The 115,343-nt window shown below is 65.3% G+C and carries 99 protein-coding genes, 4 tRNA genes and 1 pseudogene (2 of these 104 running past the window's edge); 32 read left to right on the top strand and 72 right to left on the bottom strand.

The annotated features are described in order from the left end of the window. From mutL to KZ491_RS05035, 4 genes are all read right to left on the bottom strand, one after another. A protein-coding gene (mutL, locus tag KZ491_RS05020; RefSeq protein WP_222564803.1) for a DNA mismatch repair endonuclease MutL crosses the window boundary here: on the bottom strand, positions 1-1,760 show its 5' portion. The gene continues 118 nt to the left of window position 1, outside the view; the window shows 1,760 of its 1,878 coding nt (coding positions 1-1,760); its start codon is at positions 1,758-1,760; the stop codon falls past the left edge of the window. Positions 1,761-1,860: 100 nt separating this feature from the next. Then, a complete protein-coding gene (locus KZ491_RS05025) occupies positions 1,861-3,387 on the bottom strand; it encodes an N-acetylmuramoyl-L-alanine amidase (protein ID WP_222564804.1) in 1,527 nt (508 codons plus the stop codon). An 88-nt stretch (positions 3,388-3,475) separates the two neighbouring features. Then, the gene (tsaE, locus tag KZ491_RS05030) at positions 3,476-3,952 is read right to left on the bottom strand and encodes a tRNA (adenosine(37)-N6)-threonylcarbamoyltransferase complex ATPase subunit type 1 TsaE (protein ID WP_222564805.1); all 477 of its coding nucleotides are present in this window, start codon (positions 3,950-3,952) and stop codon (positions 3,476-3,478) included. Then, positions 3,952-5,436: an NAD(P)H-hydrate dehydratase gene (locus KZ491_RS05035; protein ID WP_222564806.1), complete on the bottom strand. Its 1,485-nt coding sequence runs from the start codon at positions 5,434-5,436 to the stop codon at positions 3,952-3,954. Before KZ491_RS05035 ends, tsaE begins: the two co-directional genes overlap by 1 nt. Before the next feature lie 64 nt (positions 5,437-5,500). On the opposite strand from KZ491_RS05035, the gene queG reads away from it, so the two are divergent. Then, complete coding sequence (gene queG, locus KZ491_RS05040; RefSeq protein ID WP_343225586.1) at positions 5,501-6,586, top strand: tRNA epoxyqueuosine(34) reductase QueG; 1,086 nt, start codon at positions 5,501-5,503, stop codon at positions 6,584-6,586. 314 nt (positions 6,587-6,900) lie between these two features. Here the strand turns inward: queG and panD are convergent, their stop codons facing one another. From panD to pcnB, 5 genes are all read right to left on the bottom strand, one after another. Continuing rightward, the gene (gene panD / locus KZ491_RS05045) at positions 6,901-7,281 is read right to left on the bottom strand and encodes an aspartate 1-decarboxylase (RefSeq protein WP_222564808.1); all 381 of its coding nucleotides are present in this window, start codon (positions 7,279-7,281) and stop codon (positions 6,901-6,903) included. Positions 7,282-7,377: 96 nt separating this feature from the next. Then, on the bottom strand, positions 7,378-8,226 hold the full coding sequence (gene panC / locus KZ491_RS05050; RefSeq protein ID WP_222564809.1) for a pantoate--beta-alanine ligase: 849 nt from the start codon (positions 8,224-8,226) through the stop codon (positions 7,378-7,380). A 36-nt stretch (positions 8,227-8,262) separates the two neighbouring features. Continuing rightward, entirely contained in the window at positions 8,263-9,090 is an 828-nt protein-coding gene (panB, locus tag KZ491_RS05055) for a 3-methyl-2-oxobutanoate hydroxymethyltransferase (RefSeq protein WP_222564810.1), read from the bottom strand. A gap of 16 nt (positions 9,091-9,106) precedes the next feature. Further along, positions 9,107-9,631 (bottom strand): 2-amino-4-hydroxy-6-hydroxymethyldihydropteridine diphosphokinase, encoded by a 525-nt coding sequence (gene folK / locus KZ491_RS05060; protein WP_222564811.1) that lies wholly within the window; start codon positions 9,629-9,631, stop codon positions 9,107-9,109. Further along, a complete protein-coding gene (pcnB, locus tag KZ491_RS05065; protein WP_222564812.1) occupies positions 9,628-10,965 on the bottom strand; it encodes a polynucleotide adenylyltransferase PcnB in 1,338 nt (445 codons plus the stop codon). Before pcnB ends, folK begins: the two co-directional genes overlap by 4 nt. Before the next feature lie 107 nt (positions 10,966-11,072). Here pcnB and KZ491_RS05070 point away from each other — a divergent pair. From KZ491_RS05070 to KZ491_RS05095, 6 genes are all read left to right on the top strand, one after another. After that, positions 11,073-11,148 (top strand) — tRNA-Glu (locus KZ491_RS05070). A 138-nt stretch (positions 11,149-11,286) separates the two neighbouring features. Beyond that, positions 11,287-11,610, top strand: a complete 324-nt coding sequence (fdxA, locus tag KZ491_RS05075; protein WP_222564813.1) for a ferredoxin FdxA — start codon at positions 11,287-11,289, stop codon at positions 11,608-11,610. Positions 11,611-11,691: 81 nt separating this feature from the next. Continuing rightward, positions 11,692-12,177, top strand: coding sequence for a DUF4442 domain-containing protein (locus KZ491_RS05080; RefSeq protein ID WP_222564814.1), 486 nt, complete (start codon positions 11,692-11,694; stop codon positions 12,175-12,177). A 44-nt stretch (positions 12,178-12,221) separates the two neighbouring features. After that, on the top strand, positions 12,222-14,213 hold the full coding sequence (locus tag KZ491_RS05085) for a bifunctional serine/threonine-protein kinase/formylglycine-generating enzyme family protein (protein ID WP_222564815.1): 1,992 nt from the start codon (positions 12,222-12,224) through the stop codon (positions 14,211-14,213). Positions 14,214-14,279: 66 nt separating this feature from the next. Then, the gene (locus KZ491_RS05090) at positions 14,280-14,975 is read left to right on the top strand and encodes a DUF502 domain-containing protein (RefSeq protein WP_222564816.1); all 696 of its coding nucleotides are present in this window, start codon (positions 14,280-14,282) and stop codon (positions 14,973-14,975) included. Between the two features lie 28 nt (positions 14,976-15,003). Beyond that, positions 15,004-16,827: a DUF885 domain-containing protein gene (locus KZ491_RS05095; protein ID WP_222564817.1), complete on the top strand. Its 1,824-nt coding sequence runs from the start codon at positions 15,004-15,006 to the stop codon at positions 16,825-16,827. 30 nt (positions 16,828-16,857) lie between these two features. Here the strand turns inward: KZ491_RS05095 and KZ491_RS05100 are convergent, their stop codons facing one another. From KZ491_RS05100 to KZ491_RS05115, 4 genes are all read right to left on the bottom strand, one after another. Further along, positions 16,858-17,550: a class I SAM-dependent methyltransferase gene (locus KZ491_RS05100; protein ID WP_222564818.1), complete on the bottom strand. Its 693-nt coding sequence runs from the start codon at positions 17,548-17,550 to the stop codon at positions 16,858-16,860. A 2-nt stretch (positions 17,551-17,552) separates the two neighbouring features. Then, positions 17,553-18,638 carry a GNAT family N-acetyltransferase gene (locus KZ491_RS05105; RefSeq protein WP_222564819.1) on the bottom strand — a complete coding sequence of 362 codons (1,086 nt, stop codon included), beginning with the start codon at positions 18,636-18,638 and terminating at the stop codon, positions 17,553-17,555. Then, positions 18,635-19,753, bottom strand: a complete 1,119-nt coding sequence (locus tag KZ491_RS05110; RefSeq protein ID WP_222564820.1) for a GNAT family N-acetyltransferase — start codon at positions 19,751-19,753, stop codon at positions 18,635-18,637. Before KZ491_RS05110 ends, KZ491_RS05105 begins: the two co-directional genes overlap by 4 nt. Positions 19,754-20,046: 293 nt before the next feature. Next, positions 20,047-21,387 carry a DEAD/DEAH box helicase gene (locus KZ491_RS05115; protein ID WP_222564821.1) on the bottom strand — a complete coding sequence of 447 codons (1,341 nt, stop codon included), beginning with the start codon at positions 21,385-21,387 and terminating at the stop codon, positions 20,047-20,049. Between the two features lie 501 nt (positions 21,388-21,888). Between KZ491_RS05115 and KZ491_RS05120 the strand changes: the two genes are divergently transcribed. After that, the gene (locus KZ491_RS05120) at positions 21,889-23,991 is read left to right on the top strand and encodes a M13 family metallopeptidase (protein WP_222565478.1); all 2,103 of its coding nucleotides are present in this window, start codon (positions 21,889-21,891) and stop codon (positions 23,989-23,991) included. 111 nt (positions 23,992-24,102) lie between these two features. Then, positions 24,103-25,440, top strand: a complete 1,338-nt coding sequence (xseA, locus tag KZ491_RS05125; protein WP_222564822.1) for an exodeoxyribonuclease VII large subunit — start codon at positions 24,103-24,105, stop codon at positions 25,438-25,440. Positions 25,441-25,459: 19 nt separating this feature from the next. On the opposite strand, the gene KZ491_RS05130 is transcribed toward xseA, so the two are convergent. Together KZ491_RS05130 and dapA are read right to left on the bottom strand one after the other, a co-directional pair. After that, positions 25,460-25,972, bottom strand: a complete 513-nt coding sequence (locus KZ491_RS05130) for a hypothetical protein (protein ID WP_222564823.1) — start codon at positions 25,970-25,972, stop codon at positions 25,460-25,462. A 13-nt stretch (positions 25,973-25,985) separates the two neighbouring features. Continuing rightward, complete coding sequence (gene dapA / locus KZ491_RS05135) at positions 25,986-26,891, bottom strand: 4-hydroxy-tetrahydrodipicolinate synthase (RefSeq protein WP_222564824.1); 906 nt, start codon at positions 26,889-26,891, stop codon at positions 25,986-25,988. Positions 26,892-27,088: 197 nt separating this feature from the next. Between dapA and KZ491_RS05140 the strand changes: the two genes are divergently transcribed. Genes KZ491_RS05140 through KZ491_RS05150 form a run of 3 tightly spaced genes read left to right on the top strand, consistent with a single transcriptional unit; the run spans position 27,089 to position 29,582 of the window. Further along, a complete protein-coding gene (locus KZ491_RS05140) occupies positions 27,089-27,649 on the top strand; it encodes a glycine cleavage system transcriptional repressor (protein ID WP_043957356.1) in 561 nt (186 codons plus the stop codon). 12 nt (positions 27,650-27,661) lie between these two features. Continuing rightward, positions 27,662-28,141, top strand: a complete 480-nt coding sequence (locus KZ491_RS05145) for a peroxiredoxin (protein ID WP_222564825.1) — start codon at positions 27,662-27,664, stop codon at positions 28,139-28,141. 43 nt (positions 28,142-28,184) lie between these two features. Then, positions 28,185-29,582, top strand: a complete 1,398-nt coding sequence (locus KZ491_RS05150) for a PhoH family protein (RefSeq protein ID WP_222564826.1) — start codon at positions 28,185-28,187, stop codon at positions 29,580-29,582. On the opposite strand, the gene KZ491_RS05155 is transcribed toward KZ491_RS05150, so the two are convergent. After that, positions 29,561-31,246 (bottom strand): SulP family inorganic anion transporter, encoded by a 1,686-nt coding sequence (locus KZ491_RS05155; RefSeq protein WP_222564827.1) that lies wholly within the window; start codon positions 31,244-31,246, stop codon positions 29,561-29,563. The genes KZ491_RS05150 and KZ491_RS05155 overlap by 22 nt on opposite strands. Before the next feature lie 135 nt (positions 31,247-31,381). Here KZ491_RS05155 and thiD point away from each other — a divergent pair, with 135 nt between their 5' ends. Then, positions 31,382-32,206, top strand: a complete 825-nt coding sequence (gene thiD, locus KZ491_RS05160; protein WP_222564828.1) for a bifunctional hydroxymethylpyrimidine kinase/phosphomethylpyrimidine kinase — start codon at positions 31,382-31,384, stop codon at positions 32,204-32,206. A 41-nt stretch (positions 32,207-32,247) separates the two neighbouring features. Continuing rightward, positions 32,248-33,075 carry an alpha/beta hydrolase family protein gene (locus KZ491_RS05165; RefSeq protein ID WP_343225555.1) on the top strand — a complete coding sequence of 276 codons (828 nt, stop codon included), beginning with the start codon at positions 32,248-32,250 and terminating at the stop codon, positions 33,073-33,075. On the opposite strand, the gene galE is transcribed toward KZ491_RS05165, so the two are convergent. Continuing rightward, a complete protein-coding gene (galE, locus tag KZ491_RS05170; RefSeq protein WP_222564829.1) occupies positions 33,026-34,186 on the bottom strand; it encodes a UDP-glucose 4-epimerase GalE in 1,161 nt (386 codons plus the stop codon). The two genes, KZ491_RS05165 and galE, sit on opposite strands and share 50 nt — an antisense overlap. 138 nt (positions 34,187-34,324) lie before the next feature. Between galE and KZ491_RS05175 the strand changes: the two genes are divergently transcribed. From KZ491_RS05175 to KZ491_RS05195, 5 genes are read left to right on the top strand one after another with little or no spacing between them, the layout of a single operon-like run. Continuing rightward, the gene (locus KZ491_RS05175; RefSeq protein WP_246606580.1) at positions 34,325-34,987 is read left to right on the top strand and encodes an XrtA/PEP-CTERM system exopolysaccharide export protein; all 663 of its coding nucleotides are present in this window, start codon (positions 34,325-34,327) and stop codon (positions 34,985-34,987) included. Further along, positions 34,987-36,570, top strand: coding sequence for an XrtA system polysaccharide chain length determinant (locus KZ491_RS05180; RefSeq protein WP_222564830.1), 1,584 nt, complete (start codon positions 34,987-34,989; stop codon positions 36,568-36,570). The genes KZ491_RS05175 and KZ491_RS05180 overlap by 1 nt, the downstream gene beginning before the upstream one ends. A 37-nt stretch (positions 36,571-36,607) precedes the next feature. Beyond that, complete coding sequence (locus tag KZ491_RS05185) at positions 36,608-37,345, top strand: P-loop NTPase family protein (protein ID WP_222564831.1); 738 nt, start codon at positions 36,608-36,610, stop codon at positions 37,343-37,345. Then, positions 37,332-38,681 carry a surface lipoprotein assembly modifier gene (locus KZ491_RS05190; RefSeq protein WP_222564832.1) on the top strand — a complete coding sequence of 450 codons (1,350 nt, stop codon included), beginning with the start codon at positions 37,332-37,334 and terminating at the stop codon, positions 38,679-38,681. The genes KZ491_RS05185 and KZ491_RS05190 overlap by 14 nt, the downstream gene beginning before the upstream one ends. A 44-nt stretch (positions 38,682-38,725) precedes the next feature. Next, positions 38,726-39,550 carry an acyltransferase gene (locus KZ491_RS05195; protein WP_222564833.1) on the top strand — a complete coding sequence of 275 codons (825 nt, stop codon included), beginning with the start codon at positions 38,726-38,728 and terminating at the stop codon, positions 39,548-39,550. A 64-nt stretch (positions 39,551-39,614) separates the two neighbouring features. Here KZ491_RS05195 and KZ491_RS05200 read toward each other — a convergent pair whose 3' ends face one another. The 11 genes from KZ491_RS05200 to KZ491_RS05250 form a co-directional block, all read right to left on the bottom strand. Then, positions 39,615-40,850, bottom strand: coding sequence for a pyridoxal-dependent decarboxylase, exosortase A system-associated (locus KZ491_RS05200; protein WP_222564834.1), 1,236 nt, complete (start codon positions 40,848-40,850; stop codon positions 39,615-39,617). Further along, positions 40,847-42,100 carry a glycosyltransferase family 4 protein gene (locus KZ491_RS05205; protein WP_246606581.1) on the bottom strand — a complete coding sequence of 418 codons (1,254 nt, stop codon included), beginning with the start codon at positions 42,098-42,100 and terminating at the stop codon, positions 40,847-40,849. Before KZ491_RS05205 ends, KZ491_RS05200 begins: the two co-directional genes overlap by 4 nt. An 8-nt stretch (positions 42,101-42,108) precedes the next feature. Further along, entirely contained in the window at positions 42,109-43,350 is a 1,242-nt protein-coding gene (locus KZ491_RS05210; RefSeq protein ID WP_222564835.1) for a GNAT family N-acetyltransferase, read from the bottom strand. After that, complete coding sequence (locus KZ491_RS05215) at positions 43,343-44,428, bottom strand: hypothetical protein (protein WP_222564836.1); 1,086 nt, start codon at positions 44,426-44,428, stop codon at positions 43,343-43,345. The genes KZ491_RS05210 and KZ491_RS05215 overlap by 8 nt, the downstream gene beginning before the upstream one ends. Then, positions 44,418-45,440 (bottom strand): NAD(+) synthase, encoded by a 1,023-nt coding sequence (nadE, locus tag KZ491_RS05220; protein WP_222564837.1) that lies wholly within the window; start codon positions 45,438-45,440, stop codon positions 44,418-44,420. Before nadE ends, KZ491_RS05215 begins: the two co-directional genes overlap by 11 nt. After that, entirely contained in the window at positions 45,437-46,969 is a 1,533-nt protein-coding gene (locus KZ491_RS05225) for a class I adenylate-forming enzyme family protein (protein ID WP_222564838.1), read from the bottom strand. Before KZ491_RS05225 ends, nadE begins: the two co-directional genes overlap by 4 nt. Continuing rightward, complete coding sequence (locus KZ491_RS05230) at positions 46,966-47,223, bottom strand: acyl carrier protein (protein ID WP_222564839.1); 258 nt, start codon at positions 47,221-47,223, stop codon at positions 46,966-46,968. Before KZ491_RS05230 ends, KZ491_RS05225 begins: the two co-directional genes overlap by 4 nt. A 96-nt stretch (positions 47,224-47,319) precedes the next feature. After that, the gene (locus KZ491_RS05235) at positions 47,320-48,576 is read right to left on the bottom strand and encodes a glycosyltransferase (protein ID WP_222564840.1); all 1,257 of its coding nucleotides are present in this window, start codon (positions 48,574-48,576) and stop codon (positions 47,320-47,322) included. Then, positions 48,573-49,844 (bottom strand): O-antigen ligase family protein, encoded by a 1,272-nt coding sequence (locus KZ491_RS05240; RefSeq protein WP_222564841.1) that lies wholly within the window; start codon positions 49,842-49,844, stop codon positions 48,573-48,575. The genes KZ491_RS05235 and KZ491_RS05240 overlap by 4 nt, the downstream gene beginning before the upstream one ends. Before the next feature lie 124 nt (positions 49,845-49,968). After that, the gene (locus KZ491_RS05245) at positions 49,969-51,087 is read right to left on the bottom strand and encodes a glycosyltransferase family 2 protein (RefSeq protein ID WP_222564842.1); all 1,119 of its coding nucleotides are present in this window, start codon (positions 51,085-51,087) and stop codon (positions 49,969-49,971) included. Positions 51,088-51,102: 15 nt separating this feature from the next. Further along, complete coding sequence (locus KZ491_RS05250) at positions 51,103-52,671, bottom strand: lipopolysaccharide biosynthesis protein (protein WP_222564843.1); 1,569 nt, start codon at positions 52,669-52,671, stop codon at positions 51,103-51,105. 175 nt (positions 52,672-52,846) lie between these two features. Here KZ491_RS05250 and KZ491_RS05255 point away from each other — a divergent pair, with 175 nt between their 5' ends. Continuing rightward, positions 52,847-53,641, top strand: coding sequence for a class I SAM-dependent methyltransferase (locus tag KZ491_RS05255; protein ID WP_222564844.1), 795 nt, complete (start codon positions 52,847-52,849; stop codon positions 53,639-53,641). Further along, positions 53,638-54,828: a glycosyltransferase gene (locus tag KZ491_RS05260; protein WP_222564845.1), complete on the top strand. Its 1,191-nt coding sequence runs from the start codon at positions 53,638-53,640 to the stop codon at positions 54,826-54,828. Before KZ491_RS05255 ends, KZ491_RS05260 begins: the two co-directional genes overlap by 4 nt. On the opposite strand, the gene KZ491_RS05265 is transcribed toward KZ491_RS05260, so the two are convergent. The 3 genes from KZ491_RS05265 to KZ491_RS05275 are packed head-to-tail and all read right to left on the bottom strand — an operon-like array spanning position 54,825 to position 59,719. Continuing rightward, the gene (locus tag KZ491_RS05265) at positions 54,825-55,832 is read right to left on the bottom strand and encodes an NAD-dependent epimerase/dehydratase family protein (protein ID WP_222564846.1); all 1,008 of its coding nucleotides are present in this window, start codon (positions 55,830-55,832) and stop codon (positions 54,825-54,827) included. The two genes, KZ491_RS05260 and KZ491_RS05265, sit on opposite strands and share 4 nt — an antisense overlap. Further along, entirely contained in the window at positions 55,829-56,899 is a 1,071-nt protein-coding gene (locus tag KZ491_RS05270) for a Gfo/Idh/MocA family protein (protein WP_222564847.1), read from the bottom strand. The genes KZ491_RS05265 and KZ491_RS05270 overlap by 4 nt, the downstream gene beginning before the upstream one ends. A 42-nt stretch (positions 56,900-56,941) precedes the next feature. Next, positions 56,942-59,719, bottom strand: coding sequence for a right-handed parallel beta-helix repeat-containing protein (locus KZ491_RS05275; protein WP_222564848.1), 2,778 nt, complete (start codon positions 59,717-59,719; stop codon positions 56,942-56,944). A gap of 253 nt (positions 59,720-59,972) precedes the next feature. Between KZ491_RS05275 and KZ491_RS05280 the strand changes: the two genes are divergently transcribed. Genes KZ491_RS05280 through KZ491_RS05310 form a run of 7 tightly spaced genes read left to right on the top strand, consistent with a single transcriptional unit; the run spans position 59,973 to position 67,895 of the window. Next, positions 59,973-61,007 carry a polysaccharide deacetylase family protein gene (locus tag KZ491_RS05280; RefSeq protein ID WP_222564849.1) on the top strand — a complete coding sequence of 345 codons (1,035 nt, stop codon included), beginning with the start codon at positions 59,973-59,975 and terminating at the stop codon, positions 61,005-61,007. Next, a complete protein-coding gene (locus KZ491_RS05285) occupies positions 61,004-61,771 on the top strand; it encodes a J domain-containing protein (RefSeq protein WP_222564850.1) in 768 nt (255 codons plus the stop codon). Before KZ491_RS05280 ends, KZ491_RS05285 begins: the two co-directional genes overlap by 4 nt. Before the next feature lie 2 nt (positions 61,772-61,773). Beyond that, positions 61,774-63,765, top strand: coding sequence for an asparagine synthase (glutamine-hydrolyzing) (asnB, locus tag KZ491_RS05290; protein WP_222564851.1), 1,992 nt, complete (start codon positions 61,774-61,776; stop codon positions 63,763-63,765). Positions 63,766-63,784: 19 nt separating this feature from the next. Beyond that, the gene (locus KZ491_RS05295; protein WP_222564852.1) at positions 63,785-64,084 is read left to right on the top strand and encodes a hypothetical protein; all 300 of its coding nucleotides are present in this window, start codon (positions 63,785-63,787) and stop codon (positions 64,082-64,084) included. A gap of 29 nt (positions 64,085-64,113) precedes the next feature. Continuing rightward, positions 64,114-65,826, top strand: a complete 1,713-nt coding sequence (locus KZ491_RS05300) for an HAD-IIIC family phosphatase (RefSeq protein WP_222564853.1) — start codon at positions 64,114-64,116, stop codon at positions 65,824-65,826. Further along, positions 65,823-66,773, top strand: coding sequence for a polysaccharide deacetylase family protein (locus KZ491_RS05305; RefSeq protein ID WP_222564854.1), 951 nt, complete (start codon positions 65,823-65,825; stop codon positions 66,771-66,773). Before KZ491_RS05300 ends, KZ491_RS05305 begins: the two co-directional genes overlap by 4 nt. A gap of 9 nt (positions 66,774-66,782) precedes the next feature. Beyond that, positions 66,783-67,895: a hypothetical protein gene (locus KZ491_RS05310; protein WP_222564855.1), complete on the top strand. Its 1,113-nt coding sequence runs from the start codon at positions 66,783-66,785 to the stop codon at positions 67,893-67,895. Positions 67,896-67,915: 20 nt separating this feature from the next. On the opposite strand, the gene KZ491_RS05315 is transcribed toward KZ491_RS05310, so the two are convergent. Genes KZ491_RS05315 through KZ491_RS05325 form a run of 3 tightly spaced genes read right to left on the bottom strand, consistent with a single transcriptional unit; the run spans position 67,916 to position 71,205 of the window. Next, complete coding sequence (locus KZ491_RS05315; RefSeq protein ID WP_222564856.1) at positions 67,916-69,487, bottom strand: class I adenylate-forming enzyme family protein; 1,572 nt, start codon at positions 69,485-69,487, stop codon at positions 67,916-67,918. Further along, positions 69,484-69,750 (bottom strand): acyl carrier protein, encoded by a 267-nt coding sequence (locus KZ491_RS12725; protein WP_222564857.1) that lies wholly within the window; start codon positions 69,748-69,750, stop codon positions 69,484-69,486. Before KZ491_RS12725 ends, KZ491_RS05315 begins: the two co-directional genes overlap by 4 nt. A 60-nt stretch (positions 69,751-69,810) precedes the next feature. Further along, the gene (locus KZ491_RS05325) at positions 69,811-71,205 is read right to left on the bottom strand and encodes a TIGR03013 family XrtA/PEP-CTERM system glycosyltransferase (RefSeq protein ID WP_222564858.1); all 1,395 of its coding nucleotides are present in this window, start codon (positions 71,203-71,205) and stop codon (positions 69,811-69,813) included. A gap of 87 nt (positions 71,206-71,292) precedes the next feature. On the opposite strand from KZ491_RS05325, the gene KZ491_RS05330 reads away from it, so the two are divergent. Further along, complete coding sequence (locus KZ491_RS05330) at positions 71,293-73,038, top strand: GMC oxidoreductase (protein WP_343225557.1); 1,746 nt, start codon at positions 71,293-71,295, stop codon at positions 73,036-73,038. 67 nt (positions 73,039-73,105) lie between these two features. On the opposite strand, the gene KZ491_RS05335 is transcribed toward KZ491_RS05330, so the two are convergent. The 10 genes from KZ491_RS05335 to KZ491_RS05380 form a co-directional block, all read right to left on the bottom strand. Then, the gene (locus KZ491_RS05335; RefSeq protein WP_222564859.1) at positions 73,106-73,495 is read right to left on the bottom strand and encodes a DUF302 domain-containing protein; all 390 of its coding nucleotides are present in this window, start codon (positions 73,493-73,495) and stop codon (positions 73,106-73,108) included. 38 nt (positions 73,496-73,533) lie between these two features. Further along, complete coding sequence (locus tag KZ491_RS05340) at positions 73,534-74,862, bottom strand: NAD(P)/FAD-dependent oxidoreductase (protein ID WP_343225558.1); 1,329 nt, start codon at positions 74,860-74,862, stop codon at positions 73,534-73,536. A gap of 251 nt (positions 74,863-75,113) precedes the next feature. After that, a tRNA-Arg gene (locus KZ491_RS05345) sits at positions 75,114-75,190 on the bottom strand. A gap of 66 nt (positions 75,191-75,256) precedes the next feature. Beyond that, positions 75,257-75,348, bottom strand: a tRNA-Ser gene (locus KZ491_RS05350). Positions 75,349-75,413: 65 nt separating this feature from the next. Beyond that, the gene (csrA, locus tag KZ491_RS05355; RefSeq protein WP_222564861.1) at positions 75,414-75,626 is read right to left on the bottom strand and encodes a carbon storage regulator CsrA; all 213 of its coding nucleotides are present in this window, start codon (positions 75,624-75,626) and stop codon (positions 75,414-75,416) included. A gap of 155 nt (positions 75,627-75,781) precedes the next feature. Beyond that, positions 75,782-78,442, bottom strand: a complete 2,661-nt coding sequence (gene alaS / locus KZ491_RS05360) for an alanine--tRNA ligase (protein ID WP_222564862.1) — start codon at positions 78,440-78,442, stop codon at positions 75,782-75,784. A gap of 81 nt (positions 78,443-78,523) precedes the next feature. After that, positions 78,524-79,030, bottom strand: a complete 507-nt coding sequence (gene recX, locus KZ491_RS05365; RefSeq protein ID WP_043958149.1) for a recombination regulator RecX — start codon at positions 79,028-79,030, stop codon at positions 78,524-78,526. 71 nt (positions 79,031-79,101) lie between these two features. Then, a complete protein-coding gene (gene recA, locus KZ491_RS05370) occupies positions 79,102-80,199 on the bottom strand; it encodes a recombinase RecA (protein ID WP_246606583.1) in 1,098 nt (365 codons plus the stop codon). 173 nt (positions 80,200-80,372) lie between these two features. Further along, the gene (lexA, locus tag KZ491_RS05375) at positions 80,373-81,050 is read right to left on the bottom strand and encodes a transcriptional repressor LexA (RefSeq protein ID WP_222564864.1); all 678 of its coding nucleotides are present in this window, start codon (positions 81,048-81,050) and stop codon (positions 80,373-80,375) included. A gap of 81 nt (positions 81,051-81,131) precedes the next feature. Beyond that, positions 81,132-81,632: a CinA family protein gene (locus KZ491_RS05380; RefSeq protein WP_222564865.1), complete on the bottom strand. Its 501-nt coding sequence runs from the start codon at positions 81,630-81,632 to the stop codon at positions 81,132-81,134. Between the two features lie 85 nt (positions 81,633-81,717). On the opposite strand from KZ491_RS05380, the gene KZ491_RS05385 reads away from it, so the two are divergent. Then, positions 81,718-83,148, top strand: coding sequence for a diguanylate cyclase (locus KZ491_RS05385; protein WP_222564866.1), 1,431 nt, complete (start codon positions 81,718-81,720; stop codon positions 83,146-83,148). Positions 83,149-83,209: 61 nt separating this feature from the next. Here KZ491_RS05385 and KZ491_RS05390 read toward each other — a convergent pair whose 3' ends face one another. The 25 genes and pseudogenes from KZ491_RS05390 to murJ form a co-directional block, all read right to left on the bottom strand. After that, a complete protein-coding gene (locus KZ491_RS05390) occupies positions 83,210-85,804 on the bottom strand; it encodes a TonB-dependent receptor (RefSeq protein WP_222564867.1) in 2,595 nt (864 codons plus the stop codon). 183 nt (positions 85,805-85,987) lie between these two features. Beyond that, on the bottom strand, positions 85,988-87,025 hold the full coding sequence (locus tag KZ491_RS05395; protein ID WP_222564868.1) for an MraY family glycosyltransferase: 1,038 nt from the start codon (positions 87,023-87,025) through the stop codon (positions 85,988-85,990). A gap of 246 nt (positions 87,026-87,271) precedes the next feature. After that, entirely contained in the window at positions 87,272-87,736 is a 465-nt protein-coding gene (locus KZ491_RS05400; RefSeq protein ID WP_222564869.1) for a VanZ family protein, read from the bottom strand. A 22-nt stretch (positions 87,737-87,758) separates the two neighbouring features. Then, positions 87,759-88,985, bottom strand: a complete 1,227-nt coding sequence (locus tag KZ491_RS05405) for a glycosyltransferase family 4 protein (protein ID WP_222564870.1) — start codon at positions 88,983-88,985, stop codon at positions 87,759-87,761. A 7-nt stretch (positions 88,986-88,992) separates the two neighbouring features. Further along, positions 88,993-90,588 (bottom strand): heparinase II/III family protein, encoded by a 1,596-nt coding sequence (locus KZ491_RS05410; protein ID WP_222564871.1) that lies wholly within the window; start codon positions 90,586-90,588, stop codon positions 88,993-88,995. Between the two features lie 22 nt (positions 90,589-90,610). Further along, a complete protein-coding gene (gene wecB, locus KZ491_RS05415) occupies positions 90,611-91,738 on the bottom strand; it encodes a non-hydrolyzing UDP-N-acetylglucosamine 2-epimerase (protein ID WP_222564872.1) in 1,128 nt (375 codons plus the stop codon). Between the two features lie 139 nt (positions 91,739-91,877). Continuing rightward, a complete protein-coding gene (locus tag KZ491_RS05420) occupies positions 91,878-92,795 on the bottom strand; it encodes a glycosyltransferase (protein WP_222564873.1) in 918 nt (305 codons plus the stop codon). 364 nt (positions 92,796-93,159) lie between these two features. Next, positions 93,160-94,242 carry an EpsG family protein gene (locus KZ491_RS05425; protein WP_343225560.1) on the bottom strand — a complete coding sequence of 361 codons (1,083 nt, stop codon included), beginning with the start codon at positions 94,240-94,242 and terminating at the stop codon, positions 93,160-93,162. After that, positions 94,242-95,300 carry a hypothetical protein gene (locus KZ491_RS05430; RefSeq protein ID WP_222564875.1) on the bottom strand — a complete coding sequence of 353 codons (1,059 nt, stop codon included), beginning with the start codon at positions 95,298-95,300 and terminating at the stop codon, positions 94,242-94,244. Before KZ491_RS05430 ends, KZ491_RS05425 begins: the two co-directional genes overlap by 1 nt. Further along, a complete protein-coding gene (locus tag KZ491_RS05435) occupies positions 95,297-96,604 on the bottom strand; it encodes a flippase (RefSeq protein ID WP_222564876.1) in 1,308 nt (435 codons plus the stop codon). The genes KZ491_RS05430 and KZ491_RS05435 overlap by 4 nt, the downstream gene beginning before the upstream one ends. Positions 96,605-96,623: 19 nt before the next feature. Beyond that, positions 96,624-97,898: a Vi polysaccharide biosynthesis UDP-N-acetylglucosamine C-6 dehydrogenase TviB gene (tviB, locus tag KZ491_RS05440; protein WP_222564877.1), complete on the bottom strand. Its 1,275-nt coding sequence runs from the start codon at positions 97,896-97,898 to the stop codon at positions 96,624-96,626. After that, the gene (locus tag KZ491_RS05445; protein ID WP_222564878.1) at positions 97,885-99,258 is read right to left on the bottom strand and encodes an O-antigen ligase family protein; all 1,374 of its coding nucleotides are present in this window, start codon (positions 99,256-99,258) and stop codon (positions 97,885-97,887) included. Before KZ491_RS05445 ends, tviB begins: the two co-directional genes overlap by 14 nt. Positions 99,259-99,355: 97 nt before the next feature. Continuing rightward, entirely contained in the window at positions 99,356-99,718 is a 363-nt protein-coding gene (locus KZ491_RS05450) for a hypothetical protein (RefSeq protein ID WP_222564879.1), read from the bottom strand. A gap of 93 nt (positions 99,719-99,811) precedes the next feature. Continuing rightward, complete coding sequence (locus tag KZ491_RS05455; protein ID WP_222564880.1) at positions 99,812-101,077, bottom strand: tetratricopeptide repeat protein; 1,266 nt, start codon at positions 101,075-101,077, stop codon at positions 99,812-99,814. Continuing rightward, positions 101,052-101,345, bottom strand: a complete 294-nt coding sequence (locus KZ491_RS05460) for a hypothetical protein (RefSeq protein WP_222564881.1) — start codon at positions 101,343-101,345, stop codon at positions 101,052-101,054. Before KZ491_RS05460 ends, KZ491_RS05455 begins: the two co-directional genes overlap by 26 nt. A gap of 77 nt (positions 101,346-101,422) precedes the next feature. Beyond that, positions 101,423-102,211 carry a CpsD/CapB family tyrosine-protein kinase gene (locus KZ491_RS12930; protein WP_425493118.1) on the bottom strand — a complete coding sequence of 263 codons (789 nt, stop codon included), beginning with the start codon at positions 102,209-102,211 and terminating at the stop codon, positions 101,423-101,425. After that, positions 102,197-103,618: pseudogene (locus KZ491_RS12935) on the bottom strand (GumC family protein); the annotation flags it as partial. The pseudogene KZ491_RS12935 and the gene KZ491_RS12930, both read right to left, overlap by 15 nt. Further along, on the bottom strand, positions 103,600-104,310 hold the full coding sequence (locus KZ491_RS05470; RefSeq protein WP_222564883.1) for a polysaccharide biosynthesis/export family protein: 711 nt from the start codon (positions 104,308-104,310) through the stop codon (positions 103,600-103,602). The pseudogene KZ491_RS12935 and the gene KZ491_RS05470, both read right to left, overlap by 19 nt. 32 nt (positions 104,311-104,342) lie before the next feature. Continuing rightward, positions 104,343-105,176, bottom strand: a complete 834-nt coding sequence (locus KZ491_RS05475; protein WP_222564884.1) for a tyrosine-protein phosphatase — start codon at positions 105,174-105,176, stop codon at positions 104,343-104,345. Positions 105,177-105,250: 74 nt separating this feature from the next. Then, positions 105,251-105,326: transfer RNA gene (locus KZ491_RS05480), tRNA-Thr, on the bottom strand. 88 nt (positions 105,327-105,414) lie between these two features. Further along, a complete protein-coding gene (gene ispH, locus KZ491_RS05485; protein ID WP_222564885.1) occupies positions 105,415-106,362 on the bottom strand; it encodes a 4-hydroxy-3-methylbut-2-enyl diphosphate reductase in 948 nt (315 codons plus the stop codon). 10 nt (positions 106,363-106,372) lie between these two features. Continuing rightward, positions 106,373-106,876: a signal peptidase II gene (gene lspA / locus KZ491_RS05490; protein WP_222564886.1), complete on the bottom strand. Its 504-nt coding sequence runs from the start codon at positions 106,874-106,876 to the stop codon at positions 106,373-106,375. After that, positions 106,876-109,686 (bottom strand): isoleucine--tRNA ligase, encoded by a 2,811-nt coding sequence (gene ileS / locus KZ491_RS05495; protein WP_222565483.1) that lies wholly within the window; start codon positions 109,684-109,686, stop codon positions 106,876-106,878. Before ileS ends, lspA begins: the two co-directional genes overlap by 1 nt. 59 nt (positions 109,687-109,745) lie before the next feature. Next, positions 109,746-110,699: a bifunctional riboflavin kinase/FAD synthetase gene (locus tag KZ491_RS05500; RefSeq protein ID WP_222564887.1), complete on the bottom strand. Its 954-nt coding sequence runs from the start codon at positions 110,697-110,699 to the stop codon at positions 109,746-109,748. A gap of 55 nt (positions 110,700-110,754) precedes the next feature. Continuing rightward, positions 110,755-112,269, bottom strand: coding sequence for a murein biosynthesis integral membrane protein MurJ (gene murJ, locus KZ491_RS05505; RefSeq protein ID WP_246606584.1), 1,515 nt, complete (start codon positions 112,267-112,269; stop codon positions 110,755-110,757). Between the two features lie 136 nt (positions 112,270-112,405). Between murJ and rpsT the strand changes: the two genes are divergently transcribed. After that, complete coding sequence (gene rpsT / locus KZ491_RS05510; protein ID WP_222565484.1) at positions 112,406-112,675, top strand: 30S ribosomal protein S20; 270 nt, start codon at positions 112,406-112,408, stop codon at positions 112,673-112,675. Positions 112,676-112,832: 157 nt separating this feature from the next. Here the strand turns inward: rpsT and cgtA are convergent, their stop codons facing one another. The 3 genes from cgtA to rplU form a co-directional block, all read right to left on the bottom strand. Further along, positions 112,833-113,933, bottom strand: coding sequence for an Obg family GTPase CgtA (gene cgtA / locus KZ491_RS05515; protein ID WP_222564889.1), 1,101 nt, complete (start codon positions 113,931-113,933; stop codon positions 112,833-112,835). 126 nt (positions 113,934-114,059) lie between these two features. Then, a complete protein-coding gene (rpmA, locus tag KZ491_RS05520; RefSeq protein ID WP_222564890.1) occupies positions 114,060-114,317 on the bottom strand; it encodes a 50S ribosomal protein L27 in 258 nt (85 codons plus the stop codon). 12 nt (positions 114,318-114,329) lie between these two features. Further along, on the bottom strand, positions 114,330-114,650 hold the full coding sequence (rplU, locus tag KZ491_RS05525) for a 50S ribosomal protein L21 (protein WP_043957504.1): 321 nt from the start codon (positions 114,648-114,650) through the stop codon (positions 114,330-114,332). A 187-nt stretch (positions 114,651-114,837) separates the two neighbouring features. On the opposite strand from rplU, the gene uvrA reads away from it, so the two are divergent. Then, positions 114,838-115,343 carry the beginning of an excinuclease ABC subunit UvrA gene (gene uvrA / locus KZ491_RS05530; RefSeq protein WP_222564891.1) on the top strand. It continues 2,440 nt past the right edge of the window, so the window shows 506 of its 2,946 coding nt (coding positions 1-506); its start codon is at positions 114,838-114,840; its stop codon lies beyond the right edge, outside the window.

The raw sequence follows: 115,343 nt of genomic DNA on the forward strand, positions 1-115,343 counted from the left end.
TTCATTTCCGGCAAGGTGAGCCGCCTGTTCGCGCGCACGGCACCGTGGCAGGCCATCGTGGAAAGCAGCTCGTCGCGGGCCGCGGACACGCGGATGCCCCCCAATGGCGACGCGCCGCCATGTTCGCGCAGATCCGCCAATACATCGCGCAGCAGCGCCTCCACGTCGCCGTGGGCCAGCAGCGCGGGTACCGAACGCATGGTTACCGATTGCGGCCCGGAGCGGGTGACTTCGAAGCCCAAAGTTTCGAGCACGTCCGCCTCGCGCTCTGCCACTTCGGCCTCGCGCTCGGACACCGCCAGGGTCGCCGGGACCAGCAGCGGTTGGGTCCGCAGTCCTTCGCCGTCGTGGGCACGTTTGAGCTTCTCGTAGCCGATACGCTCGTGGGCGGCGTGCATGTCAACCACGATCAAGCCGGCACTGCTTTCGGCAAGAATGTAGATGCCGTGCAACTGGGCGATGGCGTAACCCAGTGGCGGCAGTGTGGCTTCGCTGCTGGCGGGGAGCGGCATGGAGCCGGCTCCGGCGAGTCCGCCAGGTGGGACGCCGGCAGATACTTCGGCAGGAGGCTGGGCACCGTACAGCTGTGCCAGCCCCGCACGTTGGTCCGCGACCTGCAGCCCGAGCGGCGACTGCGGGCGGTGCCACGGGTAGGGGTTCACCGGTTGCGAGTCGCCCTCACCGGTGCCCGGAACGCCCGCAACCAGGCGCTCCTCCTGCTGTCCGCCGTGCAACGCGGCCGGCTGGCCGGCGCGCGTACGCGCCAGCACCGATTGGAGCGTCCGATAGACGAAGTCGTGAATCAGCCGCGAGTCGCGGAAACGCACCTCGTGCTTGGCCGGATGCACATTGACATCGACCCGCCGGGGGTCCAGCTCAAGAAACAGCACGTAGGCGGGCTGCCTGCCGTGGAAAAGCACATCCGAGTACGCCTGCTTGACCGCATGGGCCACACTGCGATCGCGGATCGCCCGGCCGTTGCAATAGAGGTATTGCTGGTCGGTGGAGGCACGGTTGTAGGAGGGCTCGGCAATCCAGCCATGCAGGCGCAATCCCGCCCCGCTGTGGTCCACGGGGATGGCGTTTTTGGCAAACTCCTCGCCGAGGGTCTCGTGCAGGCGCAGATCCGACAGACCGGCCTTTTCCAGCATGTCCGCATCACCCTTCCAGCGCCGCGAAGGCTTGCCGTTGTGCGACACGCGCAGCTCGACGTCGGGTCGGGCCAGCGCCAGTTGCCGCAACCATTCTTCGATATGCGACAACTCGGTGCGCTCGGCGCGCAGGAACTTGCGTCGCGCGGGAACGTTGAAGAACAGATCACGAACCTCAACCGTGGTTCCGACCGGGTGCGCCTTGGGCGCAACGTTTCCGACCTGGCCACCGCCAACCTCCAGCGAGGAGCCGTGCTCGGCATCGGCAGGACGCGAGGTCATCACGAAACGGCTGACCGAGGCGATTGATGGCAGCGCCTCGCCGCGGAAACCCAGGGTAAGCACGCCTTCAAGATCGTCCAGGGACGCAATCTTGCTGGTGGCATGGCGGGATACCGCCAACGGCAACTCCTCGGGCGAGATCCCGGAACCGTCGTCGCGCACCCGGATCAACCTTGCCCCGCCCTCCTCCAGATCGATGTCGACCCGGCGGGCACCCGAGTCGAGTGCGTTCTCGACCAGTTCCTTGACCACCGACGCCGGTCGCTCAACGACCTCGCCGGCGGCAATCTGGTTGATCAGGGTATCTGGAAGGGGACGGATTGACACGGAGCGGCAGGTCCTGGCGAGGTTGACCGGCCATCATAGCGAACGTGGGCTGTACCGCTGAAGGAGGCGATTGCCCCCATGCGAAGCAACCTTCGCCGGGTCAGGGACTGCCGCCGGCAGTGATCGATGCAGACGCGGTTTCCAGTGCGGCGGCGCGGGCCGCAAACATCGTGCCGGGCGGCGGCTGGCGGGTAAAGAAGGTGTTGACACCGTCCAGTACAGCGCCGGCGACCTTGCGCTGGAACGCGGGATCCTTGAGTCGGACTTCTTCGGTTTCGTTGGAAATGAAGGCGGTCTCGACCAGCATCGCCGGCATGTCCGAGGTGCGCAGCACTGCGAAGTTGGCACGCTCGATGTTCGGCTTGTGGACATTGCCGACGCGCTTGAGCCCGTCAAGGATCTGCCCTGCCGCATCTTCCGACGCCTTCATGTGACCGCTCTGGGTAAGGTCGAGCAGCACCGAGGCCAGCGTCGTGTTGGCGGACATGCGGGCACCTCCGATCAGGTCGGCCGAGTTTTCCTTGTCCGCCAGCCAGCGGGCACGCTGCGAGGAAGCGCCGCGCAGCGACAGCACGTAGACCGAGGAACCATCCGCGTTGCGGTTCTCGGCCGCGTCGGCGTGGATGGAGATGAACATGTCAGCCTTCGCGGCCCGCGCCAACGCCGCCCGCTTGTTCAAGGGTATGAAGACGTCGTGCTCGCGGGTCATGTAGGCCTTCAGCCCGGGAGTGGCGTTGATCTGGCGGGCCAGCTCCTTGCTGATCGCCAGCACCACGTCCTTCTCGCGCGTGCCGTTCTTCCCGATCGCGCCCGGATCCTGCCCGCCATGACCGGGGTCGATCGCGATGACCAGCGGGCGCATGCCCTGGCCCTGCATGACCTGCTGGATGGTCTTGACCGGCGGAGTCGCAGCGGGCGGTGCAGCCACAGGCGGCGGGGCCGCACGGGCGGGTGAAGGAGCCACTGCAACCATGCCCGGCATTGCAGCCTGTGGAGAAGGACGGTTCGCGAGTTCTCTGGCCGAGGCGGCGGCATTGGCCGCAGCGATCTGGGAGATAAGCCGGCTGGTGGCCTCCGCGGAAGCCGCCGTATCCACCCGGGTCGGTGTGGGCGCGGCTACCGGTGCCATCATCTGCGCCGCCGCGGCGGTGGAAGCCGCGCTGGGTGCCTGCGCGGACGTCGGTGAAACCGCAATCGCCGCTGCCGGCGTGGCAGCTGACGCGCCGTCACCGGGCCACTCCACCACCAGAACGGGGCCATTGCCGCTTTGCTCGATTCGCGGCTTGAGCGCAGTGATCGTTTGCGAAAGGTCAAACACCACGCGTGCCGTACCCGGCACGGGCTTGCCGGTCCTTACCGAGGTCACCACGCCTGCACCGGCGGGAAGCGACAGCGTTGGCGAAACGGAAGACGCCGGCATGTCGATCACCAGACGATCCGGACCGGCCAGACTGATGACCTTGAACTCGCCAGGAGCGTCCAGCGCAATCTCCGCGCGCGTCCCGGTGGCGCCTGCATTGAGCTGCAGGCCCTTGATTTCACTCGCGTGCACAGCGCCGCCCGCGCAGACGGCGATCAAGGTCAAACCGAACAGACGGCGGCACAGGCTGGGGGATTGGACTCGCATGCCGCGTAGTCAACCATCGCAAACCCGTTATTGCAAGCACTTTTTCCCTTATTAATCCGATACCTGCCGCATCTTCCTGCCAAAACGTTCAGGAGTCGGCGGTGAAGTCGTTCGCCTTCAAGAGGCGCTGCAGCCATGCAGTCCCGGCACTGCTCTGTGCCGAGAGCCGGGCGCGGCGGCCGTCGCCCTGAACTTCCAGCGCGATCTGAAGATCCGCAGGCGGCAGCCCCCCGCGGCCACGATCCGCCCATTCCACCAGCCACAGGGTCACGTCCGCGCTGTCCAGACCCAGATATTCCAGCTCGGCCGGATCGCCGATCCGGTACAGATCCAGGTGCCACGCCTCTCCACCGCCGTCGAGCGGGTAACGCTCGACCAGGGTGTAGGTGGGACTGCGGATCGTGCCGCGCACGCCCAGCTCGCGCAGCAGCGCGCGGGCCAGCGTCGATTTGCCGGCGCCCAGATCCCCCTCCAGGTGAACCACGGCATGTTCAGGCCGGGTCCGCGCTAGGGACTGACCCAAGCCATCCGTCTGGCTGCTGTCGGCGAGCGTGAAAACGGCCATCAGCGGGCTCCGGGATTGGCGTGGCAACGCAGCCACCGCATAAGGTCGCTCGGCAGCAGTCCTCGCTCTCCGCCATCTGCAGCCGCCGAATCGCCGGCCACGGAGTGCAGCAGCGCGCCGCATACGGCGGCGTCCCCCGGCGGGAGTCCCTGCGCGAGCAACGCGCCGATGACGCCGGCGAGCACGTCGCCCATGCCGCCAACGGCCATGCCGGGATTGCCGGCGTCGATGAGGCTGGCGTCCCCGGAACTGTCGGCGATGATGGTGCCGGCTCCCTTCAGCACCACCACCGACTGGTAGCGCGAGGCGATGGCACGCGCCGCGGCGAAGCGGTCGTGCTGCACATCGGTGATCGCGGTCTGCAACAGCCGCGCGGCCTCGCCCGGATGCGGCGTCAGTACGGCGCTGGCAGGGACCGAAGCAACATCGGCCGCGATCAGATTCAACGCATCTGCATCCAACACGATCGGCAGGCCGGACGCGACGATTGCGCGCAACCACTGGCGGCCCCAGTCGTCCTGACCCAGACCCGGGCCGATCACGATGGCGGTCGCCCGGCCAATCAGCGCGTCCAGCACCGTTCGACCGGCGCCATCGCCGTGCACCATCGCCTCCGGCAGCCGGGTCAGCAGCGGTCCGACGTGGGCATCCCGGGTGACAACGTCGACGAGTCCGGAGCCCGTGCGCAACGCCGCCTCGGCAGCGAGCATGATGGCACCACCGTGGCCGTGGTCGCCGCCGATGCAAAGAAGTCGACCGTTACGACCCTTGTGACTGTCGCGCCGACGTGGCTGCAGCCAGTGCGCCAATTCCTGCGCCCTCAGCCATGCCACATCGGCCTGCGCCGAACGCAGATCCGATTCCCCCAGGCCCAGCTCCGCAACCTGCAGCCGACCGGTGAAATCACGCGCCGCGCCGGTGCGCAAGCCGGCCTTGGCGGCGATGAATTCGAGGGTGAGCGCGGCCACGACCGCTGCCGATCCGGCTGCGCCGGTGTCTGCGACCACGCCGCTGGGAACATCGAGCGCAAGCACGGGAGCCGACTGTCTGTTGATCCGCTCGACCAACTCCGCGACCGGTCCCGTCAGTTCGCGTGTCAGCCCGATGCCGAACAACGCGTCCACCACCACATCGACGGGCGGCAGCGGCGCTTCCGCGCCGAGCAGTTCACCGCCTGCTTCGATGTATTCATGCCTCGCCCGGCGGCATTCGGCGGTTCGCGGCTCGTGGTCCGGGAGACAGACGACGGACACCTCGCGATCGGATGCCCGCGCCAGCGTCGCCAGCACGTAACCGTCGCCGCCGTTGTTGCCAGGCCCGCAAACGACCAGTAGCGACTGCGCTTGCGGCCAGTGCTCCAGGACCACCTGCCAGGCGGCGCGACCGGCACGGCGCATCAGTTCGAACGGATCGCCAAGCCGAACGGCGGCGCGCTGTTCGATTTCCCGCAAGGCATCGCTGGTGAGGAGGACGGCAGGCGACATGCGGCGATTCTATACTTACAGAGCCGTGACCCCTCCCTCCCGCCCCTCCACACCGCCCAGCAGCGTGACGCCGTCGCGCGATTCCCGCGGGCACGCCGACCCTGCGGCGCTCGCACTGCGCATCCGTGAACTGGCCGCGGAATTCGGGTTCCAGCGCTGCGGCATCAGCGGCATCGAGCTGGGCGAGGACGAGGGGCATCTTCGCGACTGGCTGGAAAAGGGCCTGTACGGGTCGATGGAATGGATGGCCCGTCACGGCGAGAAGCGCTCGCGCCCGGCCGAGCTCGTCCCCGGAACCTTGCGCGTTGTGTCGGTGGGTCTGGATTACGGGCGCCGCGACGACACCGAGACGTGGCAGACTCTGGCCGATGGCGAGCGCGCCTATGTCGCCCGCTACGCCTTGGGTCGCGACTACCACAAACTGATGCGCCAACGCCTGCAGAGGTTGGCCGACCGCGTCGCTGAACTGGTCGGGCCGTTCGGCCACCGCGTGTTCGTGGATTCCGCCCCGGTGTTGGAGCGCGCGCTCGCCCGCAATGCCGGTCTGGGCTGGATCGGCAAGCACACCTGCCTGATCGACCGCGACGGCGGTTCTTGGTTCTTCCTCGGCGAGATCTACCTGGACCTGCCGCTGCCCGTCGACGAACCGGCCACGTCGCACTGCGGAACCTGTTCGCGCTGCATCGATGTCTGCCCGACGCAGGCGATCATCGCGCCCTACCGGCTTGATGCACGGCGGTGCATTTCGTACCTGACCATCGAGAACGACGGGCCGATCCCGCTGGAATTCCGCGAGCCGATCGGCAATCGGATCTTCGGCTGCGATGACTGCCAACTGGTGTGCCCGTGGAACAAGTTCGCCAAGCGCAGCGACGAGCCCGACTTTCGTGCCCGCAACAACCTGGACGAGGCCAGTCTGGCGGACCTGTTCGCGTGGACGGAGGCGGAGTTCCTGGAACGAACCGAGGGCTCGGCGATCCGCCGCAGCGGGTATCGCCGCTGGCTGCGCAACATCGCCGTCGCACTTGGTAACGCACCTACAACCGCACAAGTGCTGACGGCACTGGAGTCACGTCAGGACATCGATGACGACCTCGTGCGCGAACACGTGACGTGGGCATTGCAGCGCCATCGCGAGCGCGGCGGCTGAGGTGAACGAGCGCGGTACCCGCAGACCTTCCGGGCGAATGTCCCCCGGCGCCCTCCTCCGGCGGGTACCTCCTCCTTTATTTCGCCCCGAAGGTCTACGGGTACCGCTGCAAGATCGCACGCGTACGCAGGCAGCGAGCTCGCGGGTTTACGCTTCTACAACCACCGCGCGCTGCAACAACGGGAGCGAATGCCGTTGGGGAGAAATAAAGGAGGAGGCACCGGCTGTATCGGTGCCGGGGGACATTCGCACCCAATGGCACTCGCTCCCGGTGCCCCGCCATCCCGGCGCATAACGCGACCGGATCGGAGGGATCACGCCGCTTGGGCGGGGATCGAATCGTTGGTGTGGGTCATCGCGTTTTCGGCATCGACGTAAACCAGGGTCGGCTTGAACTGCGCCGCCTGGGCTTCGTCGAACTGCGCATAGGCGCAGATAATCACCAGGTCGCCCGGCTTGGCGCAGTGCGCCGCGGCGCCGTTGACCGAGATGATTCCGCTGCCTTCCTCGGCGCGGATCGCGTAGGTCACGAAGCGATGGCCGGAGTTGATGTTGTAGATGTGGATCTGTTCGTATTCGCGAATGCCGGAAATGTCCAGAAGCCGGCCGTCAATCGCACACGAGCCTTCGTAATGCAGCTCGGCATGGGTGACGGTGGCCCGATGGATCTTGGCCTTGAGCAGGTTCAATTGCATGGTTCAAAAACTCCGACCGAACGGCAGCTGCGTGTGGAGATGTGAGTTTATCAGGGGATGGCGCACTGCAGCATGAGCGGCGACAAAACGCTGTGTCTAGCGCTCAAACTCGATGTTGTCGATCAACCGCGTGCTTCCCAGCCGCGCCGCCGCCAAGGCCACCAGCGGCCCCGCCGCGTCAGCGTCGGCCGCACTCAGATCCGGATGATGGATTGCCACGTAGTCGACCGCAAAGCCCGCCCCGGCAAGTTGCGCCGCCGCATCCTTCTCGGCCGCGCGCAAAGACATACCCGCCATCACAGCCTCGCGCGTGTCTTGCAAACTTCGGTGGATCGCGGCCGCCGTCTGCCGATCCGAAGGAGACAGATACTGGTTGCGTGAGCTCATCGCCAGTCCGTCGGCCTCGCGGATGATCGGCGCAGCAACCAGTTCAATGGGAAATGCCAGATCGCGGACCATGTAGCGGATCACCGCCAATTGCTGGTAATCCTTGCGTCCGAAAACCGCGACGTCCGCCTGCACCTGGTTGAAAAGCCGGGCGACGACCGTGGTCACGCCGTCGAAATGGCCCGGACGGTGGGCACCCTCGAGGACGGCCGTCACGCCCGGCACCCGGATTTCCACGACGCCTTGCGTGCCGTGCGGATACATCGTCTCCACCGAGGGCAGCCACATCGCGTCGGCGCCCGCTTCCTCCAGCGCAGTCATGTCGGCCTCGACCGTGCGCGGATACCGCTCGTAATCCTCCCCCGGACCGAACTGGGTCGGGTTGACGAACACACTGGCGACGACGCGATCAGCGTGTTCGCGGGCGAGCCGGACCAGCGACTGGTGGCCGGCATGCAGGTTACCCATCGTGGGCACGAAGCCCACGCGCAGGCCCGCCTGTTTCCAGCCAAGCACACGCTCGCGCAACAGCGCAAGTTCGGAAATGGTCTCGATCATCGGATTCTCGGCCGCGGAAAGAACGGTATGGGTGGCTCAGGCGTAGGAGTGTTCCGGGCCGGGGAAGTCACCGTCCCGCACAGCGGTAGCAAATGCCTGCATCGCCCCGACCACCGAGCCACCTTCGACCAGGAAGTCCTTGACGAACTTGGGCCGACGTTGCCCACCGGCCAGGCCGAGCATGTCGTGCAGCACCAGGACCTGGCCATCGCACTGCGGGCCGGCACCGATGCCGATGGTGGGAATCTCCAGCGCGGTGCTGATCGTGCTGGCGACGGCGCTCGGCACGCATTCCAGCACCAGCAACTCCGCGCCTGCATCGGCAACGGCGCGGGCGTCGTCCAGCAGCTTGGCAGCGGCTGTTTCGTCGCGACCCTGCACCCGGTAGCCGCCAAGGCGCAATACCGACTGCGGGGTCAGGCCCAGGTGTGCGCAGACCGGAATCTCGCGCTCGACCAGATAGCGTATGACCTCAAGTTTCGGCCCGGCACCTTCGATCTTGACCATCGCGGCGCCGGCCTGCAGGAAGCGGGTCGCCGCATCCAGTGCGCGGGTCGGCGAGGCATCGGACTGGAACGGCATGTCGGCCACCAGCAGCGCGGTCTGCAGGCCTCGGGCAACGCAGGAGGTGTGGTAGGCGATGTCGTCCACGGTGACAGGCAAGGTGCTGGCCTGACCCTGCACCACCATGCCCAGCGAATCGCCGATCAGCACCAGGTCGATTCCGGCTGCTTCGACTGCACGCGCGAAGCCTGCGTCATAGCAGGTCAGCATGACCAGTTTCCGGCCGTCCACCTTGGCCGCGCGCAGCATCGGCACGGTCCAGGGTTTGCGCTCAACAGGGGATGAGGGGGAGGTATACATGGCTCAGTGCTCGTAGTCAGTCGCGCGGGGGTGCGGCGGTTGTACACGGTAGCGCCTGGATGTCGTCGCAGGCCAACCCGGCCAACGCATCGGCCGCGCGTCCGATGCCGGGGATGGTGGCATCGGGGGCAATTTCCAACAGTGGCAGCAACGCAAAGGCGCGCTCGTGCAGGTGCGGGTGAGGCACCGTCAGGCCGGGCTCGTCGACCACGCGATCGCCGTACAGCAGCAGGTCCAGATCGAGCGTTCGCGGCCCCCAGCGGTCGCTGCCATCGTCCAGGCGGACGCGGCCCGCTTCGCGTTCGATCTCCAGCAGAGCGCGGAGCAGCGCCTGTGGAGGCAGCTCGGTGCGCAGCATGCCCACCGCATTGAGGAAGTCCGGCTGATCGGTCATGCCCCAGGCGGGCGTGCGATACAGCCGCGAGGTGGCGAGAACCTCCGTGCGGGGAATGCCGCCCAAGGCCGCGAACGCCTCGCGCATGATCGCCGCGCTATCACCCAGGTTGCTGCCCAGGCCAACGAAGGCAACGCTTGCGGTCATTCGCCGGCGGCTGCAGTGGGCCTGCGGCTGCGGCGGCGCGGACGCCGCGGTGCGTCGTCGTCGGAGTCCTGATCATCGCGCGGCCGCGGACTGGGCTGGCCCGGCCCCATGCCGACCAGCTCCTGTTGCTCGCGCCAGAACGCGACGTCCTCGGCGTGTTCGTCAGAAGCGGCCAGGCGCAGGCTGAGGAAGTCGAACGCGGCGCGGAAGCGGGGATGGCCGAGCATCCGCGACACGCGCTTGCCCTGACGGAGCGAGAAGCGGGACTGCAGCAGCCAGATTTCCTGCATCGGAATGGAGAACCGGCGCGGCAGCGCGACCGTGGACAACTGGCGCACGGTGACGCGGTCGGCGGCCCGTCGCTGCGCGTCGACGGGCTGCACGCCCTGTGCCTGTAACGCGATCAGGGCCCGGCAGTACGCAGGCCACAGCAGCAGGGCGAACAGGAATGCCGGCGATACGGGCTCGTCGTTGGCGACGCGCTCATCGGTGCCGCGCAATCCATCGATCACCACGCTGCGCAACGCGCCGCTGCGGTTGGCCGTCAATGCCGCCGCGGTATCCGGGAACAACGCCGGCAGCAGGCCGCGGGCCTCAAGGCCGATAAAGCTCTCCACCGCGTGTCCGGAAAGGAACAGCTTCAGGCATTCCTCGAACAGGCGCGCCGGTGCCGCCTCCGACAGCAGGTGCGCCAGCTGCGGAATCGGCTCAGCCGTGGCCGGCTCGATCTCAAAACCCAACTTGGCCGCCAGCCGGACCGCCCGCAGCATGCGTACCGGATCTTCGCGGTAACGTGTTTCCGGATCGCCGATCAACCGCATCAGACGGTTTTGCACGTCCTCGAAACCGCCGGTGTAGTCGCGCACGGAGAAGTCTTCGATCGTGTAATAGAGGGCGTTGGCGGTGAAGTCGCGCCGCACGGCGTCGTCCTCGATGGTGCCGTAGACGTTGTCACGCAACAGCCTTCCGCCCTCGTGCTGCTCACGGTCGCCACTGCCATCGTCGGTATTGGCGCGGAATGTCGCCACCTCGATGATCTCGCGACCGAACACCACGTGCGCCAGGCGGAATCGGCGGCCGATCAGGCGGCAGTTGCGGAACAGCTGCTTGACCTCCTCCGGCGTCGCGCTGGTGGCAACGTCGAAATCCTTGGGCTGGCGTCCGGCCAGGAGGTCGCGAACGGCGCCTCCCACCAGATAGGCGGAGAAGCCGCCGTCGCGCAACCGGTACAGCACCCGCAGCGCATTGGGACTGATGTCCTTGCGGGAAACGTTGTGCTGGTCGCGCGGGATGATCCGCAGTTCGGGCTTGGAAGGTGGGTTTTGTTCAGGCATCAGGCGGGCTTCGCCGCTTTGGGAATTTCGCAGGATACCAGTTGCCGGGATGATCAGCCGTCTCTATACTGTGCGGCCACGCAACGGTGAGAGTCCGGCGTGGATCTGCTCCCTTCGTCTAGAGGCCTAGGACGTGGCCCTCTCACGGCTAAAACACGAGTTCGAATCTCGTAGGGAGCACCATCTACCGAAAGCCCGCGCATCGCTGCGCGGGCTTTCTTTTTGGCCGGCGCCGGCGCGGATGCATTCCATTCGCCGAAGTCCGCGCGGCGCTCGCTACAATCGTTGCGAACCATCCTTTGGAATACGGGAATACGCGTCATGACCTTCGTCGTCACCGAGAGCTGCATCAAGTGCAAATACACCGATTGCGTCGAGGTGTGCCCGGTCGACTGCTTCCATGAAGGTCCCAACTTCCTGGTCATCAATCCCGAGGAATGCATCGACTGCACGCTGTGCGAGCCAGAATGCCCGGTCAGTGCGATCTACCCCGAGGACGACGTGCCGCGCGGCCAGGAGGTGTACGTCGCACTCAATGCGGAGCTGGCGGCACTGTGGCCGATCATCTCCACGCGCAAGGACCCACCGCCCGATGCGGCCGAGTGGGACGACAAGACCGGAAAACTACCGCTGCTGGAGCGCTGACACCGACCGGTTCGCTCCGCGGCACTTGAATGTACGCCTGCGTATGGCAGGCTGGCCGCCCCTCGTTGACCTGCCCCGCCCATGAAAGCCGGCCTGCTTCGCCACGTTCTCAACCTCTGGCCCCCGTTCCTGTTCAGCGGCGTCCACGTCACCCGTCTGGACACGGACTACCGCCACGCGCGGGTCGAGCTGCGCATGCGGCCCTGGAACCGCAACTATGTGCGGACCCATTTCGGCGGCAGCCTCTTTGCGATGACCGATCCGTTCTGGATGCTGCTGGTGATGCAGTCACTGGGTCGCGATTACATCGTCTGGGACAAGGCCGGCGAAATCGAATTCGTCAAACCCGGCCGTGGCACTGTGCGCGCGAGCTTTGATCTGGAGGAGGACGCGCTGAACGAATTGCGCCAGGCCACCGCCGACGGCGCCAAGGTCCTGTGCTGGTTCGACACCGATGTGATCGACGCCGCTGGCGATGTCGTTGCCCGCGTCCGCAAGCAGCTGTATGTACGGCGCAAGCGTGATGCGCATCGCGGCCGCGGCGTCGAGCTGGACACGCCCCGATAACCCGAACCGGGGGTATGCTCTCGGATTCGCGACAGGGGGCCGCGATGACAGGCGCGAATTACATCGACGACGAGCATCCACTGCCGGAAATCCGGGGCTATCGACTGCTTCGGGTGCTCAATCGTGGAGGAATGTCGACCGTGTATCTGGCCGAGCAGATCGCGCCATCGCGTGAGGTCGCCATCAAGGTCATGGCGCCCAACGCGCTGTCGGACGAAGTCAGCCGGCGCCGGTTCGAAAACGAGGTCCGTACGATTGCGCGCCTTGAGCATCCCCACGTGGTGCGCATCCACGAATTGGGCCGGACCGCTGACGGGCTGCCCTACTACACGATGCCGTATCTCGCGCGGGGCCATCTGGGCCAGCGCAGCTTCCTGCGCGACGACGGCAGGCCGGACGAGCCCCGCATCATCGCCACCTTGCGGATACTGCTGTCCGCGCTGGAATATGCCCACGGCCGCGGCGTCGTCCACCGCGATGTGAAAGCGGAAAACGTCCTGTTCGGTGACACCGAGCAGCCGTTGCTGGCCGATTTCGGCATCGCGCTGCGTCGGGGGTTTGGCCCGAGGGTGACCGCCACCGGCCTGGCGGTGGGCAGCACGGCCTACATGGCCCCTGAGCAGGCACGTGGCGAGGACGTGGACGGGCGCGCCGATCTCTACAGCCTGGGCGTGCTGGCCTGGGAAATGCTGACCGGGCGCCTGCCCTACGAAGCCGGGGATGCGCTGGCGATGGCGGTGATGCACGCGCAGAACCCGATTCCCAAGCTACCCGCACACCTGCGTCATTGGCAGCGGTTCATGAACCGGGCGCTCGCCAAGCAACCAGCCCACCGTTTTGCCGACACCGGCCAGATGGCGGCCATGCTCGACCAGGTCGAGCGCCGTGGCCGCTGGCCCCGCGCCACGCTGGGGCGGGATCGCCTGGTACGCGTTTTGTCCCGTGTCCCGGGTCGCGTCTGGGTGGTCGCTGGCATCGTAGCCATCCTGGGGATGGCCCTGCAACTGGGTAGCAAGGACCCGGCTGTCGAAGAGGCTGAGCGGGCGGCCCAGAGGCTCGTTGACGAGGCGACCCGCGACGATCCGATCCCCGCGATGCTGGAGCCGTTGCCGGAAGCACCGTTGCAGATCGCCCTCGACAAGGCCAGACAACAGATCGCCCAGAACCGGCTGACAACACCGGACGACGACAATGCGTTCTCCACGCTCATGGCCGCCTGGGCCAGCAACCCGGAAGATCCCGCGGTGGCAGCGCTGGTGGACGCCCTGACGGCGGCTCTGGGGAAATCCGCGTTGGCCAATCTGGCTGAGGGCCGCGACGAACAAGCCAGCCGGCAGATAGAACGCATCCGGCTGCTCGGCACCGAGACCGCGAGTCTGGAATCTGCCGCACAGCTGCGTTTGAGCGAGGCCATCGAAAAGACCCTGGACGCACGCATTGCACGGGCGGCCGACCGCCTGGATAGTTCTGCGGCCACGGCAATCGCGGCTTTGGCGGCTCCGATGGGTCTGGCGCCGGCGACGGTTCGCAGGTTGCAGGCGCGCGCCGCTGCAGTACCGACCGGCTCTGGGCCAGGGGCCGGCACCAACACCGTTGTTGTAGCGCTGGCAACCAAGCCGGTAAGCCGCGATGAGTACGCCGCGTTTGCCGAGGCGACGGGACGCAAACCTGCGCGGTGCCGGGAGCGCTCATCGCTGCTGCGCGTACTGGCGCCGCGTGACTGGCGTGCACCGGGTTTTGAGCAGCAGGGCGCCGACCCGGTGCTTTGCGTGTCCATCGCCGATGCCCAGGCCTACGCGGAGTGGCTGCAGAAGCAGACCGGCCGCGCCTACCGGCTGCCGACGATCGTGGAATCCAGGTCAATCGCTCCGCAGATAAGCGGTCGCGAAATCTCCCTCTGGCAGCTCGACTGCGGCGAGGGGTGCCAGGAACGCGCAGTCCTCGGTGAGTCCTGGCGCAAGCCGGAGGGCAAGCGGGTCCTTGATGCCGAGCGCGGCTACGACGATGTAGGGTTCCGCCTGCTGCGCGATCCTTGAGCCACACGCTGATCCGAACAGGCCGGGGCGCATCTCAACGCGGAGCCTGACGTCTACAATCGCCGCATGCGAACCCCCACCCTGCAACGACTGTTCCTCACCGGCCTGCTGACCCTGCTGCCCCTTTGGTTGACCCTGATCGTGGTCAGGTTTGTGTTCTCCCTGCTGTCGGACATCAGCCGACCGATCACCGGCCCCATATTGCAGCGCCTCGCCAGCGTGGATCCTCAGGCGCTGGGCTGGCTGACCGACTCCTGGGTGCAGACCCTGCTCGCGCTGGTCGCCACCTTGCTGCTGATCCTCTTCACCGGCGCGATGTCACGTCGGGTCTTCGGCCAGCAGCTGCTGCGCTGGATCGAGACCCTGATCGGGCGGGTGCCTTTCGCCAACACCATCTACGGCAGCGCGCGGCAGCTGCTGAACATCCTGCAAACCAAGCCCGGTGGCACCCAGCGCGTGGTCCTGATCGATTTCCCGCACGACCAGATGAAATCGGTGGGGTTCGTGACCCGTGTGCTGCGCGAGCAAGGGACCGGTCGCGAGCTCGCCGCGGTCTATGTACCGACCACGCCCAACCCGACCTCCGGTTATCTGGAAATCGTACCGATCGAGAAACTGACGCCGACCGACTGGAGTGTCGATCAGGCGATGGGCTTCATCATCTCCGGCGGCGCCATTTCGCCGGACAACATTCCTTTCTCTGCACCGGGCAAGGCGACTCCGCCACCCCCACCGCCGCCTGCCGAGCCAGCCACCAGCTGATCCCGACATCCACTGCCTGGAGACCGATATGCGCCAACCCGCCCATCAAGCCGTGCTCGTCATCGCGCTCGCCGCGATCATGGCCGGCTGCTCGCCCAACACCGGAACCAGCACCCCGGAGGCTACCTCCAGCGCAGGTACCACGCCGGTCAGCGACAAGGCCGCGCACCTGGAGCGCCTGTATGCGCAGTACTGGGAGGAAATGCTCAAGCGCAACCCGTTGGCCGCCACCTACCAGGGCGATGCGCGCTACAACGACCAGCTGCCCAACTTCCTCTCTCGCGAGTATCGCGACACCAGCCGCGCATTCACCAGCGAATGGCTGGAAAAGATCGAGTCGCTCGGTCCTGACGGCCTGGAAGGCCAGGACCTGCTGAGCTGGCAGATCTTTGTCGAAGACGCCCGCGACGAGCTCGCGAGCCAGAAATTTCCCGCGTGGATGCAGCCGGTCAACCAGTTCTACAACATCGCCTCCACCTTCGTGCAGCTGGGATCGGGCACGGGCGCGCAGCCCTTCAAGACGGTGCAGGACTACGACAACTGGCGCGAACGGGCGAGCAACGTCCCGGTGCTGTTCAACCAGGCGATCGCCAACATGGGCGAAGGCATCCAGGCCGGAGTCGTGCAGCCTCGTGCACTGATGGAAAAAGTACTGCCGCAGCTGGATGCGCTGATCAAGGAAGACCCGCGACAGACGCTGTTCTGGAAGCCGGTGGCGGACATGCCCGAGACGTTTTCCGAGGCCGACCGCAAGCGCATCGAGGACGAGTACACCAAGTTGATCGCTACGGTGCTGATGCCGTCCTACAGCCACCTGCGCGACTACATCGCCAACGACTACCTGCCGCATACGCGCGACTCGGCTGGCATGGCCGGGCTCCCCAACGGTCAGGACTGGTACGCCTTCCGTGTCCACCAGTCGACCACCACTGACCTCTCGCCGGCGCAGATCCACCAGATCGGCCTGGACGAGGTCGCACGCATCCACGAGCGCATGCACGAGGTCATGGACGAGGTCGGCTTCGATGGCACGCTGCAGGAGTTCTTCGTCTTCATGCAGACCGATCCGCGCTTCGAGTTTGCCAGCGAGGACAAGCTGCTGGCGTTCTATCGCGGCCTCGAGGCGAAGGTGAACGCGAAGGTCCCGGAGCTCTTCTCGCTGGTGCCCAAGGCGCCGTTCGAGATCCGCCCCGTGGAGGCCTTCCGCGCGCAATCGGCAGCGGGTGGGTCCTACATGACGCCCAGCGAAGACGGCACTCGCCCCGGCATCTTCTACGTCAACACATACGATCTGCCGACACGCAAGACCTGGGATGCCGAGGACCTTTTCCTGCACGAGGCGATTCCCGGCCACCATTTCCAGCTCGCCCTGCAGCAGGAGCTGACCGGCCTGCCGGCGTTCCGCCGCTTTGGCGGGCAGACCGCCTACATCGAGGGTTGGGGGCTGTACGCCGAGTCGCTGGGCAAGGAGCTGGGCGTCTACGAGGACCCCTACAGCCATTTCGGCTACCTGCAGAACGAGCTGTGGCGCGCGATCCGGCTGGTGGTGGACACGGGCCTGCACAGCAAGGGTTGGACCCGCGAGCAGGTGATCGACTACATGCTCGACAACTCGGCCGAAAGTCGGACCCAGGCCGTGGCCGAAGCCGAGCGCTACATGGCGATCCCGGGGCAGGCGCTGGCCTACAAGATCGGTGAGCTGAAGATCCTGGAACTGCGCAAGCGCGCCGAGGAGGCACTGGGCGAGAAGTTCCACATCCGCCAGTTCCACGCGGAGGTGCTGAAGGACGGCTCGGTCCCGCTGGATGTGCTGGAAGGCAAGATCGACCGCTGGATTGCGGCGAGCCGGTAAGCAAGCTGCGAAGCGGATGGGAACGCGGGCCTAGGGCCCGTCATTGGAGTAGATCCGCAGCCCTTCCTCACGGTGATGAAGCCGCAGGAATCCGGCGCGGTCAAAGACCGCGGCGTGGACGGGGTTGGCGTAGGCAATGATGATCCGCCGCGGCGCGGCTTCATGCGCAGCCTGCAAAGCGGCGAGCACCTTGCGCATCACCACCGCATCGAAGGGGTTGTAGAAATAGCAGAACAGATTGCCGGGTGGTGGCCGATAGGCTGCCGCGTCCATGCACAGCAGTTCGATTGAACCGGCCGTCGGGTCGCGGGCGGCAAAGGCGGTGATGTTGGCCACTCCATCGGCGTGCAGCGAGGCAAACAGCTCGATTCCCACGACGCGTCGAAAACCAAGGCGTGCGGCAAGCACCAGTGCACGTCCCTTGCCGGCGCCGTAATCGATGAAGGTGTACCCGGCCGCATCGAACGGCTGCGCGGCGCGGATCAGGCGGCGGAACTTGGGAAACGCCAGTGGCGCGTAGAAGACGGCATTGCTCCGGTGCTCGCAATCCGACGCCGAGGCTGCCGAATCGGCGACATCGACCTGCCCGGTGGTATCGATGCCCAGCTCGCGATCCAGCGTCGCCTCGCGGATGCCGCGCAGCCACAAAGGGACCTTGGCTGCCACCCCGAACACGCCGTCAATCCGGACCTGGCGTATTACCTTGCGCACGAAAGTCTGCACGCTCAGCCGTCCTGATCGAGCATAGTGACATGCAGCTGGGCGGCCTCTTCCGGCAGCCGCTGCGGGTTGAGCCACAGGCCAATCAACGGCTGCTCACTGCGGGGCACGAACCCCTCGGCCCGCCATCCGGCCATCGCCGGGTCCGATGCGGTCAACAGCAGGTGGACCGCGCTGCAACCCTGCTTGTCGGCCGCGGCAATCAGAGCGCGAATCAATGGGCGACCGATGCCGATCATCGCGTCGGTGGACCAGTAGTCCATTACCGTCAACGGCCCGCCCTGCCCTTCGCCCTCCTCACAGGCGAACCAGGCGCGCAGCCGACCGTCCTTTCCGGAGACCAGCAGGTAGTGCGCGCGCCCCGCCGGCGGGGTATCGAAGCGCCACCGCAGCAGCGCGTGGTCGCGCACGCTGGTCAGTGCCTGTGTGTGCAGCGCCTCGCGCCAGAGTGCGTCCATGCGCTCATCGCTGGCGTGCACCCACTGCGACTGCAGCTCCGAAAACAGGCCGTCGGCAGCCCCAGTCCGCAGACGCTTGCCCATGTCGATCAGCAAGCCAGAGGGTGATGCGAGAAAGGCCGGCATTCGGCGCCGGAGATACTCGCCGTGTCGCAGCACCCTGGCGTGCCGAACCAGTGTCCCCAGGACATGGAACCCGGCCCGCTTGCTGACCGCCACGGCGCTTGGCCGGGGCAGTCCGTACAACAGGTCGAAGCGTCCGCGCGCGGCGTCGATCAGACTCTCCTGCAGCATCAATGCGGGCCCGAGCGAGCGATGCTTCTCATCGACCGCGAAGTGGGCGACCACGCCGGCGCGAATGGGGCGACCCCTGCACAGGAAAGGCCGGGGGCCGGCACCAATGACGCCGACCAGCGCACCGGTCGGCAGATGCCGCAACAGCTGGATGATCGGCGGACCGTATCGGTTCTCCCGATAGAAGTGATCGAACTTCGCCCTCTGGATGTCCCGCGGGCCGAAATGGTCCTGCCAGACCTCGAGGATTTCCTCGCGATCGTGCAACACGTCGCCGGGTTGCGTTGCGTAGACGGGCGGCTCCCCTGTCGGCACCCCCGCTTCCTGCAAAGCGCTCACGACGTCGGGACCGCGCGCCGGCGTACGAAAGCCTGCATCAGTCGCGCGCCGTGGCCCAGAAGCATGCGATGAAACCGGTTGTTGCGCAGGATCGCAAAGTCGCCAAGCACGCACTCGCCCGACCACAGGCCGGGAAACATCGTGTTGTCGGCCACGGTGCACGAATCCACCGCCTTGAGCTGGGGATGGACCTCACGCAGGTGGTGCATCTGGTACAGCTCGATCAGGACCCCGGGGGAAAAGCGCGCGTAGGCCTCGTCGTAGGCGATCTTGAAGGTGAAAGCCTGGCTACCTGCGAGGAAGTTGCACTTCATTGCGATCGGCTTGCCGTCCAATTCGAGCGCAAGCATGTGCAACTGGTCGCGCGCATGGGCCTGGCAACAGACGGCGATGAAGAAATCACGATCGCTGGTGGCCATGGCCGTCCCCTCGCGTCCCTTCCAGCCACTGGCCTCCACCTCGAGGAACCGCTCGATCCACGCCATCGGGTCGTCGCCGGTTTCCATCCTGCGATACGCAACCGCACCCTCCTCTGCCAGCCGGCGCTCCTTGCGTCGAAAGCCACTGCGCTGCTTGGCGGACATGTATTCCGGGTCGTCCGGGATGTCCAGGCGGTACATCGCCCGCGTCCAGCGGGTCTGCCGGGCCAACAGCTGCGTGTGATGTGCGCTGATGCTCGCCTCCAGCGCAGCGGCAATCGGGCCGTCCATGCGGATGTTGACCAGCTCCAGGATGCCGCTTGGCGCGCGCCGGCTGGCACACCAGTCCAACAGGCCGGCGATCGCCTCCTCGACGTGGTCGCGATGGACCAGTGGTGCGGCCAGGAACGTGTAGTCATGCGTCCACGAGCGCAAGTTGCGCAGCGGCAGCCGCTTGAAACGCGCGCGCGGAGTCAGTGGCAACACGCAGATCAGCTGTCCCGAAGCGCTGTGGATCAGGACCAGCAGCAACGGTTCGGTGGTCAGGAACTCCAGCGTGAGCCGCAGATACCAGCTTTCATAAAACGGGTTGGGCTCGACAGCGTTGAACGCCAGCCGGTCGATCTCCGCCGCCAGAACATCGTCCAGCACCCCCACCTGCAAGCAACGCACAGTTGCCGGGGAAGGCACAGTCATGACTTTTCCGCCGCTTCGGTCGCGGCAACCCTGGACACCCAAACGTACATGCCATCTCCTGCGCGTTATGGCCCTCGCTGGCGGTGTTGTCAGCGAACTATCCATACAGAATCTGAAACGGCAGATACGGCGCAACGCGGACGCGGGAGGCTCACCCGAAAAAGCAAAGTAGCCGAGCGGCCGGAGACTGAAACGCCCAAACGCAAACGACCCGGAGGTTATCCAGGTCGTTTGCTGAAACCGGGGCGCATCGGCCGGAATCATCCGATCGATGCGCCGTTACGCGCTTTGGTTCAGGCGGTGGAACCGTCGCGGAACGAACCGCGACCGCCACGGGCACCCGGACCCGCCGAACGCTGACGCGGCCCACCGGCGTGCGCGTGACGCGGCGCAGCCTGGCCGTGCGGACGTGCGGCGCGCGGGCTGCTGTTGCGGGGCGGACGACCGGCGCCGGCGTTGTTTCGCGGGTTTGGAATCGCCACGTCGAGGCGGATCGGACGGCTGGGCTCGTAACCCGGCACTACTACCATCTCCACGTCCTTCTTCAGCACGTGCTGGATCTGGCGCAACAGACCACCCTCGTCGTGCGAGACCAGCGACAGCGCCTCACCGGTGGAGCCGTTGCGGCCGGTACGGCCGATCCGGTGCACATAGTCCTCGGCCACCATCGGCAGGTCGAAGTTGATCACCAGCGGCAGGTCGGGGATGTCCAGGCCGCGGGCGGCAACGTCGGTCGCCACCAGCACCCGGGCACGGTTGCCCTTGAAGTCGCGCAGGGCTTTCTGGCGCTGCGCCTGGCTCTTGTTGCCGTGGATGGCGACCGAGCGCAGGCCGGCGGCCTCGAGCTGCTCGGCGAGACGGTTGCAGCCGTGCTTGGTCCGACCGAACACCAGCACCTGGTCACCCGGGCGCTTGGCGATGATGTCGATCAGCAGGTCGCGCTTGCGGCCCGAATCAACCGGATGGGCGATGTGGCTGATGGTCTGGGCGATCGCGTTGTTGGTGGCGACCTGGACCTGCTTGGGGTCACGCATGAACTGCAGCGCGAGCTGCTTGAGCTGGGCCTCGAAGGTGGCCGAGAACAGCAGCGTCTGCCGCTCGGCCGGCACGCGGCCGAGGATGCGCTTGATCGCCGGCAGGAAGCCCATGTCGAGCATGCGGTCGGCCTCATCCAGCACCAGCACTTCGATCTCGTCAAGCTTCACGGTGCCGCGCTCGATGTGGTCGATCAGGCGGCCCGGAGTCGCCACGATCACGTCGACGCCGCGGCGCAGGTTTTCCACCTGCGGGCCCATGCCGGCGCCACCGAAGATCGTGCAGAAATTCATCCGCAGGTGCTTGGCATAGCTGCGCAGGCTGTCGTTGACCTGCACGGCCAACTCGCGGGTCGGCACCAGGATCAAGGCGCGCGGCTTGCGCGAACCGTTGGGGCCGGTCTGCTTGGACAGGCGGTTGAGCAGCGGCAGGCCGAACGCGGCGGTCTTGCCAGTACCGGTCTGGGCACCGCCGAGCAGGTCGTTGCCGGCCATGATCAGCGGGATGGCCTGGACCTGGATCGGGGTCGGGCTGGTGTAGCCCTGTTCGGCAAGCGCGCGCAGCAATGCAGGCGCAAGGCCGAGGTTTTCAAAAGACATGTTGTAGCTCCGAATAAAAAAACAGCACACAAATGCGGTAAAGACCCGGAGCGTTCCCTGTAACCGCGCTGCGAGCATTGTTGTGACGGCACAGGATGCTCCGGGCCGTGTCGGCGCGACGAAAGACGTGCGGGATATTCGCACCGGACCACGCCTTTGGGCGGGGGGTCTTGGCCAATTGGCCAACCCGTGCGAGGGCATACCTGGGAAACGTGACCCTTGCGGGCAGGCAGCCGTGCGCTGAACAGGGGAAGCTTACGGGAAAATCCGCGCTTATACCAACTCGAGTGCCTCATCGTTCATTTCCACGCGCTCCAACCGGCCCAAACATCAAGCGTTTGCGTCGATACCATGACCTCCTACACGCCTCCCCGACGCTCGCGAGGTCTACTGTCGGCCGTGACCGGCTTCGAACGACGTACCTTCGGGGCTGCCATTTCAATGCCAACGCCGGAGCCTTACGTGAGCCAGACCAAATCGAACGCCTTCAAACCCCGTGTGCTGTTGCTGAGCCTGGCCATCGCGACCGCCGTGTCCGCCTGTTCGTCCCCGGACTCCTCCAAGGACGCTTCCAAGGACGCGGCGCGAGCCGCTACGACCTCCAACGGCGAACCCGCCGTCGCAACCCTGACCCTTGACGAGAGCAGCCTGCCGCCCGTCAACCGCTTCCAGATTTCCGACCTCGATAAGTCCAAGGACGCATGCGCCGATTTCGGCAGTTACGTCAACGGCACCTGGTTGGCTGCCAACCCGATTCCCGGAGACCGCACCAGCTGGGGCGCCTTCGAGATGCTGTCGGAGCGCTCCACCGCCGCCCAGCGCCAGCTCGCCGAGCAGGCCGCGGCCGACAAGAACGCCACCGGCGTGGAGGCCATCGTCGGCAATTTCTGGGCCACCGGCATGGACGAACAGACGATCAACGCCCAGGGCATCAAGCCGATCCAGTCGCGTCTGGACGCCATCGCGGCCCTGGATGACCAGCAGAAGATCGCCGACTACCTGCGTACCAGCGCGGCGAAGGGCGAGAACTTCCTGTTTGGCTTCGGTGCCGAGGCCGACTTCAAGGCCTCCGACATGAACATCGCCTACGCCGCCCAGGGCGGCCTGGGCCTGCCGGACAAAATCTATTACGTGGACGCCGACAAGGCCGACAAGCTCGCCGCCTACCAGGACCACGTCGCCAAGGTGCTGGAGCTGTCGGGCATCGACGCCGCCCAGGCCGCGGAGCAGGCCAGGCAGGTGGTCGCGTTCGAGACGCGCCTGGCCAAGGCCTCCAAATCCAGCGAGGAGATGTCGCGCGACGTCTCGCTGTTCTACAACCCGATGTCACCGGCGGAGGCCGACAAGCTGACGCCCAATTTCCCGTGGACGACGTTCTTCGAGTCGCAGGGCGTAGCGACACCGAAGATGTTCTCCCTGGCCATCCCCGCCTTCCATGAGGAGGTCAGCAAGATGCTGGCCGACGTGCCCGCCGAGCAGTGGCAGGCCTACCTGCGCTTCCACACCGTGGACGGCGCGTCGCCTTACCTGTCGGACGCGTTCGTGCAGGAGAACTTCAACTTCTACAGCAAGGCCATGCGCGGCCAGGCGGAGATGAAGGAGCGCGGCAAGCGCGTGCTCGACACCATCGAGAACGAGGCCGGCGAGGCGCTGGGGCAGCTGTACGTGAAGGTCGCTTTCCCGGCGGAGTCCAAGGCTCAGATGGAGCGCCTGGTGGGCAACCTCAGCGACGCACTGAAGGTCCACCTGGAAGGCCTGGACTGGATGAGCGACGAGACCAAGGCCAAGGCCATGGAGAAATGGGCGAGCTTCACCCCCAAAATCGGCTTCCCCGACAAGTGGCGCGACTGGAGCGGACTGAAGACCAGCCGCGACAGCTATATCGAAAACGTCATGGCCGCCAACGAGTTCAACTACAAGTGGAACCTGTCCAAGGTCGGCAAGCCCGTGGACAAGACCGAATGGGGCATGAGCCCGCAGACGGTCAACGCCTACTACAATCCGCTGGCCAACGAAATCGTGTTCCCGGCCGCGATCCTGCAGCCGCCCTTCTTCGATCCTGAAGCGACCGACGAGATGAACTATGGCGGCATCGGCGCGGTGATCGGCCACGAGATGATCCACGGTTACGACGACCAGGGCAGCCGCTTCGGACCCACCGGCAACTTCGAGAACTGGTGGACGGATGCCGACACCAAGGGCTTCCAGGGCCGCACCGACAAGCTGATCGCCCAGTTCAACGGCTATGAAGCCATGCCCGGCAAACACGTCAACGGCAAGCTGACCCTGGGCGAGAACATCGCCGACCTGGGCGGCCTGGCCGTCGCCTACGACGCGATGAAGAAAGCCACCGCCGGCAAGGACGACCCGATGACCGACGGCATGACGCGTGACCAGCGCTTTTTTGCCAACTGGGCGACGGTATGGCGCCGCAACTTCACCGACGACGAGCTCAAGGTCCGGCTGGCAACCGACCCGCACGCGCCGGCAAACTTCCGTGCCATCGGTGCGCCTTCGAACATGCCGCAATTCGCCGCGGCGTTCGAGTGCAAGCCCGGCCAACCGATGGTCCGCGCCAAGGACCAGCAGGTGGTGATCTGGTAATCATCCCACCGCGGGGTTGCGCATAAACCGGCCAGTCGATGGCCAGCAAAAGGCCCGGATCGATTCCGGGCCTTTTGTTGTTACCGTAGTCCGCCGCCCCACCCTGTCGCCATGAACTCCCCAGCACCCGATCACGTCCTCACCCCGAGCCAGCTCAACACCCTGGCACGCGACCTGCTGGAAGGCGCATTCCCGCTGGTCTGGATCGAGGCGGAGTTGGGCAACGTGGCCCGTCCTTCGTCGGGGCACCTGTATTTCACCTTGAAGGACTCTCGCGCGCAGGTGCGTTGCGCGATGTTCAAGCCCAAGAGCACGTGGCTGAAGTTCGTCCCCCGCGAAGGCATGAAAGTGCTCGCTCGGGGACGGCTGACGTTGTACGAGGCGCGCGGCGAGTACCAGATGGTCCTGGACCACATGGAGGAAGCCGGCGAAGGCGCGCTGCGTAGGGCCTTCGAGGAGCTCAAGGCGCGCCTGCAGGCGGAAGGCCTGTTCGAGCAGGAGCGCAAGCGCGCGCTGCCGCCCTACCCCGCCCGGATCGGCATCATCACCTCGCCCAGCGGCGCGGCGGTCCGGGACGTGGTGAGCGTTCTGGCACGCCGCTTTCCGCTGGTCCAGGCCGATGTGCTGCCCGTCCAGGTACAGGGCAGCGCTGCCGCCGGGCAGATCACCGCGATGCTGAACAGCGCGGCTGGGTCGGGTCGCTACGACATCCTCGTACTCGCCCGCGGTGGGGGCTCGCTGGAGGACCTGTGGGCGTTCAATGACGAGCAACTGGCGCGCGCGATTGCCGCATGCACGGTGCCTGTGGTCTCCGCGGTCGGCCATGAAACCGACTTCAGCCTGTCCGATTTCGTCGCCGACGTGCGCGCGCCGACACCCTCGGTCGCGGCCGAGTTGCTGGTGCCCTCACGCGAGGACGTCAGCCGCCACCTTCGGGCGCTGGAAACCCGCTTGGGCAGCCTGCAGTCGCTGCACCTGCGCCATGCGATGCAGCGGACCGACCGCGCCGCGCTGCGCTTGAACGCCATGCGGCCGCGGTCCCGGCTCGACCTGCTGCACCGGCGTCAGGCCGAGGCGATGCGGCGGTTGGACGATGTCCTGCGACGCCGCCTGGGCGACTCACATGTGCGCCTACGGCATGCTGAAGCGGTCCTGCGCATGCACCATCCGCAAAGAAGAATCCAGCAGCTCAGCGAGCGTCTGGCGGCACTGGCAACGCGCCCGCAGGCAGCCGTTGCGCGGCGCATGGCCAACGACGCACTCGCGCTGCGGGGGCTCGCCCGTTCGCTGGAGGCGGTGAGCCCGCTGGCGACGGTGGCTCGCGGCTACGCCATCGTTCGCCACGAGGACGGCCGGGTGGTGCGCAGCGTTCTCGACGCAGCCCCGGGGGACGGACTCCAGTTGCAGCTCGGCGATGGCCGGTTGCGGGTGCGGGTGGAGTCCTCCTGACGTCCGCAATTGGCCGCGGTTACTGCCCGCCGACTGCTGCCTTGAGTGTCTCCAGCAACTGGTCGGCCGACGCCTCGCTGGCCGGAGTCGCACGCGGGTTGAGCGTGGATACCGTCGATCCGCCGGCAGCCGTGTTGACCCGGACCAGGAAGTTCGCGTCCTGATAGGTGAGGTCGAACACACCCAGGGTCTTGGCCCGGTTGACGATGGCAACCCCGTCGATGGCAGAAAGTGCCTTGTCGATGCGATCGAACGCGGCGTCGCGACCCTCGGCCATGTTGAACCCGGCACTTGCGCTTGAATCTGACTTGGGGGTGCTCACCGTCTGCGACGCGGTGACCGACCCCACCGGCGCCTCACCTGTCGCTCCCTCACCCGCCATGACGAGATCCGGCGGCACCTCAAGCGGGCGCGTCTGTGCCGTATACAGCGAGTTGTCCTTGCGCAGCCAACTGCAACCGGACATTGCAACCAGGCCAACAAGGAGAACGCCAGCGATCGCGGCGCGGGACATCGGAACGGTGGAACGCATGGGAATCTCCAGGTCAGCCAGCGACGTCAGCGTCACAGGCAAGTTCAAGTTCACGGACCGCTGCGGCAACCGCAACGGCCGCATCATGGTGGGCTGCAGAAAGTGGCAGCAAGGGCAGGCGCAGACCGGTCCCGATCTGCTGGCGCGCGAGCAGCGCCTTGACCGGAATCGGATTGGATTCGACGCCCAGAAATGCGTAGATGTCCGCCATCCGCGAGCTCCAGCCGGAAGCCGCGTCGCTTTTGCCATTGCGGGCAAGTTCGCACAGGCGCCGGAATGCGCGCGGAACGACGTTGGAAGCGACAGAGATCACGCCGTCGGCGCCAGCGAGCATCGCCCGGCAGGCGGTCGCGTCATCACCGGAGAGAACGACGAAATCGTCGGCGCGATATGCCAGCAATGCCTGCATCCGCTGCGGCTCGCTGGACGCCTCCTTGATACCGACGATGCGCGGATGGCCGGCGAGTTGGGCGACCGTATCGGGCAGCATGTCCACCCCGGTGCGGCCGGGGACGTTGTAGAGCAGGATCGGCAGCGCGCCGTCATCGGCGACAGCGCGATAGTGCGCGACCAGACCCGGCTGGGTGGGACGCACATACGCAGGGGTCACCACCAGCGCCGCGTCGGCGCCCAGCGCCGCGGCACGGCGGGTCTGCTCGATGGTCTTGGCGGTGGCGGAGTGCCCGGTGCCGGCGATCACCGGCACCCGCCCGCCGACTCGCTCGACCGCCATGCGCAGCAGCACGTCGAACTCGGAATCAAACAGCGCCGCGGCCTCGCCGGTCGAGCCGGCGACCACAAGCGCCTCGGTGCCGCCGTCCAGCTGCAGATCGATGAAGCGTGCCCACGCATCCAGATCCAGCTCGCCGTCGACGTCGAATGGGGTTGCCAGTGCGGTGATGCTGCCGGAAAGTCGCAAGTCGGGGGCCTTGTGCGGTGGAGGTGCTGGGGTGTGGGTTATCGCGCGGGGTGACGTGCCGATGTTACTTGCGGCGCGAAAGCACGGGCAAGTATGCTGCCTGCAGCCCCGCTCCGCTCGCGGAACGCGGTTCAGCTCCCGGCGACGCGCGGTTGCGCACCGGACCGGAGCCAGTCCCCACATTTGCAGGCGAAGCCTTGACCGATCCAATCCCCCGGCCGTCGCCGAACGAAAACCACCTCCTGATCAACGCCTATTCGACGCATCCGGACTCTCCCTTGTTGCCGGTCTCGCGGCGGATCACCGAAAGCGGCTGCAACCTGGTCGATGCGCGACTGTCCACCGTCGGCCGGGATGTCTCGGTCACGGCCCTGGCGATGGGCTCGTGGGACGCGATCGCCAAGCTGGAAGCGATGCTGACCCGGCTGGAGCGCGAGGACAGCATCAAGCTGATCTGGTACCGCACCGGCGAGAAAGAAGCCCAGTCCGACCTGCTGCCCTACATCGTCGAGGTCGTGGCCGCCGACAAGCCCGGGATCACCTTCCAGCTGGCTGATTTCTTCGATCGCCAGGGCATCAGCATCGAAAGCCTGCATTGCACCCGCTATCGGGCGATGCAGACCGGCGCGGACATGTTCTCCGCGCAGATCACCATCGGCGTGCCGGCCAGCATGCATATTGCGGCCCTGCGCGATGACTTCCTGGAGTTCTGCGACCACCTCAACCTGGACGCGATCCTGGACCCGATGAAGTTCTGAGGAGACCCGTTGATGCTCGACACCGGTGACGCCGTTCCCGCCGATCTCCCGCTGGCGCTGTCCAGTGGCGATACCACCACCCTCGCCGACTACCGTGGCCAATGGCTGGTGCTGTACTTCTACCCCAAGGACCACACGCCGGGTTGCACCACCGAGAGCCGCGACTTCACCGCGCTGCTGCCTCAGTTCGAGGCGGCCGGCGCGCGCATCCTGGGCGTCTCCCGTGACTCGGTGAAAACCCACCAGAACTTCATCGCCAAGCAGGAACTGGGTTTTGCACTGGTCAGCGATGCCGACGAGGCGCTGTGCAACGCTTTCGGGGTCATCCGGGAGAAGAACATGTACGGCCGCAAGGTGATGGGCATCGTGCGCAGCACGTACCTGATCGACCCTGATGGCGTGATCGCGCACGTGTGGCAGCCGGTGAAGGTGCCGGGCCACGCCCAGGCGGTGCTGGATGTACTGCTGACGCACGCCGAGACGGGATCCTGACGGCGCGCAACCCCCAACCATTGAACGCGCTGCGGAGTTTGCGATGACCGGAAGCAAGCGGATCTACGTGCTGGATACCAACGTGCTGATGCACGACCCCACGGCGCTGTACAAGTTCCAGGAGCACGACGTCTACCTCCCGATGCAGGTGATCGAGGAGCTGGACGCCGGCAAGAAGGGCACCACCGACGCCAGCCGCAACGCGCGCCAGGTCAGCCGTTTCCTCAACGAGCTGGTCGAAGCTGCCGGTACCGAGAAGATCGCCACCGGCATCCCGCTGACCCCGCCGGGCGGCCTGCAGTTGCGGGGCCAGACCAGCGCTGGCTGCCTGCGCTTCCAGACCGACAACTTCGATGCCGGCAAGCGCTTTGGCGCGGTGGTTCCCGACAACGCGATCCTCGGCGCTATCCTGGCCCTGCAGGAAGCCGAGCCCGCGGCCAACGTGGTGTTCGTGTCCAAGGACATCAACCTGCGGATCAAGTCGGCGATCGCCGGGATCGTATCGGAGGATTACGAAAACGACCGCGCGCTGGATGATTTCAGCCTGCTCTACACCGGCGCCACCGAGCTGCCGGCAGACTTCTGGCGGCGCCATGGCAAGGACCTGCGCTCATGGACGGATCGCGGCCACACTTACTACGAGGTCAACCGGATCGAGGGCGACAGCTGGTATCCCAACCAGTTCCTGTACCTTCCCGGCGATGACGACACCGAGCTGAGGGTGACCTCGGTCGGCGAGCACAGCGTGATCCTGCGGATCGTCGATGACTACCGCCACGTCCAGCACGCGGTTTGGGGGATCACCGCGCGCAACCGCGAGCAAAACTTCGCCCTGAACGCGCTGATGGACCCGGAGATCGACTTCGTCACCCTGCTGGGCACGGCCGGCACCGGCAAGACGCTGCTCGCGCTGGCCGCGGGACTGGCGCAGACCATGGACCAGCAGCGCTACCGCGAGATCATCATGACCCGCGCCACGGTAAGCGTCGGCGAGGACATCGGCTTCCTGCCCGGTACCGAGGAGGAGAAGATGACGCCGTGGATGGGCGCGCTGACCGACAACCTGGAAGTGCTCACCCACAACCAGTCCGGCGGCAGCTGGGGCCGGGCGGCAACCAACGACCTGCTGGCGAGCCGGATCAAGATCCGCGCCCTGAACTTCATGCGCGGCCGCACGTTTCTGAGCCGCTGGCTGATCCTGGACGAGGCGCAGAACCTGACGCCCAAGCAGATGAAGACGCTGATCACCCGCGCCGGCCCTGGCACCAAGATCATCTGCCTGGGCAACGTCGAGCAGATCGACACGCCCTACCTCACCGAGACCACGTCCGGACTGACCTACGCGGTCGACCGGTTCAAAGACTGGCCGCACAGTGCGCACGTAACGCTGCGCCGCGGCGAGCGCTCACGCCTGGCCGACTACGCCTCCGAGGTGCTCTGAGGCGGGAGCGCTGCGTTGTCGGCGCGCTCGCGCTCCACGTATGCGAGCGCTTCACCCAGATCGGCGAAATAGCTGGCCGGGTCGGCGCGACTGACGATCCCGGCACGGACCAGCTTGCGCAGCACGCGCAGGCTGGCGCCACACAGCAGGATGCGCACGCCCTTTTTCGCCTGCGCCTGGATCGTCGTATCCAGCCGCTTCAGGCCGGTCGCGTCCAGCAACGGCACCCGATCCAGCCGCAGGACGAGGAACTCGGGCGCATCGCGGCTCCAGGACAATGCGCGATCCAGCGACTCCACCGAGCCGAAGAAGAACGGCCCGTTGATCGAATACACCATCACGCCTGACGGCAGCTGCTCGACGCCCAGCCGAGCCAGTTCCGCGCGCAGCGAATGCGGGTCCTGCTCCAGCACCTCGACGGAAGACGACATGCGGCGCACGAACTGGAACATGGCCAGGATCACGCCGATGTTCACCGCCACCACCAGGTCGGTAAAGATGGTCAGTGTGAAGGTGATCAGCAGGATGACCATGTCCGCGCGGGGTGCGCGGCGCACCATGCGCACGAAGCGGCCCGCCTCGCTCATGTTCCAGGCAACGACGAACAGGATCGCCGCCAGCGCCGCCAGCGGCACCTTTCCGGCGTAGGGAGCGATCACCAGCAGCACGAGTACCAGCGTGATGGAGTGGACGATGCCGGCCAGCGGGCTGGTGGCGCCGTTGCGGAAGTTGGTCGCGGTACGGGCCAGCGCCCCGGTCGCGGCGATGCCGCCAAACAGGGGCGAGACGATGTTGGCCACGCCCTGCCCGATCAGTTCCTGGTTGGAGTTGTGCCGTGTGCCGGCCATGCCGTCGGCAACCACTGCCGAGAGCAACGACTCGATCGCCCCCAACATCGCGATGGTGAAGGCGGCCGGCAGCAGCATGGTGATCTGATCGAAGCTCATCTCCGGCCAACGGAAGGAAGGCAATGTGCGCGGTATGGCCCCGTAGGCCGACTCGATGGTTGCAACGCCGGGCAACGTGAACGCCGTTGTCAGTACCGTCGCCGCTATCATCGCCAGCAAAGGCCCGGGCACCTTGGACAGGCCGGGAACGCGTGGCCCCAGAAGCACCAGCGCCAAGCTCCCCAACCCGATAAGCGTGGTGGGCCAATGCAGCTGCGGGAACGACTGCAGCAGGACGAAGGTCTTCTGATAAAACGCCTCACCTTCCGGTGCCGGCAGGCCGAAGAAATACTGCCACTGGCCGACCCAGATGATCACCGCGATACCGGCAGTGAAACCCACGATCACCGGGTCGGAGATGTAGCGGATCACCGATCCCAGCCGTGCCAGACCCATCAGCACCAGGATCACGCCTGCCATCAGCGTCGCCACCAGCAGACCTTCCACGCCGAACTGGGCGACCACGCCGGCGAGGATGACGATGAAGGCGCCGGTCGGACCGGCAATCTGGATACGGGTGCCACCGAAGATCGACACCAGCAGCCCGGCGATGATCGCGGTGTACAACCCCTGCTCGGGCTTGACGCCCGACGCGATCGCGAACGCCATCGCCAACGGCAAGGCAACGATGCCCACGATGACCCCGGCGACGATATTGGGCAGCCATTGGGCGCGCTTGAACAAGCCGGCGCGATAACTCTCGACCAGTGCGATCATGCCGGCGGCATCCAGAAGCAATCGTTTCGAATCAAGACCGCGACTTCCCAAGGATGGAACCCGGGACGAATTCTACGCTACCGGTTTTCGCTCGATGGTATCGTCGCGTGCCCTTCCGCTGCTCTGACCACGCCCATGAATTCCTCCCAGGTTGTCTGCGCCCTGACCATCGCCGGCTCCGACTCCGGTGGCGGTGCAGGCATCCAGGCCGACCTGAAGACGTTCGCGGCCCACCGCGTGCACGGGTTGAGCGCCATCGCGGCGCTCACCGCGCAGCACACCCGCGGGGTGACCGCGGTGCATGTCCCCGACACGGGCTTCCTGCGCGCACAGATCGATGCCTGTTTCGACGACTTCCGGATCGGCGCGGTGAAGCTGGGCATGCTGGCCAGCGCCGAGGTCATCCTCGCCGCTGCCGATGCGCTGGAGCACTATCGACCCGCGCACGTGGTCCTGGACCCGGTAATGGTGGCAACCTCGGGCGCACGCCTGCTAGAACCGGCGGCACTGGCGGCCCTGCGTGAGCGCTTGCTGCCACTTGCCACGCTGCTCACCCCCAACCTGCCCGAGGCGGAGTTGCTGCTCGGGCATCCGGTGACCACCCAAGCTGCGATGCAGGAAGCCTGCCGCAGCCTGCTGGCCGCCGGTGCGCGCGCCGTGCTGCTGAAGGGCGGTCATCTGGAAGACGGTGGCGATGTCATCGACCTGCTGGCCACGTCCGCGGATGCCGCCATCGAGTCGATCCGGCACCCGCGCCTGGACCTTGAAGCGCATGGCACCGGTTGCACCCTGGCCTCGGCCATTGCCGCCAACCTGGCGCTGGGCTCGGATCTCTCGACTGCGTGCCGGGACGCGTCCGATTACGTCCACCGGGCGCTGCTGGGCGGCTACCGTCCAGGCCGCGCCGACATGGTGGTGCTGGACCACTTCGGTGCCGGGGCATCCGGCACGGCGCGCTGATTTTGCCTGCAAGCCGGAGCCCGCACGCAGGCACGTTGCCGGTGCAGCAACTCGAGGCCGTCGCAGCGGACGGTCATCGCTGGGAACTTCAGGCGGTGATCCCCGAGAACCCGACTGCCCGGCTTTTGTGGCTGCCTGCGCTAGGCGTTTCGGCGAGGCATTACCTGCCCTTGGCGCAGGCGCTGGCAGCGCGCGGCGTAGGGGTGTTCCTGCATGAGTGGCGCGGGCACGGCAGCAGCAGCCTCCGCGCCGGACGCGACTGCAACTGGGGCTATCGCGAAATACTGGAACTCGACCTGCCCGGCAGTGAGGCGGTCATGGCAAGCACGCTGGGAGCGGGCATGACACGGATCATGGGCGGCCACAGTCTGGGCGGACAGCTGGCGTGCTGTCGGGTGGCTTTGCATCCCGCCGCCGCGGCGCAGGTCTGGTTGGTTGGCAGTGGAGCGCCTTGGTGGCGGGCGTTCCCCGCGCCGGTGCGTTGGTGGCTGCTGGTCGCCGATCCCCTCCTGCCCTGGCTGGCGCGGATCAATGGCAAGCTGCCGGGTCGACGCATCGGTTTCGGTGGTCGCGAGGCACGCGGGCTGATCGTGGACTGGGCGCGCACCGCAAGGACGGGGCGCTACGCGGCTGAAGGACTGGATGCCGACCTGGAGGACGCACTCGCCTGCGCCTCACCCGCAATCCGTGGAGTGGTGCTGGCCGATGATTGGTACGCGCCGGAAAGCTCGCTGAACTTTCTGCTCGGCAAGATGCCGCAGGCAAACATTTCGGTGACAACGCTGGACGACGCTGACCTGGGCATCGGTGCGGACCACTTCAAATGGATGAAGCAACCGGATGCGGTGGCCCCTGCGTTACTGGGCTGACCTGCAGTACTGGGCACCCTGCCTCCTCCGCAACCGGCGTTGCATCCCCAAGGGTAATACCTGAAGCCAGAACGCCCTCCGCGTGGCTGGCCACTTCAGGCACGGCGTAGCCATGCGGATTCATCCGCTGCCAACGCCACGTGTCCTCGCACATCGCGTCCACGCCCAGCTCGGCCCTCCAGCCCAGCAACTCCAGAGCGAGGCCGGGGTCGGCGTAGACCTCCGCCACGTCCCCCACACGCCGGTCAACGATCCGGTAGGGAACCCGCCGGCCGGACGCGCGCTCGAATGCCTTGACCAGCTCGAGAACGCTGATGCCACGCCCGGTACCCAGATTGATCGTCGCGCTGCGGTCCTCGCGCAGCATGAACTCCAGCGCGTCGGCGTGGGCGCGGGCCAGGTCCATGACGTGGATGTAGTCGCGCACGCCAGTGCCATCGATGGTCGGCCAGTCGCCGCCGTACACGGCCAGCCGCTTGCGCCGACCCACTGCCACCTGCGAGATATAGGGCATCAGGTTGCTCGGCTCACCGCCGGGGTCCTCGCCGATGCGTCCGGACGGATGCGCTCCTACCGGGTTGAAGTAACGCAGGTTGACCGCGCGGAAGTCCGGATCGTGCTGGCAAAGGTCCTCGATCAGCTGCTCCGTTACCAGCTTGCTGCGTCCGTACGGATTGGTCACCCGCAGCGGTGCGTCCTCGCGGACAGGCACCGAGTCGGGGTCGCCGTAAACGGTGGCCGATGAGCTGAACACCAGGCGGCCCACGCCGGCGTCACGCATCGCCTGGAGCAGGTGGATCGTCCCGCAGATGTTGTTGTCGAAATAGGCCAGTGGTCGCGCGCAGGACTCGCCCACCGCCTTGAGCGCGGCGAAGTGGACCACGGCGTCGAAACGCGGGCCGGCGAACAGGCTGCCGACGGCATGGCGATCGCGCAGGTCCACGCGGTGGCACAGCGGCGTTTTGCCGAGGATCTCACCCAGACGTTGCAGCACGATCGGCGAGCTGTTGACAAAACTGTCGGCGATCACGAGCTCGTGGCCGCGTTCGGCGAGTACCGCACAGGTGTGGCTTCCGATGTAGCCGGCGCCGCCGCAGACAAGGATCCGCATCGGGACTTCCTGGAATCAGTGACAGATACCCGGACCAACGCGATTCCCCGCCGATAGCGGCTACGGATGACCGCTTCGCAGCCGCCCGGACGCCCCGTTCCGCGGCCGCCGCAGTGTGATGACCTGCCTGGCGCGTGATTGGCGTTATTGCTGGATAACGGGGACTTTATGGAAATTCACATGAAAATCGTTCGATACGTTGCTTTCCTGCTGCTGGTCGCCGTCGTCTCTGCCTGCGCCTCGGGGAGGGGCACCCTCGACCCGCCGCCGGAACGCACCCAGGCCGCCGTCGACGACTACCTGATCGGCGTCGATGACATCGTCCAGGTCACGGTCTGGCGCAACCCCGAGCTCGGCGTGACCGCACCGGTTCGCCCGGACGGCAAGATCTCCGTTCCGCTGGTCGGGGACGTGGTCGCCGGGGGGCGCACCTCGGCTGCGGTGGCAGCGGACATTCAGGAAAAACTCGCCGACTTTGTACGGACTCCGCAGGTAGCAGTGATCCTGACCGAGTTGCGCAGCCACGAATATCTTTCCCGCGTGCGGGTCACCGGAGCGGTCCGCCAGCCAGTCTCGATCCCGTACCGGCAGGGCATGACCGTGCTGGACGCGGTGCTGGCCGCGGGCGGCACCACCGAATTTGCCGCTGCCGACCGCGCCGACCTGTACCGGAAGAACGGTGACGACTCCAGTTCGGCGCACGCGGTGAATCTGGACCGCATCCTCAATCACGGCGATCTATCGACCAACTACCGGGTGGCACCGGGCGACATCATCACCGTTCCGGAACGTACCTTCTGATGGCCACTCACGCACTCCCCGGTCCTGGTGGCCCATCGGTCCCGGGCAAGCCCCGCGACCTGACCCCCCAGGAACTGATACCGGTCCTGCTCAGGGAGGCGCGCAAACGCCTGGTGCCCCTGGTCTCGATCTTCGCCGCGGTCGCCCTGCTGACACTGTTGGTCGGAGTGTTCGTCATCCCGCGGAACTACTCGGCTTCGGTGACCATCCTGGCCAAGGACAGCGACATCATCCAGCCACTGCTGGAAGGTCGCGCCGTGTCCACGGGAGTGGCCGACCGCGCCGGCATGGCGCGCCAGATCCTCTTCAGCCGCAAGATCCTCGAGCAGATCCTCGCCATCGGCAACTGGAAAGAGGCCAACCCCAATCCTGTGGAACAGGAGCGCCTGATGGAGGAGATCCGCAAGCGCACCCTGATCGACAGCCCGCGACCGGACCTGGTGCAGATCACCTACCAGGACCGCGACCCGCAGCGGGCGTTCGACGTGACGGAGGCGTTCGGCTCGATGCTCATCACCGAGGCACTGGCCACCAAGGCACGCGAGAGCCGCGACGCCTACGAGTTCATCGACAGCCAAGTCAGTGCGTACCACGCCAAACTCACCGGCGCGGAGAACAACCTGCAGCAATACCGGTCCGAGAACGTCGACGCGCAACCCGGCAGTGCGACCGACGTGAACGCGCGGATCGTCTCGCTGCGCAACCAGGTCGAACAGACCCGCATGACCATGCAGGAGCAGCAGTCGCTGGGCGCGTCGCTGAGCTCCCAGCTGTCGGGGGAATCCGCGGTGTCGCGCGCGCAGACGCGCGAGAACCTGCTGAGCAGCCAGTACATGGAACTGCAGGCCGAGCGTGACCGGCTGATGCTGAGCTTCACCGAGCAGCATCCCGACGTGGTTCGGGTGACTCTGCAGATGCAGGACATCCAGCAGAATCTGGCACGCGCGCAGACGCGGGTCGATCCGCCGCTGCCGGGTATCGAGTCTGCCGAAGCCCAGGCCAATCCGCTCTACCGCGAGCTGCGCAGCCAGTTGGCGCTGGCCCGCCGTGAGGGCGCCGCGGCGGGTTCACGACTCAGCGCAGCGCAATCAATGTTGGCGGAAGAGCTGGACCGCAGCCGGCGCATCGCTGCCTCCGAGGGTGCGCTGGCGGAGCTGACCCGCGATTACGAGGTCAACCGGGAGATCTACCAGGATCTGCTGCGGCGGCGCGAGAACGCGCGGGTATCGATGGGCCTGGACGAGGCCAACCGCGGGCTGACCCTGAAGATCCAGGACCCCGCGATCATGCCCTTGCGGCCCTCGGGGATGCGCCTGATGCACATCGCCGCAGCGGGGCTGCTGCTGGCGATCGTGCTGCCGATGGCGCTGGTCTTCCTGTTGGCACGCTTTGATCCTCGGATCCGGTCGGCACGCCTGATCGAGGCACAGAGCCGCTTCCCCCTTCTGACCACCATTCCCGCGTATGCGACACCCCGGGAGCGTCGTCATGAGCTCTACGGAAAGCTGGGCAGCGTGACCATGATCCTGATCGTGGTGCTCGCCTACGTCGCCACCTACGCCTTGAAGATGTCCCACGCATGAGACCGCGATGAATCTTATCGACACTCCGGAACCGCCCGTGAAACGAACCCAGGAGCTTGCTTCCCCCTCCCACGGCGACGACGCGGAGTCGCGTTCGCTGCACCGAGTCCGCGAGGTGGCGCCGCTGAGCCCGCGGGCGCTGGAAGACCGCAGGCTGATCCATCGCCAGGACTCGGCACGGGTCCAGGCGGACGCCTTCCGCGACCTGCGCACACGCCTGCTGACCCTCGGGGGCAAGCAGAACTTCGTCACCCTGGTGGTGCCGGTCGGCCACGGCTGTGGGGGCAGTTTCGTAGCGCGCAACCTTGCGCTCGCCTTTGCGTTCGACGAGATCAAGACCGCGCTGCTGGTGGATTGCGACGCCCTCCATCCCAGCCAGCACACCGTCATGGGCGTCAACCCCGTCAACGGCGGGCTGATGGATTACCTGCGCGACAGCAGCAACGGGCTGCAGCAGATCCAGTACCCGACCGGCATCCCGCGCATGCACCTGATTCCGAACGGGGGAAGGCATGAGATCTCCGGCGAGTACTTCACCTCCCCGCGCGCCCGGACGATGATCGACTCGCTGCGCGGAAGCAATCCGGATCGCTACATCATCCTGGACGGGCCGTCGGTGCTGAACTCGCCCGATGCACGGATCCTCTCGGAGCTTGCCGACCTGGTGGTCCTGGTGGCCGGATACGGCAAGGTGACCATGAAGAACATCGAGGAGGCGGCGGCGAACTTCGACCCCGCAAAACTCGCTGGAATCGTCTTCAATGACCTGCCCTGACGACTCCTTGCTGGCCGACAGGACGGGCCCGGGCAACCGTGTCCGCAGCAAGGCGTGCATCCCGGCAATCACGACGGCCCTGCTGGCCGCGATGTCCGGCAACACCGACGCGGCCCGGGTCGACTACGCAATTGACACCGGCGTCGAACACGACGACAACGTGCGAGTGGAGGCGGTCAACCCGGCCTCCGAACTGACCTGGCGCACCGGCCTTGGCTTTCTTGCCACCGAATCCAACTCGACCATCCAGGCAAGCGTCAACGGCCGCGTCGATTACCGGGCATTCACTGACAACGCCTACGACAACACCTTGGAAGGCGTGCTCGACGGCCGACTGAATTGGGTGGTGTTGCCCGATCGCTTGAGCTTCACCCTCGACGAGCGTCTCCAACTGGAGGCTATTGACCGCTTCGCGGCCGATTCGCCGGACAACCGCCAGCAGATCAACGTCGTGTCGCTGGGTCCGAACCTGTTCTTCAATGTCGGTCAGACCATGCGCGGCCAGATCGAAGCCCGCTACATCGATACCCATGCCGAAGTCACTCCCCAGTTCAACTCACAGCGCCTCGGCGTGGCGCTGCGGGCGATCAAGGATCTCGGCCCGTCCAGTGCACTCTCCATCAACGCGCAAACGCAGGATGTCAACTTCGACGACGATCTGCTTTCCCTGGACTACAAGCGCAACGATCTGTACGCCCGCTATGAACGCACCTTCCCCAACTTCGATTTCGGCGTTGATGTCGGCTACTCGCACCTGAACTATCGCGATGCCGACGATCGCTCCAATCCGCTGGTCCGCGCGCAACTGGCGTGGCGGCCGAGCCACCGCAGCCGTCTCACTCTGTTTGCTGCCAACCAGTTCGCCGATGCCGCCTACACCGCCATCAGCGACGTTGGCACCACGTCCATCCCGGAACGGGTGTTGATCGACGGCCGGACCATCACCGCCGCAATCTATGAGGAGAAGCGGGTCGCTTTGGGCTACGACTACCGCGGAGAACGGGCAACGTTCGCGGTTGCGCCGTACGCGCAGAAAATCGACTACCCCGACCCGCTCAACGACGACGAGGACAACCGCGGCGTGACGATCGGATTCGACTACCGCCTGCGTCCGACCCTGATGCTCACCTCCTATCTGAATTTCGAACGGGTCCAGTACCAGCAGAGCGATCGCACCGACGACACACGCCACCTGAGCCTTGGGCTGGACAAGCAGTGGTCACGGCACTGGAGCACGGGGCTGAGCTATTACCGCTACGAGCGCACCAGCGATCTGGCCACCGCCGAAGCCAAGCAGAACGTCTGGTACCTGAGCATCACCTACCGCAACCGGTAGACGCGATCGCCACTGGCCCAGACCCACCACCAGGATCGAACACGATGGAAACGTTTGCCTCGCTTCGCCATTGGGCGCGCAACTCTCCGCACCCCACGGCGGCGACCTTGCGCGACCTGCGCCAGCGCGGTCGTCGTTTCACCCTGCCCGCTCCGCGCGCGGTATTGCTGCCGTACCTGTGGTTGTTTCTTGCACTACGCTCGATCGTGTTCTTCGTGCGCCGGGTACTGATCGCCGAACCCCTGTTCAAGGCGTATTGCACGCGCGTCGGCAAGGGCGTCACCACGGGCATATTCGTGCCCTGGGTGCATGGCAGCGGAGAGCTGTTGGTGGGCGACCATGTCCATGTCAGCGGCAAGTTGAGCATCCACTTTGCCGCCAGCTTCGTGGAGCGACCGCGGCTGGTGATCGGAGACCACACGGACCTGTCGCACGATGTCATGTTCGTCGTCGGCCGCGAAATCCGGCTCGGCTCCCATGTGCAGGTTGCCGGTGGAGTCTCCTTCCGCGACTCCGGTGGCCACCCGGTCGATCCGGGGCAGCGTCAGGCCGGAGCGGCCCCCGACCTGGCCGACGTCAAACCCGTGGTGGTCCACGACAACGTGTGGATCGGCACCGGCGTGCTGGTGATGCCCGGTACCGAGATCGGTGAAGGCAGCATCGTGTCCGCGCACGCGGTCGTGTCCGGCGTGATCCATCCCTACACGGTGGTCGCCGGCAATCCAGCGCGGCGAATCGGGATGCTGACGCCACCGCCGGGCCGGGAGCACCTGGTGCCCGCGCCACCGGCCGCCAGGGCAACCGCCACAAGCGCAGCGGCCGCCGCCACTACGGCGCCCGGCTGTCCGTCATCCGCGCAATCGACGTAACAGGCACGTCATCGTCGGAGCCCGGCACTGCGGCATGGCGCGCGTGGCCTTTCGCGGCCCAACCTCAGACCAGCGCTTCCACCACGTCGGGATGACCGAGGAAGCCGCGCGGACTCGCGCTGCGGCCGTAGGCGCCGGATTGGAAGACCACCACCAGATCCCCAACCTGCGCGACCGCCAGGTCCATCCGGTCGGCCAGCAGGTCCAATGGCGTGCACAGCGGTCCCACGACGCTGGCGACCTCTCGCGCGCCGGTGCGGGCGTTGATCGCTACCGGGTAGTTCCTGCGCAGTACCTGGCCGAAATTGCCCGACGCGGCGAGGTGGTGGTGCATGCCGCCGTCGACAACGAGGAACACCTGGCCCCGGGACAGCTTGCGGTCAACCACGCGGGTGACATAAAGCCCCGCCTCTCCTACCAGGTACCGCCCCAGTTCGATGACCAGATTCGCGCCGGGCATGTCGGTTTGCGCGCGTTGGGCCAGGGTGGCGAGGTTGTCGGCCACTGGCGCCAGGTCCAGCGGTGACTCCCCGGCCGTGTACGGAATGCCGAAGCCGCCACCCAGGTTCAAGCTGCGCATCGGGGCAGGCAGCACGTCCTGCCACTCCAGTGCCTGCTCGTAGCTGCGTGTCTGGGCCTCGACGATGGCTGCCTGGCGCAGGTTCTGCGAGCCGGCGAACATGTGGAAGCCCTCGAAGGCCAGGCCGGCGGCGGCGATCTCGCCCAGCAGCTCGGGCACCAGCTCGGAATCGACGCCGAACTGACGCGCCCCGCCGCTCATCTTCATCCCTGACGCTTTCAGCTCGAACGGCAGGTTCACGCGCACTGCCACCCGTGCCGGGCGCCCGTGGTCCTCGCTGGCGCGGGCCAGGATCGCGACCTCACGGAAGGACTCGATATTCACCAGGATGCCTGCCGCGCTCGCCTGCCGGAGTTCATCCTCGGACTTGCCGGGTCCCGCAAAGCTGATGTGTTCAGCGGCCATGCCCGAATCCAGCGCCACCCGCAGCTCGCCGGCAGAGGCCACGTCGATGCCATCGACGAGACCCGCCATGTGGCAGACCAGCGCCGGCATCGGGTTGGCCTTCATCGCGTAATGGATGTGAACCTGCGGCGGCAGCTGCGCGCGCAGGGCCGATGCCCGCTCGCTGAGGGCGGCGCGGTCGTACAGGTAACAGGGCGTGCCACCGACGGCGCTGACCACCCGCGACAACGGCTGGTCACCGGCCAGCAGCAACTCGCCGTCGCTGTCGCGTGGCCACTGATCCGCTGGATTGTATTTCCCCCCGGTCCCCGTCATGAAGGCAACGCCTTGCGGGCCAGAGCGGTATGGAAATCCAGCAGATCGGAGATGTTGTGCTGCCACTGCCGGTTGGCCGCGACGTAGGCGCGGGCATTCGCGCCCACTCGGGCCAGTCCGGCGACGTCGTTGCTGTGGGCAACAACCCGCTCGACGGCGGCGTCGAGGTCGCCCGCCTTGAACATCCACCCGGTCTGGTCCTCCACCAGTACCTCCCGGATCGGCTCGAAGTCCGGAGCCACCGGCGGGATGCCGCACGCCATGAACTCGAACAGTTTGACTGGTGAGGTGTAATCGCCGGCACTTGGCAGGATCGCCATGTCCATCGCCGCTAGCAGTCCCGGGACCTCATCGTGCGGGACCCGACCGGTCAACACCACCTGCGACCCGAGCGCGTGGGTGTCGACAAACTCCCTCAGCGCCGGATAGGTGGCGCCGTCACCCACCAGCAGCAGCTTCAGGTGCGGCGCCTCGGCGAGCCGGTCGGCGATGCGATGCACGAACGCGTCAATGGCGTGCCAAGGCACGAACGCGCCCAGGTACCCACAGACGACGTGCCCCTCCAGTCCCAGGCGCGCACGCGCCTCCTCGCGCTGGGCCGGGGTAAAGGTGAACTTGTCGATGTTGGCCGCATTCGGGGTGACGATGGCCGGGGCGATCGCCCCGTGCGCCGACCGCGCGCGGTCGCGGAACACCCCCGAAACGAACACCAGTCCCGAAGCGTTGCGCAGGACCCAGCCCTCGATGGCCATGGCCACCTTTTGGAAGAACAGGGGCCGGACGCGTTCCACTGTCGCCGAATCGTTGACCTCCAGGATGATCGGGATGCCGCGTTTGCGGGCGATCCGGATCGACTCGAACATGAACAACGAATAGCGCTCGTAGATGAAGTCCACGCCGGGGTTGCGCCGCAACCACGCGCGCAGGCGCCAGCCCGCCACAAGGTTGTAGGCGAGTTCCACCATCTCGAACAACGGCTCGGGCAGGCGGGTGACCGCACCCATCCACGGCTTCACCTGGCGGGTAGGCGACATGGCCTTGGGCGATGAATACGGATCCGCGCCGGGCAGCGAAATGATGTCGACATCCACCCCTTCGGCGCGCAGCGCATCGGTGATGCCGCGGATGTGCACGCCTTCCACGGCCTTGCCCTGCGTGCGGTGGTGATAGAGCACGCTACGCGCGCGCGGCCGGGTGTCGCCATCAGGCATGGTCATTTCCTTCTCGACAATGTGCATTTCGTTGGGCATCGCATGGTTCATTCCCCCCGCTGCCCGGCATCGGCGGCCAGCGCACGCGCCAGCGGCACACCAAAGGTGTTCTTGCCCAGCACCCTCGCTACCAGGCGCTCGCCGGACATGCGCGCGCCGTGGCGGCGGATATCGACCCAGTGCAGCCTGCGGGCGTCGGTGGCCAGGCGCCGCTTGTACTCCTGGGCGCCGGCAAGGAAGTCGAAATGGCTCCACCCCTCCCGCAGAGCCTGCTCGATCGTGGCGTGCAGCGCGGCAAGTCCCGGGCGGTCATGCTTGGGCAGCGCGCCGTAGTTCAGGCCGCTGTTGTAGTAGTAGATGCGATCGCGCCACGCCAGGTTGTAGACATAGCCGACGGTGAGCGGACCCGCGCTGACCCGGGTCATCCGGGTGAAACCCGTGGCCGCGCCGGCCCCCACCAGCGAGCGATGGAACCGGCAGAAGAACGGGCTCGAAAATGATCCCGGCTTGCCCTTGCTGTTCCAGTAACTGGTGTGCAGGGCAGCCATTTCTTCCAGCCAGGCCAGCGCGGTGGAGGCATCCTCGGCGACCTCCGCATGCAACTCTCCGTGGGCGCCGTAGCCGCGCCGGGTCTGGTTGAGCGATCCGCGGATGTTCGCCCCCAGACTGGCGTGATAGCTCCTGCCCTCCGCCCGCAGCGCCGCCAGGTCGACGAAGTACGACGGGCGCGCATCCACACTCGCCGCATCCAGACTTGCAGGCAACGCAGAGACAATGGCGTCGGCGTGCGCGGTGGCGCTGATCCTGAGCCGTCGCCAGCCCCTTCCCAAGCGCCTGATCGCTTCGAACAGCGCCTTGTAGCCTGCGGTTTCCGCACCCGTGCGCACCAGCAGCCCGGCGTATTCGATGGTGACCTGATCGATGCTCGCGTCGCCGGTTTCCTGCACCAGCAGTGAGTGACTGCCAAACAGCCTGCCCACGCCGCGCTCCGGCGCCTTGAACAGAAGAGCCAGCGCAAACACCCCCGACTCGTCGCAGGCGCGGAACACCAGCGGGCGGCACGTGGCTGGCAGCAACGCCAGCCAGGTCGATACCCAGGACCAGGAGGTGAACGGGGACGCGTCCGCCCGCGACTCCAGCCGGATCCAGTCCGCCGCCAGCCCCGGGTAGGCGTCGACCGCCACCAGTTCCGCACGTACCGCCGATTGGGCGTTTGCGCCCGACACCGCGACGGGCAAAAGACGGCTGGCCGTCAACATCTCCATGCCTGCGTCATCCCCCTTATCCATCCAGGTCGATATTCGTGAAGTGCAGGTCCGGCGAGCCCGCTGTGGACAGCTCGCGATTCAGCCAGCGACCGAATATCCGTTGCTTCCCGCGCTCGACGAAACCCGCCAATCGCCACGAGTCCATGCCGCCATCCGGCACGCAGACATGGATGCTGATAGCCGAGTAGCCCTCGCTGCGTGCATGGCGAACCAGCGCCTCCACCAGCTCCAGGGCCGGGCGTCCACCGCTGTCCGCGGACCAGAAATCCTGGACATCCAGCGTGTGCGGCCATTTTGGATCGACCTCGCAGGCGAACCAGGCCAGCGCATCGCCGCTTCGGGCGTCGCTGACCATCACGTAGCGGGTACTGGGATCAGCGGACCGGTCGAACCGCCAGCCCAGCATCCGGGTATCGCGCGTTGCGGTCAGCGCCATGCCCGGACCAGAGCGCGCCCAGATCTCGTCCATCCGACCGTCTGCGGCGTGGGTCCATTCGACTTTCAGCCCTGAGCGCGAGGACGTCTCGCGCATGCTATCCACAAGGTCCACGGCCCAGCCGGCGAGCTGCGCCAGCGGAGCCAGCAGAGCCGGCATCCGGCGCGCCAGGTAGCGGCCATGGCGCAACACTTTCACGTGGCGCTCCATGACACCCACCGGCCTCAGTCCGGCGCGTTTGAGCGCCGCGTCCGCACCCTCGCTGTTGCGCGGCAGGCCATAGATGAAGTCGAAACGATGCTTCCCGTCCGCCAACAACGCCTCCAGCAGCATCACGGCCGGTCCCAGCGAGCGGTGCTCGGCGTCGATCGCCAAATGCGACACCACGCCCACGCGGATGCGGTCGTCACCCAGGCTCATCACCCGCGGCGCGAGCAACGCAACGCCCACCTTGCGGCGGCTGCGCCCGTCCTCGAGGAAGCGCAACGCGGGCTCGCCAAACGGCGAGCGGTCAAACAGCGCATCAAAGCGTTGCCCGTGCACGTCGTCGGGTCCACTGAGGTTGTCGCGCCAGGCCTGAATGGTCGCGTTGCGTGCCTCGGCGATGCCGTCAGCCTCACCGATCAGGTAGTGCGGTTCGGCGACGGCGCATTCAACGCGCATGTCCTTGCTCCGCAACCCGGTCTTCCACCAGCGTTGGCCCCTGCCACGCGTCGCCCACCAGGATCGGTGGCTCATGCAGGTATCGCGTGGTGCGGCGCTTGTTGTCGATGTCGGCGTAGATCGACTCGGCCCGTGCGCGGTCGATGCCCAGCGCGTCGGCCAGCTGAGCCGCCGGGTAACCGTGGTCACGCGCCCACAAGGCGAGATCCATTTGCCGGTACGGCAAGGCAAAGTAGAACTCGTCCTGGCCCTGGGCGAGGCTGTAGGTGTCGGTAGTGGGCACGACGTTGCAGACCCGTTCGGGCAGGCCCAGGTGCCGTGCCATTGCGTAGACCTGGGACTTGTACAGGTGCGCGATGGGCTTGATGTCCGCCGAGCCGTCCCCGTTCTTGACGAAGAAACCCTGGTCGTATTCGAGATGGTTGGGCGTGCCGACCACCGCGTAGTTGAGCCGGTCAGCGTGGTAGTACTCCAGGGTCTTGCGGATGCGCTGCTTGAAATTGGTCGCGGCAACGATCTGCAGGTATTCGGACAGGCCGAGCGTGCGCTCGTGGACCTCTCCATCCGGTGACTCGGCGACCAGCTTGAAGACGTTGACGCGACCTTCGGTGCCACCGTCGATCGCGATCTTGAAGCGCCAGTCTTCCGCGAACGCAGGCAGCGCGCGGCGCACGGCGGCGTCGCGCTCGGAGTAGCAGCCGATTGCCTCCAGCGCAGGTGCGATATCGACCGTCAGGGTGCGGATGCCCAGGTGTGTGGCGAGTATCCCGGCACGAAGTGCGCTGTCGTCGTTGGAATCGCGCTCCGGCAGGATCAGCGCGAAGACCCGGTCCGGCCCCAGTGCACGGACAGCCAACGCGGCGCAGCATGAGGAATCGATGCCACCGGAGATCGCCACCACCAGTCCACGCTTGTGCAACACGCGCGCAGTGGCATCGCGCACGCGCGTGGCGATGCGATCCGCCTCCCGCTCCAGGTCGAGTTCGAGCACATCAAAGTCCAGCGCTTTCATTGCAACTCCTGCATGGCTGACGGTTCGGTCAACAGGACACGACGGACCTTGCCGGACGCCGTCCGTGGCAATGTCGCTATGAACTCCACATGGCGGGGGACCTTGTAGGTCGCCAGGCGCCTGCGGCAATGGGCCCGCACCAGATTGGCGTCCAGCGGCGGATCGCCGGAGGCCACGATGAACACCTTGACCACCTGCCCCAGCGTCGGCTCGTCGACCCCGACAACGGCCGCGTCGATCACCCCCGGCAACTCGAACAGCACCTCTTCCACGTCCAGTGGGTGCACGCGATGTGCGCCGGTCTTGATCATGTCGCTGCGGCGCCCGTCCAGGTAGAGATACCCCTCACCATCGAGATGGCCCATATCCCCGGTGCGAAGCCAGCCGTCGCGCAACACCAGGGCGGTGGCAGCCGGGTCATTCCAATACCCGGCCATGACGTTCGCGCCGCGCACCCACACCTCGCCCGCAGTACCTGCGGGGACACTGGCGCCGGCGTCGTCGCGCACCTCGATGCTGACCCCGCGGATCGCCTTCCCCGCCGAGCCGGGCTTGTCGTCCAGGCGCTCTGGCGGCAGCCACGCAAGGCGTGCCGTCGCTTCGGTCTGTCCGTACATGACGAACAGCCGCGCCTGCGGAATGGCATTGCGCAGTCGCTTGATGAGCGTGGGTGCCATCGCACCGCCGGCCTGGGTCAGGTAGCGCAGCGAGGACAGGTCGCGTCCGGCCAGCACCGCGCGGTCCAGCAGCAGCGAAAATGTCGATGCCACCCCGGGGAAGCCGGTGACCCGCTCACGCTCCATCAGATCGGCGACCATCTCCGGAAACACGAGGTTCGGCTGCAGCACCAGGCGGCCACCCGCTGCCAGGTGCGTGTGCAGCACCGAGGCACCGTAGGAGTAGTAGAACGGCAGCACCGACACCGCGCTGTCCTCTCGCGTCAACGCCAGGTACTCGATGATGGCGTCGGTGTTGGCCACCACGTTGGCGTGGGTCAGGGTCACGCCCTTGGGCGCACCGGTGGTGCCTGAGGTGTACAGGAGGGTCGCGACAGGCTGGAAGATGTGCGCCGCAGATGCCACCGGCGCGGATTCGACGGCATCCTGCCAGTTGATGCCGCCCGTGGGCTCCTCACCCGCACCTGTGACAACGCGTTGCAGCGTGACCCCGGCCTCGGCGAGTGCCAATGCGATCTCGGTGTTGTCGGCCTCGTGGACCAGCAGCGTCGCCCCCGAATGCCGAAGCCAGGCGCCCAGTTCGCGTCCGCGTGCCTGTGCGTTCAACGGCACCGCCACGCACCCGGCCAGCCAACTGCCGTAGCACGCCACCACTGCTTCAAGACAGTTGGGAAGGACGATGGCGATGCGCTCGCCCGCGCCGAGACCCTGAGCATGCAGGAAACCGGCAAATCCCTTTACACGCGCCGCGAGCTCCGCGTAGTCGATCCGGCGATCGCCATCAACGATCGCACCCAGCCGCGGATGGGTTCGGGCAGTGACGAGCAGCCGGGATGCCAGCGATTTCGTCATACCACGCACGCTGCCATTTTTCGCGCCATGAACGCGCTGATCATGTCGATCGAATCGAAATTGGCCGGGATCATTTCCGCGGCTTCAACGCGGATGCCGTAGGTGCCTTCCAGGAACTCGACGAGCTCCAGGATCCCGGTCGAGTCCACGACGCCCCCGCGGATAAGCGATGCGTCATCGGCCAGCGCCGCGGCATCCTCGGTGAAGAGGTAATTGCCGAGGATGAAAGGCTTGATCGTCTTCTTGAAGTCCATCGCAGTCGTTGCTTCCCAGCATCAGATACCAGTTAGAACGGCAACCCCGGCGACAACCGGCCGGGACACCTCGACGCACGGGCTTGCGCGCCTTCGCTAGCGACCAGACGCCCTGAAGCCCGCCAGCACCCGCGTGCACGCATCCAGGGTGTCGACGGCAACGTCGTGCCAACCGCGACGCATCGAGGCGGCCATTGCAGCCCGGTCCCAGTCGGCGTCCAGAGCGACCTCCAGGGCGCGCTCCAGGGCGGCGGGATCACGCGGGGACACGAGCAGGCCATTGCCTTTGCGCACAATCTCGCCTGCCCCACCCACGTCGCTGACCACGACCGGGCAGCCGCACGCGATGGCCTCGACGACCACGTTGGGGTAGCCCTCCGACCAGCTCGGCAAGGTCAGCACATCCGAAGCGCCAATCCATTCCGCGACACCCGTCGGCTCCATGCCACCGGGCAGATACACCTGCGCTTCGATGCCATGGGCCCGCAGCAGCTCTGGCAGCTGCCGTCGCATCACACCATCACCGACCAGGGCCAATCGCGCGCGCGGATCGCGCCCGGCGATGGCGGCGAATGCCTGCAGCAGTTCCATCAGCCCCTTGGACTCGACGAACCGGCCGACATACACCAACAGCCGCACGTCAGCGTCCACTCCCAGCTGCGCGCGCATCGCGGCACGCTCGCGCGGGTGGAACACCGCGGTGTCGATCCCGTTGACGATCGTGCGCACCTTGGCCGGGTGGGCACCAAACGTCTCGATGGCGGCGGCCCGCATCGCCTCGCTGACCGTCAGCACCTGATCCGCGCCGGCGAGGACCTTGCGCGTGAGGTGGGCGTTGATACCGGACCGCACGTGGATGTCGGAGCCTCGCGCACCGACGATGCACGGAACTCCCAGCCGCCGCGAAGCACGGAGGGCGGCATAGCCATCGGGATAGACCCAGTACGCGAGGACCAGATCGGGCCGGAACGCGCGCAGGCGCGGGATCAGGGCGTGGCCGCCAACCATGCCGTTGGTTGCCCGCGATACGCCGGGGATGCCCGGGTAGGTGTAGGGCTCCAGGTCGATGCCATCCAGGGTGTAGTCCGGGCCGACCTCGCCGTGCAGGAAGCTGCGCGGGGCAAGCCCGGGCAGGCGCAGGTAGCGCACCTGGGGCAGAAACACCCGCACCGTCGCCAGGCGGCTGAGCGCGCGGGCGGTCTCGTGGATGTAGCGGCCGCGCGTCTTGTCGTAGGGCACCGGCAGTATCGGGGTCACCAGCGCGATCCGCAGCGGCACGCCGTCGTCGACGCCATCGGGTGCCGCCGCTCGTGGCGACAGTGCCGTATCAGAGGAAGGCCCGAGCCCGTTCATGACATCGCCAGCAGTACTTTCAGCAGCCCGTAGAAGCCCACGACCGCCACGCACGCCAGCACCAGCCAGCGCAGCAGGTCCTGGCCAAGATTGAACGGCACCACGTCGGGGAAACGCTCACGCACGGCGGTGAAATGCGCCACCACCACGGCACTGAGCAGGTACGGCAGCATCACGTAGCTGCGGCTGAGGAAGAACGCGGTGGCCGCATACCCGACCAGCGACACCAGCAGTGTCATCGCGATGGCGCGATCGCGTCGCCATTCAATGACGTCATCGTCGTCGGACAACTCCGGGGCGTGGCGGAGGATCCGCACCATCATCCAGAAGCAGTAACCCAGGAAGGAGAACCACAGAAAGAACCCGATGAATCCGTTCTCGGCCAGCACGAGGATCAGTGAGTTGTGTGCGGTGAGCTCGTTGTATTCGGTGAACCGGTCCGTGCCGACGCCCATCACCGGGTGGGCAATGAACATCTGCATGCCTTCGTACCAGGCTTCCACGCGACCGGTGGCGGAACGTTCCTGCACGTCGAGCTGGTCCAGACGCGACGGCAGGAGTTTCAGCAGCGTCAGGCACACCGCGGCCATGACGCCTGCGGTAACCGGGCCACGGCGCTGCCAGAGATACGCGCCGCTCATCACCACCAGGGCCAACAGTGATCCGCGCGAGTTGGTCAGCAATATCCCGTATAGCAGCAAAGCCGTGCCGCCCAGCCAGACCAGACGCCGCAGGCCGAGCAGGCCACCGCGGCTGCTCAGGTAAAGCGCCATCGGCACGCAGATCACGAACAGCATGCCGAGGTCATTGGGGTCACTGAAGATGCCCAGGTACTGGATCCGCCCGTCGTCGATCAGTGGCATCCCGGTCCAGCCCAGCCCGGTCGCGGACTGCTTGATGCCGTGGACCGCCAGCAACATGGCGCAGGCGGTGAACACGCCGATGACAAACACCACCCTTTTGCGGGTCAGCGCGGTGTTGGCCAGCAGCACGAACGCGACCAGGGTGGGCGCAAACACGTTGAAGTGCTCCAGCGCGCCGCCACTCCAGCCATTGACCGCAATCGACAGGCTGGTGACCAGCAGGAACAGCGCCAGGAGAAGGTACTGGGGCTCGTCGAAACGCTTGTGTCGGGACGGCAGCCACGCCACCAGCGCCGTGATCAATGCGATCGGCAGGAAAGGAACGCCCGCCTGCGCCCACTGCGGATACTCCTGCGGCCGCACCAGGACCAGCACCAGGTAAATCACGATGAAAATGAAAGGCATCAAGATCCGGCATCTCCCCCAGAGCCATCGATCCGCAGACCACACGGCCGTGCCGCAGTGAAGCGGGCTTGTTGCAACACGCTCCTCGACACGGACAGACAACGCGAGACGCGCGCGAAGGGGGTCACCACAGGTGCAGCGTCCGCCGACGCACGAAGGCCACCGTTGCCTGGGCGGAATAAAGATTCATGTGCACGAACGCGACCAGCATCCGCACCGGCCACCACGCCGCGAGCCGTGGCAATGCGGGCGCCACCGCTACCACCACGATGACCAGTCCGGCAGCGACCAGACAGGCCAGGTAGAAGGGGTGCTTGGAGGCCAGCAAGCACGCGGCCAGCAGCATCAACACCATCGCCCACGGCGCGACCAGTCGCAGCAGCTTGTGGCAGAGGAAGCGGAACCAGATCGGGTTCTGCAGCGGGTTGACCAGCCACGGAGCGAGTTGCACCAGCTGCAGATTGCCAGCGAGCGTGCGGACCTTGCGCACGCGCTCATCGCCGGCCGAGGCGGACGCGTGGTCCCATGCCCGCGCCCCCGGCTCGAACACTACCCGCCTGTGCGCCCGGACCACCTGCATCGGAACCAGAACATCATCCAGCACGGTGCCCTCGGGGATCGGTCGGAACAGTTCCCTGCGCACCGCATACAGCGCGCCGCTGACGCCCACGACCGACCCGCTGCGGCTCTCCGCCTGCCGGATTGCTTTTTCGTAACGCCAATACGCGTCCACGCTGGCGGCAAACCCGGTGTCGGGATGCTCGAAACGCAACTCGCCGCCCACGGCGCCCACCGCGGGGTCTGCCAGACACGCCACCAGCGCGCCCAGCGCCTCCTCTTCGATACGTTGGCGCACGTCCACCATCAGCAGGATGTCGCCGGTGGCCACCGACACCGCGTCGTTGAGGCAGGCGGCCTTGCCGCGACGCTGGTCAAACTCCAGCACCCGCACCCGCGGCGAGCCGACGGTACGACACGCCTCGGCAGAATTGTCGGTACAACCGTCGCACGCCACCACCACATCAAGCAGCGCCGCCGGGTAGGCCATCGCCAGCAGGTTGTGCAACTTCGCTCCGACTCGCGCTTCGCCGTCATGCACACAAAGGATTGCCGTGACGGTGGGGGTGACATCGGCGCGCGCCACCGGTTTCGGCCGCAGCGTCGCCCACACCCGCACCCACACCGGATATCCCGCATAGGTAAACGCGACCAGCGCCGCGCAGCCCCAGAAGACAACGCTCATCGTCGCCGCCTCCGTTCAGTGCTCATCGGGCAGCCTGTCAGCCCAGCGCCGGATGGGAGCCGCCACGCGATCGTGGATGCGCGGGTATTGGGCCAGGAACCCCAGCAGCAGCGATGCATCGGGCCCACGCCAGGCGCCAAAAGCGAGACTGCAGGCAGCAAAGACCACTGCGTAGACGATCCCTGCGACCCAACCGATCCACTGCTCCGAAACCACGGCCATCGGCACGGCGGCGACCCCGGCGGCGACCACGGCGGCGGCCAGCAGACGGCCCAGTTCACGCAGCGGCAGACGCATGTCCATCATCCGCGAGATGCCGCCGGCAATGGCGATGAAAACGATCAGGCGCGATCCGGTATGCGCCGCCACCGCGCCCATCAGTCCGTACCTGGGCACCAATGCAAACGCCAGCGCTGCCGTGATCCCGAGCGACACCAGGACGAAGACCACCCGGATCCGCTGGTTATCGGTCGTGGAAAGAAGCGCGTGCAGCGCGGACTCGGCCAGGGTCAGCCCGGTGACACCGATCATGATCTGGAACGGAAGGATCACGCCGGTATAGGCGTCCCCATAGAGCAGACTGACCGCTGGCGCAGCAACCAGCACGCCAACCCCGCCAATCAACAAACCGATGAACGAGTAATAGCGCATCGCGCTGGCCATGATCCGCCCGGCGCGCTGGTCGCGTCCTTCGCCAAACGCGTGCGCCATCATCGGCATCAGTACCGTGGACAGGCCCGCGGACAGCATCTCGATGCCGCCCCGGGTCAGGGCCCCGGCAATCGCAAAGTAGCCGACCGCAGCGGCGCCCACCAGGTCGTTCAGCAGCCAGGTCTCGATGGACTTGTTGTTGAAGGCGTAGGCCGTGGTCAGGATCACCGTCCAGAACAGGTGCGGGCGCAACCGGCCCAGCAACTCCGGAGGCAGGGGCGCGCGCGTGGGGCCCAGGTCGCCCGCGCGCAACAGCAATCGCGAGGACAGCGCGTAACCGGCGCTGGTGGCGGCGAACAACGCCATGTAGGCGATCAATCCGGCGCCCGTCTGCATCAGTAGCAGCACGGCGATCATGTTGATCACGCTCATCACCACCGATGAGGTCGCCTCGACGCCGTAGCGCCCATATCCCTTGCCAACGGACGCGTCGAACATGAAGAGTGCCTTGGGCACCGCTGCCGCCAGCGTCAGCGCGACAAAGACCCGGGCGCGGTCTTCCCAGCCGGCTGGCATGACGAACGGAACCAAGGCCGCGAATGCGACCGCAATCAGCACCAGGCACGCGTACTGGCGACGCCGCGCCCAGCCATGCACGGCGCGCGCCGTTTCCGGCGACTGTCGCCCCAGGCTCTCGGAGATGAAGCGCAGCGCGGTTGCATTCAGGCCGTTGTTGCCAACCATGATCAGCAGGCCCACCAGCCAGACCACGTAGGAGTACCGCCCAAAATCGTCCGGCCCCAAGGCGCGCGCGACAATGATGCTGGCCAGCAACCCGAGTGCGTAGGTCACGTAGGTTGAACCCATCACCAACATGGCGCCGCGGATGGCGGCGAGACCGCTGAACTGGTGATTGATCTGTTCTGACGCCACAGGGTTTTATCGCAATCTGGCGAAGGCTACTGGGGCAAACGCATAGCGGTACCCCTGTCGGCCAAGCGGCCTTTCCCGCGGCAGGCCGGAAACTCCCCTGCAGTCCGTTTGCTTGTGTATGCACGCGGCGGCCCTGGCCGACGCAAAACAGCGTCCCCAACCTGTGGAGTGCGGATTGAACAGTGATGCCTACCGGACTGCGGCCGTGGTTCGCGATTTTGCCAGCCGTTCCGCACTGACCCCGGCGGAGGTCGCCGCGCTCGGTGAGGTCTGGCCGTTGGTCCGCGGCGACGTGCTTGACGTTGGCGTCGGCGGCGGACGGACCACCGGGTATCTTCTGGGCGTCGCCCGCAGCTATCGCGCACTCGATATCTCCGACGCGATGATCGCCGCATGCCGCAACCGGTTTCCGGACGTCGATACCCACATCGGCGATGCAAGGACCCTGGAGGGTCATGAAAACGGCAGTTACGACCTGGTCCTGTTCTCGTTCAACGGCATCGATTACGTCGAGTTTCACGAGCGCGCCTCGGTGTTGGCGGCGTTCATGCGGGTGCTCCGCCCGGGCGGAGCACTGGTCTATTCCTCGCACAACCTGCGGGTCCTGGGTGGCCGTTTGCCTCCGCTGTCGCGAGCGCATGTGCTCCGGACTGCCAATCCATTGCGGCTGGCCGTTCGCGTCGGTCGCGCGATTGCCTCCAGCGCGCGTCGCGCGCGCAACAGACGGCGGCTTGCACACAGGCAGGTCATGGGCGAGTCCTTCGCAGTGGTCAATGACGAGGCGTACGAGCACTCCCTGCTGACGGTGTATGTCGACCCGGACCACGAGCGGGCAAGTCTGAATGCGGCAGGCTTCACCGACGTTACTGCGATCGACCTGGTCGGCCGCCGAAACCCGGCCGCGTTTGATGACCCGTGGATCTACTACGTCGCCCGCAAACCTGCCGCCGGCGCCTTCGTCCCCGCGTGACCGTCATCAATCTGCCAACCGCCCCGGAGATCAAGCGCGATGAACGCGCCGCAACGGCGGCAAGACCGCGGGACACGGGCATCGTCCACGTCGTGGACTGCCTGGAAATGGGCGGGCTGGAGCGTGTCGTCACCGATCTGGCGATCGAGCAGGCCCGCTGCGGACACCGGGTCTTCGTCTTCAGCATCACCGGCAGCGGAAGCTTCGCCGCCGAGTTGGAGTCGGCCGGCGTAGCGGTCGTGGTCGGCGACAAGCGGCGTGCCTTCGACACCCGGGTGATTCGCGCCCTGCGACGCGCCGTGATCGATTGCGACGCCGATATCGTCCACACCCACAACTTCGTACCCAACTACTACGCCGCCATCGCCCTGGCCTGGCCTTCCGGCCGGCGCCGCGTGCTGGTCAACACCTGCCACAACATGGGGTCACGACTGTCCAACCGTCGCCTGCGCTGGCTGTACCGCCTTTCCCTGCCGTGGACCGCGCGGGTGGCCATGGTGGGAGCCCAGGTCCAGGACCATTTCGTCGGCTCCGGCATGGTCCGCGCGCAGCGGGCACAGGTGCTGCTCAATGGCATCCCCACCAGGCGATTCGCCAGTGGCGCGGAGGCACGCCGCGCCGCGCGCACGATTCTGGGAGTGGCGCCGGACGCCATGCTGGTCGGCGCGGTGGGCAGGCTGGTCGCGCTCAAGCACCACCGCCTATTGCTGGAGTTGATGCCCGCCCTGGCCGCGGCCTGCCCGGCCGTCGAGCTGGTCCTGCTCGGAGACGGCCCCTTGCGCGCGGAGCTGGAAGCACTGGCCGACTCGCTGTCCATCCGCGGGCGCGTGCACTTCCTCGGCGCACGCGCGAATGTCGCCCAGCTTCTGCCAGCGCTGGATGTATTCGCGTTGCCATCGTTGACCGAGGGACTGTCGATTGCGCTGCTCGAGGCCGGCGCTGCCGGACTCGCGATCGTGGCAACGGCGGTGGGCGGCAACCCGGAAATTGTCTCCGACGGGCGCACCGGCCTTCTGGTCCCGCCCGATGATCGCGAGGCGACGCGCGAAGCCCTGGAAGCACTGCTCCACGACGACGCTTTGCGAACGCGTCTGGGCAGCGCCGCAAGGGAATGGGTCTGCGCGAACGCCTCGATCGAGGCGATGCGACGCAGCCACGACACGTTCTACGCGGCCGCCCGTGCCTAGTCCATGCGCTGCGAAAAATAATCGAAGGTGCGTTGTAGACCGTCGCCGGTGGTGACCCGCGGCTGCCAACCCAGGCGCTTGAGGGCAGCGTTGGGATAGCGGAAGTCGCGGTACATCGAGCGGACCACGTACGGCGTGAACACCGCCGGCAACTGGCCCCTGGATGCCTTGTTGTAGCGCACCAGCAACCTGGAGCCGAGCAGGAACAGCCAGTACGGAACAGGAAACACCCGCAAGCGCTCCACGTTGTCCCGATACCCGCGCAGGTAGGTGCTGCAGCTGGGCAGCTCGTCGTCGACCACGTTGTAGGCATGGCCATCGACACCGGCCACCGCCGCCCGCGCGATCGCATCGGCACAGTTCTCGACGTAGGTCAGTGGCAGGGTCGCTTTGCGTCCCAGGTTGAAGAACAGGCCCAGCGCGCGAATGCCGACGCGCGATGACAGCGCGCCGCCGCCCGGCCCGTAGATCACCCCGGGTCGCAGCACCACGGTCTGGAAACCAAAACGTTCGCGGTACTCCTCCAGCAGGTGCTCCTGACGCGTCTTCGCGTAGGCGTACGGCCCCTTGTCGATCCCGACTGTTTCGACGGCCACCGACTCGTCGTGCATCGCAGTGTCGGCAAGCGGCTCGGTGCGATAGACGGAGAACGAACTGACGAGCACGATCCGCCCCACTCCGGCCGCACCAGCTGCATCCAGGAGGTTGCGTGTCCCCACCACGGTATTGGCGAACATGTCGGCCGGACTGCCGCGCATTCCCGCCGCCGCATGCACCACGCAATCCACATCCGCCACCAAGCCGGTAGCGTCCGGGGCGTACAGCAGGTTGCCCAGCACCACTTCGATGCGCGCATCCGGGTGGGCTTGCTTCAGCTGCGTGACAAAGTCCTCCGGCGCGGAGTGGCGGAAGTGGAGCTTGAGAACCGCGACATCCTCCGCAAGAAGGCTCCGCGCCAGGTGTCGGCCAAGAAACCCGCCCGCTCCCGTCAGCAGCACCCTCATGCGCGCACCTCCAGCGCCACCACGATGGCATCGATCATCCTTGCCACGCGCAGGATCTCCTCGTGCGGTACCGGGTCCACGCCGTTGTCTTCAATGGCGGCGTAGAACTGCTCCAGCAACACCCGCATGCATTGGAAGTAGTGGGACTCGTAGCGCCCGAACGCCGCCACGTTGCGCAGCGCGTTGCCACCAAAGCGCGACGCCTGCACCCACGGTGGGAACAACCGGCCGAGCGCGCTGGGTTGGGTCTGACGGGCCGCACGCACCAGGGTCCGGCACGAGTAGTCCAACTCGACCGTGTCGTGACTGCCATACACCTTCAACGTGTGCGCAACCGGGCGCGCGTGCGAGCTGACAATGCCGCTCGCGGTCACGCCGTTGCCGCCGCACAGCATGAACCGCAATTCGTCGGGCATCGCGTCGATCGCCTCGTTGCCGCTCGCCGGTCGTCGTCGCAGACCGATCGCCTGCACCGTGAAATCGTCATCGAAGTGGGCCACCAGCTTGGCCAGGACATGGTCCAGCACGTTGTGGAACAGCTTGCCGGGCAGCCGATGGACCCAGTGCATCGGGTCGGACATCACTGCCGTGCCGTAGTCACCGGCGAGGTTGTAGCCGAACGCGGTCTCCAGGTGGACGACGCTGCCAAGCGTGCCGGCGTCGAGCAGGTCGCGCAGGCCCAATGCGGGCGACTCGAAGTTGTACAGGTAGTTGACACTGACCCGCTTGCCGGCGACCCGCGCCGCCGCAAGGATCTGCGCAGCCCCCTTTGCATCGGGTGCGAACGGCTTTTCGACAAAGACGTGGCAGCCCATTTCCAGGGCGGCACAAGCCAGCGCGACGTGCGAATCCGGCGGCGTGGCCAGGTGCACCACGTCCAGGCGCTCCTCGCGGACCATCCGGGCGAAGTCGGTATGACGGGTAAGCCCCGGCCAGCGCTGCGCGAACTGCTCCACCATCAGCGGCTCGCGGTCGCACGCCGCGACCAGCTCTGCCCTGGCCACGGTCTGCAGTTGTTCTGCGTGGCCATCGGCAATCTTGCCGCAGCCCACGATCCCCACCCTCATGCGGACGATCCCCTTGCTTCGGTTCCCGGTGCGCGTCGGCTGTCAGCTGACGAAGGCATTGCGCTCCTCGGTGCCTGACGCGCCGGCCCTCGTTTGTGTTTCCTGGCAGTGGTTGATGCCGTAGGCGGGTCGTGGAATATCGAAATCGCGATAGCCACCCGGGTTCCCGGACAGCCCGCACTCCGCCGCCTTGATGATGTTGTAGGTCTCGCGTGCGCTGACGTAGTGGAGTTTCCAGTGCTCGCCATCGTTGTAGCGCGACTCCATGTACGTGTACGCCTCGTCCATCGCGCTGCCCAGCAAGGTATCCATGTCCACCTCCTCGGCGCCGTGCGTGTGCACCTTGACAATGATCCACTCCGGCCGCCCGGCGACATGGATCCCGGTCTTGACCCAACCGTCGATACGTTCGGGCGTGGGCGGGCTGCCGGCACGCACATCGGCGTTTTCGATGCGCGGAAAGATGCCGAACTTGCGGTCCTTCCACCGCAAGCCCAGCGGCCCCTGGATGATCATCAGGTCGCCTTCCGCAACCCCGCCCGTCCGCACCCGCACGCCGGTGTCATGGGACTTGCTCCGGGTCGGATCGCCCTTGGCGTAGTAGATGCTGTTGATGGTTCGCGTCTGGCACGGATCCGGCGCTGCCGGCAGGGTGAAATCCGCATAGCAGCCCTGCTCGCGCAGGATGACCAGCTCGTTGCTGACTCCGCAATGGCGACCGCTGGGGTGGGAATTGTCCAACGCCCAGTTGCCGTGGATGAACGCCCAGCGCGGCTGGCCGGAAAACGGGTCGCGGGGCAGCGCATCGTGACGTCGGGCAAGCACTTCGGTGAACCCGGACAGCTTCTCGCGCAGCCCTACCTCGGTATCGTCGTCGTGATGCAGGTGGATCTCGATCTCGCCCAGTCCCTGTCGGCAAAGCTCCACCAGTGCATCGATGTGCTCGGGCCGGTACTCCTCCTCCGGGTAGAAGAAGGTATGCACGGGCGGCCGGCCGTCGGAATCACGGTGCGGGCCACACAGCGTTGGCAGGTCGCGGCTCCAGCGTGCGACACGGGCGCGTTCAACCGCCAGGCCCGGACTCTGCCAGCCCGGTTCGTAGTGATCGACAAAACAGAACAGCAGATGCCGGGTGGTGCCTGCCGCAACCGGCTCGCGCCAGTCTTGGCGCAGGTACGCCCACAGCCAGCCGGTGACGTTGCGCTTGCGGATCAGTAGTACCCCGTAGGCAATCGCCCCCAGCATCAACACCAGCGCGGCAATCCAGGGCGCCATGGATAGCCAGCGGCGTTGCTTGGCTGGCAGGGCTTTCGCGAATGGCGCCAGGGCGAGAAGCGGTGACCCGGCGGCGGTGCTTCCTGCCGACTCACTCGGACGCAGGGTCATCGGAACCACACCCACCGTGGCAGGCGCGACGCTTTGGAACGCGCCGATGGTGTACGGCGGTGTCCGTTTGGCGCCCTCGATGTCATCGCTGATGTCCGCCACGATGGTGCCCGCTCCGACCGCGGGGCTCCCCGCCAGAGGCTTGCCATCGTCGGCCAACGGAAAAACGGCAAGCAGACTGTCGCCATCAGAGCCGGTCGTCCTGCGCCATTGCGACAATGAGCCTGCGGACGCCGGCAGTAATCCGGGCCCCGCGCGGTTGTCCACAAAGCGGCAGCCGGCGTCCTCGAACCCGTTCCAGTTGCTGCCCGGCGAGCCCTCCAGCCCCAGCAGCCCGCCCAGCTCATCGGATCGCCGGATCTCGATGCAGCGACCGCCCTGCATCCGCACCAGGTTGTTGAGCACTCGCGGATTGACGCTGGGCGGGCGCCCCACGTGCGAGCCCCAGTCCTGGAAACTGATGCCGAAATAGAGCGCCGCGTGGCCGACCCGGGCCGCGTCGATGATCGTGTTGTTGGCGACGACCGCATCCTTCGCCGCGTACAGCCCGATACCCGCGTAGGCGGTGTTGCGGACCACGTTGTTGCGCACGATCCCCCGGATCGATTCGTAGTAGCGCGGGTTCTTGCTGATGTCGAAGTACTCCGGGCTGGTATCAAAACCCACCAGGATTCCGGCGACGCCCGTGTTTTCGATCCGGTTACGCTGAATGACCACGTCCGCCGCGCCGCCTTTGAAGTACAGGCCGGTGGTCGCGATGCCGTGGATCCAGCTGTCCTCCACCAGCATCGAGGAGCCGTTGACGTTGTCGATGCCGTCGGCGTTCATGTCGTCGGTCGGCGTACCCGGCGGATAGATCAAACCGGTGTTGCGGATCTCGGTGCGTCGTACCGTCACGTTGTTCGACTGTGGCGTGATCTTGATGCCATCGCGGCCGGTATCGCGGATCAGCAGGTCCTCAAGGAGGATGTTGGACGCACCGGTGTTGCCCTCGGCGTCGCCCTGGGACCAGTTGGTCTGCATCATCACCCCGTACACGCCGCCACCACTGATCTCGAGGTTTCTCAGCGTGCTGCCCGACGCTGACGGGTCGATCTGGATGGTCACACTGTCGGGTGTGTGGATGTCGCAGTGCACATGCGCGCGCTCGCCGGGATAGGACTGCAGGGTGAGCGGTACCCGCAGGCGCACATCGCATTCGTTGTAGGTGTTGTCGCCCGGCGGTCCGCGCAGCACGATCGTGTCGCCTGCCCGGGCGATGCCTTCGTTCTGCGCCAACAGGTGCTTGATGGTGCGGAATGGCGACTGCAAACGTCCGTCGCCGGTGGTGTCGCTGCCGGTCGTGGACACGAACCATTCCGCCGCAAGAGCCGGCTGGGCAAGCAGACTGGACAGGCAGACCAGCCCGGACAACAGGGCGCGCAAGCGGCGCATTGGCCGGATGCCGGAGCGGCTGGAGTCGCGGCCCGGTCTGCCGGTTCTCGGCGGCGGGAGCGGGGTCGGGAGTCTCTGCGCCTTGTGCATGATTTCTACAACGGCGATTGCCGCCATTCCCGGCCTCGCCCGGCCGCGTGCGTGTCACAGGCGAGCAGCGGTTGCCGGTATCCCTGCGTTTCGCCGTTGTTCTCCATGACGACAATCCAATTCGCAACAGACCCGGACCGTCGCGCATGGCCTAGAGGGTGAAATGGGGAAGAAGACAAAGACGGCAAGACTGCTTGCGGCACCCGGCCTGCGCCGGGTGTTGTCGACTGCGCTTCCGTGGGAGGGGGTGCTCATCCTCAACTACCATCGGGTGGGCGATGGCAGCCGGTCGATCCACGACCGCGATCTATGGAGCGCGTCCAGCGAGGCGTTCGACGCCCAGCTGGCGTTCCTCAAGACCCACAGTGACGTCATCGGGCTGGACGACATAGAGTCCGCGCTTTCGCGGCGGGGCAGCCGCCATGTCGCAATCACCTTTGACGACGGCTATCTGGACAACTACGAGCTGGCCTACCCGCTGCTGCGCAAGCATCGTCTTCCCGCTGCCTTTTTCATCGCTACCGGGTTCATCGACGAGCCCTGCCTGCCGTGGTGGGATGAGATCGCCATGCTGGTCCGCACCACCACCGTGGGACAGCTGGATCTTCCCGAATGGATACCCGGTCCGCTGCTGCTGCGCCCCGGCGAGCGTGCCGGCGTGATCCGTGCATTGCTCAGCGCCTACAAGGCGGCGCCTGGCGAGGAGGCGGCCCGCTTGCTCGACAGCCTGCGCGAACAGGCGCGGTGCGGATCCAACGTCGCGCCCGTCGCAAAGCACTGGATGGACTGGAAGATGATCCGCGACATGGCCGCAAACGGCATGACCATCGGCGGCCACACCGTCCACCATCCTGTCCTGTCCCGACGCTCGCTGGCGCAACAGCGCGCGGAAATCTCCGGCTGCGCGGCGCGGCTGCGTGCGGAACTGGGCCAAACGATGGACTACTTCGCCTACCCGGTTGGCAGCCCGGACGCATTTGATGAGCGCACCCGTCAGTGCCTGCAGGACGCCGGCGTACGACTGGCGTTCTCCTACTACGGCGGAATCGCCACCCGCAACTCGCCCCGCTACGACATCCCGCGGGTCGCCGTCGCGGCACGGATGGAAAACCACCTGTTCCGGGCGATGGCGGCACTTCCCCAGTTTTTCTGCCGCAGGAGCGATGGCCTCGCGGAAAGTGTGGAACCATCGCTATGAACTGCGATACGGACTTCCTGCAGCTGTATCGGCAGTTGCGAATACAGCCCGGCTGCAGCCTGCCGGCGTTCAAGCAGGCCTACCGACGGCGGGTGCGTGAACTGCATCCGGACCGGATGTCGGGCGCACAGGACAGTTCGGAAAGGCTCAAGGAATTGAACCTGGACTACGCAGCGGCACTCGCGTTCCATCGGCACTATGGCCGGCTTCCCGGAGCGGTTCCCGAATCACGGGCGCGTTTTTCCCCGCCACCACCCAGGTCCGAGCGAACGGTGCAAATCCGCCGGCGTCCACGGTCTTCGATTCCCTACGACCCGCCCAACCGCTGGCTTTTGCTGGTGTTCAGCCTGGTGGCGGTCATTCCGCTGTACACCCTGCTCCCCAGCCAGGGCATCGACGCCACCAGGACCGCACCTGAGGCATCCGTCGCTTTCGGCAATCCGGCGGGAATCGCGCCGACCTTCATCGAGCTGGGCATGGAACCAGACAGCGTCTCTGCGCTTCTGGGTCCGCCGGTCATCAACGCCGACGATGCGGAGCACTGGTTCTACGGGCCTTCCTGGATCCGTTTCGAGTGCGGCGAGGTGGTGGAATGGCACAGCTCGGTGCTGCGTCCGCTGCCGGTAGCCGATTCGCGCCGGGCTTCCCTGACCCGGGATCGCCCGCCCGAGCGGCGGGCCAGGCGGTGCACGGCAAAGCCGCGGCGTGCCTCCAGCTCCCGACCGGCCGACGCACTCGTCGCGCCTCGCTCCGGGGTCGCCTGAGCATGTGCGGCCTGGCCGGATACCTCGGTCACCCGGCGGGCATCGGGGAGGAGCGCGCGACCCTCGAGGCGATGATCGGCACGCTGCGGCACCGCGGGCCGGACGGATTCGGCTTCCATCTGGATGCGGGCATCGGCCTCGCCCACGCCCGCCTGTCGATCATCGACATGGCCACCGGCGCGCAGCCGATCCACAACCCCGGACGCACCGTGTGGACCGTGTTCAACGGCGAGATCTTCAACTACCTCGAGCTGCGCGAGGAGCTGGAAGCAAAGGGGCATCGCTTCTACACCCGCTCCGACACCGAAGTGATCGTGCATCTCTACGACCGCTACGGCGATGACTTCGTCCAGCATCTCAACGGCCAGTTCGCCATCGCGCTGTGGGACGCAACGCGGCAGCGACTGGTCCTCGCCCGCGACCGCTTCGGCATCCGCCCGCTGTACTACACCCGGGCCCGCAACGCGCTGTGGTTCGCCTCCGAGATGAAGGCGCTGTTCGCCGCCGTCCCGGAGCAAGCGCGGCTGTGCCCGCGCGGCTTGATCCAGACCTTCAGCTACTGGGCGCCACTGGATCCCGATACCGCCTACGAGGACGTCTACAGCCTGCCGCCGGGCCATCTGATGACCGTCGAAGCGGACGGTCGCAACACCGTTCGCCGCTACTGGGACTGGGATTTCCCGGATGCCCGGCAAGCCGGTAAGCCGCCCGAATGGCGAAACATCGATGAGGCTGCAGCGGAGCTGCGCGAGCGTCTGATCGCCGCCATCCGCCTGCAGTTGCGCGCGGACGTCCCGGTCGGCGCCTATCTCAGCGGTGGTCTGGACTCCTCGGGCATCGTCGCCCTGATCCGCACCTTCACCGACACCCCGGTGCGCACCTTCTCGGTCGCCTTCGACCAGCCCGAGTTCGACGAGAGCGCCCATCAACAGGCGATGGTGCGCCACCTGGGCACCGAGCACAGCACGCTTCGCGTGGGCGCGGCTGACATCGGCGCGGCGTTCCCGCGCTTCGTGGCCCACACCGAGACCCCGGTCCTGCGCACCGCCGGCGTACCGTTGATGCTGCTCGCCAAAATGGTCCGCGAGCAGTGCTACAAGGTGGTGCTTACCGGCGAAGGTGCCGATGAGGTGTTCGGCGGCTACGACCTGTTCAAGGAAGCCAAGGTGCGTCGATTCTGGGCCCGTCAGCCGGAATCCAGATTGCGTCCCAGGCTGCTCGGTCGTCTGTACGGCTATCTGGAAAACTCCCCCGCGGCCAACCCGGCCCTGGCAGCGGCGTTCTTCGGCCAGGGACTGCAGCACATTGATCGCCCCGTGTTTGCCCACGTTCCGCGATGGACCACCTCGCAAAGGGCGCTGTCCTTCCTGTCGCCCGAGCTGCGTGCCGCTGCCGGGAACTGGGATGCCCTCGCCTTCGCCGAATCCCACCTGCCGGAAAACATCATGGACTGGGCTCCGCTCGCCCGCGACCAGTACGTGGAGGCCAAGACCCTGCTCGCCGGCTACCTCCTTTCCAGCCAGGGCGATCGAGCGGCAACCGCGCATTCCATCGAAGGCCGCTTTCCGTACCTGGACCACACCGTGGTCGAGTTTGCCAACCGCCTGCCACCGGCGTGGAAGATCCAGGGGCTCACCGAGAAGGCCATCCTGCGCAAGGCACTGGGCGACCTGCTCCCCGCCGATATCGCGTCGCGCACCAAACAGCCCTACCGCGCACCCGACAGCCAGAGCTTCTTCGTCAACGGCCAGCCACTGGACTATGTCCAGGCGCTGTTCGACCCGGCCCATCTGCGCGCCACGGGTTTGTTCGATAGCGCCGCAGTGTCGCGGCTGTTTGCCAAGGCGCGCGCGGGCAAGGTCACCGGCTTCGCCGACAACCAGGCCTTCGTCGGCATCCTGTCGACTCTGCTGCTGGACCAGCAGCGGCCACGCGGTCACGAACCCGAGTGGAAGCCGCAAAACGATCGTTCCCACTACCCACTAACCGCGTGAAACCACCATGACGACCACAATGACACACAGGGATTCCATCGTTGATCTGCTGCATCGCGCGATCGATTCGATCAACGCGCAACTGCCGACTGCAAAGAAGATGGCGAAGTCCCCGGACTTCCCGCTTATCGGCCCCCACAGCAGCGTCGAGTCGCTGACCCTGATGAGCTTCATCGTGGATGCCGAGGAGCGGATCCACGACGAGCTTGGGGTCGAATTGGTGCTCTCGGACCACATCGGGCTGCCGCTGGAGCAAAACCCGTTCAGGACGCTGGACAGCCTCGCCAGCGACCTTGCCATGCGGCTCGATCCGCGTTGACCGGCAGGCAAGGGAGCAAACGACCAGCCATGCCCGACCAGACCGCCCAGGCCACCCACTGCCAGGTGATATCGGACTTCAATGCCCAGATTCTCGTGAACTACCTGGAGGCAGGGTCGCTGGGACCGGAACTTACCGCCGCTGCCGCCCCTTTCGGCCAGGTTGCGCAGACGCTGCGGGATCCCGACAGTCCGGCCTGGCATCCCATGCCCGATTGCACGGTGCTGTGGACACAGCCGCAAGCCGTGGTTCCGTTGTTTTCGGAGGTGTTGAGCTTCGGCGATTTCAGCACCCCGGACCTGCTCGCCCAGGTGGACGAATACGCGGCCCTGGTGGCGCGCGCCGCAGAGCGCAGCAGGATGGTCCTGGTTCCCACCTGGGCGGCGCCCGCGGCGGACCGGGGCTGGGGAATGCTTGATTACCGCAGCGACCTGGGTATCCAGGCCGCACTGCTCCGCATGAACCTGCGTCTGGCTGAGCGCCTGGAGGCGCACGGCAACGTCTACGTCCTTGATACGCAACGATGGTTGCTTGCCGCCGGGCCACGGGCACATGCGCCAAAGCTCTGGTTCATGGGCAAGGTGCCGTTCGGCAACGAGGTGTTCGCCGAGGCCGCACGCGACGTTGCCGCCGCAATCACCGCCCTTCGCGGTGGCACGCGCAAATTGATCGTGGTCGATCTGGACAACACCCTGTGGGGCGGCGTCGTCGGAGACATTGGCTGGGAGAATCTGCTCCTGGGCGGCCATGACCAGGCCGGTGAGGCGTTCGTGGAGTTCCAGCAGGCGCTCAAGGCCATGACCCGGCGCGGCATCGTTCTGGCCATCGCCAGCAAGAACACCGAAGCTGTGGCGCTGGAAGCCATACGAAGTCATCCCGAGATGTGCCTGCGGGCGGAGGACTTTGCCGGGTGGCGGATCAACTGGCAGGACAAGGCGCAGAACATCGCCGATCTCGCCAGCGAACTGCAGATCGGCCTGCAGTCGGTCGTGTTCCTGGACGACAACCCGGTGGAACGCGAGCGCGTACGCTTGGCCCTGCCCGAGGTCCTGGTGCCCGAGTGGCCCAAGGACCCGATGCTGTACGCGCAGGCCCTGCGCAAGCTGAACTGCTTCGATGTCCTGCAGCGGACCGGGGAGGATTCGGTGCGGACCGGTTTCTACCAGGCCCAGCGGCACCGACAAGCGGAGCGACTGGAAGCCGGCGACCTCGAGGCCTGGCTGGAGGGCCTTGCCACCACGGTCGTGGTCGAGCCGGTATCAAGCGCCAACCTGACCCGGGTCGTCCAGCTGCTCAACAAGACCAACCAGATGAACCTGCGCACCCGCCGCCTGACCGAGCACGAAGCCCGGCAATGGACCGCGCAACCGGGTAACCACATGTGGGCGTTCCGCGTCAGCGACCGCCTGGGTGATTCGGGCATCACCGGGATCGCCGGTGTCTCGATCGACGGCGACACCTGCACGGTGGCCGACTACGTCCTCAGCTGCAGGGTCATGGGCAGGAAGCTGGAGGAAACGCTGCTCGCGTGGATCGTCGACCGGGCGCGGGAGATGGGGGCACGCGAAGTGGTCATGGAAGTGCTGCCGACCGCCAAAAATGCCCCGTGCCTCGAGTTCCTGCGCCGGTCCGGGCTGGACGGTCACGCCGAGCCGCGTTTTGCGTTTTCCACCACCCATGCCTACCCGCTCCCCAAGGCGATCACCCTCGTCCGGGGCAACCCGCAGGACGTGCAGCTATGAACACGGAAGCCGCACTCGCACAGGTCCGGTGGCCGGACGGATACCGCTTCGCTTTTAGTATTTTCGATGACACCGATCGGAGCACGCTAGACAACGCGCCGCCCATATATGCGTTGTTGCGCGACCTGGGAATGCGAACCACCAAGTCGGTGTGGCCACTGCCGGGCACGCGTGCGCCCAGCGTCGTCGGCGGCTCGACCTGCGGCGATCCCGCCTATCTGGCCTGGGTGCAGCAGTTGCAGCGCGAAGGCTTCGAAATCGGACTGCACAACGTCACCTTCCACAGCTCCACACGGGAGGAAGTGCGCACCGGCCTGGAACGGTTTGCGGAATTCTTCGGCCATCCGCCCCGGTCCCTGGCCACCCACACCGACTGCCGCGATGGCATGTACTGGGGCAATGCGCGCGTCAGCAACAGCCACCGCCTGCTGTACGACGTCCTGACGCGCTTTCGCCAGCGCGATTTCGGCGGCCATGTCGACGGCGGCCCCCACTTCTGGGGCGACCTTTGCCAGGCGCAGGTGGACTACGTCCGCAACTTCACCTTTCCCGGATTGAACACCCTCAAATCGTGCCCTTGGATGCCCTATTTCGATCCCGACCGCCCTTGGGCAAACGCATGGTTCGCCTCCTCGGAAGGCGCGGATTGCACGCGGTTCAACAACGCCCTCTCGGAGGCCGCGCAGGACGAACTGGTGGAGGAAGGCGGCGCGTGCATCATGTACACGCATTTCGGCAAGGGGTTCTGCACGGACGGCGCCATCAACCGCCGCTTCGTTGAACTGATGACCCGGCTGTCAGCGCGGGGCGGCTGGTTCGTCCCGGTCTCTTCCCTGCTCGACCACATCGCCGCCACCCGCGGCGGTGTCCATCCCTTGGCGCGGCACGAGCGCGGCCGGCTTGAGCGTCGCTGGCTGGCGCACAAGCTCGCCCACGGCACGTCCTGAGGTCTGCGGGTGGCTATCGAATCCTACGGCGAGCACCACGAGGCGGCGGTCGCCTGCTTCAACCAGCGCATGCGCGCGGGCGGCTCGGCATTCAAGTTCCCGGCCTCGTGCGACATTCCCTGGCCGCCGAAGTCCCCCGGCCGGCCGACCTACATGGAGGGCTTCGTGGCGCTTGACGGCGATGTCGTGCGCGGCGGCTACCTGATCAAGCACCAGCCCTTCGCACTCAACGGCACCGTGGTGGAAGACCTCAAGAACCTCCAGCTGCCCTTGTCGGAGGGAAGCATCGATACCGCGTTCAGTGGCGTGAGCATCGAGATCCTGACCAACGCGATGCGGCGTCACCGGAAGCTGTACGCGCTGGGCATGGGAGGGATCCACACCCCGCTCCCCACCGTGCTGGCAAGCATGGGCTGGAGCGCCGAGCTGGTGCCGTTCTTCTTTCGGGTGGTGCGGCCGCCGGCGTTCCTGCGCAACATCCGCACCCTGCGGGTCACCAACGCACGGCGAAAGGCTCTGGACGTTGCCGCGGCCACCGGGGTTGCGGGGATCGGCATCAAGCTGTTGCACAGTGCCCTGGCGAGATCGGCCTGGAGATTCCGGGCGGTCAAGGTGGATGTTGTGGAGCGGTTCGACGACTGGGCCGACGCAATCTGGCGGTCCGCGCTGGACAGTTACGCATTGATCGCCCTGCGCGATGCGGACGGCTTGAACACCCTGTACCCCACGACCAACCCGAAGCCGATCCGTCTGCGGGTGTCACGTGCAGGCCGCGACCTCGGCTGGGCCGTCGTTTTCGATACGCGCCTGGTCAACCACAAGCAGTTCGACAACATGCGGCTGGGAACCATCGTCGACTGCCTCGCCCTCCCGGGAGAAGAAGCTGCGGTGGTCTGCGCCGCCACCCGCCATCTGCGGGCACGTGGCGTCGACCTGATCGTCAGCAACCAGTCCCACGCGGCATGGTGCAAAGCACTACGTGGCAGCGGATTTCTGCCCGGTCCGTCCAACTACGGGTTCATGGCGTCCAAGGCGCTGGCATCCGCGCTGTCGCCCTGGAAGGAAAACCTCAGTCGTGTGCACATGACTCGTGGCGACGGTGACGGTCCCATCCACATCTGAGCGCCTTCCGTTGCGCCCTGCTAGTCCACTTCCGCCGATAGGGCGCGACCTTCGGCTTCGGCCTGCAGCACGCTGCGGCGGATCTTGCCGGTGCCCGTCTTGGGCAGCGCATCGCGGAACTCCACCTCGCGCGGCACCATGAACTCCTCCAGATGGGCCCGGCAGTGGCCAATGACCGCTCGCGCATCCATGCCAGGCTGGTCGGTGACCACGATCGCCTTCAGCGATTGGCCGAGCATTTCGTCCGGCACGCCGACCAGGGCGGCTTCGCGGATGCCCGGCATCGCGTAGAGCACGTTCTCCACCTCCTTCGGGCTGACCTTCTCGCCGCGCGACTTCAGGATCTCGTCCTTGCGACCCACGAAGTACAGGAATCCCTCGTCATCCATGCGGAACAGGTCACCGGTGTGCAGGACCTTCTCCCATGGGTAGCGCCCCGGCTTGAGCACCTTGGCCGTCGCCTCCTCGTTGTTCCAGTAGCCCTTCATCACGTGGCCGCCGCGCACGACCAGCTCACCGACCACGCCGGGCGGCACGGCATCGCCCCGGTCATCGGCCACCCACGCCTGCGTTCCCGGGATCGCGATACCCACGCTGTCGGGCCGGATGGCCAGCTGCTCCGGTGGCAGCCAGGTGCAGCGCTTGGACTCGGTCATGCCGTACATCGAGTAGATGCGCGCCTGCGGGAAGACGTCCTGAAGCTGGAGGATATGGGACGGGGGCAGCGCTGCAGCCGTGTTGGTCAGGAAGCGTACGCTGCGCGCCCATTCGGGATTGAAGTTGCGCAGCTGCACGATCAGCGCCGCCATCGTCGGCACCAGTGGAAAGCCGGTGACCCGCCGCGACGCGAGCAGCGGCAGCACCTTTTGCGGAAACGCGAACGACTTCTCCAGCACCAGCGTCGCGCCCATCTTCACGCACATCAGCAGTTGGTACAGACCGTAGTCGAACGACAGCGGCAGCACGCTCAGGACCACGTCATCGCTGCGCGCCTGCAGGTAGGTGGTGATGGACGTCGCCGCATGCTCGATGTTGGCGTGCGTCATCATCACTCCCTTGGGGCGGCCGGTGGAGCCGGAGGTGTAGACCAGCATCGCCAGGTCGATGTCGATGCCAACCGGCGCGGGGGCGCGGTTCGGCGCCGACGCCAGAAAATCCTCGTAATCCACCACCTCCGCCGGAAGCTCCACTCCGGACTCGTTGACCACCACCACCTTGCGCACACTGGGTGCCTGGCGGGCTGCCTCCAACGCAACGCGAACCAGACTGGCCTGGGTGACCAGCACCGATGCCTCGCAATCCGCCAGCACGAAGGCGAGCTTGTCGGTCTTGGTGGTCGGATTGATGAGGCAGAAGACACCGCCGGCCTTGAGCGTGCCAAACACGCCGACCGCGGCCTCGATGCGGTTGTCCATGAACACTACACAGCGCTCGCCGTCGACCAGACCCGCCCGACTGACAAGTGCGGCGGCGAACCGTTCCGACGCCAGCTCAAGCCGGGTGTAACTGACCTCGTGCTCGCCGCAGATGATTGCCGTCTTGTCGGGATGATCGCGCGCCGCATCGGCGAGATGGACTTCGTAACGACTCATCCAGCCACGCTCATCTCGGCCAGCTTGCGCTCCACGTAGCGCGCCAGGTTGGCGATGCTGTCCATGTTCTCGGGGATGACGTCCTCGTCATCGACGATGATGCTGAACTCCTCCTCCAGCCAGGTGACCATCACCAGCACGCCCATCGAATCCATCACCCCGGTCTCGATCAGGCTTTGGGTGGTCGAGTACTCCTCACCCGGCACCGCCGGAGGGAACGACATGTACACGAATTGTTCAACGCGAGTTTCGGTGTCTTCCACGCACGATTCCTTGTCAGTTTTCGGGTTGGCTCATTTACCGCGGTGGCCGGCGCGTTTCCGCTAGCGCGCGCCGCGCCGGAACAGCACCACTTCCACGGTCTGCAGCATGATCATCAGGTCGAACAACAGGCCCTGGTTCTTGACGTAGAACAGGTCGAACTTGAGCTTCTCGCCCGCGTCGTGCACCGAGGCGCCGTACGGGTAACGCAGCTGGGCCCAACCGGTCAGACCGGGCTTGACCGAATGCCGGACCGCGTAATAACGAAGCTGCTCGTCCAGTTGGGCGACGAATTGCGGGCGTTCCGGGCGTGGGCCGACAAAGCTCATGTCGCCGCGCAGGACGTTGAACAGTTGCGGCAACTCGTCCAGGCGCGTGAGGCGGATAAACGCACCCACCCGCGTGACCCGGTTGTCGTTGGTGGAGGCCCAACGGGCGACGCCATCGGCCTCGGCATCGGTGCGCATGCTGCGGAACTTGGCCAGCTCGAAGCTGCGCCCGCCCTCACCCACCCGGGATTGCCGATAGAGGATCGGCGATCCCGATTCCAGCCACACGCACAGCGCCACGACGAGCATCGCCGGCCAGGCCACCAGCAACAGCGCACTGGCCGCGAGCAGGTCGAAGAAGCGCTTGCTCAGCCGTCGCGGGAGCGAGTGGTCAAACCCACCGGAGAAGATCAAAGAAGACGGATCGACCACATTCAAGTTCAGCAAGCCCGCCTCGCGCTCGAAGAAGTCCGGCAATGCGGTCAGCCGCACGCCACGCTGCGCGCAGGCCAGCATGTCCTCCATCGGCAAGCCACCGCGGCGCTCGTCCGGGGCGATCACGATCTCGTGGACGTTGCGCGCGCGCACCGTTTCCCACAGCGGTTCGCCGCAGGCCACCCGCATCGCCTCCGGCACCACCGCCGGTTGGCCGGGCAAAGGGACAAAGCCCTCGATGGTGAAGGACTCGCGGTCGCTGCGCCGGCGCATGCAGGTGTTGATCAACTGGGCGTTGTACCCCGCACCCAGCACCAGCACACGCCGTTTGAACAACTCCGCGCCAAACAGGTAGCGGGTGAACATGCGGAAGGCGTAAACGGCGACGACGCCCAGCCCAAGCGCCAGCAACAACACACCGCGCCCGATGTACGCCCGCGGCACCAGGTAATAGACCACCAGAAGCGCGATGCCACCGAACGCGAACGAGGCCATCAGTCGCAGACCAAACTCCTTGCGGTTGAGCCGGCCGTGCTCGCTGTACAGCGCAAAGGCCGCCATCGATGCGGTCAGCACCATCGCCACCAGCAGCGTGCGAAAAGGTGCCGCCTGCACGAACATCGCGCGGCCTTCGGGTTCACCGATAAAGCGCAGCCAGACTGCCGCGTTGACGGAGAGCAGCAGGATCACCAGCTCCATCAGCCACAGCCCACGGATCAACCGCCGGGCACGACTCGCCGATACGCTTTTCATGATCGTGCTATCCGCTTCATGGCCTGTCCCCCACTGTCCTGTCACACCAGCAACAAACGCCAAGTCCGCCGCGGTGCGGTCACGCACGTGGCACTGGCCGATATCGCCGGCAATCGGCGTTTTAGCCAGAAGACCACACCTTGGGACAACCACTTGATCAGCGATTTCAGGGCCGGAGCGTGTCCGCAACAGGTCGATGCGGATTTGTGCATATTCGGTGCGGGTGCGGCCGGGCTTGCCATCGCCCGTGAATTCCTCGGCACCACGCAGCAGGTCTACGTGATCGAAAGCGGAGGCATGGAAGCGACGGAGCGCAACCAGTCGCTGTACGAGGGCGTGTCAATCGGCAACCCCACCCTGGATCCCGCTACTGGCCGGCTCCGTGTTTTCGGTGGCAGCTGCAGCCTGTGGGGCGGTGGCTGCGTCCCGGTGGAAGGGATGGAGGCGCGCGAGTGGATGGCCAACAGCGGCTGGCCGTTCTCGCACGCCGAGCTGCAGCCTTACTACCTGCAGGCCTGTACGTTCTGCGGCATTGATGGAGCAGACCTCGCCGAAGGCGGGTTCCTCAATCAGCCCCGGATTGCCCCCCTTCCCTTCGACCCCAAGGTGCTGACCAACCACACCTGCATGGTCAGTCCCGTACTGCCGGGCACCACCTACCGTCAGGAGCTCGAGCAGGCGCCCAACATCCGCGTCCTGCTGCATGCCAACCTGCTCGAACTGGAAGCCAATGACGACGGCAGCTCGGTAACTGCGGCACGCATCACGTCCCTCGACGGGCAAACCGCCCGGATCCGCGCCCGCCAGTACGTGCTGGCCTGCGGTGGTATCGAGAACGCCCGCCTGCTGCTGCTGTCCGACTCCGTGGTGCCCAATGGCCTGGGCAACCAGAACGACCTGGTGGGCCGCTACTTCATGGACCACCCCAGCGGCAAATTGGGCACGATCCGCACCGATACGCCCGAGACACTCACACGCCCCTACAACTGGATACCGTCATCCAGCGACGTCCCCTCGCATCCGGAAATCTGCCTGTCTCCGCAAGCCCAGCGGGAACACCGGGTCCTCGGGGCGCGGGTGCGCGCTTTTGCCGTGGAAGAAGTTGTGCCGTCGGGCATCCAGGCACTTCGTGAATTCCGTGCTGCGCTGAAACCCCACCCGCAGGACGAGAGCGCCGAACTGGCCCGTCGTCTATCGACCCGCAACAACGGCGAGCAGTCCATCTTCCACCCCCCGCCCAGCGAGCCCCTGCCACGCCTGGCGCTACGGACGGCCAGGGGCAGCGCCGATATCGTCACCGCACTCATCCGCAAGATGGCGCGAAGGTCCACCGTCGCCAGTACCCGCGTCGACCTGATCGGATTCTTCGAGCAGGCGCCCAACCCGGACAGCAGGATCACGCTTGGCGATGAACTCGATGCACTCGGCCAGCGCAAGGTCTGCGTGGATTGGCGGCTGACCGAACTGGACCACCGCACCCACCGCACTGCAGCGGCCTTGTTTGGCGAGGAGCTCGCCAAGGTGTGTGGCGGCGTTTTCACGATGGAGCCCTGGCTGGAGGGCGACGGCTCGCAGCCCTCGCCACTGGCTGGCACCGCCCATCACCTGGGCACCACCCGCATGGACGACGACCCCAAATGCGGCGTCGTCGATCGCCACTGCCGTGTGCACGGCGTGGACAACCTGCATATTGCCGGCAGCTCGGTATTTCCCGCCGCCGGCTGGGCGTTCCCGACCCTCACCATCGTCGCTCTGGCCATCCGTCTGGCCGAGCGCCTGCAGAGCGCGCTGGCGACGAGCGCACAAGCCGAGCGGGCGAAGGTAAACGCATAACCGGACAGCTCGACCCGCTGCAGGCGACCGCTGCGTTCCAGCCGGGTAAGTAGTCCGCAGACCGGACTCAGAGCGCGTCAATCACGCGACGCAGCCGTTCGCTCACCTCTGCCGCCACGCTGGCCAGGTCGGGATTGTCCACAGCCTGCATCGAAGCCACCGGGTCTACTGCCGCCACCTCGATATCGCCGTTGTCGCGCTGCTGAACGATGACGTTGCACGGCAACATGGTGCCGATCTTTTCCTCGGCGTGCAGTGCCTGCCACGCCATCAGCGGATTGCAGGCACCCAGGATGCGGTAGTTGCGAAAATCCCGGTCGAGTTTCTTCTTCATCGTGGCCTTGACGTCGATCTCGGTCAGGATGCCGAAGCCTTCCTCCTTGAGGGCTTCAGTCACTCGTGTGATCGCGTCTTCGAAGCCCGTATCCGACAGCGTCCTGGAAAAATGGTAGCCCATCGTCCTACTCCTGTTTTTGCGACAGCAAGCCGGTCCGCTCAGCCATCATTCCCGGTGCCGGCCTTGATCCGCTCAATACCCAGCGCCTTCATCACGTACTTCTCGTAGATCGGCTCGGATGTACCGTGGCGCATCTTGTAGAGAAAGTACTTTTCAAAGGCGAGCTTGGCCAGGTGCACCCATTTGCCGATCTTCGTCCACGTTACATTGCGTGGCGGGATCTGCGGCAGGGCGACGAACGCCGCGCCGGTGTCGCCCATGTCGGCCAGGCAGACCGCGTTCCAGGTGGCTTCGAAACCCGCAGGCTTCCCCGCGAGCTCGGCTTCGATGTTACGCACGATCGTGGTGACCATGGACTCGATCATGAAGCCGGTCTTTGGCGCCCCCGTCGGGATCGGAGTGACCTCCACCGGTGGGATCGCCACGCACACGCCCGCCGCGAAGATGTTGGGGTACTTCGGGCTGCGCTGATGCTTGTCGATGATCACGAAACCGCGGGGATTGCACAGTCCTTCCACCCCCGCCACGGCGTCCACGCCCTTGAACGCAGGCAGCAACATCGAGAAACGAAACGGCAGCACGCGCTCGCTCAAGGGCTTGCCCTCGGCATCGTGCTCGACAACGGTCATTTCACCGTCGCGAACTTCCGCTACCTTGGCATTGACGGTCCACTTGATGTGCCGCTGGCGCAGCTCGGACTCCATCAGTCCCTTGGAATCGCCGACCCCACCCAGTCCCATATGGCCGATGTAGGGCTCGCTGCTGACGTAGTGCATCTGTACCCGGTCGCGGAGTTTGCGGCGTCGCAGGTCGGCGTCAAGGATCATGGCAAATTCATAGCCCGGCCCGAAGCAGCTTGCGCCCTGGACTGCGCCCACCACGATCGGCCCCGGGTTCTTCAGGAATTCCTCGTACGCTTCCCACGCTTTCTGCGCGTGGTTGGTGGTGCATACCGACTGCGTGTAGCCGCCTTCCGGCCCGCTGCCGGGTACTTCCTCGAATGCCAGTTTGGGACCAGTGCAGATCAGCAGGTAGTCATAGTCGATCGTCTCGCCGCCGCCGGTAACTACGCGATTGGCGGCGGCGTCGATGCTGGCCGCTCCATCGCCGAAGTAGCGGATGTCATGCTTCCCGACGTACTGGGCAACCGGAACCGTGATGTCATCGCGCTTGCGCCAGCCGACAGCGAGCCATGGGTTCGACGGCGTGAAACCGAATGTCTCCCCTTGCCCGACAAGCGTGATCTCGTGGCTCTTGCCCAAAACGTCGCGCAACTCGTAAGCCGCGCTCATCCCCCCCAATCCCGCTCCTATCACCACGAACCTGGCCATGACGCACTCCTCTGGACGGCGACGCCGGGGTGGCATCGCGATGTCTGAATCGAGCCTGCGGAAGCTTGTGGGGGGGGGTTGCCTGCGGCCCGGCCCTACACCCAAACATTAGCGCCTACTTATATTCGATGCAACTAATATTTGCGGGCAGCGCAGGGTGCGCGTATCGGAGCAACCCAGGAGCGGCGCCGGTTTTCATCGGCGCCCCAGATGACCAGAAACAAAAAAGCCACCCGAAGGTGGCTTTTTCGTCCGCGACTACATTCAACCGTCGTCGCGTATTTGATTGGTGCGCCCGGAAGGATTCGAACCTCCGACCCCCAAGTTCGTAGCCTGGTGCTCTATCCAGCTGAGCTACGGGCGCGTAATCGGAGAATTATGACGATGAATCTGAAACCCGTCAATCCCTACCGATCGTACTAACAAAGATTGGCGGAGAGTGAGGGATTCGAACCCTCGATGGAGTTTAACCCCCATACTCCCTTAGCAGGGGAGCCCCTTCAGCCACTCGGGCAACTCTCCGCGGTCCACATCATTGATGCGGGCGGGAAGCATAACGGGTGATCGCTCCCGCGGCAAACCTTTTGTCAGTCTGCCGGATCTTTCACTTCGGTATCGGTACCGCTGTCGGCGTCTTCCCCACGCTGGATGCGCTGGTAGATCTCCTCGCGGTGGACCGCAACGTCCTTCGGTGCGGTGATGCCGACGCGCACCTGGTTGCCCTTCACGCCGAGCACGGTGACAGTCACCGAGTCGCCGATCATCAGGGTCTCGCCGACGCGTCGCGTCAGGATAAGCATTGTCAAATTCTCCTTGTGCCGGTGCGTGTTGCACCGAAGCCGTGCTCCGGGAACCCCGAAAACAGTCGCTACTGGGTAAACGACAATTATCGACTTGTCCGGACACTTGTCACAATGGAAAGAAGTCATGCATGCCTGTGCAAGTCAGGTCGCGCTCAGGAAAGTCGCTCCCTAACCCAATCGGCCACGCTTTCCAACACATGCGGCAAGGTGGGCAGGTCTTCGCCGCCACCCTGGGCCATGTCGGGCCGTCCACCGCCCTTGCCGTTGATCTGTTTTGCGACGTGGGATAGCAGCTCGCCGGCCTTGACCCTGCCCGCAGCCGCTCCGTTGACACCGGCGACGAGGCTCACCTTGCCGTCTTTTGCGCCCGCAAGCACCACCACCATGTCACCCAACTGCTGGCGCAGGCGATCGAGTGCATCGCGCAGCGCCTTGGTGTCAAAGCCTTCCAGGCGCGCGGCAAGAACCTTGATGCCATCCACGTCAACGGCGGAGCCGGCAAGATCGGCGGTCGCGCCCGAGGCGAGCTTGGCCTTCACCGCTTCCAACTCGCGTTCCAGCTTCTTCTGCCGCTCCAGCAAGCTCCGCAACTTGTCGGTGATGTCCGCAGGGCTACCGCCCAGCAGGTGCGCGGCGTCGCGCAGACGCTTCTCTTCGGCGTCAATATGGTCCAACGCGCCTTGCCCGGTCACCGCCTCGATGCGGCGCACGCCGGCGGACACGCCGCCCTCGGACAGGATCTTGAACACGCCAATGTCGCCGGTGCGGCTGACATGGGTGCCGCCGCACAACTCGGTCGATGTATCGCCCATGCGCAGCACGCGCACCTGGTCACCGTACTTCTCGCCGAACAGCGCCATCGCACCGAAATCCAGTGCCTCCTGCATGCCCATCTGGTGCACTTCGGCCTCATGGTTGGCGCGGATCTCGGCGTTGACCTTGCGCTCGATCACCGCCAGCTCATCCGCCGTCACCGGCTGGAAGTGGGAGAAGTCGAACCGCAAGCGGTCCGGGGCGACCAGCGAGCCCTTCTGCAGGACGTGGGTGCCGAGCACGTCGCGCAGCGCGGCATGCAGCAGGTGGGTGGCCGAGTGGTTGAGCACGATCGCACCTCGACGGCTCGCGTCGATCTTCGCGTCCACCTTGTCGCCGACACTGAGCGTGCCGCTGCGAAGGGTTCCGACGTGACCGTGGAACTGGCCGCCGAACTTCACCGTGTCGCGCACGTCGAACAGGGACCCGACCGATGTCAGCTGCCCGGCATCGCCCATCTGACCACCGCTTTCTGCATAGAACGGCGTACCGGCCAACAGGACGACCGCTTCCTCGTCCGCTTCGATCCGGTCCAGGGCGCGCCCATCGCGCAGCAAGCCGACAACTTCCAGCCCCTCGGCCTCGACGCAGTCGTAGCCCAGGAACCGGGTCGGCGAGAGTTGCGCGGCCAGCTCGGCCGGCATCGTGGCGGTGTTGCCGAACTTGCCCGCAGCCCGCGCGGTATCGCGCTGCCGCTCCATCGCGGCATCGAAGCCTTCCATGTCCACGGTCAGCCCCCGCTCGCGTGCGATGTCGGCGGTCAGGTCAACCGGAAAACCATAGGTGTCGTACAGCCGGAACGCATCGGCGCCGGGAATGGTGCCGCCTGAATCGGCAGCCACTTCGTCAAAGATGCGCATGCCGGCATCCAGCGTCTCGGCGAAGCGCTCTTCCTCGGCCAGCAGCGCGCGCTGGATCAGCTCGCGCTGTGCTTCCAGCTCCGGATACGCCTCGCCCATGGTGTCGATCAGGGGCTGCAGCATCAAATGGAAGAACGGCTGCTTCTGCCCCAGCATCCAGCCGTGGCGCAGCGCCCGGCGGATGATCCGGCGCAGCACGTAGCCCCGACCCTCGTTGGACGGCAACACGCCATCGACGATCAGGAACGCGCAGGCGCGAATGTGGTCGGCGATGACACGCAACGACTTGTTGTCCAGATCCTCCGTGCCGGTGAGACGCGCCGCCGCGGCAATCAGGAGCTGGAAGATGTCGATCTCGTAGTTGCCGTGCTTGCCCTGCAGGATCGCGGCCAGTCGCTCCAGGCCCATGCCGGTGTCCACGCAGGGCGCCGGCAGTGGTGCCAGGGTCCCGTCGGGCTGGCGGTCGAACTGCATGAACACCAGGTTCCAGATCTCGATGAAACGGTCACCGTCCTCGTCGGGCGAACCCGGCGGGCCACCGAAGTGCTGCTCGCCGTGGTCGTAGAAGATCTCGGTGCACGGGCCGCAGGGACCGGTGTCGGCCATCTGCCAGAAGTTGTCGGAGGCAAACGGCGCGCCCTTGTTGTCACCGATGCGGATGATCCGCTCCTCGGGCACACCGATCTCGTCGCGCCAGATGGCATACGCCTCGTCATCGGTCTGGTACACGGTGACCAGCAGCCGCTTGGGGTCCAGGCCCCACACGTCGGTCAGCAGCTCCCACGCCCACTTGATGGCCTCGAGCTTGAAGTAATCGCCAAACGACCAGTTGCCCAACATCTCGAAGAAGGTGTGGTGGCGCGCGGTATAGCCAACCTGGTCCAGATCGTTGTGCTTTCCGCCCGCGCGCAGGCAGCGCTGGACGTCGGCCGCGCGCACGTAACCGGGCTTTTCGCTGCCCAGGAACACGTTCTTGAACTGGACCATCCCCGAGTTGGTGAACAGCAGGGTGGGATCATTGGCCGGGATCAACGGCGCCGACGGCACGATGGTGTGCCCGCGCTCGCGGAAGAATTCCAGGAAATCGCGGCGGATCTGGTTGGAGCTGGGCGGGTTGGAGCTGGACTTGGGAGCGTTCATGCCTGGCACGGGAAGTCGAAGGGCTGGGCGCGTGGACTCGACGCCGGTCCCCGCAAGCCGCTTAGCGTATCAGGGACGGGTTCAGCAACCGAAAGAATCGTCGGGGTCAAAGCGCGTCGCGGCGCGTACCACGTCGCCGGAAAATCCCCGCCGCATCAATGTGTCGGCGGCCTTGCGACGCACCGCGATGTCATCATGGATCGCATCGCCGTAACGGCGGGACACCAGATCGCGTGCAATCTCCACCCAACTGCCCTCGAAGGTGTCCAGCGCGGCGGTGATCGCGTCATCGTCCAAGCCGTGCATGCGCAGCTCCGCGCGGATATGGATCGGCCCGTAGCCACTGCCGGTGCGATTGCGCACCACGCTTTCAGCAAACCGGTTGTCATCCTGCCAGCCGGCGTCGGCGAGCTTGTCCACCGCGGCCTCGACCTCGCGGGCATCCAGTCCGCGGGACGTGAGCTTGCGTGTCAGTTCCTTGCGCGAGTGCTCGCGCCGGGCCAGCAGGCCCAGCGCGCGTTGCAGCGGGGTGGCCGGCTCGCGCTTGCGTCGCCGGCCCGTCGTGCGGCCTGGTTCTGTATCGAACAGGCCTCCGCCGTCTTCCTCGTTGGAGCTTTCGTCCTGCATCTCTCGAGATCTACCGGATCATGCGAACCCGGTCAGACCTCGGCCTTGGCGCCCTTTGCGGCCTTGCCGACCTTGGCATCCGTGGCGTCTTCTTCGCCGTCCACGCCAGCCGCCGCGGCTTCCGCCTTGACGATCTCGATGGGCACCAGACGCTTGCGGATTTCGGCTTCCAGACGTTCTGCCAGCTCGACGTTGTCCTTGAGGTACTGGCGCGCGTTCTCCTTGCCCTGGCCGATACGCTCCTCGCCCATGCTGTACCAGGCGCCAGCGCGCTCGACCAGCTTGGCTTCCAGGCCCATCTCGATCAGCTCGCCCTCGCGGGAGATGCCCTCGCCATAGAGGATCTCGGTGATGACCTGCTTGAACGGCGGCGCCATCTTGTTCTTGACCACCTTGATACGGGTCTGGTTGCCGATGATCTCGTCGCCCTTCTTGACCGCGCCGATACGACGGATGTCCAGACGCACGGAGGCATAGAACTTCAACGCGTTGCCGCCGGTCGTCACTTCCGGGCTCTGGCCGGGCATCATCTGGCCGATCTTGTGGCGCAGCTGGTTGATGAAGACCACCAGGGTGCCGGAGCGCTTGATGTTGCCGGTCAGCTTGCGCAGGGCCTGGCTCATCAGTCGGGCCTGCAAACCGGGCAACTGGTCGCCCATCTCGCCCTCGATCTCGGCCCGCGGGGTGAGCGCAGCGACCGAGTCGATCACCACGATATCCACCGCGGCGGAGCGCACCAGCATGTCGGCGATTTCCAGCGCCTGCTCGCCGGTATCGGGCTGCGAGAGCAGCAGTTCTTCAACATTGACGCCCAGCTTGGCCGCGTAGGTCGGGTCGAGCGCGTGCTCGGCGTCGATGAAGGCAGCGGTTCCGCCCATCTTCTGGCACTCGGCGATCGCCTGCAGGGTCAGGGTGGTCTTGCCGGAGGACTCCGGACCGTAGATCTCGACCACGCGGCCCTTGGGCAGGCCGCCAATGCCGAGCGCGATGTCCAACATCAGTGAACCGGTGCCGATGACCTCGGCGGCCTCGACGACACGGTCGCCCATACGCATGACCGATCCCTTGCCAAACTGCTTCTCGATCTGGCCCAAGGCCGCGGAAAGAGCGCGCTTTTTGTTCTCGTCCATTGGGGTTTTCCTTGTTGCCATCAGTGAATGAATCCAGCGTAGTGGGAGGCCGTCGCACAAGCTGCGACCGCAACCGTGATTGGGAAATTAGGTGAGCCGCCCATTGTCGGCCATCGGCGCGGCGGCATGGTCACGGTCGGAAATAGCCGCGCACGGGCAGCGGATAACCGGCATCAACGGCCCCGGCGAACAAGGCCGCAGTAAAGCCCTTCAATGGCGAAGTCCTGGTCGGGCATGACCTCGATGGGCTGGTAGTCGGGGTTGCGCGGCAGCAGCCGGATCCGGTCCTTGCCGATTTTCAGCAGCTTCACCGTGATCTCGTCATCGATGCGGGCCACGACGATCTCGCCACTGCGCGCCTCCGGAGTGCGGTGCACGCCGATCAGGTCGCCATCGAAAATGCCTTCATCGCGCATCGAGTCGCCCTGCACCTTGAGCATGTAGTCGGGTGCGGGAAAGAAGATGTTGCGATCCAGCAGCACGTGCTCATCGACGTTGGGGTCGGCACCGATCGGCGCGCCCGCAGCGACCCGGCCCAGCACCGGCAGCAACAAGGCGTCCTCGTCGCGGCGGGACCGCGCGGCCGCGGATTCCGCCACCGCCTGGTCGTCGTCATCTCCCCCCAGCAGGGCGAGGCCGGTCGGCGTCAGCCGCAGGCCGCGCGCCTTGCCGGGGAGACGTTCAATCACGCCCGCCTGCTCCAGGGCTTCGAGATGGTATTGCGCGGCGCGGACACCGGAGAAGCCCATTGCGCGGGCGATCTCGGTCTGCGAAGGCGGCATGCCCTCCACCGCGATGCGATCCCCGATCAGGGCAAGAATGGCGTGCTGGGTTTCAGTGAGTGCGTTCATTAGTAGTAATACTACTAACAAGCATCCACCGGTTACAAGCGACAGCAAATGCGGGGACCAGACACCGGCCCCGCCAATCGCTCAGACGGCCAGATCCAACAGTCCGTGCAGGGCCGCCGCCACCGTCTGCCGGCGCACCGCATCGCGGTCGCCGTCGAAGTGGAACACCAGCGCCGTGGTGTAGCCACCGCGCCGCTTCCAGGCAATCCACACCGTTCCCACCGGTTTGTCATCCACCCCGCCGCCGGGGCCGGCAATGCCGGTGACCGCGACCGCGAGGCTGGCACCGGAATAGACCAGCGCGCCCGAAGCCATCTCGATGGCGGTCTCGCGGCTGACCGCGCCGTGCTCTTCCAGGGTGATCGCCTGCACGCCCAGCATCGCCTGCTTGGCCTCGTAGCTGTAGGCGACCATGCCGCAGTCGAACCACTCCGATGATCCGGGAATATCCGTCAGGGTCTTGGCGATCCAGCCGCCGGTGCAACTTTCCGCAGTGGCCAGCCGGTGATGGTTTCCGCGGGCGGCGTCGCCGACCTGCCGGGCAAGGGCCTCAAGTGCCGAATCCGTTACGTCTTTGCTCATGGCGGCACTATACCGCCCACCTGCGTCACGATGACCCGCGCAAGCGTTTACACGACAATGGACGGACCCTATTGCGCTGACCACGATGAACACAACGACCACCCGCGGCTCCGTAGCGACCGCGGCCGAGCAGGACTCCCACGTCGCCGACGCCTGGCACGAACTGCTCGATGACGCGTCATCGGAACTGGTTGCGCTATTGCGCGAGCTGGCCGACACCGCGCCACCTGCGCTGGCCGAGCACTTCTATTCCGGCATGCTGGGTGACCCGCGGGCCAGCCGGTTCCTGTCATCGGACCAGGTCCAGAGCCGGCTGAAGCCGTCGATGCTGCGCTGGATCTCCAGCCTGCTTACCTCAGGGCCGGAGGACGTCACCACCCAGATCGCCGCCCAACGGCTGGTGGGCGATGTCCACGCCCGCATCGGTATCCCGGTGGACCTGGTGATCCGGGGTACGCGCATGCTCAAGCACGAGCTGTACCGGCACGTCATCACGATCGCCCCGCCCGAGCTCGCGAGTGCCGCCATCGCAATGGTCAGCGACCTGTTCGATCTGGCCCTGGAGATGATGAGCCACGCCTACTCGGTCGCCCGTGAGCGCTCGACCCGACTGGACGCGTCCTACCGGATGTTCTCGCTGATCCAGAACGTCGGCACCGAGCGCGAGCGTCAGCGCGCCCTCCTGCTCGACTGGGAGAACACCCTGCTCTACCGCTTTGCAAGCGCACCGCGCGACGGATCACGGGCGCCCCTGCTGGCCCAGTCCGAGTTCGGCCTGTGGTTCAACCACAAGGGGATGCCCAGCTTTGGCGACACCGCCGAGACGCGCCAGGTCGCCGCGCTGATCGCCTCCATTGACCAGTTGGGCGCGGCATCCGACGCCAAAGCCGGGATGTCCATGCTCCCGGCCATCCGCGAGCAGCTGGCCCAGGTGCGCTCCCTCATCGGCATGCTGTTCGACAACATCGGCGCCCTGGAGGCCGGACGCGACGCCCTCACCAGCCTGCTCAACCGCCGCTTCCTGCCCACCGTGCTGCGCCGCGAGGTGGCACTGGCCAGCGAGACCTCCGGCGGCTTTGCGGTGCTGCTGCTGGACCTGGACCATTTCAAGGCGATCAACGACGCGCATGGCCACGATGGCGGCGACCGCTCACTGCAGCACGTGGCCGCCAACCTCGCCCAGCACACCCGCAGCAGCGACTACCTGTTCCGCTTTGGCGGCGAAGAGTTCGTGATGGTGCTGGGCTCGGTCAACGCCGAGCAGGCCTGCGCGATTGCGAACGAACTGCTCGAGCGCATTGCCGCCTCGCCGGTCAAACTCAGCGATGGCACCCAGGTGCCCGTCACCGCGAGCATCGGCGTGGCCGTATATGACGGCCATCCGGACTACGAGCGGATCCTGGCCCGCGCCGACGCGGCGATGTACCAGGCCAAGCGCAACGGCCGCAACCGCGTCGAGCTGGCCACCGACAAGATGGTCGAGCCGCCCGGCGCCAGGCTGCTCAGCACCCGCTGAGGCGCGGCACAAAAAAAACCGCCGCCCGCATCGCTGCAGGCGGCGGCGCGGTACCGCTGACTCAGTAGCGCACGCGCAGGGTCATGCCGTACATGCGCGGCGCGCCCAGGAAGGCGTTCCACGAGCCCGACTGGATCGGCGCATCGATACCAACCTGCTTGTAGGTCTCGTTGGTCAGGTTCTGACCCCACACCTCGACCATCCAGCGCTTGTCCTGGCGACCCAGGCCCAGGCGGGCATTCAGCAGGCCGAAGCCGTCCTGCATCTTCTGCGGGTCCAGATCCGAGCCGGTGTTGAACTTGGACATGTACTTGCCGCCGATGTTGAAGCGGCCCAGCAGGTCGGCTCCCATGTCCCACTCGTAGGTCATCGACGCGTTGCCCGACCAGCGCGGGGCAAAGCTCATGGTGTTGCCGGGCAGCAGCGCCAGGTCCGGGTCGGGCAACAGATCGTTGCCGTACTCGGTCTGGGCGTAGGTCAGGCCGCCCTGCATGGTCAGCCCGCGCATCGCGGTCTGCCACATCACGTCGGCCTCGAAGCCCTGCGACACCACCTCGGGGATCGAGCGCACCACGAAGCTGGTGCCCAGGAAGCTGTTGAGCTGGAAGTCGGTGTACTTCTGGTAGAACAGCGCCGCGTTGAACAGCAGATTGCCGTCCATCCAGTTGGTCTTCAGGCCCAGCTCGTAGCTGTCCACAAACTCGCCCGGGAAGGACGTGTCATCCACCGGGGTGATGCCCTGCACGCCGCTGGACAGCCCGTTGGCGGACTGCACCCGGTCCAGGTTGAAGCCGCCGGCCTTGTAGCCGCGCGCCGCCGAGCCGTAGGTCATCACGTCGTCGGACCAGCTGTAGGCGAGCTTGAACGTGCCCGACCACTCCTTCTCGGTGCGCGACTGGGTGACGTCACGGCCGTCGTGGGCGATGTTGGCCCACGGCAGGCACATGTAGCCGGCGATGGTGGGCGCGAGCGCCGGCACCAGGCCGGCCAGCAACTGCTGCTGCAGCGCCGGCGGCAGGCTGCCGAACCCGTTGATGCGCCCGGCCAGTGCACCGCCGACCCGTGCCGCCGGGTTGGCCAGCGTCGCCCCGCAGGCCGCGCTGCCGTTGGGATTGTCGTAGACCGTGTGCAGCGTCTTCTTCTCGTGGGTGTAGCGCAGGCCCACAGTGATATCCAGCTGATCGGTGGCGTGGAACGTGTTGTTGGTGAAGATCGCCGTGCTCTTGGCGTTCTGGCGGTGCTCGTCCAGCGAGCCCAGACCACGGAAGTTGGTGCCGAAGGGCTGGCCGCTGACCTGCGAAAAGAACAGCGCCGGATTCGACTGGTCCACCGTCAGCCCCAGCGGTGCCAACTGCGCCGCCACGCCGCCCAGCACCTGGCTGCCGACCAGCGTGGACAGGTACGGCTCGTAGGCCGGGCCGAAGCGGTAGGAGTCGTTGCGGGTCAGGTCCTCATCGGAATAGAACAGGCCGACCATCCAGTCCACCCGGTCGCTGGAACCGGTCATGCGTAGTTCCTGGCTGAAGGTCTCGAACTGGGTCAGCGACTCGTCCTCGTCCGGCGCGCGGTACAGGATGTCGGCCGCGCTGTAGTCGAAGTCCAGGCCGTTGATGGCCTTCCAATCGCGCATTGAGGTGATCGAGCTTACGGTCGCGCCATTGGCCCACGGCGACACCCAGTCGATGTTCATCGCCACGCCCTTGTCCTTCAGGTCCTGGCTGGTGGAGCGGTTGGCATAGCCGAGCCGGCGGTCCAGATCCACGGCCGGTATCACGCCCTCCCCACCCGGGGTGAGCGCGTTGATGATCGCCGCCGTCGGCCCGCGATCGGTGGTCACGGTGATGCAGCAGTTCTCCTCGCGGCTGCTGAAATCGCCGACGAAGTTGATCGACAGGTTGTCGGTCGGCTCCAGCAGCAGCTGGCCGCGGAAGGTGTGGTAGTTCTGGTTGCCGTCGTCGTCCTCGGTGCGCGGACCGGCGCCGAACCTGACATTGTCCACACCGTCGCGCTTGCGCTTGCTGGCAAACACGCGGAACGCCGCGTTCTCGCCCAGCGCATCGTTATAGGCACCGGAGACCCCGAACAGGCCGTAGTTGCCGACGGTGATCTCGCCCTCGGCGCTCTGGGTGTAGCTGGGGCGGCGGGTGATCACGTTGATGACGCCGGCCGAGGTGTTCTTGCCGAACACCGTGCCCTGCGGGCCCTTCAGCACCTCGATGCGCTCCACCTCGCCCAGGTCGCCAAAACCGACGCTGTTGCGCGAGCGGTACACGCCGTCGATGACGATGCCGACCGAGGACTCCAAGCCCGCGTTGTCACCCACCGTGCCGATACCGCGGATGCGCGCGGTGGTCTGCGCCGCACTCTGGGTGCTGGTCACCGTCAGGCCGGGCACCAGCACCTGCATGTCCTTGATGTCGTGGACGCCACTGTCCTGCAGCAACTGCTCGTCGAGCACGTTGATCACGATCGGCACGTCCTGCAGCGCCTCCTCGCGCTTCTGCGCGGTAACGGTGATGCCCGACAACGTGGTCGCACGCTGCTCCGGTGCATCCCCGCGGGCTTCCTGCGCCATCGCCGGCGCAGCGGCCAGCGAGGCCAATGCCGACAAAACCGCAACGGCGAGCAATGCGCGTGCTGGCTGTACTACTTCCATGGTGTCCCCTCCCAGATGGGTAGCAAAACGCCGCCGTGACGGTCACGGCAGCAATTGGCGCGAGTCGTCCCCTGCAGCAGACCGGACGTGGGGGACACCGGTCGAAAACGCTGCGCTTGATGCCCGCAGGGGAAAGCTAGCACGTTCCATACGCGATGGAACTGTACGTAAGACGCCGTCGGATCAGGCCACCGAATCCAACTCGTCGGATTTCTTGACGGTGCGCCTGGGCACCACCAATACCGTCAGGGCGAGCACCCTGCGAAGGAAGCGAATCGCCCGTTCGCGCTTGCCGGTTACCCAGTACCAAGCGGCACACATCAGCACGAACAAGGCCAGCAACAACGGATACGGCACGTCCCAGCGCATCGCCTCCCCGACCAGCAGGCCGCAGAGGGCAGTGACCAGGCTCAGGACCAATGCCTTGCGCATCGGGCCAAACCCGGCATCGCGCATCATGTGATGCATGTGGTTGCGGTCTGCGATAAACGGCGACTGGCGCACCCGTAGACGGCGCAGCATCACGACCAGGCAATCCATCACGGGAATCATCACGAACCACAGCGCCAACACCGGGTTGACCGGATGCTCGGGACTCTGGGTAAGCCGGAATGCCAGCCACGCGATCACAAAGCCAAGGAAGGCGCTGCCGGCATTGCCCATGAAGGTCTTGGCCTTGTCGCGCCAAGGAAAGCGGAAATTGAAGGTCAGAAATGCGGCGACCACGCCGGCCAGCAACATTCCCCCGTTTGCGACGCGCAAGTTGCCCGAGTACAAACCGGCTGCCGTCAACATGATGAGTGCCGTCAACACAAGCGACCCGGCCAAGCCGTCGGCGCCGTCGCTCATGTTGATCGCGTTGATCAGCCCGACCGTCGCAAAGACGGTGAACGGCATCGACAGCACGCCCAGCGACAACTCCCCAAGCCCGAACACCGGGCCGATCTGCTCCACCTGGACGCCGCCGACATAGATCATGATCAGCGCCGCAACCACCTGCGCCGGGATACGCAGCTTCCACGACAGGTCGTAGAGGTCATCCAACAGACCGACAACCACCAATAATGAGGACGCTGACATGAACGCGATCGCACTCTGATCCATCGGAATCAGCGATGAAAAACCGACTACCAGGACGCCCGCCAGCATCGCCAAGCCGCCGGTAATTGGGGTCGGATGCGCGTGGTCCTTGCGGCCCTTCGGGTAGTCCAACAGGTTCAAACGAGGAGCCAATGGGTGCAGCAACCACTGGACGAACCATGTAACCGCTGCCGCCGACAGGGCGACAGGCCAATCAAGTCCAGCGATCAAAACACAACCCCTTGCGATAAGACGACCAAATTCAATATGCCAAAGGATACAGCGGCAGGCCGCTGATTCCAAAAGAGTTTTTATGAACGGGCTGGCGCTTTATTGTCATATTTCGACGCGTGACGCCAGTCACGGCTAACTAAATATCAGCGTGCATCAAATGCGCTCTCCCGCTTTTGTCAGATTGCGCCACAGCTTGGCGAGCAATATTCCTGCCAACAAGCCGACCATTCCACCGGCCACATTCAGCACCGCGTCCTCAACCTTCGGCTGCCGCCCATCGGTCAACCATTGCGACACTTCCGCGGCTATGCCGAGCGCTGCCACGAGCATTACCCCACGACCGTTGCGCACTTCTCCCCGGGCCAACCAGATGAGCAGACCCAGCCAGGCGAATGCAGAGAAATGGATCCAATCCGAGAGGTCCAGCGGTGTTGGACTTGTCTGGTCGAGCAGGCGATTCACCCGCTCGATACCGAGCCAGTCAACCAGCATCCCGGTGGGTAGGAACAGCAACGCCGACACAGTCAGAGCCGACACGATCAACAGCGTCCCGATCAGCGGGTGACTGCCGCGCGCCAGCAGGATTGCCACCCCAAATGCAAGAACCGCCAGCAGCACTTCCGCTCCACTCACGACGGGCTCAACCCGATTTCGCGACGGTCGAGAGGATGTCGGTCATCTTCGCGGCCTGGGTAACGCGCGAGAAGCCGGGCGCGGCCGCGCGGGAGGTCTTGCGAAAGCGATCCATACGTTCGGGATCGTCGGCCAGAGCAATGATGGCAGCGGCCATAGCGTCCGGGTCTTCCGGCGGTACACATACGCCACTTTGCGTAGAGCGGACGATTCCCGTCGCCTCCCCTTCCGGCAGACTCATCAGAATCGGCACGCCCATGCCCATCGCTTCGAAGATCTTCGATGGGATCACCGTCGAGAACACCGGAGTGTTCCGCAGCGGCACGATGGAAAGGTCGCAGGCACTCCACAAGGCCGGCATACGCTCTTTTGGCTGGCGGGGAATCAAGCGCACGTTGTGCAGGTTCCGCTCGGTTACCAGCTGCTCCACCTTGGCGCGTTCCGCGCCGGAGCCGGCGAAGAAGAACGCGATGTCCTCGCGATGCAGAAGCTTCTCTGCGGCGTCCAGCACCTTGGGTAGTGCGTGCGCCATGCCATGCGTGCCCATGTAACCGGCGACGAACTTACCGCCCAATCCGAACTCCCGCTCAAGCTCGGCATCACGGGGCCGCGGCTCATAGCGATCAAGGTCAACTCCGTTGATCACCACGTGGACCTTGTCACGCGGTACTCCACGCCGAACCAGATCTTCCCGGAAGCTCTCGGTCACAGAAATAATCGCATCCGCGCGGCGGTACAAAAACAGCTCGAGCTGCTCCAGGGCACGTATGAGCGGGCTTGTCTTCATCGCGCCCACAGCGATGATCGAGGCCGGCCACAGGTCACGCAGTTCGAACACGAACGGACGCCACTTGGCCACCGACAACGCCCAGCCGCCAATAGCGCAAAAGAACTGCGGGGAGGTGGCCACCACGACATCAGGGCGGCGCTCAAACAGGCCCGCCAAGAACCCCATCAACATGAAGCTCATGTAGTCCAGCGTGCGCTTAATGAAGCCTTCGTTGGCGGTGATGTAGGTCTTCACCCGCACCACGCGGATGCCGTCCATCGTTTCGACCTGCCGCCAGCGGTTCTGATAGCCAGCAAACAGCTTGCCCTCCGGGAAGTTGGGCGCGCACGTCACCACGGTCACGTCGTGGCCGGCCCTCACCCAGCGGGTGGCATGCTCATACAGACGGGTCGCCGGGGCATTACCTTCCGGGGGAAAGTTGTCCGACAGGAAAAGGATCTTCATAGCAGCATCATCTCCAGCTGAACTCCGTACTCATTTGGCCGTGGCTGATGCGGCACTCCAGCACCCGGCACGGATGCTCTTCGCCAAAACGGGGGTACCACGCACCTGGCACCGTCGCTGCAGCCGCTCCTTCGTTCCGCCAAGCAAAACCGATGGAATCTGCGTCCAGTCCGGGCACAAACCGGTATCGCGCCACGGCTTCCTGCGCTCGGCCGGACAAAGCATCGATCACCGTCAACCCGCCGTCGGACAGCTCCCATCGGCGCGAATGCATCACTCGGCCCGGCAGCCTCAAGTAGCCATCGTGGGCCGCTTCCAGCACCAATATTCCGGCCTCTTCCGCCCACCGGATATTCATCGGCCGTGCACGGCGGGCAACACGGAAACTGCTCCAGACCTCGGAGGAATCCTGACCGTCGACTTCCACGGTGTTGTGCATGGCCGTGCCGCGCTGCTGCAGCCGCAGGGGTCCCGCCTCGTACGTCGACGTGCCGCCGTTCACCAGCACCCGCTGCCCGTGCAACGACAGCTCAAACGACAGCGTGTCCGCATGCGCATGCCCGGGAAGGTAGTCCGGTCCCACTGGACCGACGTCCGCGATCATGACCGCCGGACCCGCCGTCATGCGCACGTAGCCCGATTCCGGCAGAACCTCCAGCGGGGCCAGCGGCGCATTGTCTATCGGCACACTCAATGCGCGGGCGTAGTGCTCCAGGGCAGCCAAGGGTGGGGCGATTCCTAAGGCCGCATCATTGAAAAGCGCAATGTCACCATCGGGATGCGTCATTACTCGCAGCCAACGCACCATCGGGCCCACTCCTTCGCGCAGGCGCGCCACCAACGTCGTAGGCAATATCCCCGGATAAATACGATCCAGCTGCACCAGATCGAGCACGTCTTCCAGCAGGATCGAGTGGTACATCGGGCTGCGCTCGAAGTGACCGCCGTCGGACAGGAACTGCTCCGCCAACTCCCGTTCCACGAGCACTGCCCCCTTGTGCAGCCATGCAGCCGCCTCGTCACCCTCGAAGAAGGCGCCGACAAACACCAGCGCCTTGGCGTTGGCCCAGAGATGGTTGCCGAGCAAATGGATCTCCAGCCGCCGCCGCAGATAGCGCGCCTGTACCGCGAGGCTGTGCACAGCGGCAGGTTCCAGAGGGTTGCCACCCAGCGACCACTTGATCCAGTTCACGATCCGCAGTGACGAAGGGTAAGGCTCCCAGCCGTTGCCCTGCCCCGGCGGATTTTCGGTAATCCACCGACCAATCAACGCCTGATGCCAGACAACGCGTGCCGTCGCACCATCCGCCGCCAGATCGTCAAAATAATGGGCGTTGTATAGCCACAGCTTTGACCAATCAGAGCGGTTCCAATCGCCTGCCGCAGCCAGCTCGCGCTCGACACCCAGGAAACGGAAACTGTGCTCGCCCGTCATCGACGGCGCACGAGCGCAGCCGCGCCACACCGCAGCCGGCCCGCGCAATGCAGGCGCCACACTCAAATCGGGCCTTGGTCGTGCCAAGCGAAACCACACGCGCCCGTAGAACTGCACCGGCCGCAGCCAGCGCACTGTGTGCCACAGGCGAAGCAATTTCTTGCGCATCAAGCAGGCTTCCGTTGCGCCGTCAGAAGTTGCGGCCCAGCAGCCGCTCCAACTCCGCCACGATCCGGCCCGCCGTCTCCCCGTCCCACTTCTCCGGGATTCCGCCCTTCTTCCACTCCCCGGCAAACAGCTTGTCCAGCGCGGGCTTCAGTGCCGCCGGATCGGTGCCCAGCAACTCATTGGTGCCGATGGTGATGGTCTCCGGGCGCTCGGTGGAGGTGCGCAGGGTCATGCAGGGCACGCCCATTACCGTCGTTTCTTCGGTGATGCCTCCGGAGTCGGTGATGACGGCCTTGGCATGCTTCACCAGCCAGTTGAACTCCAGGTAGGGCTGCGGATCCACCAGACGGATGCTCTCCGGGAAGCCCGGCAGCTCGCGTAGGGTCTTGGCGGTGCGCGGATGCACGGGAAACACCACCGGCATGCCACGGGTGCCCTCAGCAATGGCCGCCAACAGCTGCGCAAACGGACCGCTGGCATCCACGTTGGACGGCCGGTGCAGCGTGACCACGAAGTAGCCGCCGGGCTCCAGGCCCTGCTCGGCCACGAATGCCGGCGCGCGCAGGCGGTCCATGTTGCCCAGCAGGGTATCGATCATGGTGTTGCCGACAAAGAAAATGCGGTCGTCGCCGATGCCGGCCTTGCGCAGGTTCTCGTTGGCCCCTTCACTGGTGGTGAAAAACCAGTTGGTGATGGCGTCCGTCACCATGCGGTTGATCTCTTCGGGCATGCCCCAGTCGCCGGAGCGGATACCCGCCTCCACGTGCGCCACCGGCACGTGCAGCTTCTGCGCGGCAATGGCACAGGCCATGGTGGACGTCACGTCACCCACCACCAGGCACAGTGAACTGGGCTCGCGCAGCAGCAACGCCTCGTAGCCGGTCATGATCCCAGCAGCCTGCTCGGCCTGAGTGCCCGAGCCGACTTCAAGGTTCACATCAGGCTCGGGGATGCCCAGCTGCTGGAAAAAATCGCCCGACATCCGCGGGTCGTAGTGTTGACCGGTGTGGATCAACCGGTAACGCAGTGGCCCACCTTCGGTCTTGCGCTGCTCAAGCGCCTTGATGATCGGCGCGATTTTCATGAAGTTCGGGCGAGCACCCGCAATGATGTCGATCGCCCGTTCCACCGCGTAACCAGATGTACTCACAAAATGACTCCACAGCCGTACCGCTTCGTAGAAAGAATGGCGCAAAGATAAAACGTCATGCACGTACGCCAAAATGCCGGTCACCTTCGGATATAGCGACCCATTGACAGAAAGCACCTAGACCTAGATAGGAGACCAACTACTTGCCCTGCCGAGCAGCGTACCGAACTGCGTCGCACATTACCTGCACCATGGCCTCCCCAGACATTTCACGAGTAACAAGCTCTCTAGCCGCAACACCCATAGCCTGCGCGCATTTGAGGTCACTAGTTAATAAGTGTAAATACGATGCCATCTCTTGAACCGGGTTCGCCGCCCCCCTGACGTTATAGCCCGTTTTACCATTTTGAATGAGATCAACATCTGTGCCATCACCCCCGTTACAGATTACCGGGAGCCCATGCGCCATAAGCTCACTTATGGCAAGACCACCGAGGCCGGGCAACAAGCCAACATCAGCACAAACAAGCCAATCAGAAAGATCCTTTCTCTGCTCACCTGCAAAGATGACGCTATCCGACAAGCCGAGCGACGCGAACTGCATTTCTAGCAACGCCGCAAGAGGACCATCACCGATTATTAATAGACGCGAGCTATTACCTTTCTGTCGAAGAGCGCTTAGTATGCTGGGGAGTAATTCCAGACTTTTCTGGGGAACTAGCGCACCAACGAAAACAATAGTGGGGTGCCCACAAGCATCAAACTTGGGCCCAACTTCCGACTTACGACGCACTGCCTCAGCAGCCGACCGCTCTGCCGCAAGAGTGTCGATCACATTAACAGCGACAAAGCAACGTGAGCGATCAACACCGATCCGAACCGCGTAGTCCAACCCCTGTGTGCTATATAGCAGCAAGGCAGCGCACGACCGCTCAACAATACCAATCAGCTTTCGCATGAGACGACCAACCGCCGTATACCTGCGTCCGGGAAGCTCGCCAAGCGTCCACCAAACCACTGGCTTGCGCCGAATTTTGGCCCACGCCACGACCATCAAGCTATTGAGAAGATTGCTTCCCCCCTCCACCAGCAACACATCCGGGTCGAACTCCGACAACTTCCCTAATAGCCCGCGAAATAATATTAATGGCGCGGGGCGCCCGGTTAACGAAGTGACCAACGACCACTGCAAAAGCTCTACCCGTCGAACGCCTCCTTTATCCGGAGCAGACACCAGCTTGGTGCCAGAGACACCAGGCCCGTGAAATACCGTGACATCCAAATCTTGGGATGACGCAAATCGAGGATAATAATTGTACCTCCACACTTGGAATGCAGAGTGCACGCACGCGACTCGAGTCCTACCCGTCAAAACTAAACTATTGCCGTCAGACTTTGACACAAAATCACCGCCCTATATGAACGACATCACGGGGCAAGTCGAGCCACCCCACTCAACACACACCCTTCAAGAATTCAACTCAGCTGATATAACTAAAATAGAACTCATATGGAATTATATTGTGATGATTCGTCATTAGGGCCCTAAGATAAAATGAAGACAGTATCGATACGAAACCAGCATAAACTAAGGCTCTAGAACCGGCACCCTTAATCCGAGAAACAATCCAAGGAATAAGGAAAATTAAAAAAATTCCAAAATAGTACCAAAATCTAAAGGGGCCGGACAAGCCCGCAAATAGGTTGAAAACACACTGCCCGAGGATCGATATATTTACCAGTGCTGAGTCAAAAGCTGAATTTTTTCGCTGTAACAGCACTGCAAAGATGGCGGTTCCGTTCAAGAAAATAAGCCTGAACCCAGCACCAATACCTCTCTTGTCAAAAAGTTGATCTTCGATGCGCCCAAATATTCCAGAATATCTATCCGAAATCGCTGATGGCAAATATCCTACGGTTCGACTGATAAGCGCATCGATGGTCCCGTCTATCCCTAAAAGACCTAGAACCGCCGTTCCCAAGAGCACCGCCACGGCAATAGTAGAACTCATGCGACGGGTTGCAACTGGATAGGCAACCAAGAAGACGAGCGCAGTGTAGTGAAACATACAGGCAATTAGGACGACGCCGACAAACCTCCTTATGTCTTTATCAATAATATAAGGCAGCGCCATCACGCAGACGACTACAGCGAGCCCCTGTCGCACTCCATTACTGAAAAAGAAGAGAAAGCTTAGCCCGAATAACACAACGATACTTAGTGGCGGATTGTCGGACCACAGCCCGATCCCTCGCCAGACAAGGAAAATCGTAGCAATACTAAATGACAGAAAGCCGACCCACGGTTCGAGGCTTAACGCCTGCAACGCGCTCGCAAACAGGGTGAACCCCGGTTCGAATCGCCAGCGGTATATATCCAAGTCTATATTATTAAAAATATAAGCGTAGCCAAGATAGTCTGTTCCGACGTCGTACCTCAACCCAAAAAAAATGGCGACCATGAACGCAGCGGACCAATAAAGTGCCCCGCGTATTGCCGGAAAGAAATGCGACGTCGAAACTAGCGCTAAACAGGCGACATATAATAATATGTAGATAACCACTAGGTCTTATCCCCTTCTTCAACCAGCCGGAGGATTTCAGCTGCCCCTCGCTCCCAAGTGTTATCTGCAAGAATTCGATCATCGGCAGATGACCAGCTACTCAGATCTTTACTGAACTGAAAAAAGTCGAACTTGTTGGGGTCCACCGAAAACCCGGAAGAATAGTGCTCAACGAAGTGGTGAAGGTAGGTGCCCTTGTGCACGATCAACGGAACGCCTACTTCAGCGGCAATTAGTGACGTGACAGTTGTTGAAACGTCGCTACACGGCTTCCATACGAAGTCAAATTCTCGCCACTCTGTCGGGTGTAGGGGTTGGGCGGGCAAAAACATAATATTGGTGGAAGCGCAATTTTTAGTATCTAGCTCCAATTGAACCCATTCACGAGACGCCCCAACAACCACGGCGGCCATCCTTGATCCGCTGTCCACTACGGCATTAACTAGCGACTGAAGCCCTCCATGGCTCTTCTCCGCCCTGCTCCCTATCCAAAGGCCTACAATTACGCCTGACGCTCGCCGACTTTCGACCCAATTCTTTACCTCGCTATTCAAGCTGTCGCCGACCGACCTTTCGCCCGAAAAACGACCGAATGTCGCGACTCCTAGCTGGCACTGGGGTATCTTTAAGGCTTTGCTGGCAGGTTCGAGTAAAAGATCACTGGTAACAAAGACACGTCTCGCAGCTTTCGCCAAAACCCACCTCCGTGTCTTTGATATCCATGGAAAATGGGCTTCAGACTCTTTGTCGACATTGTGGCAGATCCAGCCGACTCGAACATTCAGCAATATTGCAATAATTAAAGTAAACAATTCAGAAGCGCTGCGCACTAGCGTTCGAAGAAGGCTCGGATAGTCGTTCAGGTATCGAAAAACTATCCCAACCGGCCGATCTTTACGCGATATAAGGTAGGTCGCCAGCGCAATCGGCATATGAATTGGAGAGCCTTCTAATGGCCTGAGCTTGATACTACTCCCGGTGGGAAGCGCCCTAGCCCAAGCTGAACTTTTCCCATCCTTCTTCTGAATTAAAACCACACGGGAACGATCTTTCTTCATGACCGCCACCGTGGCAGAGCGAGAGTCCATATACCTAAGCGGCGATAGGCCAGGACTGCCAAGCAAATATTCCAAATAATGAGAGAAAGTGACGAACCAACTGCAGCACCCTCAATTCCGTATACTGGAATAAGAAAGAGAGACACGCATATATTAATAATCAAGGACCCGGAGAACACCGCAGCAACCGTGCGCTGCTGGCGCGCCATGGTCATCAGTCCACTGACTGCCCCAAAAGCGGCATTGACAAGCTGTCCCACGCATAAGATTCGAATGCAGCTTGCAGCACCGTCAAAACCAACCCCGTACACTTTAGAAACAATAAAATCACTACCGAAATATAGCGCCAAACATAACGGCACGGCACATAGCAAGGTAAACTGGCTAGAGCGCGTTACCAATCGCTGCAACGCGAGATGATTGTCTTGCGCAATCAGGCGAGAGAAGTAGGGTGCCGTCACTAGATTCACGGCGTTAAGTGAGAAGACGATCAGCGTGCCCGCCGACACTGCAACCTTGAAGACCCCAGCCTGCTGAGCATCAACAAGAGCTCCGACAAGAATTATGTCTACTTGCTGACTAATCACCTGACTGCTCGCTAGCAGGCTCAGCCAAATCGCAGCCGACAGCCAATCCTTCTGCGTTTTTTCTAGAATGGGTCCCGTTATTTGCCAAGCAATTGGGGGCGTTAGCTTTTTCAAGATAGCCCAACCAATAGCGTAGGTAACAACACATGCGATAACATTTGCAGCAATCGCACCATCCGCGCCTAAATTTCCAAACTGGGCAGCCAACGCTACGGCGACAATAAGAATAAACGGCTTAATCAAATACTCTGGCATTACACCAATGGCGACGTGGCCTGAGCCGCGCAACATTGCAGCGCGAACACTATTTAATGTGGATGGCAAGATTGTAAAAGCTGCTATTACAAGAACAGAGCGAAACCCAGCGCCCATCAATAATGACATGATGACCGCGCAAATTGTTACGACACACGCTGAGACAACGGAAGCCTTAATGGACCAACGCCAGAGCTGAACCACACGTTCCCAGCGACGCTCGGCTTTGTAACGGGCAGTTTCTCGTACTATAAGGCTTGGTATTCCAAGCTGGGCGGGCACTAGTGCAACAGTCATGATTGCGATGGCAAACGCGTACCTGCCGTAGCCCTCGGCGCCCAAGATCCTCGCAAGCACTATCGAGGCGAGAAATGCTAGCGCGGCACCTGCTACCTTCCCAACTAGCCCCCCAGACATTTGACGAAGGAGGCCGCGCCAATCGGCGCGGCTAAATGGAGCCATGATCTGTATTCATTGGGTATTAAAGACGCCCGTCTACTGAGTCACGCGGCAAAACATATTTCACGTCATACACCACGACGCTCTGTTTGCCAAAAGCGCGGATGCCCGCCGTCTCAAGCTTCCGAAACTCCTCATGCCCCACCGCGACCACGATGGCGTCGTAATCGCCTCCCGTCGGCGCGGTCAGTTCGATCCCATACTCGCTCCTCGCCTCGGCAGCATCCACCCACGGATCGCACACATCAACGCGCGTGTTGTAAGCCTTCAGCGCGTCGATGATGTCCACTACCCGCGTATTCCGCAGGTCGGGACAGTTCTCCTTGAACGCGAGCCCCAGTATCAGCACCCTCGCTTGCACCGGATTGATCCCTTTGCGCACCATCAGCCGGATAACTTCGCCCGCCACGTACGCACCCATGCCGTCGTTGGTGCGGCGGCCGGCCAGAATCACGTCCGGGTGGTGCCCCACCTCCTGTGCCTTGTGGGTCAGGTAGTACGGATCCACGCTGATGCAATGCCCGCCCACCAGGCCCGGGCGGAACGGCAGGAAGTTCCACTTGGTGCCCGCCGCTTCCAGCACTTCCAGGGTGTCGATGCCGAGCTTGTTGAACAGCATCGCCAGGTCGTTGACCAGGGCGATGTTGAGGTCGCGCTGGGTGTTCTCGATTACCTTGGCGGCCTCGGCCACCTTGATGCTGCTGGCCTTGTGGGTGCCGGCGGTGATGATGCTGCCGTACAGCGCGTCAACGAAATCCGCGGCTGCAGGCGTCGAGCCGGAGGTCACCTTCAGGATGGTGGTGACGCGGTGCTCCTTGTCGCCCGGGTTGATGCGCTCGGGGCTGTAGCCGCAGAAGAAGTCCTGGTTGAACCTCAGCCCGCTCACCCGCTCCAGGATCGGCACGCAGACTTCCTCGGTGCAGCCGGGGTAGACGGTGCTTTCGTAAATGACGGTATCGCCCTTCGCCAACACCTTGCCCAGTGCTTCGCTGGCCTTGATGAGCGGGGTCAGGTCGGGACGCTTGGCGCTGTCGATTGGCGTCGGCACGGTGACGATATAGACGTTGCAGTCGCGGATGTCGTCGAGGTCGGCGGAGAAGCTCAGACGCGTGGCTTCGGCGAGCAGTTCGGGCTCGACCTCCAACGTGCTGTCATGTCCGCTGCGCAACTCGGCGATGCGCGCTGCATTGATGTCGAAACCGACCGTGTCGTATTGCTTGCCGAACTCAACGGCCAACGGCAGGCCGACGTAGCCCAGCCCGACAATGGCCAAGCGTGATTGATCAAGAGCGTGCATGGTGGGCTTCCGCAGTGGCAGTGGTGGACGGTTGGTTGTTGGCACGGAGCACCCGCACCAACAGCAACGCGAACACGACGCTGACCGTCAGTGTCCGCAAGGGGTAGTCGGCTAGGCTATGCGCGACCGGAACCGTAATGGCGATCGCAGCCGCAACCGACAATTTTACGTCATCGCGGCGGCCGATGAGGCTCTTGCGCACGGCCAGCAACAACAGGGCCAGGAACGCCCCGATCAGCGCGAGGCCGAACAGCCCGGCCTCGAGCACGACCTCGACCAGCTCGTTGTGGGCGTGCAGCGCGTAGTTGCTGAGCATCCCGTCGATGGGTTCAAACGGTGCGTAGGTGTCACGGAAGGTTCCCAGACCGCTCCCCCACGGCAGATAGCCTTTGATGGAGGTCCAGCCATGGGTGATGTAGTCCCAGCGCCGGTCGCCGAGCGGATCCTTGTCGAAGCGATCAATGATGCGGCTCCACGCGTAGTTGGCGACCGCTACGCCCGCAACCAGCAGGGCAAGGACCATGCCGCCATGACGCCGCGGCCAGGTCGTGGCCGCTCCGGTAGCGGAGAACAACACTATGGCACCGGTGACGGCGGCAGCGACCACCGCCAGCAGCACGCCGGTTCGGGAGAAGGTCATCGCGGCGCCCAGCAACAAAAGCACCACCGTGGCGTACCATGCAAACGCGGCGGGCTTGTGTTGTGCGCGCTGAGCGCCATGCGCGAACACCATCGCCACAGGCAGCAGCATCGCCAGCATCGACGCAAAGTGGTTGCGGTTGGCGAACAGCGCCGTGGCGGCCCCGGTGTTCTGGAATGCGTGCACGTGCAGGTCAACGCGGTTGCCGCCCGCCACCTGGGCGAACCCGAGCAAAACCATGGGCACGGCGAGCATCGCGGCAAGCGCCATCAGACGATCAAGGACGCGAGTCGGCAATGTGCAGCACAGCAGCCACATCGCCAGAGTCGACGTAATTGCCAGCAGGGCCCGCACGGTGGCCCAGGGGTCGAGGCTCATCGGCAGCCAGGCCGGGTACAGGCCGGCAGCGGCGAGGTCAGCCATCACGTCGTGCCGCAACGGCAGGGCACCGATCCAGCTGGCTGGCAGCGGCAACAGCTGCAGCAGTGCCACGCCAATCGCCGCCAGGAACAGGTAAAGAAACGCACGCTGCAACCCGGTGGCATCGTGGCGGCGCCAACGCATCACCCCCAGCCAAAGCGCAGGCACGGCAAAAAGATGCACCACCGCATCACCCGTCCCGCGCGAGCCACCACCAAAACCCATCGCAACCACCAGCAGCGTTGCCGCAACGGCGCCGGCGATGAGATCAGGCGTCAGCGCGACGCCCTTGTTCCGCATTTACACGCACTCCTGGTTCTTGCCCACAACTAGTGCTTGCCCGCAAAAGGAACCGGCCGCAAATGCGGCCGGAAACCTCTGCCAGATTTTCCAGCGCTTAAGGGCTGGAGGGCGGGTCTTTCTTGCTGCTGCTACTGCCGCCGCCCGCTGCAACGGCGACGACGATCAGGCCGCCGGCGGCCGCGGCGAGAACGCCCGGGGACACGGTCGGAGACACCTTGGCAACGCGAACGCCATCGGGGGTCTGCATGACCGGCTGGCCGGTGGCGGGGTCGATCACGGGCTCGCCGGTGGCCGGGTCGAGGACCGGCTGCAGCGAGGACTCCTCAACCAGGAACTGGGATTCGTCACCCTGCTGGACCGGCGTGGCGGCCTGCTCGGCCGGCAACGGCTCTGGGGACTGCGCGAACGCGCTGCCAAATGCGAACGTGGCGGCGAACGCCAACAACAGATGCTTCATGTAGAGCTCCCTGGACGAATTACCCGTCAAATATCGACGTGGCGCACTGCAGCATAAAGGTCGGTCGTGCGCTGGGCAAGCGTTGAGTGGCGACTAATCGCTAATCGGGACTATCTGAATATCGTCGACATACACCGTTCCGCGTATCTGCCGCTCGGCCGCATTGCGACCGGTATGTCGCAGCACCAGTCGCTGGGCAGGGCACGACGCGGTGACACTAAAGGATGCCTCGGCCATCTGCCATCCAGGCGATTGCGGCAGTGGGAGCTCGGCGATAGGGGTTTTGGCGCTGTCGCACGCCAACTGCAAGACAAACGGGCGCGAGCTTCCGGTCCGATTATCGGCGGAGGCGCTCAGTCGATAAGTGCCTGCCGGCAGCGCCAGGCTCTGTTGCAGGTTCGCGAACTGCACGGCCCGACCATGGAAGGTGATTGCCAATGAGTGGTCGCCGCTATGCGGGTTACTGATATCCGCGCCGATGGCGAGGCCCGCCGCAGGGCGCATCTGCCACCCGTAGCCACCGTCGACTTCGGAATGCTCGAAACCGCCATCAAACACGAGGTCGGCCGCGTTGTGTGCCGCCGGGTCAACGCTTGCGAGCCAGGCTTCGCGAGCCTGCTGCGGTTGTCCCGCACGGCCCAGCAATGCAACGCGCGTCTGCAGTTCGTCGTCCTTGAGGGCCTGGCGGCTGGCCAGTTCCTCGAGGAAAGCGAGTGCGGGCGCCGGCGGTGTATCACTCGCGCGCAGTGTCCGCACCAGCGCCGCGCGCCACGGCGGATCCACCGCCATGCGATCGATCAATGCAGAACGGAACTCGGGGAACTCCAACAACCCGACCATTTCGGCGAACATCGCCGGGCGGATATCGGGAGCCACACGCAGCAATGCATCCAGATGCATAACCGCGGCAGCGCTGTCGTTGTCGGCAAAGGCGCGCTGGGCCAGCAGCGCCTGTGCCATCCGGTCCCGCGGCCAGCGCTCGGCAGCGATACCCAGCAAATCCCCCGCGCGGGCGTCGTCGCCTTCTTCCATCGCCAACTGCCCGAGTACCCGGTAGGCGCGCCCGTCGATCGGACGGGTCGCCAGTGCCTTGCGAGCGTTTGTCGCCGCGTGGTCGGGAACCCCGCCTGATGGGTCCGAGTCATCGAGCGCCTTGATCAGGCGGTCCGGTCCGTACGCGCGACCGAGCGATCCATCCACCCGCGCCAGCTGTACGGCCAAAATAGCGAGGAGCGCCGCTGCACCGGTCGCCAATCCAAGACGGATGACGCCAACGCGTGGCAAAGCAAAGGGGCCTTTCGGCCCCTTGGCTGACACGTTGGACCGGCCCGGGTTACGGGCTGGACGGACGATCGTCACTCGAGTCGTTCACGTTGTGCAGGATCGCGGCACCGAGTGCAACGCTGCCCGCGATCCACAGGGTCTTCTTGGCGGCTTCGGCCTTCGCATTGGCGCTGGCTGCAGAAGTTGCAGAGGCCGGCATGGCGGGCGGTGCGTCGCTGCTGGACGTGTCAGCAGGCGCGGTGGCCTGAGCCGGGGCGATCTCGGCGGCCGGGGCGGTGGCCTGGGCGAAAGCGGAGGCGCTGGCGACCATGGCGACAGCGGCAAAAATCCATTTGAAACTCATACGGTGCTCCTGTGGGGGATATCAAAATCTGTTGTCAGCGTAGCAGGACGATGTGTGCGAGGCGTCACTGGTTTCCGTCACTTGGTCGCGTCGCTGGACCCGTAGCTGTAATAACTGTAACCGTAGCCATCGCCCTTGCGCTTGTGGTCAAAGCCGGTAAGCAAGGTGCCCAGGACGTGGGCGCGCACGCTCACCAGTCGCTCCAGCGCCACCTGCAGCGCATCGCTGCGGGTCTTCTCGGCCGACACCACCAGCAAGGTGGCTTCGATCCGGTTTGCCAGCAGCGGTGCATCGGCCAGGCCCAGTACGGGCGGACCATCGAGCACGACGACGTCGAAGTCTGCGCGCAGCGATTCCAGCAAGGCCGTCAAGCCGTCGCCGGCCAACAGTTCCGGCGGGCTCGGCGGCAGCGGGCCGGAGGTGATCACCGACAGCGTGCTGCCAGCAAGCGGCTGCACCGCGGCGTCAGCCTGGGCCGCGCCTGCGAGCACGCTGGACAGCCCAACGCTGTTGGAAAGGCTCATCAGGCGGTGGATGGAGGGATTGCGCAGGTCGGCATCCACCAGCACCACCCGCTTGCCGAGCTGGGCGATGTTGCGGGCCAGTTCCATAGCGGTGGTGGACTTGCCTTCCGTTGCACTGGCGCTGGTGACCAGCAGGCTGTGCGGCAGACCGTGCGGGGTAGCGAACTGCAACGCCGTGCGCAGCGACCGGTACGCCTCGGCAAATGGCGAGCGGGCATCCGCTGCGGCTTGTGCCGGTGTGGTGCCGTCGGCCAGCAGCGGGATGACGCCCAGCACCGGCCGCGGGATCAGCGCGCGGAGCGCGTCCGGCGTCTTCACCGTGCGATCCAGGAAGTGCAGCACGAACGCCGCCAGCACGCCCAGGAATCCGCCCAGCAGCAGGCCGACCGCCAGGTTCAGTGCCAGCCGCGGCGAGTGGCGGCCGTTGGGAACGATCGCCGGATCGATCACCGAGATGTTGTTGGCCCCCACTCCGCCGGCGACGCCAATCTCCTTGTAGCGCTGCAGCAGCGCGTCGTAGATCTGACGGTTGGTGTCGGCCTCGCGACGCAGGATGTTGTACTGGATGCTGCGGCCTTCCAGGTCGAGCACATCGCCGCGCAGGGTGGCGAGCTGGTCACGCAGCAGGGATTCCTGGCGGACGGCGGCGTCGTAGTCGGCCTTGATCGCCGATCGGATATTGGCGATCTCGGTCGCGACCTGACTGTCGAGCTCCCTGATCTGGCCCTGCAGGCGGACCATGTCGGGGTAGTCCGGCTTGTACACGCCAAGGTTCTGCTGGTACTCGGCGGCCAGGCCGGCGCGTTGCTCGCGCAGCTTCTGGATCAGCGAGTTGGCGACCACCTGCGGCAGACCCAGTCCGTTGCCGGCACTGGCATTGCGCCAACGCGACTCGGCGAGGATGCGTTCGTCCTGCACCTTGGACAGGCTCGCGTTGAGCTGGGACAGGTTCTGCGCCGACAGCGAGGGCGCGCCCTCGCCCACCGACACGATCTGCTCGCGCTCAGAGAACTGGACCAGTTCCTTTTCCGAGTCCTCCAGTCGCGCCTTCAGCTGCGCCAGGCGCTCTTCCAGATACTTGGTCGCGTAAGCGGACGCGTCGAAGCGGCGCTCCAGATTGGAGGCGATAAAGGCATCGGCGTAGGCATTCGCGACCCGCGCGGCCAGCTGTGGGTCGGGCGAGTCGAAGTTGACCTTGACCAGACGCGAGTTGCGTACCGGCTCGATAGTCAGCGCTTTTGTCACCGGGCCAACGAGGGCCTGCTCGCGCGCCTGCTGAGCTGCGGCCGGAGCGGCGTCGGCACCGTTCTTCTCGGCCAGGCGCTCGTTGACCTTCTCGATGGTCTTGGCGTACTGCGGATTATCGACCAGGTTCAGGTCCTGGATGACGCGCTGGGCGAGCGAGCGGCTTTGCAGCAGTTCGTACTGGGTCTGGTAGAAGTCGCGATCCTGCGGTGACTCGACCGGGGACAGTCCCTCGAAGCTGGTCACCTTCATGGTGTCGCGTTCGATCTGGACGGTGGTCGCCGCGCGGTAGATCGGCGTCGCGAGCAGCGTGATCACCAGCGTCAGCAGGACCACCGCGCCGAGCACGCCCAGCACCAGCCACTGGCGCTCACGCAGGATCTGCCAGTAGGCCAGCAGATCGATCTCGTCGTCATCGGGTCGCGACGGCGCCGCAACATCCTGCTCGCGAAAGCCGCTAGCGGGCGCGTTGTCCATTGGGCTGCTCATCGGTACGCCCTCCACACCGCGACAAACGGCGCCAGCTTGATCAGGTTCTGCAGGAAGACCTTGCCGGTGGAGGTATCCACGACGACGATGTCCTCGCCTTGCAGCACGGGGTCGTCCAACTGCCCTTCGATGATCTGGTCAACATCGAAGCGGGCGAAATGGCGGACGCCGCCGACGGTGCGGAACACCAGCACATTCTTGTGGCTGGCCACCGCGTCCATACCCTCCGCCAGCGCCAGCGCCTGCAGCAAGGTGACTTGGGAGGCGATCGGATAGATGCCGGGCTTCTCCACCGAGCCACTGACGGTGACGCGCTGGCTGGAGAACTCCTTGACGAAGATCGTCACCTGCGGGTTCTGCAGGTAGGTGGCGGCGTAGCGACGGGCGACGTCGGCCTCCATCTCGGTCACGGTCATGCCGGCGACGTCAATGACGCCGATCAGTGGCAGGGACACTTGGCCGGAGTTGTTGACCCGGACCTCGCGGTCCAGGTCCTCGACCTGGAACACGGTGACGGTCAGCAGGTCGCTGGGCCCGATCCGGTACTCCGGACGGCCAACGGCCTCGGCCACCGGATCGCCTTGGGGAAGCACTGTCACCGCACCGCTGGCGGCCGGACCGCGGCTGGCGCATGCAGAAAGCAGCAAGGCGCATGCGAGCGCCACGAATCGTGTCAGGTTGGGCAAAACGAGGGTTCCCCGGAACATGCTGCGAAGTGCGGTGAAATATTGACCGCCAATTATGCCCGACTAGACCGCAGCCCGCGCAAAAAACGCACCAGCGCGGAACCCGAACGCGGTGTGTCGTGGCTGCCGGGGGTGAAGCCAGGGGTCGCAAACAGCGGCGGCGGCAGCAATTCCGGCGCGGTGTTGGCAATGATGCCCGCCGGCCGCGTGTGCACCATGTGCTCCGCCTCGTCAGCGCCGACCAAGGTTGCAGCAGCCTCGCGCGCTTCGGCCAGCAACGGCGGGCGACGCTGCGGATGGTGCGCGTCGGTGGCCAGCACCATGCAATGGCCGTCACCGACAAAACGCTCGCCCCAGTACTTGACCCGGCGGCCGAAGCGGCCGGTCAGTGCGCCGGCGGTGATCTGCATCCAAGCGCCGCGCCGGCTGATGCGCTCGAACACCTCGTACTGGTCTTCCACCCAACTCAAGCGCTCCGGATGGGTGATCAGCACGGTGTAGCCGGCCGTCATCAGCTCGAACACTGACTCCTCGAAGCGCGGCGGGGCGACGTGATGGGACGGCTCCAGCAGAAGGTAGCGCGAGCCGGCGATGGTCGGCACCCTGCCCTCGCGCAGGCCGTCCAGCAGGCCCGGGACCAGGTGCACGTCGGCATTGGCATGCAGGCGCAGCGGGATGTCGCGCTGGTCGAGCTCCGCCTGCAGCGCCGCCACGGCGGCACGGATGCCGACAGCGTCGTTCTCGTACATGCCCGGATAGATATGCGGGCTGCAGGCGATTTCGCGGATGCCGTCGGCGGCGGCGATGCGCGCCATGTCCAGCGCCATGTCGAGATCAACCGCACCATCGTCGATGCCGGGAAGAATGTGGCAGTGGAGATCAAGCATCGGGGAGGTCGATCATCGTGAAATGTCCCGCAGTTGCAATGCAAAAAGCCCCGGCAGGGCCGAGGCTTTGCATCTGGTGCCGCAAGGCGGAATCGAACCGTCGACCTACTGATTACGAATCAGTTGCTCTACCAACTGAGCTATTGCGGCAAAGAGGCGGAATTGTAGGCGTCCGCCGGACCCCGGTCAAACCCGGGCGTTGCCGCGACGGGATTCCTTGCGGGTGTCAGTAACGCGCTTACGCTTTCAGCGGGCGCAGTTCCCTGGGCAGGGCGAACACCATGTTTTCCGGCTCGCCCTTCAAGTCCATCAGGTTGTCGGCGCCCAGCTCGCGCAAGCGCTCGATCACGCCGCGTACCAGTATCTCCGGCGCGGAGGCGCCAGCGGTGATGCCGATCTTGCAGCGCCCTGCCAGCCAGGCCGGATCGATTTCGTCCGCGCCGTCGATCAGGTGCGCTTCCACGCCCTCGCGCTCGGCCAGCTCACGCAGGCGGTTGGAGTTGGAACTGTTGACCGAGCCCACCACCAGCACCAGGTCGCACTCGCGGGTGAGGTCGCGCACAGCGTCCTGACGGTTCTGGGTGGCGTAGCAGATGTCGTCCTTCTTCGGCCCCTCGATCATCGGGTAGCGCTCGCGCAGCGCGGCGATGATGGCGCGGGTGTCATCCACCGACAGCGTGGTCTGGGTGGTGTAGGACACATGCTCCGGCTGGTCGATCTGCAGGGTCTGGACGTCGTCCAGATTCTCGACCAGGTGGATTTTGCCGGCAGTCTCGCTCGCCTTCCACTGACCCATGGTGCCTTCCACTTCCGGATGCCCGGCGTGGCCGATCAGCACCATGTCGCGGCCGGCGCGGCACTCGCGGCTGACTTCCAGGTGCACCTTGGTCACCAGCGGACAGGTCGCGTCGAACACCTTCAGTCCGCGGCGGTCGGCCTCGGCCCGCACCGCACGCGAGACGCCGTGCGCGCTGAAAATGACCGTGGCGCCGTCGGGCACCTCGTCGAGCTCTTCAACAAACACCGCGCCGCGCTGCTTGAGGTCGTCGACCACGAATTTGTTGTGCACGACTTCGTGGCGTACGTAGATCGGCGCGCCGAACAGTTCCAGCGAGCGGTTGACGATCTCGATGGCGCGGTCGACACCGGCACAGAAACCCCGGGGGTTGGCAAGAATCAGGTCCATGCCGTTGATTTTACGCCTTTCGTCCGGACAGCAGGCCAAACAGCGCGATACCGATGGCGCCGCCGACGATTGCGGCGTCCGCGATGTTGAACGCCGGCCAGTACCAGTCCTGCCAATGCCACTGGATGAAATCCACCACGTGGCCGTGGATCAGGCGATCAACCACGTTGCCGATGGCTCCGCCGATCACCAGCGCGTACGGCAGCGCGGTCTTCCAATCGCTGCGCGGGGTGCGCCACAGCCAGTAGCCGAGCAGCCCGCTGATGGCGGCGGCAAGGACCACGAAGAAGTACTTCTGCCACCCTCCCGCGTCGCTGAGGAAGCTGAACGCCGCGCCGGTGTTGTAGGTGCGGAACCAGTTCCAGACCCCCTCAATCACCGGCACGGCGGTGTATTCGGGCAGCGATGACAGCACCCAGGCCTTGCTGAGCTGGTCGAGCACGATCACCACGACCGAGAGCGCAAGCCAGACCAGCGCATTGGGTTGCGGACCGGTGCGTGTGGCTGCAGTCATCAGAACCACTTCCGGTGTTCGCCGTTGCCGTCAACGTTTTCGACGCAGCGTCCGCACAGGGTCGGATGCGCCGCGTGGGTACCGACGTCCTCGCGGTGATGCCAGCAGCGGCCGCACTTGGGCTTGATGCTGGGAATGGCGATCACCTCGATCTCCGACGCCGCGTCGTTGGAGGACATGTACACGTCGCCGCTGATGAACAGGAAGCGCAACTCGTCCACGAACGGCGACAACCAGTTCTGGTCGGCGACGCCGCAGCGCAGGGCGATCTCGGCATCCAGCGCGGCGCCGATCTTGCCCTGCGCGCGCATCGGCTCCAGCACCTTGCTCATCTGCTCGCGCAGGGCCAGCAGGCGCTTGAAATCGTCCGCCGACAGCGGCGCGTCGTCCGGCAACGGGGCCAGACCGTCGTACCAGGTGGCGAAAAGCACGTTGGCCTCGCGCGGGCCGTCTGCGGTCACGGCCGGCAGGTGGTTCCACATCTCCTCGGCGGTGAAGCTGAGGATCGGCGCGATCCAGCGCACGAATGCCTCGGCGATGCGGTACATCGCCGCCTGCGCCGAACGCCGGCCCGGCGAGTTCTCCTGCATCGTGTACAGGCGATCCTTGGTGACATCCAGATACAGCGAGCCCAGGTCGACGCTGCAGAAGTTGGCGAGGATCTGCACGATCTCGGGGAAGTCGTAGGCCGCGTAGGCGTCCACGATCCGCTGCTGCAGGCCATGGGCGCGGTGCACGATCCAGCGGTCCAGCTCGACCATCTCGTCGACCGGCATCAGGTGCGTGGCCGGATCGAAGCCGTGCAGGTTGCCCAGCAGGAAGCGCGCGGTGTTACGGATGCGGCGGTAGCCATCGCCGCTGCGCTTGAGGATCTCGTCGGAGACCGACATCTCGTTGCGGTAGTCGGCCGAGGCGATCCACAGCCGCAGCACGTCGGCGCCCATCGCGTCGATGACCTTCTGCGGCGCGACCACGTTGCCCAGCGACTTGGACATCTTGCGACCGTCGGCATCCACCGCGAAGCCGTGCGTCAGCACCTGCCGGAAGGGCGCGGCGCCATCCATCGCGACACCGGTCAGCAGCGAGGACTGGAACCAGCCGCGGTGCTGGTCGGAACCTTCCAGGTACAGTTCGGCCGGCTTGCGCAGCCCGTCTTCGGGCCGCTGCGCCAGCACGCACTCGTGGGTGACGCCCGAATCGAACCAGACATCGAGGATGTCGGTGACCTTGTCGTAGTCGCCCGCCTCATCGCCCAGCAGGCTGGCCGGGTCCAGCGAGTACCAGACATCAATGCCCTCGGCCTCCACCAGCTCGGCGACCTGGTGCATCAACTCGACCGAGCGCGGGTGCGGCTCGCCGGTGATCCGGTGGATGAACAAGGCGATCGGCACGCCCCAGGTGCGCTGGCGGCTGATGCACCAGTCCGGGCGGCCCTCGACCATCCCGGCGATGCGCGCCTGGCCCCACTCCGGGGTCCAGGCAACGTCCTTGATCGCCTGCAGCGCGTCGGTGCGCAGGTTGGCCTTGTCCATCGAGATGAACCACTGCGGCGTGGCCCGGAACGCGACCGGTGTCTTGTGCCGCCAGCAGTGCGGGTAGCTGTGCTCGGTGCGGGTGGCGGCCAGCAGCGCGTCGGTACCGCGCAGGGCATCGACGATGATGTCGTTGGCCTTCCAGATGTGGTTGCCCTCCAGCGCGGTGTCGCCGATTGGCGGCGTGCCGGGCAGGTAGACGCCGCGGGCGTCCACCGGGTTGATCTGCGCCGCGGTGTACTGCTGGACCAGGCCGTAGTGCTGGGCGACCGCGAAATCTTCCTGGCCGTGACCGGGCGCGGTGTGCACGTTGCCGGTACCGTCCTCGTCGGAGACGTGGTCACCCAGCAGAAGCGGGATCTCGCGATCGGCATAGAACGGGTGCTGGACGACGAGAGACTCCAGATCCTCGCCCTTGGCGTGGCCGTGCACGACGAGCTCATCCACGCCGTAGCGGGCGAGTGCATCCGACGCCAGCGCCTCGGCCAGAACCAGCCAGCGACGACCGCCATCGGCACGTGCCGGGCCTTCGACCAGCACGTAGTCGATCGCCGGACCGACGCTGATTGCCAGGCTGGCCGGCAGCGTCCACGGCGTGGTGGTCCAGATCGGCACCGCGACGTGCACGTCGTCATCGGCGACGGCGCCGAAGCGGGTGGCGAACTTCTCCGCCGACAGCGCCGTGTAGGCCACATCCACCGCCGGGGAGACCTTGTCGGCGTATTCGATCTCCGCCTCGGCCAGCGCCGAGCCGCAGTCAAAGCACCAGTGCACCGGCTTGGAACCGCGCACCAGGTGGCCGCGCTCGATGATCTTCGCCAGCGAGCGCAGCATGCCTGCCTCGTAGCTGAAATCCATCGAGCGGTAGGGGTTGTCCCAGTCGCCGATCACGCCCAGGCGCTTGAAGTCCGCGCGCTGCAGTTCGATCTGCTCGGCGGCGTATTCGCGGCACTTCTGGCGGAATTCGACCGCGTCCAGCTTGGTGCCAACCTTGCCGTACTTCTTCTCCACCGCGATCTCGATCGGCAGGCCGTGGCAATCCCAACCCGGCACGTATGGCGCGTCGAAGCCCGACAGCAGCTTGGACTTGACCACCAGGTCCTTGAGCACCTTGTTGACCGCGTGGCCGATGTGGATCACGCCGTTCGCATACGGAGGACCGTCGTGCAGGACGAAGGTCTCGCGCGACGCGGTGTGCTCGCGGATGCGGTCGTACAGGCCTTCTTCCTCCCAGCGGGCCAGCGTCAGCGGCTCGCGCTTGGGCAGGTCACCGCGCATCGGGAAATCCGTCGATGGCAGGTTCAGGGTGGACTTGTAGGGGTTGGCGTTTTTATCGCTCACGCAGTGGCTCGCGGTGTTGGGGTCAGGATGGCGCGCGCCTGTTCGGCGTCGCGGTGCATCTGCGCGGTCAGCGCCGGCAGATCGTCGAAGGTTTCCTCATCGCGCAGCTTCGCGACGAACTCCACCTTGATCCGGCGACCGTACAGGTCACCGCGGAAGTCGAAAAGATGGGCTTCCAGCAGCGGCTCGGTGCCGTTCACCGTGGGGCGGGTGCCGAGGCTGGACACCGAGGCGATGGGCTCCTCCCCCACCCCATGCACCCAGGTGGCGTAGATCCCCGACAGCGCCGGGGTCTTGCCGCCAAAGCGGATGTTGGCTGTGGGATAGCCGAGCGTGCGGCCAAGTTGCGCGCCGCGCACGACACGGCCGCTGATCGCGTACGGACGACCCAGCAGGCGGGTGGCGGTGGCAAAGTCGCCGGCCTGCAGCGCCTCGCGGATGCGGGTACTGGACACACGCTCGCCGTCCAGCGTCACCGGCGCGATAGCGCCCGCGGTGAAGCCGGAACCGGCCTGTTTGCCCATTTGCTGCAATAGCTCCAGGTTGCCGCCGCGGTTCTTGCCGAACTGGAAGCCCGGCCCGACCCACACCTCACGCGCCTGCAACAGGCGCACCAGCACCTCGCTGACGAAATCCTCCGCGCTCATCGAGGCCATGCGCTTGCGGAAGCGGAGCAGCCCGACCTGGTCGATGCCCAGATCGCACAGCCCTTCGGCCTTGGCCCGCGGCGAGAGCAGTCGCGGCGGTGGCGCGCCACGGGCGAACAGCTCGCGCGGCAGCGGCTCGAAACTCAGCGCGACGGCCGGCACCTGCAAGGCCTGCGCACGCTCCACCGCATGGCCTACGAGTGCCCGATGGCCGCGGTGTAGACCATCAAACGCGCCGATGCAGACCACGCTCCCGCGTGGGCACCGGGTCCCGCCTTCGATATCCCTGAACAGCTTGCTCATCGTCGCGGAGTATAGCCGCCGCGCAGCGGGCGTCGGCGCCGCAGGCCCCGACCCGTCACTGGCGCAGGTGCCTGAGTCGCACGCCGGCGATCAGCAGTACCGCGCCGTAAGCGGCAGCGCCCGCGCCGATCACGCCCAGCAGCCACGCCCAACGCATCCAGCCTGCCATCACCGACCAGTCGCCGACCCACTCCCGCAGCAACACCACCGTCACCGCCATCGCCACCAGCCCCAGGCCGATGCGGGTCAGCCAGCCGGCCCAGCCGGGCTGGACCTGGTAGATCCCGTCGCGTTTGAGGAACCGCCACAGCAGCGCCGCATTGATGATGCCGGCGATGGCCGTCGCCCCGGCAATCCCCGCATGGGCATACGGCACCTCCAGCCACCACAGCGGGGTAACGATCAGCACCGTCAGCAGCACGTTGGCGACCACGGTGATGATCGCCGCGCGCATCGGGGTCTTGGTGTCCTGGCGCGAATAGAACGCCGGCAGCAGCACCTTGCTCAGCATGAAGGCCGGGATGCCGACGCTCATCGCGGTCAGCGCGTAGCCGACCATCCTGGTGTCGTCGGGGGTGAATTTGCCGTAGCGGAACAGCGAGGCGGTCAGCGGCTCGGCCAGCAGCGCGAGCCCCAAGGCGGCCGGCAGGCCAACCAGCAGGACCATGCGCAGGCCCCAGTCCAGCGAGCGCGAGTAGCCATGGCCATCGCGGTCGGCGTGCATGCGCGACAGCTGGGGCAGGATCACCGTCCCGATGGCCACGCCGAACAAACCCAGCGGCAGCTCGGTGAGGCGGTCGGAGTAGTACAGCCACGACTGCGCGGCCGGCACCAGCAGGGACGCGAACACCGTGCCCACCAGCAGGTTCACCTGCGATACCGAGGACGAGAAGATGGTCGGCAGCATCAGGGTCATCACCCGGCGCACGCCCTTGTGGCGGAGGTTGAACTTGAACCGCGTGCGCAGGCCCAGCCGCGACATCGCCGGCCACAGCACCAGCAGCTGCAGGATGCCGGCCAGCAGCACGCCCCACGCCAGCGCCTTCTCGGGCACCTCCAGGTAGCCGGCCAGGAACAGCATCGCGCCGATCATCGCCAGGTTGTGCAGCACCGGCGTCAGCGCCGGCAGGCCGAACTGCTTGAAACTGTTCAGCACCGAGCCGGCCAGCGCGGTCATCGAGATGAATACCAGGTACGGGAACGTGATCCGCAGCATCTGCGCGGTCAGCGGTACGAGGTCGGACTCGGACTGGTCGGCGAAGGCCAGGAACAGCCGCGCGACCCACGGCGCGGCCAGGATGCCCAGCCCACTGACCACGACCACCACCGCCAGCAGCGCGCCGGCGACGTGGTCGAGGAAATCCTGCAACGCCTCGTCGTCCCCTTTTTGCTTGAGTTCCGACAGCAACGGCACGAACGCCGAGGAGAACGAGCCTTCCGCGAAGATCCGGCGCAGGTAGTTGGGAATGCGGTACGCGACGACGAAGGCGCTGACGGCCGGACCGGCGCCAAACAGGCTGGCCTGCAGCCAGTCACGCAGGTAGCCGGCGATGCGCGAGATGAAGGTCATCACGCTGAACACCGCCGTGGAACGCAACATCCCGCCTTGCTTGACCAAACCCGCCGACCCCGCCATACTTTCCGGTCTGATTTTACGCCGTACCATATTCTCTTCTTCCAGCACCAACAATTTTCAGGAATACGCCGTGGCAAACATCAAGTCCGCCAAGAAGCGCGCCAAGCAGACCGTCGTGCGCAATGCCCGCAACGCGAGCCAGCGCTCGATGCTGCGCACCTCCGTCAAGAAGGTGCTCAAGGCCCTTGGCGAAAACGACGCCGAGAGCGCCGAGGCCGCCTTCAAGGTTGCCCAGCCACTCCTCGACCGCTTCAGCTCGCGCGGCCTGATCCACAAGAACAAGGCAGCCCGTCACAAGGCCCGCCTGAACGCCCGCATCAAGGCGCTGAAGGCCGCCTGATCCGTTTGTCGCGCGCCGGTTCACACCGGCCGCTGCGGCAGCAATCACGGCGACAGGAAAAACCCGGCTCAGGCCGGGTTTTTTCGTGGGTGCGGAACTGCGGAGGAAACTCTGCAGCCGCGTCGAGCCAAGCTCCCGCTCCGCCATCGGGCGGGTCTCAGCCTTCGGCATCGCGCCGCGCCGCGTCGGCGTCTGCCCTGGCCTGGGCGGCGGCCTCGGTTGCGGCTTCCTGCTCGTCGGCCTTCTGGCGATCAAAGAACGCCATGATCTCCAGCATGATCGGCCAGGTGCCGTCGCGGCCGATCGCCGAGGCGAGGAACCAGCGGTCCTTCCAGCCCAGCTCGTCGACGATGTCCTGCACGATCTGCTCGCGCTCGTCGTCGGGCAACAGGTCGGACTTGTTGAACACCAGCCAGCGCGGCTTGGCCAGCAGCTCGGGGTCGTGTTTCTCCAGCTCACGCTCGATCGCACGCACCTGGTCGGCCGGGCTCATTTCCACCCCACCCTCCATCGGCGCCACATCGACCAAGTGCAGCAGCAGGCGCGTGCGCTGCAGGTGGCGCAGGAACTGCGCGCCCAGGCCCGCACCATCGGCGGCACCCTCGATCAGGCCGGGAATGTCGGCGATCACGAAGCTGCGGTACTTCTCGACACTGACCACGCCCAGGTTCGGGTAGAGGGTGGTGAACGGGTAATCGGCGACCTTGGGCGTGGCGGCCGAGACGGCGCGGATCAGGGTGCTCTTGCCGGCGTTGGGGAAACCCAGCAGGCCGACATCGGCCAGCAGCTTGAGCTCCAGCTTCAGCACGCGCTCCTCGCCGGGCAGGCCGGGAAGTGCCTTGCGCGGGGCACGGTTGACCGAGGTCTTGAAGTGCATGTTGCCCAGGCCGCCCTTGCCGCCCTGGGCGACCAGCAGGCGCTCGCCATGGGTGATCATGTCGCCGATCACCTCGTCGGTTTCGACGTTCACCACCACGGTGCCGACCGGCACGGTAATGACGGTGTCCTCGCCGCCCTTGCCGTACATCTGCCGGCCCCGGCCGTCTTCACCGCGCTGGGCGCGAAAGCGGCGCTGGTGGCGGAAGTCCACCAGGGTGTTGAGGTTCTCGTCGGCCTCCAGCCAGACGCTGCCGCCCGCGCCGCCGTCACCGCCGTCCGGCCCGCCCAGCGGGATGTACTTCTCACGGCGGAACCCGACGCAGCCGTTGCCGCCGTTGCCTGCTGAGACCTGGATTTCGGCTTCGTCGACCAGCTTCATGGAAAACCTCGATAAATGGATGCATGTGCTGCCCGGGCGTAGTGTGCCCGGGAAACGAAAAGCCCCGCCGTAGCGGGGCCTTCGCAGCACGCGTACCGGACCAGGCCGAAGCCCGGTCCGCAGCGGTTACTCGCTGACGACGCTGACGGTGCGGCGCTTCTTCAGGCCCTTGGTCGAGAACTCGACCTTGCCATCAACCAGCGCGAACAGCGTGTGGTCACGACCCAGACCCACGCCCGGACCCGGATGGAACTGGGTACCGCGCTGGCGCACGATGATGTTGCCGGCGTCGATCGCCTGGCCACCGTAGATCTTCACGCCCAGGTATTTCGGGTTGGAGTCGCGACCGTTGCGGGTCGAGCCTCCGGACTTTTTATGTGCCATGGCTGCTGCTCCTTACTTCTTGTCGCCACCGGCAATGCCGGTGATCTCGATTTCGGTGTAGTGCTGACGGTGACCCATCTGCTTGCGGTGGTGCTTGCGGCGACGGAACTTGATGATGCGGATCTTGTCCGCACGTCCGTGACCGACCACCTTCGCACTGACCGTGGCACCCTTGAGTTCGTCGCCGAGCTTCACGCCCTCGCCGTCGCCCAGCATCAGGATGTTGTCGAACTTGATCTCGCTGCCGGCTTCGGCTTCGAGCAGCTCAACGCGCAGGGTCTCGCCCTGCATGACGCGGTATTGCTTACCGCCGGTGACTACAACTGCGTACATGACCATATTCCTCTGTAGTTATTTTTGGTCGCTGCCGCGCCGTCGAGGGCGGACAGAAGCGGAATTGTAATGGGTTCATGGGCTTGCGACAACCATGCAGGCCGTTCGAGGCGCAAGGGCCTCGCAATCCTTCCATTTGCGCGGATTGCCCCCATTTATTGCAGTTGATACGGATAAGGCTTCCTCGATGGCGATGGAATTCATCAGCATCCGCGGTGCGCGGACGCACAACCTCAAGAACATCGATCTCGACATCCCGCGCGACAAGCTGATCGTGATCACCGGCCTGTCGGGCTCGGGCAAGTCGTCGCTGGCGTTCGACACGATCTACGCCGAGGGCCAGCGCCGCTATGTGGAGTCGCTGTCGGCGTACGCGCGGCAGTTCCTGTCGGTGATGGAAAAACCCGACCTGGATCATATCGAAGGCCTGAGCCCGGCGATCTCGATCGAGCAGAAATCCACCTCGCACAACCCCCGCTCCACCGTGGGCACGATCACCGAGATCTACGACTACCTGCGACTGCTGTATGCCCGCGTGGGCACACCGCGCTGCCCCGACCACGGCTACCCGTTGGAGGCGCAGACGGTCAGCCAGATGGTCGACCACGTCATCGCGCTGGCCGACAACCCGGCGACCGCCGAGCACCGCTACATGCTGCTGGCGCCGGTGATCCGCGAACGCAAGGGCGAGCA

Origin of the sequence: Novilysobacter antarcticus, from assembly GCF_019802285.1 — a bacterium.
GTDB classification, from domain to species: domain Bacteria; phylum Pseudomonadota; class Gammaproteobacteria; order Xanthomonadales; family Xanthomonadaceae; genus Novilysobacter; species Novilysobacter antarcticus.

Excerpts from the sequence above, each read along its gene's own strand:
- thiD (WP_222564828.1), top strand. The coding sequence starts at position 31,382 with ATGAATTCCTCCCAGGTTGTCTGCGCCCTGACCATCGCCGGCTCCGAC.
- KZ491_RS05025 (WP_222564804.1), bottom strand. The coding sequence starts at position 3,387 with ATGCGAGTCCAATCCCCCAGCCTGTGCCGCCGTCTGTTCGGTTTGACC.
- panC (WP_222564809.1), bottom strand. The coding sequence starts at position 8,226 with ATGATCGAGACCATTTCCGAACTTGCGCTGTTGCGCGAGCGTGTGCTT.
- KZ491_RS05475 (WP_222564884.1), bottom strand. The coding sequence starts at position 105,176 with ATGCTTGATCTCCACTGCCACATTCTTCCCGGCATCGACGATGGTGCG.
- KZ491_RS05450 (WP_222564879.1), bottom strand. The coding sequence starts at position 99,718 with ATGAAGCATCTGTTGTTGGCGTTCGCCGCCACGTTCGCATTTGGCAGC.
- KZ491_RS05285 (WP_222564850.1), top strand. The coding sequence starts at position 61,004 with ATGAACTGCGATACGGACTTCCTGCAGCTGTATCGGCAGTTGCGAATA.
- KZ491_RS05305 (WP_222564854.1), top strand. The coding sequence starts at position 65,823 with ATGAACACGGAAGCCGCACTCGCACAGGTCCGGTGGCCGGACGGATAC.
- KZ491_RS05145 (WP_222564825.1), top strand. The coding sequence starts at position 27,662 with ATGCTCGACACCGGTGACGCCGTTCCCGCCGATCTCCCGCTGGCGCTG.
- KZ491_RS05080 (WP_222564814.1), top strand. The coding sequence starts at position 11,692 with ATGAAAGCCGGCCTGCTTCGCCACGTTCTCAACCTCTGGCCCCCGTTC.
- KZ491_RS05210 (WP_222564835.1), bottom strand. The coding sequence starts at position 43,350 with ATGGATAAGGGGGATGACGCAGGCATGGAGATGTTGACGGCCAGCCGT.
- xseA (WP_222564822.1), top strand. The coding sequence starts at position 24,103 with ATGAACTCCCCAGCACCCGATCACGTCCTCACCCCGAGCCAGCTCAAC.
- KZ491_RS05315 (WP_222564856.1), bottom strand. The coding sequence starts at position 69,487 with ATGAGTCGTTACGAAGTCCATCTCGCCGATGCGGCGCGCGATCATCCC.
- KZ491_RS05470 (WP_222564883.1), bottom strand. The coding sequence starts at position 104,310 with ATGTTCCGGGGAACCCTCGTTTTGCCCAACCTGACACGATTCGTGGCG.
- murJ (WP_246606584.1), bottom strand. The coding sequence starts at position 112,269 with ATGACCTTCATCTCGCGCATCGCCGGCTACCTGCGTGACTGGCTGCAG.
- KZ491_RS05090 (WP_222564816.1), top strand. The coding sequence starts at position 14,280 with ATGCGAACCCCCACCCTGCAACGACTGTTCCTCACCGGCCTGCTGACC.
- asnB (WP_222564851.1), top strand. The coding sequence starts at position 61,774 with ATGTGCGGCCTGGCCGGATACCTCGGTCACCCGGCGGGCATCGGGGAG.
- KZ491_RS05245 (WP_222564842.1), bottom strand. The coding sequence starts at position 51,087 with ATGAGCGTTGTCTTCTGGGGCTGCGCGGCGCTGGTCGCGTTTACCTAT.
- KZ491_RS05435 (WP_222564876.1), bottom strand. The coding sequence starts at position 96,604 with ATGGCTCCATTTAGCCGCGCCGATTGGCGCGGCCTCCTTCGTCAAATG.
- KZ491_RS05385 (WP_222564866.1), top strand. The coding sequence starts at position 81,718 with ATGAACACAACGACCACCCGCGGCTCCGTAGCGACCGCGGCCGAGCAG.
- ileS (WP_222565483.1), bottom strand. The coding sequence starts at position 109,686 with ATGCGCGGTGACCTGCCCAAGCGCGAGCCGCTGACGCTGGCCCGCTGG.
- KZ491_RS05390 (WP_222564867.1), bottom strand. The coding sequence starts at position 85,804 with ATGGAAGTAGTACAGCCAGCACGCGCATTGCTCGCCGTTGCGGTTTTG.
- tsaE (WP_222564805.1), bottom strand. The coding sequence starts at position 3,952 with ATGGCCGTTTTCACGCTCGCCGACAGCAGCCAGACGGATGGCTTGGGT.
- KZ491_RS05205 (WP_246606581.1), bottom strand. The coding sequence starts at position 42,100 with ATGCCCAACGAAATGCACATTGTCGAGAAGGAAATGACCATGCCTGAT.
- KZ491_RS05295 (WP_222564852.1), top strand. The coding sequence starts at position 63,785 with ATGACACACAGGGATTCCATCGTTGATCTGCTGCATCGCGCGATCGAT.
- KZ491_RS05340 (WP_343225558.1), bottom strand. The coding sequence starts at position 74,862 with ATGCCACCCCGGCGTCGCCGTCCAGAGGAGTGCGTCATGGCCAGGTTC.
- KZ491_RS05110 (WP_222564820.1), bottom strand. The coding sequence starts at position 19,753 with ATGACTGTGCCTTCCCCGGCAACTGTGCGTTGCTTGCAGGTGGGGGTG.
- galE (WP_222564829.1), bottom strand. The coding sequence starts at position 34,186 with ATGCGGATCCTTGTCTGCGGCGGCGCCGGCTACATCGGAAGCCACACC.
- recA (WP_246606583.1), bottom strand. The coding sequence starts at position 80,199 with ATGGACGAGAACAAAAAGCGCGCTCTTTCCGCGGCCTTGGGCCAGATC.
- KZ491_RS05095 (WP_222564817.1), top strand. The coding sequence starts at position 15,004 with ATGCGCCAACCCGCCCATCAAGCCGTGCTCGTCATCGCGCTCGCCGCG.
- fdxA (WP_222564813.1), top strand. The coding sequence starts at position 11,287 with ATGACCTTCGTCGTCACCGAGAGCTGCATCAAGTGCAAATACACCGAT.
- KZ491_RS05430 (WP_222564875.1), bottom strand. The coding sequence starts at position 95,300 with ATGAAGAAAGATCGTTCCCGTGTGGTTTTAATTCAGAAGAAGGATGGG.
- KZ491_RS05155 (WP_222564827.1), bottom strand. The coding sequence starts at position 31,246 with ATGATCGCACTGGTCGAGAGTTATCGCGCCGGCTTGTTCAAGCGCGCC.
- KZ491_RS05265 (WP_222564846.1), bottom strand. The coding sequence starts at position 55,832 with ATGAGGGTGCTGCTGACGGGAGCGGGCGGGTTTCTTGGCCGACACCTG.
- KZ491_RS05150 (WP_222564826.1), top strand. The coding sequence starts at position 28,185 with ATGACCGGAAGCAAGCGGATCTACGTGCTGGATACCAACGTGCTGATG.
- panB (WP_222564810.1), bottom strand. The coding sequence starts at position 9,090 with ATGTATACCTCCCCCTCATCCCCTGTTGAGCGCAAACCCTGGACCGTG.
- KZ491_RS05195 (WP_222564833.1), top strand. The coding sequence starts at position 38,726 with ATGGAAACGTTTGCCTCGCTTCGCCATTGGGCGCGCAACTCTCCGCAC.
- csrA (WP_222564861.1), bottom strand. The coding sequence starts at position 75,626 with ATGCTTATCCTGACGCGACGCGTCGGCGAGACCCTGATGATCGGCGAC.
- KZ491_RS05085 (WP_222564815.1), top strand. The coding sequence starts at position 12,222 with ATGACAGGCGCGAATTACATCGACGACGAGCATCCACTGCCGGAAATC.
- KZ491_RS05230 (WP_222564839.1), bottom strand. The coding sequence starts at position 47,223 with ATGGACTTCAAGAAGACGATCAAGCCTTTCATCCTCGGCAATTACCTC.
- KZ491_RS05460 (WP_222564881.1), bottom strand. The coding sequence starts at position 101,345 with ATGAGTTTCAAATGGATTTTTGCCGCTGTCGCCATGGTCGCCAGCGCC.
- KZ491_RS05115 (WP_222564821.1), bottom strand. The coding sequence starts at position 21,387 with ATGTCTTTTGAAAACCTCGGCCTTGCGCCTGCATTGCTGCGCGCGCTT.
- tviB (WP_222564877.1), bottom strand. The coding sequence starts at position 97,898 with ATGCACGCTCTTGATCAATCACGCTTGGCCATTGTCGGGCTGGGCTAC.
- KZ491_RS05410 (WP_222564871.1), bottom strand. The coding sequence starts at position 90,588 with ATGCGCAAGAAATTGCTTCGCCTGTGGCACACAGTGCGCTGGCTGCGG.
- KZ491_RS05225 (WP_222564838.1), bottom strand. The coding sequence starts at position 46,969 with ATGACGAAATCGCTGGCATCCCGGCTGCTCGTCACTGCCCGAACCCAT.
- KZ491_RS05130 (WP_222564823.1), bottom strand. The coding sequence starts at position 25,972 with ATGCGTTCCACCGTTCCGATGTCCCGCGCCGCGATCGCTGGCGTTCTC.
- lspA (WP_222564886.1), bottom strand. The coding sequence starts at position 106,876 with ATGACTGCAGCCACACGCACCGGTCCGCAACCCAATGCGCTGGTCTGG.
- KZ491_RS05275 (WP_222564848.1), bottom strand. The coding sequence starts at position 59,719 with ATGCGCCGCTTGCGCGCCCTGTTGTCCGGGCTGGTCTGCCTGTCCAGT.
- KZ491_RS05300 (WP_222564853.1), top strand. The coding sequence starts at position 64,114 with ATGCCCGACCAGACCGCCCAGGCCACCCACTGCCAGGTGATATCGGAC.
- rplU (WP_043957504.1), bottom strand. The coding sequence starts at position 114,650 with ATGTACGCAGTTGTAGTCACCGGCGGTAAGCAATACCGCGTCATGCAG.
- KZ491_RS05215 (WP_222564836.1), bottom strand. The coding sequence starts at position 44,428 with ATGCGCGTTGAATGCGCCGTCGCCGAACCGCACTACCTGATCGGTGAG.
- alaS (WP_222564862.1), bottom strand. The coding sequence starts at position 78,442 with ATGAACGCTCCCAAGTCCAGCTCCAACCCGCCCAGCTCCAACCAGATC.
- folK (WP_222564811.1), bottom strand. The coding sequence starts at position 9,631 with ATGACCGCAAGCGTTGCCTTCGTTGGCCTGGGCAGCAACCTGGGTGAT.
- KZ491_RS05335 (WP_222564859.1), bottom strand. The coding sequence starts at position 73,495 with ATGGGCTACCATTTTTCCAGGACGCTGTCGGATACGGGCTTCGAAGAC.
- nadE (WP_222564837.1), bottom strand. The coding sequence starts at position 45,440 with ATGAAAGCGCTGGACTTTGATGTGCTCGAACTCGACCTGGAGCGGGAG.
- KZ491_RS05190 (WP_222564832.1), top strand. The coding sequence starts at position 37,332 with ATGACCTGCCCTGACGACTCCTTGCTGGCCGACAGGACGGGCCCGGGC.
- KZ491_RS05280 (WP_222564849.1), top strand. The coding sequence starts at position 59,973 with ATGGGGAAGAAGACAAAGACGGCAAGACTGCTTGCGGCACCCGGCCTG.
- KZ491_RS05200 (WP_222564834.1), bottom strand. The coding sequence starts at position 40,850 with ATGACGGGGACCGGGGGGAAATACAATCCAGCGGATCAGTGGCCACGC.
- lexA (WP_222564864.1), bottom strand. The coding sequence starts at position 81,050 with ATGAACGCACTCACTGAAACCCAGCACGCCATTCTTGCCCTGATCGGG.
- cgtA (WP_222564889.1), bottom strand. The coding sequence starts at position 113,933 with ATGAAGCTGGTCGACGAAGCCGAAATCCAGGTCTCAGCAGGCAACGGC.
- KZ491_RS05235 (WP_222564840.1), bottom strand. The coding sequence starts at position 48,576 with ATGAACGGGCTCGGGCCTTCCTCTGATACGGCACTGTCGCCACGAGCG.
- KZ491_RS05445 (WP_222564878.1), bottom strand. The coding sequence starts at position 99,258 with ATGCGGAACAAGGGCGTCGCGCTGACGCCTGATCTCATCGCCGGCGCC.
- KZ491_RS05380 (WP_222564865.1), bottom strand. The coding sequence starts at position 81,632 with ATGAGCAAAGACGTAACGGATTCGGCACTTGAGGCCCTTGCCCGGCAG.
- ispH (WP_222564885.1), bottom strand. The coding sequence starts at position 106,362 with ATGGACCTGATTCTTGCCAACCCCCGGGGTTTCTGTGCCGGTGTCGAC.
- KZ491_RS05240 (WP_222564841.1), bottom strand. The coding sequence starts at position 49,844 with ATGCCTTTCATTTTCATCGTGATTTACCTGGTGCTGGTCCTGGTGCGG.
- KZ491_RS05270 (WP_222564847.1), bottom strand. The coding sequence starts at position 56,899 with ATGAGGGTGGGGATCGTGGGCTGCGGCAAGATTGCCGATGGCCACGCA.
- KZ491_RS05405 (WP_222564870.1), bottom strand. The coding sequence starts at position 88,985 with ATGAAGATCCTTTTCCTGTCGGACAACTTTCCCCCGGAAGGTAATGCC.
- KZ491_RS05500 (WP_222564887.1), bottom strand. The coding sequence starts at position 110,699 with ATGAGCAAGCTGTTCAGGGATATCGAAGGCGGGACCCGGTGCCCACGC.
- panD (WP_222564808.1), bottom strand. The coding sequence starts at position 7,281 with ATGCAATTGAACCTGCTCAAGGCCAAGATCCATCGGGCCACCGTCACC.
- KZ491_RS05180 (WP_222564830.1), top strand. The coding sequence starts at position 34,987 with ATGGCCACTCACGCACTCCCCGGTCCTGGTGGCCCATCGGTCCCGGGC.
- KZ491_RS05035 (WP_222564806.1), bottom strand. The coding sequence starts at position 5,436 with ATGTCGCCTGCCGTCCTCCTCACCAGCGATGCCTTGCGGGAAATCGAA.
- rpmA (WP_222564890.1), bottom strand. The coding sequence starts at position 114,317 with ATGGCACATAAAAAGTCCGGAGGCTCGACCCGCAACGGTCGCGACTCC.
- KZ491_RS05325 (WP_222564858.1), bottom strand. The coding sequence starts at position 71,205 with ATGAAAAGCGTATCGGCGAGTCGTGCCCGGCGGTTGATCCGTGGGCTG.
- pcnB (WP_222564812.1), bottom strand. The coding sequence starts at position 10,965 with ATGCCTGAACAAAACCCACCTTCCAAGCCCGAACTGCGGATCATCCCG.